This is a genomic window from Streptomyces sp. NPDC050546 (genome assembly GCF_044457425.1).
In the GTDB taxonomy this organism is placed as follows: Bacteria; Actinomycetota; Actinomycetes; order Streptomycetales; family Streptomycetaceae; genus Streptomyces.
This window is the reverse complement of record NZ_JBITGX010000002.1, coordinates 112137-225743: the sequence shown is the minus strand read 5'-3', so window position 1 is coordinate 225743 and position 113607 is coordinate 112137. Positions and strand designations below refer to the sequence as shown.

Sequence of the window (113607 nt, the reverse complement as noted above, 5' to 3'; positions counted from 1 at the left end):
GCTCGGCACGACCGTCGAGTTCTACGACTTCCTCGTCTACGGCACGGTCGCCGCGCTCGTCTTCGGCGACCTGTTCTTCCCCCAGGCCGACCCGGCCGTCGGCACCATCGCGGCGTTCGGGACCTTCGCCGCGGGCTATCTCGCCCGCCCGCTCGGCGGCATCGTCTTCGGCCACTTCGGCGACCGGATCGGACGGAAGTCGATGATGCTGCTGACCATGGTCCTGATGGGCCTGGGCAGCTTCCTCATCGGCCTGCTGCCCACCTACGACGCGATCGGCGTCTGGGCCCCGGTCCTGCTCGTCGCGCTGCGCGTGGTGCAGGGCATCGCGATCGGCGGTGAGTGGGGCGGCGCGATGCTGATGGTCGTCGAGCACGCCGAGCGGACGCAGGGCTCCCGGCGCGGTCTGTGGTCCAGCTTCACCCAGCTCGGCGCCCCGCTCGGCTCCGTGCTGTCGGCCGGTGTGGTCACCCTCGTCGCCGGACTGCCCGACGACGACTTCCGCTCCTGGGGCTGGCGGGTGCCGTTCCTGCTGAGCATCGTGCTGCTGGCCGTCGGTCTTTTCGTGCGCCTCAAGGTCGCCGAGAGCCCGCTGTTCGCGCAGGCCAGGCGGGAGCCGGTGGACAAGCCGCCGATCGTGGAGGTGCTGCGCCGCCCGAAGCCGGTGCTGCTCGCCGCCTGCGTCGGCATCGGCGCCTTCACCACCCAGTCGCTGCTGACGAGTTTCATGATCTCCTACGCCGTCGACGAGGGGTACACCCGGCCGCAGGTGCTGACCGCGGTGACCGTCGCCTCCTGTGTGGCCCTCGCCGTCCTGCCCGCCGCGTCCGCGCTGTCGGACCGGGTCGGCCGCCGGCCCGTGGTGCTGGCCGGTGCCATCGCCTCGGCCGCGCTCGCCTTCCCCGTGCTGGCCCTGGTCGACTCCGGTTCGCCCGGCCTGCTCATCCTCGCGCTCGCCCTCGGTCACGGGGTCGCCCAGTCCACGATGTACGGGCCGCTCGGGGCGCTGCTCACCGAGATGTTCGGCACCCGCGTCCGCTACACCGGCGCCTCCCTCGGCTACCAGGCGGCCACCCTGGTCGGCGCCGGTTTCTCCCCGCTGATCGCCGGCAGCCTCCTCGCCTCGTACGGGGGTGGCAGCACGCCCGTCTCGCTGCTGCTGTGCGTCGGCGCCGCGATCACCGCCGTGACCGTGTGGCGGCTGCGCGAGACACACACCGACGCCCTGGACTCCCCCGCCGCCACCCCCACTCTGGAAGGAACCCCGCGTTGAGGATCCGCCTCGCCCTACTGACCACCTGCCTGTCCCTGGCGACCGCCCTGCCCGCGCAGGCCGCCGACGCCGGCGACAGCCACCTGGAGGGCAAGCTCCCCTCGGGCGCCGCGTACGTGATGGACGTACCAGCGTCCTGGAACGGCACGGTGCTGCTGTACAGCCACGGCTACAGCCCGGCCGGGGCCCCCAACCCGGCCCAGAACACGCCGGGTTCCGCCGCCCGGGACAAGCTGCTGGCCGAGGGCTACGCGCTGATCGGATCCTCGTACGCGACGAACGGCTGGGCCATCACCGAGGCGGTGCCCGACCAGCTCGCCACGCTGGACGTGTTCACCGAGAAGTTCGGCCCGGCCCGGCGGACGCTCGCCTGGGGCACCTCGTACGGCGGCTTCGTCACCACCATGCTCGCCGAGCGGCACGCCGACCGCTTCGACGGTTCCCTGTCGATGTGCGGGCTGGTGCAGGGCGGCGTCGCCAACTGGAACAGCACCCTGGACCCGGTGTTCGCGCTGCGCACGCTGCTCGCCCCGGGCTCCGGTATCCGGCTGGCGGGATTCGCGGACCAGGCGGAGGCGGTCGCCGCCGCGAAGTCGCTGACCACGAAGGTCGACGCGGCCCAGCAGACCCCGCGGGGCCGGGCGCGCATCGCCCTCGCAGCGGCTCTGCACAACATCCCCGGCTACAACGACGCCTCGCAGCAGAAGCCGGGCCCCGCCGACTGGGGGACCCAGCAGTCCAACCAGTTCACCGCCGTCCGGGGGCTTCTCCAGATGCCCGCCTTCAGCTGGCGGCAGGAGGCCGAGAGCCGGGCGGGCGGCAACCCGTCCTGGAACACCGGTGTCGACTACACCGCCATGCTCGCCCGGTCCCCGCTGTACAAAGAGGTGACCGAGCTCTACAAGGAGGCGGGACTGTCCCTGCGCACCGACCTCTCGGCCCTCGGCCGGGCCCCTCGGATCTCCGCCGACCCCTCGGCCGTGGGGTGGATGCGGAACACCAGCGTGCTCTCCGGCCGGCTCACCGACCCCCAGCTGAACATCCACACGACGGGTGACGCGCTGATCCCGGTGCAGGCCGAGAGCGCCTATCGGCGTGCGGCCACGGCGGGCGGCTCCGCGGGACTGCTGCGCCAGGCGTACGTCGACGGCCCCGGCCACTGCACCTTCACCACCGGCGAGACGCTGGCCGCCCTGGACACCCTGGAAGACCGCCTGGACACGGGCCGCTGGGACGTGTCGCCCGGCACGCTCAACTCCCGTGCGCAGCAGGAGGACCCGACGACGGCGGCCCGCTACGTTCCCTACCGCCCGACCGCCTATCCCCGCCCCCACGACCTCGCCCACCCGGGAGACATCCGGCCATGACCGGCCCCACCGCGCCCGACCGGCTGCTGTCCGTGCTCGCGGCCTTCGACCACGAGCACCCGGCGCTGTCCCTGACGGACATCAGCCGGCGGGCCGGGCTGACCCTGACCACCGCCCACCGGCTGGTGGGCGCGCTCACCGAGTGGGGCGCCCTGGAGCGGGACGACTCCGGCGTCTACCACGTCGGGCTCCGGCTGTGGGAGCTCGCCGCGCTGGCGCCGCGCGGCCTCGCCCTGCGGCAGATCGCGCTGCCGTATCTGGAGGACCTGTACGAGGCCACGCACGAGAACGTGCAACTGGCCGTGCGGGACGGGTCCGACGTCGTCTACATCGAGTGGCTCTCGGGCCGGTCGGCGGTCGGCGTGCACATACGCGTCGGAGCCCGCTGGCCGCTGCACGCCACCGGCGTCGGGCTCGCCCTGCTGGCCCACGGCACCCCGGAGCTCCAGAAGGAGTACTGCGCGGGCGAACTCGCGTCCTTCACGCCGTACACGATCACCGAACCGGCGCGGCTGCGGCGGGAACTGGCCGAAGTGCGCCGCACCGGCGTCGCGGTGAGCGACCGCCAGATCACCGAGGACGCCCTGTCGGTGGCCGCGCCGATACGGGCGGCGGACGGCACGGTCACCGCTGCCGTCTCCATCGTGGTACCGCAGGCCGACGCCCAGGTGCCCGTGCTGGCCCCCGCGGTGCGCGTGGCGGCGCGGGGGATCTCACGGGCCCTGGGGTGGCAGCCGGAGCGGGCCCGGGGCGGCTGGCGCCGCGATGACGAAGAAAGCACTCGTGCGGGTGAATTTCCGTCCGGTCACCGGCGAACGACCGCATAGTGAGGTGACCGGGAGGAGCGGAATCGGGACGCGACCAGTGCCCCGCCCTCCCGACGGGGGGTCACCATGGAGCCGCTCTTCCGCCTTGCCCTGCTGCGACCCGCGATCGCACCGGAACCCGACGACACCGGCATCGAACTGGCGCAGCCGACGGACTTCCAGCGAGCGCTGACCGCCGCGGCCGGCGCGGCGGACCCACGGACCGAACTGCGGCGCGTGGTGGGCGAGTACGTCGCCGGACCACTGTTTGTCGGAAAGCCCGAGCAGGCCCCGCTTGCCAAGGAGACGGCCAGGTTCGTGGCCGCCCTGGACCGGCTGCCCGCTCTGGCGGGGGCCGCGGCCGAGGCCCGTCCGGGAGCCGCCGCGCATCCCCCGCCGTCGCTGCGGGACACGGTGATCGCCGCCGTCCGGGACGCGTTCGGCGCGGCCCCGGCCGATGTCGTGCAGGGCGCGCCGTACAAGGACGCGGTGGCCCGGCTCCGGGACAGCGTGCTGGCCGTCAAGTACCTGCCAGCCGAGCACGCGAGGCCCCTGGAGGAGCTGATCCGCCGGCTGCGCCACCTGGAGATCGTCGCTCGCCTCGTGACGCACACCGCCTTCCCCGCCACCCCGCGGGAACTGCGGCGGGCCCGCAGGCGCCCCTTGCGGCTGCCGGGGGCCACAGGTCTCGAACCCGTGCTGTCCACCGTGGAGGCCGAGCGCCGGCAGCGGGAGAAGGAGGCCGAGGCGGCCGGAGAGCGACGGCAGCGCGCCGAGCGACTGCTCACCGTCTTCCGCCAGTTGCGCACCGCCATCGGCGAACTCACCGGGCTCGGCGGCGAACACTTCAGCATCTCGACGCAGAACCGGTCGGATCAGGTGCTGCCACCGCCCGAGTACACCCCGCCCGCCGAACTGGCCCGCCAGGTCACCTTCCACACGCTCCTCTCGGAGGCCAACCTGCGGGCCCTGGCCGGAGGCACCGGCACCGGCGGAGGCACGGGCGGAGGCACCGGCAGCGGCACAGGCGGAGGCACCCGCAGCGGCACCGGCGGTGGCGGCACCGCGGAAGCGGCGGCCGAGGAGCCCGCTCCGAACCCCCCGGAGCCCACCGCGGTGGCCGGAGCCGCCCAGCTCGCCGGGCAGGTCTTCGGCGCCAGGCCCGACCTCCTCGCCGGCACCCCCGGGTTCGTCCCGGCTCAGCTGAAGGACCTCGGTTTCCGGCTCGAGCCGCCGGCGGTGCAGCAGCTGTCGGAGGCCACCCGGGCCCTGCTGACGGCACGCGGCATCGACGTCACGGCCCAGCCGCTGGACCGCGTCGTCGCCCTCCTCCAGAGCGAGGCCGACCGGACGGCGGCAGAGCTGGAGAAACTGTTCGGCAGGCCGGCCAGGCGCAGCGTGCGGCGACTCGGGGACACGCTGGTCATGACCTCCACACCGGTGCCGTCCGTCTGGAACGCGATCAGCATCGGGGACCTGGACCCGATCGAGCAGATCCCCCTGGAGGCCGACCCCATCCCGGCCACGCGGGGCAGTGTGAAGCCGTCCGGCGTCGCCGACCTGCTCGTGGTCCGCCAGCAGCTGATCGGCTACGAGGGCGCCGACGTCGCCCACATCGAGAACGTCCTCAAGGGCGAGACCAAGCTGCGCGAGCACACCCGGCGCGAGGAGACCGAGCAGACCACCGTGACCGAGACGGAGACGATCACCTCCGAGGAACGCGAGCTGGAGTCGACGGACCGGTTCGAGATGACCAGGGAGGCCAGTGCCGTCATCAAGGAGGACGCGGCGCTGAAGGCAGGCCTGACCGTCACCGGCAAGTACGGCCCCACGGTGGAGTTCTCGGCCTCCGCCGAGGGGTCCGTCTCCCGGTCGAAGGAGGAGGCGACCAAGTCGGCGTCCACCTTCTCCCAGGACGTCACCCAGCGCAGCGCCTCCAAGATCTCCGAGCGGGTGCTCCAGCGCACCACCCTGCGGATCACCACCGAAGTCACCGAGAAGAACACCCACACGCTCGACAACAGCCCCGGCATCGACCACATCTCCGGGGTCTACCAGTGGGTCAACAAGGTCTACCGGGCGCAGATGTACAACTACGGGCTGCGCACCATGTTCGACTTCATGATCCCGGAGCCCGCGGCGTTCCTCATCCACACCCTGCAGTCGGCCCACGCCGGAGCCGTCCAGGTGGACAAGCCGCCGGCGTTCACGCTCCAGGCCAACAAGATCGACGAGACCAACTACCACTACTGGGTGCAGGTGTACCAGGCCACGGACGTCACCCCGCCGCCCGAGATGTACCTGACCAAGTCCTTCGACTTCAAGGCGGGCGGCGGGGACAGCAGGACCAACTACAACCACTCCGGCCAGGTCACCCTCGACGAGGGCTACCAGGCGTTCCAGGCGTCCGTGGCCCGCCTGTGCAACATCTGGGAGGGCGACCACTCCCTCGACGTCGCCGTGGGCCGCCGGACCCATCGGTTCGGCCCGGACGGCAACTGGGTGTGGATCACCATGCTGGACGAGGAGCAGAGTTCGATCCCGGTGGCCGTCGACAGCTTCCGCCTGTCCCAGGTGGCCGTCGCGATCGAGATCAAGTGCCGGCGCACCGAGCGCGCGATGGAGAAGTGGCGGGCGGAGACCCACGCCAAGCTGACCACCGCCTACCGTGCCCGGCTCGCGGAGTACGAGGAGAAGGTCGCCGCTCTGTCGTTCCAGGCGGGCGTCGCCATCGAGGGCCGCAACCCGCTGGCCAACCAGGAGCTGATCGCCCACGAACTGCGCAAGAGCTGCGTCAGCATCCTGACCAAGCAGCACTTCGACCTCTTCGACGCGATGAAGGGCGAGCGCGGCAAGGTCCCGCAGTTCGACATCGACGAGGCCGCGGCCGAGGGCGCCTATGTCCGCTTCTTCGAGCAGGCCTTCGAGTGGGAGCACCTGACGTGGGTCGCGTACCCGTACTTCTGGGGCCGCAAGAGCGAATGGGACGAGCGTCTCGCCTACGACGACCCCGACCCGCTGTTCAACCAGTTCCTCAAGGCCGGGTACTGCCGGGTCACGGTCCCCGCGCGCCTGGGCTTCGAGGGCGCCATCGACCACTTCATGCAGTTCGGCGAACTGTGGGACGGCGGCCCGCTCCCCACCGTCTCCAGTCCCCTCTACCTGCCGATCGCCGACGAGATCGCCGAGCGCCTCGACCGGCCCGGCGACGAGATCCCCCAGGGCGACCCGTGGACGGTGCGCATCCCCACCAACCTGGTACGGCTGCGCGCGGACGACCAGTTGCCCCGCTGGGTGCAGAACGCCCAGGGCGAGTGGGTCGAGGACTGAGCCGATGAAGCGCTTCGTCCTGGTGGCGGGCTATGGGAAGCCGCCCCATGATCTGCCGTTCCGGGCCTATTGCGAGAACCGGGTCCGACAGCATGTGGCGGCCAACAAGGCCATGGAGGAACTGGTCTTCCAGATCTTCGACGTGGGGAGCGGGGAGGTCGTCGTCCGGACGTTCACCTATCCGGCGGGCCAGCGGACGGAGTCGGTCACGACGGCCCGCCCCTTCCACCGCGTCACCCGCGCCCACTACGACGGCAACGCCTTCAAGGACGGGGTGCGTGGCGTGATGTCGATCCTGAACATCTACGCGGCGGTGCGGACCATCGGTGTGACCGCGCCCGGCACCCTGATGGAGCTCAGCTTCTTCTCCCACGGCTACGACGGCCCGGTCCTGGTCGACAGCTTCGACTACCGGCGGACCACCGACATGCTCCGTGATCCCGGCGACATGGATCCGCGCCCGAAGGACTTCCACACCGCGAACATGCCGCCCGCGGATCTCGCCGCCTTCCAGGCCGCCTACCACCCCGACGGCATCAACTGGAGCTGGGGATGCAACTTCCAGGAGCCCTACCACCGCATCCTGACCAAGCTGGAACTCCATCCCGACTACCGGTCCTTGGGCCTTCCCGACAGCAAGGTCCTGGTCTTGCGGAACCTCGGCTCCGGTGACGCTTCCCTGCTCGGGGACCACCTGGGCAGGACCTTCCCGGACCACCGGAAGGCGGAGGTGACCTTCGGCGAGATGAAGTGGTTCTTCCGCAGGCACATCCTGGCCGGCTACTGCCACACCCTCGCGGTGAACTCCGGGCGGAAGACCTTCGGCGGACTCCTCGGCACCTACGCCGAGCGCGACACCACCGGCCCTCGCCCGCTGATGCACGTCAACAGGGGCTTCGGCAGGCATCTGGCCTTCTACAGGAACTACTTCGGCTTCACCCTCGACCCCGAGCGCCGGTGGTACGGCCTCTACGATCCGGCCTTCACCTGATTCCCCGCGGCCGGTGACGGGTGTCGTCACCGGCCCCCCGTTCAAGCTGTGCACTCATCGAACGGCCCGTACTTTTCCCGGCTTTACCTCTTGACGACCTGGGTGACGTGGAGCACATTGGCGGCACTTTGAGAGCGCTCTCACCCCTCCACTCGAGAGGCATCCCCCCATGAGCGACACCTCCCGCACCTCGCACAGACGCCGTCCCTTGCGGCGGGCGTTCGTCGCCGTCGTCAGCACGCTCGGCCTCGCGGCGGCGGCCACCACCGCCTCCGCCCCGGCCGCGAACGCCTCCGCCCCGCCGCCCCCGTCGGGCTGGACGCAGATGTTCGTGGACGACTTCAACGGCGCCGCGGGCAGCGGCGTCAACACCTCCAACTGGCAGTACGCGACGGGCAAGGGCTATCCGGGCGGCCCGGCCAACTGGGGCACCGGCGAGATCGAGACGATGACGAGCAGCACCGACAACGTCGCGCTCGACGGCAACGGCAACCTGCGCATCACCCCCCGCCGGGACGCCGCCGGGAACTGGACCTCCGGCCGCGTCGAGACCAACCGCACCGACTTCCAGCCCCCGGCCGGCGGCACACTCCGCGTCGAGTCGCGCATCCAGGTGCCGAACGTCACCGGGGCCGCGGCGAAGGGCTACTGGCCGGCCTTCTGGATGCTGGGCGCCCCCTACCGCGGCAACTACTGGAACTGGCCGGCCGTCGGCGAGCTGGACATCATGGAGAACACGCAGGGCATGAACACGGTGTTCGCGACCATGCACTGCGGCACCTCGCCGGGCGGCCCCTGCAACGAGACCAGCGGTATCGGCAGTTCGACCACCTGCCAGGGCACCAGCTGTCAGGCGGGCTTCCACACCTACCGGATGGAGTGGGACCGCTCGACCAGCGTCGAGGAGATCCGCTTCTACCTCGACGGCACCAACTTCCACACCGTGCGCGCCAACCAGGTCGACGCGACGACCTGGCGGAACGCCACCGACCACGGTTTCTTCGTCATCCTGAACGTCGCGATGGGCGGCGGCTTCCCGGACGCGTTCGGCGGCGGCCCGGACGCGGGGACGCAGCCGGGCCACGCGATGGTCGTCGACTACGTCCAGGTGCTGTCGTCGGGCGGGGGCACCACTCCCCCGCCGACCGGCAACCGCGACGCCTACTCCGCCATCCAGGCCGAGTCCTACGACGGCCAGTCCGGAGTGAGCACCGAGACGACGACCGACTCCGGCGGCGGCCAGAACGTCGGTTCGCTGGCCAACGGCGACTGGCTGCACTTCAAGGGCGTGAACTTCGGCTCGACTGCCGCCCGGCAGTTCAGCGCCCGGGTCGCGAGCGGTGCGGCGGGCGGCGTCAGCGGGCTGGTCGAGGTGCGTCTTGACAGCCGTGGCAACGCACCCGTCGGAAGTTTCTCGGTGGGCGGCACCGGAGGCTGGCAGTCCTGGCGGACGATTCCGGCGAACATCAGCTCCGTGACGGGCACGCACGATGTGTATCTGACCTTCACCAGCGGTCAGCCACAGGACTTCGTGAACGTCAACTGGTTCACCTTCGGGCGCTGACGAATCTCGGCAGGGGGCTCCACGCGCGCGTGGGGCCCCTCTTCGCTGCCCTCAGCGCAGGTCAGCCCGGAACACCGCGGGGGTCTGGTCCGTGTGCTGGTGGAAGAACTTGGAGAAGTTCGCCGCGTCGGGGAAGCCGACCGCCGCGCCGACCCGGCCGATCGGCAGATCGGTGTGGGCGAGGAGCCGTTTGGCCTCGAGGACCACGCGCTTGTCGATGAAGGCCTTGGGGGTGTCGCCGGTGGCTGCGCGGACCGCGCGGACCAGGGTGCGGCGGGAGTAGCCGAGGGCGTCGGCATAGGCGCTGACACTGTGGTTGGTGGCGAAGTCCCGCTCCACGGCGTCCCGGAAGAGGGTGAAGGTGGAGTCCGACCGCCGGCGCACCGACTCCGCCGAACTCGCCGCGAGATGGGCGAGCCGCAGCAGAAACGCCGTCAGCGAGTGACGCAGCACGGCGGTGTGCAGGCTGAGCGGCAGCGTGGCCGTGTCCTCGTACTCGCGCCGCAGGTGTTCGAGCGCGGCGCGCAGCCCGGCGAGCTCGGCCGGGCCGGGACGCAGCAGCGGCGGCAGGTCGTAGCGGTACAGGCCGGTGGCCTCCACGGTCGCGCGGGGCAGGAAGCCCGGCTGCATGGTGAGCACCGTTCCGCGGTACTCGCTCGTCCGCGAGAAGCGGTGGACCTGCCCCGGGCGGATCCACAGCAGATCCCCGGCCCCGGCCTCGTGCTCGGTGAAGTCGACCATGTGCCGGACCGGGCCCTCGGCGAACAGCATCACGACATGGAAGTCGATGCGGTGCACGCGCTCCAGCGGCGCGTCGGCGTGCCAGGTGCGGCCGGTGCCCATCGGGCCGACCTGCATGCCGACACCGCCGACGCTCAGCTCGACCGGAAAGGGGAAGGTTCTGATCCCGTCGCCGCCTCGGATGGTGCTGTCCGCCATGTCCGTCATATCTGCCATGTCCGCCTCGTGCCGCCCCGTTCGCGCCCCGCGTCGCCTCCGGGTGTCCCACTTTCACCACACCCTGGCACAGGGCGACCTTCCGTCGAAAAAGTCAGACTTTTAATTTTGAACACGTCAGACCAGCCCCTTCGCTCCGATCGAGGACTTCTTGAAGATGAGCACGCAGACAGCGGACAGCGCGGACAGCTTCGAATGGACCGAACTCGACCGGCGTGCCGTCGACACCGCCCGTGTTCTTGCGGCGGACGCCGTCCAGCGGGTCGGCAACGGCCATCCCGGCACCGCGATGAGCCTGGCGCCGGCGGCCTACACGATCTTTCAGAAGGTGATGCGGCACGACCCCGCCGACCCGGAGTGGGCCGGTCGTGACCGCTTCGTCCTGTCGCCCGGCCACACCTCGCTGACCCTGTACACGCAGCTGTACCTCGCGGGCTACGAGCTGGAGCTGGACGACCTGAAGGCGTTCCGCACGCACGGTTCGAAGACGCCCGGGCATCCCGAGTACGGGCACACCGCGGGCGTGGAGACCACCACCGGCCCGCTGGGCCAGGGCGTCGCGAACGCCGTCGGCATGGCGATGGCCGCCCGCTACGAGCGCGGCCTGTTCGACCCGGAGGCCCCGGAGGGCACCTCCCCCTTCGACCACACCATCTGGGCCATCGTGTCCGACGGCGACCTCCAGGAGGGTGTCTCCGCCGAGGCCTCCTCGCTGGCCGGCCACCAGAAGCTCGGCAACCTGGTCTTCCTCTACGACGACAACCACATCTCCATCGAGGGCGACACCGCGACCGCCTTCTCGGAAGACGTGCTGGGGCGGTACGAGGCGTACGGCTGGGATGTGCGGCGGATCGAGCCGCAGGAGGACGGCGACGTCGACGTACGGGCGCTGTACGCGGCCCTGAGGGCGGCTCAGGCCGAGACCGGGCGCCCCTCGATCATCGCGATGCGCACGATCATCGCCTGGCCCGCCCCCAACGCCCGGAACACCGAGGCCTCGCACGGCTCGGCGCTCGGAGAGGACGAGGTGGCCGCCACCAAGCGCCTCCTCGGCTTCGACCCGGAGCGGTCCTTCGAGGTCACCGACGAGGTCCTGGCCCACACCCGCGGGGCCCTGGACCGGGGCGCCGAGGCGCGCACCGCCTGGGACAAGCGGATCGCCGCCTGGCGCGGCGACAACCCGGAGCGCGCCGTCGTCTTCGACCGCGTCAGCAAGGGCGAGCTGCCCGAGGGCTGGGAGGACGCCCTGCCGGTGTTCGAGCCGGGGAAGGCGGTCGCCACCCGGGCCGCGTCCGGCAAGGTCCTCCAGGCGCTCGGCGCGGTCGTCCCCGAGCTGTGGGGCGGCTCGGCCGACCTGGCCGGTTCGAACAACACCACGATCGACAAGACCTCGTCCTTCCTGCCGAAGGGCAACCCGCTGCCGGAGGCCGACCCGTACGGCCGGACGATCCACTTCGGCATCCGTGAGTTCTCCATGGCCGCGGAGATGAACGGCATCGCCCTGCACGGCAACACCCGGATCTACGGCGGCACCTTCCTGGTGTTCTCCGACTACATGCGCAACGCGGTGCGGATGTCGGCCCTGATGCAGCTGCCGGTGACGTACGTGTGGACGCACGACTCGGTAGGCCTGGGCGAGGACGGCCCGACCCACCAGCCGGTCGAGCACCTGGCCGCGCTGCGGGCCATCCCGGGCCTGAACGTCGTACGCCCGGCCGACGCCAACGAGACCGCGACCGTCTGGGCCGAGATCCTCCGGCGGCACACCACCGACCCGGCCCCGCACGGCCTCGCGCTCACCCGCCAGGGCGTGCCCACGTACGAGCCGAACCCGGACGCGGCACGCGGCGGCTATGTCCTGGCGGAATCCTCGACCGAGGTGCCGGACGTGGTGATCGTCGCCACGGGCTCCGAGGTGCAGCTCGCCGTCGCCGCCCGCGAGGCCCTGGAGGCCGAGGGGGTCGGCACCCGGGTGGTGTCGATGCCGTCGGTGGAGTGGTTCGAGGAGCAGCCGCGCGAGTACCGCGAGCGGGTGCTGCCGCCGTCCGTGAAGGCCCGGGTCGCGGTCGAGGCCGGTATCGGCCTGACCTGGCACCGGTTCGTGGGGGACGCGGGACGCATCGTCTCCCTGGAGCACTTCGGCGCCTCCGCCGACGCCAGGACCCTGTTCGCCGAGTTCGGCTTCACCTCCGAGAACGTCGCCGCCGCGGCCCGCGAGTCCCTCGCCGCCGCCCGTGGCTGATCCGACCGCCCGAAAGAAGATGATCACTGTGACCGAAGCGACCGCGAGCGCGGGAGCACTCAAGCGCCTGTCCGACGAGGGCGTGTCGATCTGGCTCGACGACCTGTCGCGCCGGCGGATCGAGTCCGGCAACCTGGCCGGGCTCGTCGCCACCAGGAACGTCGTCGGTGTCACCACCAACCCCTCCATCTTCCAGGCCGCCATCGGCTCCGGGGAGGGCTACGAGGCGCAGCTCGCCGACCTGGCGGTGCGGGGCGTCACCGTCGACGAGGCCGTCCGGATGATGACCACCGCCGACGTCCGCGCCGCCGCCGACGTCCTGCGGCCGGTGTACGACGCCACCGGCGGCCGGGACGGCCGGGTCTCCATCGAGGTCGACCCGCGTCTGGCCCACGACACGGCGGCGACGGTCGCCGAGGCCCGGCAGCTGGCCTGGCTGGTGGACCGCCCCAACGTGATGATCAAGATCCCGGCGACGAAGGCCGGCCTGCCGGCGATCACCGAGGTGATCGGCGCGGGCATCAGCGTGAACGTGACGCTGATCTTCTCGCTGGAGCGCTACCGCGAGGTCATGGACGCCTATGTCGCCGGTCTGGAGAAGGCCCAGGCGGCCGGTCTCGATCTGTCGGCCATCCACTCGGTCGCGTCCTTCTTCGTCTCCCGCGTCGACTCCGAGATCGACAAGCGGCTGACGCTGCTGGGCACGGACGAGGCCCTCGCTCTGAAGGGCCGGGCGGCCCTGGCCAACGCGCGGCTCGCCTACGAGGCGTACGAGCAGGTCTTCGCCGGGGCGCGCTGGCAGGCGCTGGGCGGGGCCCGCGCGAACCGGCAGCGCCCCCTTTGGGCCTCCACCGGTGTGAAGGACCCCGCATACAAGGACACCCTGTACGTGGACGAACTGGTCACCCCCGGCACGGTCAACACCATGCCGGAGGCCACGCTGAACGCCGTCGCCGACCACGGCGACGTCCAGGGCGACACGGTCACCGGCGGTTACGCCCAGGCCCGCGCCGACCTGGCGGCCGTCGAGCGGCTCGGCATCGGGTACGACGAGGTGGTGCGGCAACTGGAGAACGAGGGCGTGGCCAAGTTCGAGGTGGCCTGGCAGGACCTGCTGGACGCGGTCACCAAGTCCTTGAACAGCAAGGGAGTTGACGCGGAATGAGCGAGGGCATCCCCCGGACGGATATCCCCCGGACGGCCATCCCCCAGACGGCCGAACAGGAGACCAAGGGGACCAAGGAGGAGAAGGAGGCCGTGGCGGCCCAGGAGGCGGCCGGGGTCGAGCAGACCGGGGTGGACGGCACGACTGAGCCCGCCGTCCCGCCCAGGGACTACACCGAGGCCGACTACGCCAACCCTCTGCGTGACGCGCGCGACCGCCGGCTGCCCAGGATCGCGGGCCCGTCCGGACTCGTCATCTTCGGGGTGACCGGCGACCTGTCCCGCAAGAAGCTGATGCCGGCCGTGTACGACCTGGCCAACCGCGGTCTGCTGCCGCCGGGCTTCTCGCTGGTGGGCTTCGCCCGCCGGGACTGGGAGGACCAGGACTTCGCGCAGGTGGTGCACGACGCGGTCCGTGAGCACGCCCGTACCCCGTTCCGCGAGGAGGTCTGGCAGCAGCTCTCCGAGGGCATGCGGTTCATCCCCGGTGACTTCGACGACGACACGGCGTTCAAGCAGCTGCGGTCCGCCGTCGAGGAGCTGGACGCCTCCCGGGGCACCAGCGGCAACTACGCCTTCTACCTCTCGGTGCCGCCGAAGTTCTTCCCGAAGGTCGCCCAGCAGCTCAAGAAGCACGGGCTGGCGAACGCGCCCGAGGGCTCCTGGCGCCGCGCGGTCATCGAGAAGCCGTTCGGGCACGACCTGAAGTCGGCCGAAGAGCTGAACACGATCGTGCACGACGTGTTCGACCCGGAGCAGGTCTTCCGGATCGACCACTACCTCGGCAAGGAGACCGTCCAGAACATCCTGGCGCTGCGCTTCGCCAACCAGATGTTCGAACCGATCTGGAACCGGTCGTACGTCGACCATGTGCAGATCACCATGGCCGAGGACATCGGCATCGGCGGCCGCGCGGGGTACTACGACGGCATCGGGGCGGCCCGTGACGTCATCCAGAACCATCTGCTCCAGCTGATGGCGCTCACCGCGATGGAGGAGCCTGCCGCCTTCGACGCGGCGTCACTGCTCACCGAGAAGCTGAAGGTGCTCCGCGCCGTGCAGCTGCCGGAGGACCTGGGGCTGAACACCGTGCGCGGGCAGTACGCGGCGGCCTGGCAGGGCGGCGCGAAGGTCGGCGGCTATCTGGACGAGGACGGCATCGACGCCTCGTCGAAGACCGACACCTACGCCGCGATCAGGCTCCAGGTGGACAACCGCCGCTGGGCGGGCGTCCCCTTCTATCTGCGCACCGGCAAGCGGCTCGGCCGCCGGGTGACGGAGATCGCGGTCGTCTTCCAGCGGGCCCCGCACTCCCCCTTCGACTCCACCGCGACCGAGGAGCTGGGCGCCAACGCGATCGTCATCCGCGTCCAGCCGGACGAGGGCATGACGGTCCGGTTCGGCTCCAAGGTGCCGGGTACGTCGATGGAGATCCGGGACGTGACGATGGACTTCGCCTACGGCGAGTCGTTCACCGAATCGAGCCCGGAGGCGTACGAACGGCTGATCCTTGACGTCCTCCTGGGCGACGCCAACCTGTTCCCCCGTCACCAGGAAGTGGAAGAGTCCTGGAAGATCCTCGACCCGATCGAGCGGTACTGGGCCACGCACGGCAGGCCCGCGCAGTACACGTCGGGCAGCTGGGGACCCGCGGAAGCCGACGAGATGCTCGCACGAGACGGACGGAGCTGGCGCAGGCCATGAAGATCGACCTGACCGACACCACGGCAAGCAAGATCAACAAGGCGCTGGTGCAGGGGCGCCGGGCCATCGGCACCCCCGCCGTGGGCATGGTCCTGACGATGGTGATCGTCACGGACGAGGAGAACGCCTACGACGCGATCAAGGCGGCCGAGGAGGCCTCGCACGAGCACCCCTCGCGCACCCTGGTCGTCATCAAGCGGCACGCCCGCACCCCGCGCGACCGCCAGTCCTCCCGGCTGGACGCCGAGGTCCGGGTGGGCGCCGACGCGGGCACCGGCGAGACGGTGATCCTGCGGACCTACGGCGAGGTCTCCGACCACGCCGACTCGGTGGTGCTGCCGCTGCTGCTGCCGGACGCGCCGGTGGTGGTGTGGTGGCCGGTGAACGCCCCTGACGTGCCCTCCAAGGACCCGCTCGGGGCACTGGCCCAGCGGCGGATCACCGACCTGTACGCGGTCGAGAACCCCTTGGAGACGCTCCGGACCCGGGTCCGCTCCTACGCCCCCGGCGACACCGACCTCGCCTGGACCCGGCTGACGCCCTGGCGTTCGATGCTCGCGGCGGCGCTGGACCAGGCCCGGGCGCGGATCACCTCGGCGGCAGTGGAGGCCGAGGCCGAGAACCCGGCCGCCGAGCTGCTGGCCCGCTGGCTGGAGGCACGGCTGCACGTCTCGGTCGACCGGGTGGTCACCGCCGGGCCGGTCGTCACGGCCGTACGGCTGGGCACGGAGAACGGCGAGATCGTCATCGACCGTCCCGAGGGCCCGCTGGCCACGCTGACCCTGCCGGGCCAGCCCTCTCGCACCCTGGCGCTGAAGGTCCGTGCCACCTCCGAACTCATCGCCGAGGAGCTCAGGCGCCTCGACGCCGACGAGATGTACGCCATCGCCCTGAACGGCGAGGCCGACGAGGAGACTCCCGCTCATGTCTGACTCCCCCTCCGGCTCCCCCGAGCTCACCCGGCGGCCCCAGTGGACCGCCCTGGAGGACCACCGCAAGGACGCCCTGCCGCAGCCGGACCTGCGTGAGCTGTTCGCGGCCGACCCGGGGCGGGCCGAGCGCTATGTCGTACGCGTGGGCGATCTGCGCATCGACTACTCCAAGAACCTGGTCACCGACGAGACGCTGGCCCTGCTCCAGGAGCTGGCCGCCGCCACCGACGTCTTCGGGCTGCGGGACGCCATGTTCCGCGGCGAGCGGATCAACGTCACCGAGGACCGGGCCGTGCTGCACACCGCGCTGCGGGCGCCGCGGGACGCGGTGGTCGAGGTCGACGGCGAGAACGTGGTGCCGGGTGTGCACGCCGTGCTGGACAAGATGGCCGGCTTCGCCGACCGCGTCCGCTCCGGGGAGTGGACCGGCCACACCGGCAAGCGGATCCGCAACGTCGTCAACATCGGTATCGGCGGCTCGGACCTGGGCCCGGCGATGGCGTACGAGGTGCTGCGCGCCTACACGGACCGCTCGCTGACGTTCCGGTTCGTGTCGAACGTGGACGGCGCCGACCTGCACGAGGCCGTGCGCGACCTGGACCCGGCGGAGACGCTGTTCATCGTCGCGTCCAAGACGTTCACCACGATCGAGACCATCACCAACGCGACCTCGGCGCGCTCCTGGCTGCTGCAAGGCCTGGGGGGCGATGAGAAGGCGGTGGCCAGGCACTTCGTGGCCCTGTCGACGAACGCGGAGAAGGTCGCCGGATTCGGTATCGACGTCGACAACATGTTCGAGTTCTGGGACTGGGTCGGCGGCCGCTACTCGTACGACTCCGCGATCGGCCTCTCCCTGATGATCGCCATCGGGCCGGACCGCTTCCGGGAGATGCTCGACGGCTTCCGCATCGTCGACGAGCACTTCCGCAACGCGCCCGCCGAGGCCAACGCCCCGCTGCTGCTGGGCCTGCTGGGCATCTGGTACGGCAACTTCCATGACGCCCAGTCGCATGCGGTGCTGCCCTACAGCCACTACCTGTCGAAGTTCACCGCCTATCTCCAGCAGCTCGACATGGAGTCCAACGGCAAGTCGGTGGACCGCGAGGGCCGTCCCGTCCAGTGGCAGACGGGCCCGGTGGTGTGGGGCACGCCCGGCACCAACGGGCAGCACGCCTACTACCAGCTCATCCACCAGGGCACCAAGCTGATCCCGGCGGACTTCATCGGCTTCGCCCGGCCCGTCGCCGAGCTGAGCGAGGAGCTCAGGGCGCAGCACGACCTGCTGATGGCGAACTTCTTCGCGCAGACGCAGGCGCTCGCCTTCGGCAAGACGCCGCAGGAGGTGCGGGCCGAGGGGGTGCCCGAGGAGCTGGTGGCGCACAAGACGTTCCGGGGCAACCACCCGACCACGACGATCCTGGCCACCGAGCTGACCCCGTCGGTCCTGGGCCAGCTGGTCGCCCTCTACGAGCACAAGGTGTTCGTGCAGGGCGCGGTGTGGAACATCGACTCCTTCGACCAGTGGGGCGTCGAGCTCGGCAAGGTCCTCGCCAAGCGCGTCGAGCCCGCCCTGACCGAGGGCGCGGATGTCCCCGGTCTCGACCCGTCCACGGCCGCGCTGGTGGCCGCCTACCGCAATCTTCGGGAAGTGAACTGACATGCAGATCGGTCTTGTGGGTCTCGGCAAGATGGGCGGCAACATGCGCGACCGCCTGCGCAACGCCGGCCACACCGTCGTCGGCTACGACACCAACCCCGAGAAGTCCGACGTGGCCAGCCTGGCCGACCTCGTCAACGCGCTGGAGGCACCGCGCACGGTCTGGGTCATGGTCCCGGCCGGCGGCCCCACCCAGCACGTCGTCGACCAGCTCGGGGGCCTCCTCAAGCCCTACGACACGGTCGTCGACGGCGGCAACTCCCGCTGGACGGACGACGAGAAGCACGCCGAGGAGCTGAGCAAGCACGGCATCGGCTTCGTCGACGCGGGCGTCTCGGGCGGCGTCTGGGGCCTGAAGAACGGCTACGCCCTGATGGTCGGCGGCGACAAGGAGTACGTCGACCGGCTCCAGCCGATCTTCGACGCACTCAAGCCGGAGGGCCCGTACGGCTTCGTCCACGCGGGCAAGGTGGGCGCCGGGCACTTCGCGAAGATGGTCCACAACGGCATCGAGTACGCGATGATGCAGGCCTACGCCGAGGGCTGGGAGCTGCTGGAGGCCGTGGACTCGGTGGACAACGTCCGCGAGGTGTTCCGCTCCTGGCAGGACGGCACGGTCATCCGCTCCTGGCTGCTGGACCTCGCGGTCAACGCGCTCGACGAGGACGAGCACCTGGAGAACCTCCGGGGATTCGCCCAGGACTCCGGCGAGGGACGCTGGACCGTGGAGGCCGCGATCGACAACTCCGTGCCGCTGCCCGCGATCACCGCCTCCCTCTTCTCCCGGTTCGCCTCCCGTCAGGACGACTCGCCGCAGATGAAGATGATCGCGGCGCTGCGCAACCAGTTCGGCGGCCACGCCGTCGAGTCCGCGAAGAAGGCGTAGCACCGTGGGCGATCTGCTGATGGTCCGTCACGGCGAGACGGAGTGGAGCCGGAGCGGACAGCACACCAGCTTCACCGACCTGCCCCTCACCCCGCGCGGTGAGGAACAGGCCAAATCGCTGGTTCCGCTGCTGGCGGACCGCCCCTTCGCGCTGGTCCTCACGAGCCCTCTCACCCGCGCGGTGCGCACCGCCGAACTCGCGGGCCTGACGGGGGCCGTGCGGGACGCGGACCTGCACGAGTGGTACTACGGCGCTTACGAGGGCGTCACGAGCGACGAGATACACCGCACCCGCCCGGACTGGGACCTGTGGACCGACGGGGGCCCGCCCGGTGCCGACGGCAAGCCGGGCGAGTCCCCCGAGGAGGTCGGCGAGCGCGCCGACCGGGTGCTGTCCCGGGTGGCCGGGGCGCTGCCCGAGGGCGATGTGATGCTGGTGGCACACGGCCACTTCCTCCGCGCCCTGACGGCACGCCGCCTTGGCCTGTCGGCGGCGGAGGGACGGCTGTTCCGGCTGGAGACCGGCACGGTCAGCCGGCTGTCGACCGAGCACGGCCGGCCCGTGATCGCGGAGTGGAACGCGCGGGCGTAACGGACGTCGGCCGGGGGCGAGTTGAGGGTGGGTTGACAGCCTCCGGCCGGCGCGTCAGAGTCCCCGCTGATGGAGATCGACAACATGACATCCGCCGAGGCGCGGGTGTGGCGTGCCTTCTCGCGCGGGCGGGACGTGAACTTCCGGGAGTCGGCGGACGAGGATCCGGAGCGGGGAGCGGAGTGGGGCCCCGAACGGACCGTACGCGCGGCCGTGTTGCGGGCCCTGCTGCTGAGCGCGCCCCAGGAGGACGGGGAGACCGCCGCCCTCAGACTGGGTGGTGCGCGGATCACCGGGATGCTCGACCTCAAGTACAGCGAAATCGATCACGCCGTGCGCCTGAGTCACTGCTACTTCGAGAAGACACCCGTGCTGTACGCGGCGCGGGTGCGCCAGCTGAACCTGCGCGACTCCGTCCTGCCCGGCCTGGACGCCGCCACGCTGCGGGTGGACGGCGTCCTGCGCATGTCGGACTCCCTCTTCGACGGGCCCGTGCGGCTCGGCGGCGCGCAGATCGCCGGGGCGCTGTTCCTGGACCGGGCCGACATCGACGAACGGTCCACCGGTCAGCCCGCACTCCAGCTCAACCATGTGACCATCGGGGACGGCCTGTCGGCTCCGGGTCTGCGGACGCGGGGCGGGGTACGGCTGACGGGCGCGTCGGTCGCCGGATCCGTGGACCTGAGCGAGGCCCGGCTGCGGGGCGGCACGGGTGAGGTCGTCCTCGACGCTGAGCTGGCCGCGGTGGAGGGCGACGTCCTGCTGCGCGGTGTGGAGACATTCGGCTGGATCGGCCTGCGCGGCGCCCGGATCGGGGGCCGCCTCGACCTGTCGCACGCGCGCCTGTCGAACCCCGGTGACGCCGCGCTGCGGGCCAGCAGCTGCACCATCGGGGAGGTCTGGCTGCGCAAGAGCCCGCCCATGGACGGCACGCTCAACCTGCGCCGCGCCCAGCTGGACGTCCTGTGGCTGGAGCCGGACGTGGTCCCGGAGGAGGTCCTGCTCGACAGCCTCGTCTATACGTCCCTCACACCGCACGCGCCCGCCGAGCGCCGTCTGGCGATGCTGGAGCGGGACGGCGAGGGCTATGTCCCGCACGCCTACGAGCAGTTGACCGCCGCCTACCGCCGGATCGGCGACGACCACGCCGCCCGCCAGGTCCAGCTCGCCAAGCAGCGCCGCCACCGCGGCACCCTCTCCTGGTACGGCCGGCTGTGGGGCTATGTCCAGGACGCCACCGTCGGCTACGGCTTCCGCCCGCTGCGGGCCGCGGGCTGGCTGGTGTCGCTGCTCGTGATCGGCTCCGTGGCCTACGCGCTGCACCACCCCCAGCCGCTGAAGTCTGACGAGGCCCCGCAGTTCAACCCGGTGTTCTACACGCTCGACCTGCTCCTGCCCGTGATCTCCTTCGGGCAGGAGGGGGCGTTCGCACCGGCCGACGGCTACCAGTGGCTGTCCTACGCCCTGGTCCTCACCGGCTGGATCCTCGCCACGACGGTCGTCACGGGCATCACCCGGACCGTCAGCCGCCAGTGAGGGCCCGCACCGTGTGCTGGGCCGCCAGCCGTACCGGGGCGTTGGCGGCGCCGTAGCCGCGGTAGCCGTCGTCGCGCTGGACCAGTTCGAAGAAGACGCGGCCGATGGTCCGGGTGTAGCAGTGACGGAAGGCGCCGTGGGCGTCGCGGTCGTAGAGGATGCCCAGGTCGCGGTACGTCTCCAGCTCCCCGTCGGTGAACTCGAAGCGGGCGGCGAGGTCGTCGTAGTAGTTCGCGGGGACGGGCAGCAGCCGGCCGCCGGCCTCGCGGAAGCGGCGGGCCGCGGCGACCACGTCGTCGGCGGCGAGGGCGATGTGCTGGGCGTGCACGGTGTCGTCCGTGGGCGCGGCGCCGACGGTCAGGGCGATCCGGACGCTGCCGTCGGGGTTGGTGACGGCGCGGCTGCGCAGCAGACCGTAGGGGTCGGCGACGTCCACGCTCTCCTGGGCGCGCAGGCCGAGCACCCCGCGGTGGAAGAGGGCCGCCTCGTCGAAGTGGTGCCAGGGCTGGGTGAGGGCGACGTGGTCGATCCCGCGGATGCCCGTGGGGGCGGGGGCCGGGCCGGTGTCCTCGAAGTCGGCACGCCAGTCGGGCAGGCCCGGACAGCCCGTGGCGCAGAAGAAGAGCTCCGTGCCGTCGGGGGCGGCGACCGCGTCGAGCGGGGCGTCCTCGGGTGCGCGGCGACGGGGCAGGACGGGGGCCAGCAGTGCCTCGGCGCGCCGGGCCGCCGCAGCCGGGTCGGGGGACTCCAGCCCGATCGCGGCGAGCTGGGTGCCGTCACGGCGGACGGCAGGGCCGGTGTTGACGAGGATCCGGGCCTCGCCCTGCTCCCACAGGGCGACGGGCTTGCCGCGGTGCCGGGCGGTCCGGGTGAAGCCGAGGGCACCGAGCAGGGCGGTGAGGGGCTCGGCGTCGGGCGTGACCAGCTCGGCGAAGGCTACGCCGGTGGGGACGACGGGCTCGGGCAGGTGCGCCCGGCCGAGCGTCTCCTGGAGGACCAGCAGGGAACGCCGGGCGTCCACGGCGGTCGGGCCGGCGTCGGCCTGCCGGAACACGTCGTTGAAGACCTCCAGGGAGAGCGGGCCGTCGTAGCCGGTGCGCAGGACGTGCCGCACGAGGCCCGCCACGTCGAAGCCGCCCTGGCCGGGGAAGCAGCGGTAGTGGCGGCTCCACTGGAGGACGTCCATGGCGAGCAGCGGGGCGTCGGCGAGCTGGAGGAAGAAGATCTTCTCGCCGGGGATGTCCGCTATGCCTTCGAGGTCCTTGGGTTCCGAGCCCCGCGAGAGGATGTGGAAGCTGTCCAGGCAGGTGCCGAGCGCCGGGTGCCCGGCCGCCTCGACGATGCGCCAGGCGTGGTCGTACGTACTGACGTGCCGCCCCCAGGCGAGCGCCTCGTAGGCCACCCTGACGCCGGACTCCCGCGCGAGGTCGGCGAGCCGGCTCAGCTGCTCGGCGGCGAGGGCGTCGTCGTCCACCGCCTGCGGGGAGACGCTGGAGCAGACGAGGACGGTGTCGGCGCCGAGCCTGCGCATCAGCTCGAACTTGTGGCGGGCCCGCCGCAGGTTCCGGGCGAACTCGGCCTCGGGCACGGCCTCGATGTCCCGCATCGGCTGGAAGAGGTCGATGGTGAGCCCGAGGTCGGCGCAGCGGGCGCGGATGTCCTCGGGGGTGAGGGGGCTGGCCAGCAGATCGTTCTCGAAGATCTCCACCCCGTCGAAGCCGGCCCGGGCGGCGGCGTCGAGCTTCCCGGTGAGGGATCCGCTGAGGGAGACGGTGGCGATGGACGTACGCATGGATACTTGCTCCTTCGACATGCCGCTGTACAGCGCCCCGTAAGGGGCGCGGGGAACTGCGCGAGCGACCGAGGACGACCCGCAGCCGTCAAGCGGCCTCGCCCACCGAGCTCTCGACGTCACCGGCCAACTCCTCGATGTCCGCGAGCATCCGGGCACTGTCCGGCTCGCACCCGGTGAACAGCCGAAAGGCGTCCGCGGCCTGGAACACGGCCATACCGCCGCCGTCGAGGGTGGCGCAGCCGACCGCGCGGGCGGTGCGCAGCAGTTCGGTCTCCAGCGGGCGGTAGACCACCTCGGCGACCCACAGCCCGGGGTGGAGCAGGCCGGCGGGCAGGGGCAGGCCGGGGTGGGCCGCCATACCGGTGGGCGTGGCGTGGACGATGCCGTCGGCGTGCGCGAGCAGCTCGGCCTGCCGTTCCGGGGGCGCGGCGGCGGCGCGGCCCTGGCCGAAGGCGCGGTTCAGGGAGTCGGCGAGGGCCGCGGCCCTTTCGGGCAGTGCGTCGACGACGGTGACCCGCTCGGCGCCGAGGGTGAGCGTGGCGTGCGCGACGGCCGCGCCCGCGCCTCCGGCGCCCAGCTGCACGACCCGCTCCAGCGGTGCGTCGGGCAGTCCGCGCGCGAAGGACGCGGCGAAGCCGGTGACGTCCGTGTTGTGGCCGACGGCCCGGCCGTCCTCGAAGACGACGGTGTTGACCGCGCCCAGCGCCTCGGCCTGCGGGGCGAGCGCGTCCAGGTGCTCGATGACGAGCTGCTTGCAGGGGTGCGTGATGTTGAGCCCGTCGAAGCCCAGGTCGCGAGCGGCCCGCACCAGATCGCCCACCGCCTCGGGCGGCACCCCGAGCGGGTCGATGTCGATGAGCCGGTACAGCAGGCGCAGGCCCTGGCGGTCGGCCTCCCGCTCGTGCAACGCCGGACTGAGCGAGGGGCCGATGCCGGAACCGATCAGTCCGACGAGATACGAGTCCTTGGGCACACGGGCCTCCCGAGCAGCTTCACTAATGTACGAACTAGTACGTTAGCTATATCAGCCGAGGACGGGCTCGGGAAGACCCCGTGGGCGAGCGCACCCCTGCTTCTACAATCACCGGCACCGGCCCCTCCGCCCGAAGGAACCTGATGACCAGCGTCGAAGAACCGGCACGTCCTGGCGAGCGCATCCGTGACGCCGCCCGCACCCAGGCCGAGATCCTCGACGTCGCCACACAGGAGTTCGCGCGGGCCGGCTACGACGGGGCCCGGGTCGACGAGATCGCCGCCCGCACCCGCACCACGAAGCGGATGATCTACTACTACTTCGGCGGCAAGGAACAGCTGTTCACCTCCGTGCTGGAGCGGGCGTACGGCGTGATCCGGGAGGCCGAGCAGCAGCTCGACGTCGAGCACCTGGACCCGGTGGCGGCGATCCGGCGCCTGGCCGAGGTGACCTTCGACCACCACGAGCAGCACCCGGACTTCATCCGCCTGGTCAGCATCGAGAACATCCACGGGGCGCAGCACATCGCCGCCTCCGAGAAGCTCGGCAAGATCGGCTCCCCCGCCCTGGACGTGATCCGCCGGATCCTGGCGTCGGGCCAGGAGTCGGGCCTGTTCACGGCCGACGTCGACGCCGTCGACCTGCACGCGATGATCTCCTCCTACTGCTTCTTCCGGGTCTCCAACCGGCACACCTTCGGCGCGCTGTTCGGCCGCGACCTGCTGGATCCGGCACAGCGCGCGCACTACCGCACCATGCTGGGCGACATGGTGATCGCGTATCTGACCGCGGAGCGCACGGCGGACTGAAGTCCCGCACGCGACCCCTTGACACCGGCGGCACACGGGCGCAGCATCACTGGCCATCCCCTACTAACTACCCAGTGGGTTAATTAGCCGCGATCCGGCACCTCCCCCTCTGCTCGCCGTTCGTCTCACTCCGCCTAGGGTGGAGCCCGCTAAGGAGCCGCACGTGTCCGTCCCCGCCACGCCCCGAGGGGCCGCCGCCCCGCCCGGTCAGCCCAGGAAAGCCGCGACCGCCGCCTGGATCGGCAGCGCACTGGAGTACTACGACTTCTTCATCTACGGCAGCGCCGCCGCGCTGATCTTCCCCGCCGTGTTCTTCGACGAGTCGGATCCGGCGACCGCGACCCTGCTGTCGCTGGCCACGTTCGGCGTCGCGTACGCCGCCCGCCCGGTCGGCGCGCTGGTCCTCGGCCACTTCGGGGACAAGCTCGGCCGCAAGAAGATCATGGTCTTCACGCTGATGCTGATGGGCCTGTCGACGTTCCTGATCGGCTGTCTGCCCACCCGGGACCAGGTCGGCACGCTCGCCCCGGTCCTGCTGGTGCTGTGCCGGGTGCTCCAGGGCATCTCGGCGGCGGGCGAACAGGCCAGCGCCAACTCCATGACACTGGAACACGCGCCGCCGGGCCGGCGCGGCTTCTTCACCAGCTTCACCCTCAGCGGCACCCAGGGCGGCCAGCTGCTGGCCACGCTGGTCTTCATCCCGGTCGCCGCGCTGCCGGAGGAGCAGTTGCTGTCGTGGGGCTGGCGGGTGCCGTTCTGGCTGAGCCTCGGGGTCGCCGTCGTCGGCTGGGTCATCCGGCGCAAGCTGGACGAGACCCCGGCCTTCGCGCAGCAGACCGCCGAGGAGGGCGTCGTCAAGCTGCCGCTGGTGGTGCTGATGCGCGAGCACTGGGCGGATGTGCTGCGGGTGATCGGGGGCGCGCTCATCGCCTCGGTCAGCACGATCTTCACGGTGTGGGCGCTGGCGTACGCCACCAGCGACGCGGTCGGCATGTCGCGTACCGCCATGCTGTGGATGGGTGCCCTGGCCAATGTCGTCGCGCTCGCCGCGATCCCGCTGTGGGCCACGCTGTCCGACCGGATCGGCCGCCGCCCGGTGTTCCTGATCGGGGCGGCCGGCAGCGCCGTGACGATGTTCCTGTACCTGTGGGCCGTCTCCACGGGCTCCTACCCGCTGACGTTCCTGACGGGCGTCTTCTGCTTCGGCGTGGTCTACAGCGCGGCGAACGGTGTGTGGCCCGCCTTCTACGGCGAGATGTTCACGACCCGGGTCCGGCTGTCCGGCGTGGCCATCGGCACGCAGATCGGCTTCGCCGCGGCCGGGTTCGCGGTGACGTTCGCCGCGCAGATCGCCGGGCCGGACGGCGACGACTGGTCGGCGGTGGCGCTGTTCACGGCGGCGTTGTGCGTGCCGCCGGTGATCGCGGCGCTGTCCGCGCGTGAGACGAACCGGGTTCCGACGGAGTTGCTCGGTGAGCGTGCGGCTCGGGGAACCGGTCAGCCGGAGAAGGTGGCGGTCTGACCCTTTGGGGTCGGGTGCGGGTGCGTGGGGGGCTGGTCGCGCAGTTCCCCGCGCCCCTTGGAGGGCCGGGCTTCAGCTGTTGGACCAGCCCCGGCGGCACAGCACGAGACGGTAGCCGTCGGGGTCCTCGATGGTGACGCCCCACTCGTTCCAGTAGGGGTTGGGGGATTCCACCCGCTTGCCGCCGTACTGCTCCAGGCGGGCGATCAGATCGTCCGGTACCGGGCCGTCGGCGTAGATCACCAGCAGGTCCTCCTCGGTGGGGCGGGGCTCGACCGGACGGTCGGCCTCGTGCACGAGCTCCAAGTGCCAGTCGGCGTCGGGCCAGCCGAGCATCAGCAGGTCGTGCTCCCCCGGTTCGCCCCCGCCCTCGGCGCGCCACACCACATCGAGCCCGAGCCCCTCGCGCCAGAACCGCTCGGCCGCCGCGAGGTCCCGGGAGGGCCGGGCGATACGGATGTGGCTGCGACCGTGCACGGGCATGGTGACCTCTTCTCATGGCGTCCCGGTCCGCGGCGGCCGCGCACCCGTCTCGCAGCCTAGGAACCCGGCCGCCCCATGACATCGGCCATCGGTCCTGCAACCAGAGGCTTAGGCCTTGGTGTGCACGATCTGGATCAGGTTGCCGCAGGTGTCGTCCAGCACCGCGGTGGTGAGCGGGCCCATCTCCGTCGGCTCCTGCGTGAACCGCACGCCGAGCCCGCGCAGCCGCTCGAACTCCGCGTGCACGTCGTCCACGGCGAACGAGGCGGCCGGGATGCCGTCCTCGACCAGGGCCGTCTTGTACGGCTGCACGGCCGGGTGGCCCGAGGGTTCGAGGAGCAGCTCGGTCCCTTCGAGGTCCTCCGGCGACACCACGGTCAGCCACCGGTCCGTCCCGACCGGGACGTCGTGCTTCTTCACGAAGCCCAGTACGTCGGTGTAGAAGCTCCGGGCTTTCTCCTGGTCGTCGACGAAGACGCTGGTGATGTGGATCCTCATGAGCTGCTCTCCGGAGTGTCGGACCTGATCTCGGACAGGCTGCGGCCGTCGGGTTCGACGGTACCGGTGAGCTCTGACATTCACCTGTTCCTGCGCGGTCCTGGCGGGGTATGCCGGATCTCACCTCGACGAGCGCGACGGAGGAAGAGCGATGGCACAGCTGCGGCAAGAGGTCGATCCGGCTGAGGCGGGGCTGGATCCGAAGGCGCTGGACGACATGGACCGGCACTTCACCCGACTGGTCGACGAGGGGCGGCTGCCGGGCTTCCTCGTGTCGCTCGCCCGGGGCGGGCGGGTCGCACACCTCACGGCGTACGGCCTGCGGGACATCGCAGCCGGGCTGCCGGTCGAACCGGACACGCTGTGGCGGTTCTACTCCATGACGAAGCCGGTCACCGCGGTCGCCGCCCTGCTGCTGGTGGAGGAAGGCAGGCTGTCGCTGGACGACCCGGTCGCCGGCCATCTGCCTGCCTTCGCCGAGCCGCGGGTGTATGTCAGCGGCTCCGGGGCCGACGTACGGACCCGCCCCGCCGACGGCCCCATACTCGTCCGGCATCTGATGACCCACACCTCGGGTCTGACCTTCGGCTTCTACCACACCCACCCCGTCGACGCCCTGTACCGCGCGGCCGGCCTGGAGTCCTCGGTGCCGCCGGGCGCCGACCTGGCCGAGACCATCGAGGTGTACGCGAGTCTGCCGCTGCAGTTCGAGCCGGGCACCGAGTGGAACTACTCGGTGGCCAGCAATGTCCTGGGCCGGATCATCGAGGTCGTGACGGGTCAGCCGCTCGACGTGTTCTGCGCCGAGCGGGTCTTCGGCCCCCTCGGCATGACGGACGCGGGTTTCCACGTCACGGACGAGCAGGCACCCCGGCTGTCGGAGATGTACGGGGAGAAGGAGGGAGGCGGCATCGAGCCGATCCCGGGACTGCCGCTGCGCGGCCGGCCGCGGTTCCTGTCGGGCAGCGGCGGCATGGTGGCCTCCGCCCACGACTACCACCGCTTCATGGAGCTGCTGCGCCGCCGCGGCGAACTGGACGGCGTCCGGCTCCTCGCGCCCGGGACCGTGGACCTGATGACCCGCAACCACCTGCCCGACGGCGTCGACCTGCGCTCCTTCGGCAGCAGCCCCGCCCACGACGTACCGGGGAACGACGGGCTCGGCTTCGGCCTCAACTGCTCCGTGGTGATCGATCCGTCCCGCACACCAGTGCCGTCCGGCCCCGGCGCCTACGGCTGGAGCGGGGTGGCGACGACGACGTTCTGGGTGGACCCGGGCCGCGACCTGACGGTGCAGTTCATGACACAGGTGCGGCCCCGGTCCTCGCACACGGTGTTCCGGGACCTGAAGAGGATGGTCCACGAGGCCCTGTCGGACTGAGCCCGCTACCGGTCGACGCGCAGCGTGAACTCGACTCCCTCCTGCGCGAGTTCGCGCAGCCACTGTTCGGACCGGGCCGCCGTCTCCGCCGCGCGGTTCAGCCCCGGCGGCAGGGAGCCGTCCAGGACGTGGCGGACACCCAGGGCGAGGGTGCGCGAGACACAACGGGCCATCGCGCTCTCCCCCGCGTCGCCCACCAGGTCGAGGAGGTAGCCGCCGGCCCAGGAACGCCCCGTCTCGGCCCGTACCTCCAGCGATACGGCGAGGACGACCCGGTCACGATCCTCGTCCGTCGTGGGATAGGCGGCGGCCAGCTCCTGGGCCAGGGCGGCGATCCGGGTGTCGTCGCCCCTCTTCAGCTCCTCGAAGACACCGTCCCAGGCCCGCAGCCAGCCCTCCAGACGCAGGGTGCCGCGTACGAACGTCCGCGGCGTCCAGGCGTCCGGCAGCCCGTACTGCGTGACGAACGGGACGCTGTCGCGGTTGGGATAGACCTCGAACGCCTCCCCCTCGACGACATGCCGCCGGGTCGCCTCCCACGGACGGCCGGCGACGGTCTCGGCACCGTCCTCGATGTAACGGGCGGGTGAGCGCAGGGCGTTGAGGACACCCGCGGGTGCCCAGCTGAAGCGGTACGTGAAGTCGTTCGGGACTGCGGGGACACCGCCGCAGTACGAGGTGAGGGTGTACGAGGCGGGCGTTCCGTCGCCGACGGCGTCCCGGGCGCGGGCGACGAGGGCGTGCGCGAAGAGATGGTCGATGCCCGGGTCGAGCCCGGCCTCCGTGAGGACGACGACCCCGGACTTCTCGGCAGCGGGCACCTGGTCCAGCACGGCCTGGGACACATAGCTGGAGCAGGCGAAGTGCGCTCCCCGCCGTACGCACTCGGCGAGCAGCGGCGCGTGCTCCGGCGCGGGAAGCATGGACACGACGACGTCGCCGGGGGCGAGTTCGGCGGCGAGCGCGGCCGGCGTGTACGCGCGGGGCTCGGCGCGTCCGGCCAGGCCCAGCCGGCCGAGGGCGTCGGCCGCGCGGCTCTCGGTGCGGTGCCAGAGCCGTACGCGCTCGGCGGTGTCGCACAGCGCGGCCAGTCCGCTGCCGGTGGAGAGGCCGGCGCCGATCCAGTGGACGGTGCCGCTCGCGGGTACCGGGTCAGTGCTCATCGAACTCCCCCTTGTCGAGTCCGTGTTCACGGCGGGCCTGACGGAATCGGTCCGCGCAGCGCCCCCAGGGCCCGCCGACGCCGAAGTCGAGCAACTGCGGGTACAGGGCTGCCGAGAAGTCGGCGCTGGACTCCAGCGGCAGCAGGGAGGGCAGGTTGTCGATGGCGATCAGGTCGAGCGGGGGTGCGTCGCGCAGCCGGCGGACGGGCTCGTCCCAGTCGGTGGTGTCGTCGTACACCGGGAGGACGTTGAGCGGGGAGCCGACGTCGCAGGTCACGTCACACAGGGTGCGCAGCCGGCGGTCCGGGGTGTCGAGGTCCAGCTCTCGGAGGAAGGGCTTGACGGGGGTGGTGGCGAGGACCGCGTTCACCATCACGTCGTGCTCCAGCAGGGCGCGGCGGTCCAGGTCGCGGGTCTCGGCGAGATCCCAGCAGGTCGGGTCGGCCCCGGCGGCGGCGAACGCCACGCGGGCACCGCGGCCGCTGCGCCCCAGGGCGCCGATGACCAGGCCGGTGAACTCGGCGTCGTCGGCGGCGGGCTTGAGGCTCTCGTCCAGCTCCGCCTTGGTGGTGGGCGTCAGCGGTGCCCGCAGCCGGCCCCGGTGCTGGAGCACCGCCAGGGCGGCGCCCAGGTAGCCGGCCCAGAAACCGAAGGCGGCGAGGCGCCGCCCGGTGTCGTCCACCAGGTACTCCAGGTCGAACAGCGTCCCGCCCCCGGCCGTGAACCGGCCCAGCAGGTCGGCCGCTCCCGGCTGACCCTTGTAGGCGTGGCCGAAGAAGATGTGCCGGTGCGTCAGTTCCGCCGGGTCTCCGGGCAGTTCCTTCAGGCCGAGCACGACGGCGTCGCGCGGCGCCGTCACCCAGGAGCCCGCGGGCGCGACACGGCAGCCGGCCGCCTCGTACTCCTCGATCGGGAAGACCCGCTGGGGGGACTCCTCGACGGTCAGTTCCACTCCGTTCCCGACGAGCCGCCGGGCGTCGTCGGGCACGATCGGTGTGCGTCGCTCGGTCGTTCGGGCCTCGTGGCGCAGCCACAGATGGAGCTCGGTCATACCAGGTGGGCCTCCGGCGTGAGGCGTCGGCCGCTGAGGGCCGACGCTCAAGGGGCTGACGTCCACGAAGCGTACGCGGCCCGCTCTCGGGTCGCGCACGAATGCGCCCAGGTCACGCCGAGGAGAACCGGAGCCCGCCCGTGCGGGCACCCGGTGCCTCAGGAGGAGCTGACCACCGCGTCCAGGTGGGGCAGATGGTGGTCGAGACGCTCCCGCTTCGTCCGCAGATAGGTGATGTTGTTCTCGCACGGCGGGATCAGCAGCGGCACCTGCTCGGCGACCTGGATGCCGTGGCTCACCAGGGCGTCGCGCTTGCGCGGGTTGTTGGACATCAGGCGCACGGACTTCACGCCCAGGTCCTCCAGGATCCTGGCGGCCACCCCGTAGTCGCGGGCGTCGACCGGCAGGCCCAGGGCGAGGTTGGCCTCGACGGTGTCCAGGCCCTCCGCCTGCAGGGCCATCGCGCGCAGCTTGGCGAGCAGGCCGATGCCACGGCCTTCATGCCCTCTGAGGTAGACCACGACGCCCGCGCCCTCGGTGACGACCGCGCGCAGGGCGGCGTCGAGCTGGTCGCCGCACTCGCAGTGCTGGGAGCCGAAGGCGTCGCCCGTCAGGCACTCCGAGTGCAGCCGGATGAGGACGTCGTCCGTGCCGATCTCGCCATAGACCAGCGCGACCTGTTCGTCGCCGCGGTCGTGGTCCATGTAGCCGATCGCCTGGAATTTCCCGTACACAGTGGGCAAGGGGGCATTCACGACGCGTTCCACGCCGGTCCGCTGCGGTGACTTCTTGCCGAGTACGCCAATTTTTTCTGTCATGATTCTCGAGTTCCTAAGCAGAGACGAAAGGCCGTGACGTTATGAGTGATCTGGTGCCGGCGGACACCACGGAAGACGTACGGACGCGGGGCGCCGGTGTCTCACGGCAGGTCGCGGTGCTTCCCGTGGGGAGCTTCGAGCAGCACGGTGCGTTTCTTCCGCTGGCGACCGACACGCTCGTCGCGTGTGCCGTCGCGCGGGAGATAGCCGGCGCGTACCCGGTGCACCTCCTTCCTCCGGTGACGATCTCGTGCTCGCACGAGCACGCGGCCTGGCCGGGGACCGTCAGCATCTCCTCGGTGACCCTTCATGCGGTGGTACGGGACATTGCGGCTTCGCTCCGCCGCTCCGGCGTCGAGGCCCTGGTGGTGGTCAACGGGCACGGCGGAAACTACGTACTGGGCAACGTGGTTCAGGAATCCTCCGCCCGCGGTGAGCGGATGGCGCTCTTCCCGGCCCCGGAGGACTGGGAGGAGGCGCGGCAGCGGGCGGGTGTGGTCACCTCGCTGCTCACCGACATGCACGCGGGGGAAATAGAGACCTCCATCCTTCTGCACGCTCATCCCGAAATGCTCCGACCCGGTTATGAGACCTCCGATTTCGTCGCTGACGACCGGCGTCATCTGCTTACCCTCGGCATGTCCGGCTATACCGATTCCGGTGTCATCGGCCGTGCTTCGCTGGGTTCGGCGGAAAAGGGGAAGGAACTCCTGGCGAGCCTGGCGGATTCCTTCGGGGCGTATTTCTCGATGTTGACCTCCGCGGACGACGGGGCCGCCTCCACGAGCGACGTAGCTGACGGGTAGTCGTTCCCGGTCCGGGACCGGGCACGCAGGCCCGTGTACCAGCGGGCGACGAGCACGATCAGGCCGGGCAGGCTCGCCACGAGGCTGAGCACCCCGTAGACGACCGCGACGGCGAGTCCCCGGCCGGCGCCAAGTCCGGCGGCGCCGAACGCCCAGGCGGTGACGCCCTCCCTGGGCCCCCAGCCGCCGACGTTCAGCGGCAGTCCCATCGCCAGCAGCGCGAGGACCGCGAGCGGCAGCAGGACGGCCACGGAGGCGGCGACCCCGGCGACGCGGGCGGCGAGTACGAACATGGCCACGTAACCTGCCAGAACGACCACGGAGGAGACAATGACTCCGGGCCCGTTGTGGCGGGACAGCAGCCCTTCGCGCGCCTCGGCGAGGACCCCGCGCAGCTTCCGGCCGCGGCGTGAGGGCGCCGCCCGGTTCATGCGCAGGGCGAGGACCACGGCGAGGGCGCCCACCGCGGCCAGGGCCGCGAGCGGCGCGATGTGCCGGGCCTCGGACAGCACCGGGGACGGCATGGTCAGCAGCACCACGGCCCCGACGGCGAACAGGGCGATCTGCCCGGCGGCGCGTTCGAGGACGACCGCCTTCACGCCCCGGCCCAGGTCGCCCTCGCTCTGCCCGTGCCGGACCGCCCGGTGCACATCGCCGAGGACGCCGCCGGGCAGCGCCGCGTTGAGGAACAGCGCGCGGTAGTAGTCGGCGACGGCCGGTCCGAAGGGCAGCCGGATCCGGAGCCCCCGGGCCACGAGCGCCCACCGCCAGGCGCTGAACACCGTGGTGACGAGCCCGATCCCGAGCGCCAGCACCAGCGACGTCCCGTCGATCCGGCTCAGCCCGTCCAGGAAGACACCGGTACCGAGGCGCCACAACAGCACACCGAGGATGGCGACTCCGGCGAGGGTGCCGAGACGCGTACGGACCTTGCGGGAGCCGATCCGGGCCAGGGCGGCCCGGACCGGGCCGGGCGACGGGGAACCGGCGGGGCGGGAAGCCTCCGGTGCCGGTGCACCGGGTTCCCCGAGCGGACTGCCGCTGTCGCCGCTCCGGGGCAGCCGGTCGCTCTCGACGGACGTCGGCCGCGGACGCGTCCCCGTCGCCTGGGGGCTCATGACGCTCCGCCCACCGGACGGCACAGGGCCAGGAGGTCGGTGTGGTGGACGGTGACGCGCAACTGCCCGGCGGCGCAGGCGGCCAGGCGTTCGGCCAGATAGGCGTCGGCGCGGTCGCGCAGGTCGGGGCGTTGCTCGACGGCGGCACCGACCCAGCCGCGCAGCCACTGTTCGGTGAGCGCGGCCTGCTCGGGGCCGAGCCGCCAGGGGCTCGGGTGCAGCCGTACGGTCGCGCCGTGCTCGGAGAACGCCTCGGCCGCCGCGGTGACCGCGTCCGGGCCGAGCAGGCCGTCACGGCGCTGGTGTTCGTTGAACGCCTGGGCGATCTCCGTGTCCAGCGGGTGGGCCGGGGTCAGTTCGACCCGCCCGGCGACGGACAGTGTCAGCAGGGCGGGGCAGCCGGCTCCGGCGCAGGCGGCGGCGAGGGCGTCGATCTCGTCGCGGGTGAGGACGTCCAGCAGCGCGGACGCCGTCACCAGGGACGCGCCCTTCAGTGCGTCCGGTGTGAGCCGGGCGACGTCACCGCGCCGTGTCTCGACCGAGACCCTGCTGCCGTCGGCGGCGGAGCGCGGGGAGGCGACGGCGGCGAAGTGCAGCAGATAGGGGTCGCGGTCGTGCAGGACCCAGTGCTGGGCGCCGTCCAGGCGGGGGGCGAGCCAGCGGCCCATCGACCCGGTGCCGCAGCCCAGGTCGTGGATGGCGACGCCCGACTTCCCCGGCAGGTTGGCGAGCCGGATACGCAGCGGGTCGAGCAGGTCGTGCGCCCGCGCGTCGGCGTCGGCCGGCTCCCGCAGTTCCAGCCACTCGGGCGCGTAGCGGGGCGGATCGCCGGGGTCGGCCTCGCGCAGCTTCACGGTGGGCCGGGAGCCGGGGGTGCCGCTGGGGCCCGCGCCCGGGATGACGGCGCCGTCGGCGCCCGCCACGATGGCGTCACCCGCCCACGCGATCACCGCGTCACCCGGCTTCGGGGCCTTGGCGTCCGCCACCATGGCGGCCTCCTTCGACTCGGCGGCCTCTCTGGGCCCGGGCTGCGTCGGAATCGCCCCGCTCTGCTGGGTCGTCGCCGGGTTCGTCATGCGGCCCTCCGGGGTTCGGTCGGAAGCCGGCGCAGTACCGCCGCCAGGCTCTGTGCGGTGGTCGCCCAGCCGTCGAGGGAGGCGCGGCGACTGCGGGCGGCGGCCTTGAGGCGACGCCGTACGTCCGCCTCGCCGAACCAGCCGCGCAGTTCGGCGGCGATGGCGGCGGGGTTCTCCGGCGGGACGAGGATGCCGGGCACGCCGCCGTCGGGGGCGCGGCCGACCGCCTCGGGGAGTCCGCCCACGTCCGTGGCCATGACCGGGATGCCCCGGGCCAGTGCCTCGGTGACGGCCATGCCGTAGGTCTCGGCGTAGGAGGTGAGGACCATCAGGTCGGCGGTGGCGTAACTGGCGTCCAGTGCGGCGCCGGACTTCGGGCCCGCCAGCTCCAGCCGGTCCTGAAGGCCGTGCTCGGCGATGAGGGACCGCAGATGGGCGACGTACTCGGGCTCCTGGGTGAGGCTGCCGACGAAGACGCAGCTCCACCGCAGGTCGGTCACCGTGGCCAGCGCCTCCACCAGCCGGTGCTGGCCCTTGCGCGGGGTCACGGCGGCGACGCACAGCAGACGCGAGACACCGTCGGTGCCGGGCGCGAGGGGTGCGATGTCGGCACCGGGGGCCGCGACGTGGACGCGCTCCGGGGGAAGGCCGTGGTGGGAGACCAGGCGGCGGACCGCCCAGTCGCTGGTGGCGATGACCGCCGGCACGGCCCGCAGCACCGACCGCTCCTTGGCGTCCAGTTCGGCGGCCACGACCGGGTCGAGGCCGGTCTCGTCGCCGAGCGGGAGATGGACGAGGACGACCATCCGCAGCCGTTCCGCCTCCGGCACGACGATCTCCGGGACCCCGCAGGCCACCAGGCCGTCGAGCAGGACGACGGCACCGTCCGGCAGTCCGCTCAGGGCGCGGGCCAGTTCCGTCCGGGCCTCGGCCCCCGGCCGGGGCCAGTCACCGGCGACGGCGTGCTTGGTCACCTGCCAGCCGAAGCCGGGCAGGTCCAGGCAGACGCGCCGGTCGTAGGCGTTGCCGCCGCTGGGGGCCGCCGGGTCGTCGATGCCGCCCGGGAGCACGAAGTGCACGGTGCGCAGGGACATGGGGATGATCTCGGCGTTCTTCAGGGCGGCGTGCTGCACCGGAACGTAGTTCAGGCGTGCCGGGCCGGTCTGCCCGGGCCGCTCGATGGTCGTGTCGGTCACAGCGCACGCTCGTAACTCGCCCAGGCGATGTGCGACTCGTGCAGGGTGACGGACAGGCCCGCGATGCCCTTGGCGCCCTCGCCCAGCGCCCCCTTGTGGATGCGCTCGGCGAGCCGGTCGGCGATGACCTTGGCGAGGAACTCCGTAGAGGTGTTGACCCCGGCGAAGTCGGGTTCGTTGTCGAGGTTGCGGTAGTTCAGCTCGCTGACAACGGCTCCGAGTTCCTGGGTGGCCAGCCCGATGTCGACGACGATGTTGTCCTCGTCCAGCTGTTCGCGCCGGAATGTGGCGTCCACGAGGAACGTGGCCCCGTGCAGGCGCTGCGCCGGTCCGAAGACGTCGCCACGGAAGCTGTGGGCGATCATGATGTGATCGCGGACGGTGATGCTGAACAACGGACGACCCTCCAGGTGCGGCGCGTCTGCTCCCCCGCTGTCGGCTGCCGGGGATGCCGGGTAATACGGCTCCTTGCCTTCCCCTGTTCAGCCTCCGCTACGTCTTTTCTCAGGTCAGGCGCTCTTGTCTTACCGATGTCGTACCGGATGGAACGAATCGTCAGCCGATGCGTCAATCGCTCTCGTCATAGCGGACGCGGTGGCACAGGGCGGGGATCTCTCCGGAGGCGAGCCTCGGCAGTACGTCCGGCAGCTCCTCGAAGGCGGATTCGCCGGTGACGAGGGCGTCGAGCGCCGGGTCGGCGAGCAGGTCGAGGGCGACGGCGAGCCGGTCGGCGTAGCTGCGGTCGGGGCGGGCCGGGGAGACGGTGCCGACCTGGCTGGAGCGGATGACGAGCCGCCGGGAGTGGAAGGCCTCGCCGAGCGGCAGGCTGATCCGCCGGTCGCCGTACCAGCTCAGTTCGAGCACGGTCCCCTCGGCGGTGAGGAGTTCCAGGGACCTGGCGAGTCCCTGCTCGGTGGCGCTGGCGTGGACGACCAGGTCGCACTCGCCCAGGGCGTCCGCGGGGGTGGCGAAGCCGACGCCCAGGGCCTTGGCGATGTCGGCACGGGACGGGTCGGCGTCGACCAGCTGGACCCGGACGCCGGGGAAACGGGCGAGCAGGGCCGCCACCGAGCAGCCGACCATGCCGCCGCCGACGACGGCGATCCGGTCGCCGACCAGGGGCGCGGCGTCCCACAGGGCGTTGACGGCGGTCTCCACGGTCCCGGCGAGCACGGCCCGTTCGGCCGGCACGGTGTCCGGTACGGGTGTGACGGCCCGGGCCGGGACGACGTACCGGCTCTGGTGCGGATAGAGGCAGAACACCGTACGGCCGACGAGCTCTCCGGGCCCTTCCTCCACCACGCCGACGTTGAGGTAGCCGTACTTCACGGGGCCCGGGAAGTCCCCCTCCTGGAACGGTGCCCGCATGGCGGTGTGCTGGCTGACGGGCACGCCGCCGCGGAAGACGAGCGTCTCCGTGCCGCGGCTCACTCCGGAGTACAGGGCGCGGACCAGCACCTCGCCCTCGCCGGCCTCCGGCAGGGTGACGTCCCGGATCTCGCCTCGTCCAGGCGAGTCGATCCAGAACGCCCGTGCGGTGTGCTTCATCGAAGTCCTCCTGAACGATCGGGAAGCTGCTTGCGTACCGAGGGGTGCACAGGCCGCGCACAAGGTAGCGGCGTTGATCGACTCTGTCACACGGCCGGAGGGTGTTCGGTGGCCCTGAACAACACTTACGACGCGAGGCTCGTACAGCAGGAGACCGCCCTGGGGGCGGGAGTGCAGATCCTGCTGCTCGCCCTGATCGGTACGGCGATCGGGATGGGCCCGGCGGGCTGGCTGACCGGCCTCGCGTTCGCCCTCGCCACCTGGGCGGTGCTCTCCCGGGCCCTGCACCGCTCCCGGCTGCGCTCCTTCGGCGCGGCCAACCGGGTCACTCTCGGCCGCGCCACCCTCGTCGGCGGGGTCACCGCCCTGGTCGCGGACTCCTTCCAGAGTTCGCCGCCCGTGTCGCTGTTCGTCGGCCTGACGGCCATCGCCCTGATCCTCGACGGCGTCGACGGCAAGGTGGCCCGCCGCACCGGCACCTCCACGGCGCTGGGCGCGCGCTTCGACATGGAGGTCGACGCGTTCCTGATCCTGGTGCTGAGCGTGTACGTGTCGATGGAGCTGGGCCCGTGGGTGCTGCTCATCGGCGGTATGCGGTACGTCTTCGTCGCCGCCGCGCGGGTCTGGCCCTGGCTGACCGCCGCCCTCCCGCCGAGCACCGCCCGCAAGACGGTGGCTGCGCTTCAGGGCGTGCTCCTGCTGGTGGCGGGCGCCGATCTGCTGCCGTACGCGGGCAACTTCGGGGTCGCCGCCCTGGCCCTGGGCCTGCTGGTGTGGTCGTTCGGGCGAGACGTGCTGTGGCTGTACCGGACCTCGCGGGTCGAGGAGACCGCCGCGCGGCGGCAGGTGCGGGAACTCGTCGCGAGCTGACGCCGTCGGCCGGTCAGGCCTCGAAGCGCCCTCGCGCCGTCTCGATGTGACCGAGGTACTGGTGGGTCCAGCCGCAGAGCAGGTCGACCGTGGCCCGCAGGGCCCGGCCCGGCTCGGTGAGCGTGTACTCGACCTTCGGCGGCACGGTGGGGTGCACCTTCCGGTCGACCAGGCCGTTGCGCTCCAGCATCCGCAGGTTCTGGGTGAGCATCTTGTGGCTGACGCCCTCGACCTCGTCCCGCAACTCGCTGAAGCGCAGGGTGCGTTCGCCGAGGGCCTCGATGATCAGCAAGGCCCACTTGTTGGCGACGTCCGAGAAGATCTCGCGCGCCAGCGAGTCCGCCCGCCGCAGATCCGCGTCCTCGGGCAGACCGCTCAACTCCTGCTTGGTCACCATCTGGTTCCCCAGTCACCGAAAAGTGCGTTCTTCCAGGTCGGCGGTCACTCTCCTACAGTTCCCGAGTAACCGCAAGAGAGCACGTGAGCGCGTGCTCGGCGGAAGGAACGGAAGGACAGGAACTGTGACGACTCCCGATGTCTACGACCACGCCATCCCGGCCGAGACCCACTTCGGCTACGCGCAGGCGATCAGGTCCGGCGACCTGATCCACGTCTCCGGGCAGCTCGCGTTCGACGAGGCGGGCGGCTTCCGCCCCGAGGACGACGTGGCCACCCAGCTCCGGCTGACCCACGTCAACATCGACAAGGTCCTGGCCCACTACGGCGTCACGCGCAACCAGGTCGTCTCCCAGACGCTGTACGCGGTGGACCTGGTGCGCCACGCCGACGTGGTGGCGAAGGCCAACCGGGCGTACTTCGGCGCCCACCGCCCGGTCGCCACGGCCCTCGGCGTCACCGAGCTGACCTTCCCCGGGCAGTTGGTCGAGATCAGCTGTGTGATCGACACCAAGCTGCCCGCGTGACGGAGCCTCAGCGACGCGTCCCGGTGCCCACCAGGGTCCGCTCGTAGGGGTCGAGGACGACGCCCCGGACCTTGGTGGAGACCCCGGCGATGATCTGCTGGTGGGCCAGCGGCACGACGGCGTCCGTACCGAGGATCGCGGCCTCGGCGGCCATGGCCGCGTCCTGCCGCTCGCCGGTGCCGTCGGTCCCGTCGGCCTTGGTGACGGCCCGGTCGACGTTCTTGTCGCAGAGCAGGGCCAGGTTGTAGCTGCCGTCGCAGGTGTAGTCGCTGCCGAGGACGCCGACGGGGTCGCCGGTGTCGAGGAGGCTGTTGCGGGCGCCGATGAAGGCGTCGAACTTCCCGGCGAGGGCGTCGCTCTCCAGCCGTGAGTACTCGCGCACCTCCAGCTTCACCTTGAAGCCGGCCTTCTCGAGCTGCTGTTGCACGACCTGGGCGACCTCGGGCAGCTCGGGCCGGTTGTCATAGGTGGCGAGGGTGATCCGCTCACCGTCGGGCTCGGCGGCCTCCGCACGTCCGGCCGGCTTCACCCGCTTGCTCTCGGCCCAGGTGACGGCGGGACCGTAGATGCCCGCGCCCGGGTCGGCGTACCCCTCGAAGACTCCCTTGACGATGGTGGAGGAGTCGATCGCCGTGCGGGCGGCGGCGCGCAGCTTCGGGTCCTTGAAGGGACCTGTCCTGGTGTTGAGCTGCAGGCTGGTGGTGCGGGTGGTGCCGGCTTCCTTCAGGGTCGCCTTGTCGAGCGTGGCGGCCTGGGCGACCGGGATGGCCTCGGCTATGTCGATGTCGCCGGTGCGGACCGCGTTGGCGCGTGCGGTGCCGTCCTTGACGAAGCGCGCGTCGATCCCGGAGGCCTGGGCGCGGCCGCCCCAGTAGTCGTCGAAGCGGTCGAGGGTGGCGGAGCCGCCGCCGTTGACCTTGGTGATCTCGAAGGGCCCGGTGGCGGTTCCGACCGGGTCGGGGTTGCCCTTCTCGCCGTAGGCCTTCGGGGAGAGGATCGCGAGGCTCGGGCTGGACAGGCGCATGGGCAGGACGGGGTCGGCCGCGGCCGTGGTGACGCGTACGCCGCGGTCGCCGTCGGCCTTCGCGTCGAGCGTGACACCGGCGAGAGCGGCGGGCGCGGGCTTCGCCTTCGTGGCGCGGGTGAGCGCCGCGGCCACGGCGGACGGGGTGACCTCCGCGCCGTCCTGGAAGGTGGCCTCGCGCAGCGTGAACCGCCAGGTGCGGTCGTTCTCCCGGCGCCAGGACTCGGCGAGGGCGGGGGCCGCGGCGCCGTTGGCGTCCAGGGCGGTCAGCCCTTCGGTGACGCCGAGACGGCTGAGGAGCGTGGCGTCGGCTCCGTACGGCGAGAAGTTCTCGGCGGGCGGGAAGGCGAGGGCGACACGCAGCCGGGAGCCCGACTGCCCGCCGTTCGACGACGACTCCCCTCCCGGGGAGGCGAAGCAGCCGGCCAGGCTCGGGACGAGGGCGAAGGCGGCGAGGAACCGGAGGGGACTGTTGATGCTCTGAACACGCACTTGCACAGCATATGCATCACGTGATCCCGAACGGCCCAAGGGATTTGACAGTGGTGACGATCACTCCCTAAATCTAGCCACATGACATCCATTTTCAAAAAGGTGGGGCGGCCGTGAGGATCGCGTTCGTCGGCAAGGGCGGCAGCGGCAAGACCACGCTGTCGGCACTCTTCTCCCGCCATCTGGCGCGCTCCGGCGCCCCGGTCCTCGCCATCGACGGCGACATCAACCAGCACCTGGCCGAGGCGCTCGGCGGGCAGGAGGAGTCCGCCCCTCCCCTGGGCGCCCACCTGTCCTCGATCAAGGACTGTCTGCGCGGCACGAACCCCCGCATCACCTCCGCCGAGGCGATGATCAAAACGACCCCGCCCGGACGCGGCTCCCGCCTCCTGCGCCCGCTCGGCGACGACGAACTGCACGCCCGGCACGTCGGCCGCGCCGGCGGCGTACCCCTGATGGTCACGGGCGAGTTCGAGGAGTCCGACCTGGGCGTGGCCTGCTACCACTCCAAGCTCGGCGCGGTCGAGCTGTACCTCGGCCACCTGATCGACGGCCCCGGCGAATACGTCGTGGTCGACATGACGGCGGGCGCGGACGCCTTCGCCTCCGGCCTGTTCACCCGCTTCGACATCACCTTCCTGGTGGCGGAACCCACCCGCAAGGGCGTCTCGGTCTACCGCCAGTACCGCGACCACGCCCGCGAGTTCGGCATCCGTGTCGCCGTGGTCGGCAACAAGGTGACGTGCGAGGAGGACCTTCTCTTCTTGAAGGAGGAGGTAGGGGACGACCTCCTGACGCACCTGGTGCACTCGCCGTGGGTCCGCGCGGCGGAACAGGGCCGCGCGGGGTCGGGCCCGGACCCCCTGGCGTCTCTGGAGCCCCACAACATCCACGCCCTCTCCCTCCTCCGTGAGGCAGTCGACTCCCACCCCCGCGACTGGGACCGGCTGCACCGGCACGCCGTGGAGTTCCACCTGCGCAACGTCCGGGCCTGGGCGGACGCGCGCACGGGAGAGGACCTGGCGGCGCAGGTGGATCCGGACTTCGCCCCCGGGCCGGCCGCCCTGCGCTGACTCGTCCCGCCGGCTACTCGATCCCCGTGGCATCGAGTAGCCGGACCACGTCCTTGCGCCCGTACCCGAGCAGTCGGGCGCGGTCGGCGGCCATCAGCACCAAGTGCGCGACGATCTCCGCCGCGTATCCGTTCTTGTTGTCCGCGTCGAACCATTCCTGGGGCTTCTCCACACCCAGGCTGTTCATCACCAGCCCGTACTCGCGGCGGACCTCCGCGACGGTAGCGGCGACCGCGTCCATGAGCGTCTTCCCCGGCCGCTCGCATTCCAGGGCGAAGCACCCCCAGTCGACCGGCACGCACCCCTCCGGCGGACGCGCCCGCAGCCCCGCATACCTTTCGTCGCCGAACCCGGAGGCCCGGAACTCGTCGTGCACCAAGGAGAACCGATGGAACCCGGGCGGGACCGGAGGCGGAGGGGGCGTGTACTCCCACCCGGCGTCCTCGTACAGCTGCCGCTTCACCTCTTCTTCTTCGGCATGCGTCACGGTGAAGCCGTTCGCCTCGTTGCGCCCGGTCGTCGTGCCGTCGGGGTTGCGGCGGAAGGTCAGTCCCATGGTGTGCTCCCGTTACCGTGCTGAGAATGGACAACAAGTCCCGTCACCAGCTCGAACGGCCCGCGGACCGGGCAGGTGCCCTCTCCCCGAAGCACCATCCGATCGCGTGAAGATAGGGTGTTGCGGGAACTGCTCGGCTCAGCCGGATGAACGGTTGTTACGCTCTCTCGATGAGGATTCCGGATCCCGAAGAGATCCGTGCGCTGCACGAAAGGCACGCGCCCACCCCCGAGGCGTTCGTACTCGTCCACACGCACTGCGAGATCGTCTGGGCCATCGCCGAGCAGCTCCTGGCGGCGCCCCACCTCGCCCACCTCGACGCCGAGCTGGTCCGCGCCGGCTGCCTCCTCCACGACATCGGCGTCTACCGCCTCTACGGGGACGACGGACGGCTGGACCACGCGAACTACATCCGGCACGGACTGCTCGGCCACGAGATCCTCGAAGCGGAGGGCTTCCCCGAGATCCTCCGCCGCTTCTGCTCCCACCACACCGGAGTGGGACTCACGCGGCACGACATCGAGAGCCAGGGGCTCCCCCTCCCTCCGGCCGACTACCTGGCGGTGACCGAGGAGGAGAGTCTGGTGATGTACGCAGACAAGTTCCACACCAAGTCCCGGCCGTCGGTGTTCCTCTCCCCCGACGAATACGCCGCCCACGTCCGCCGCTTCGGCGCGGACAAGGTGACCGCTTTCCAGGCCCTGCGCGCGGAGTTCGGCGACCCGGACCTCACCGGGCCGGTACCGGGCGCCGGAGCGGGGGGAAGCGCCACGACGGCGGCCGTTCAGGCGTAGGGCGCCCCGCGCCGGTGTCCTTCATCGCGGCTCGGTGAGGGCACCGAACACACAGCGAAGACCACGTCCCGTAAGGTCCGCTGATCTACTGTGACGGCATGACGACGAAGCCTCTTCCCAGTCTCACTCCGACCGGCACCTGCTGGTGCGGCTGTGCCAAGAAGGTCGGAACGGGGTCGTACTTCGCTCCCGGTCACGACAAGGTGGCGGAGGCAGCACTGCTCGCGGTCGAGTACGGCTCTTCCGTCGCCCAGTTGCTGCACGGGCACGGATACGGGCCCGGACACTCGGTGAGCGCGCGTGCCGTGTCCGAGGGTGTGTGGCAGAAGTGCCACGCATGCGACTACGTCGGCGCACCGGCGAGCATCGCCAACCACACGAAGAAGGCGCACACCATCGCCGAGCAGGCGCAGGCGGCGGAGCGTTGACCGAACCAGCCACCAGCCAGCGCGCCGACCTCGAGAAGGCCGTACGGACGTACGGCGGCCACTGGGACACCGAACGCGGCCTGCGCGCGCTGCGCGACGCGGGGCACGACCCACAGGACAAGCACACCCGCCAGATCCTCCGGGACCTCGCCCGGGAGGGCCTGCTGACGAAGGTGGAGGATTGGCCTGTCCGCTATGTCGCGGTGCGGGCGGACTGAGGACGCCGTGCGCCGCGCTCGGTCCGGGCGCGGCGCACCAGGTCGTGCCGTCGGTGGTGACGCGCTGCCACCGACGGCTGTCAAGAGCCGCACCGCTTCTCATGCGTTGCCTGCGGCAGCTCCGGTCGAACCGACGTCAGTGCCGACGCCCCGCTGCCCCGGCCATGTTGGGCCTGCGTGGGTTGAGAACCCACACCCCCTGGGACTGAGTGGCGCCCAATACCCTGCCGACATCCCGAAGCCAGCCCCGCGAGCGTGAGCGAGGCGACCCACACGCTCTTCGAGGACGACCTCGACACTTACCTCAGGGACGCCTGGCCCGCCTGGAACGCCCGCCGTCAGGAACCGATCGTGCAGGGTGAGGGTTACGTGGACGGCAAACGCGGGCCGAGGTACGCCGAGGCCGCACGCACTGCTGTCGGTGAACCGAAGCTGCTGCACGCGCTGTTGGAGAATGCCAGGGCCCTGGCAGGGGAGCCGATGCCTCTCACCCAGCTCGTACACACGAGTTCATGCCGTTCTTGACGGACGCCAACCGTAGGCTGTGCCGAAGAAAGAGGGGGAGACGATGACTGACGACCGCAGGGGAACCATTCCGGTGTGGACGCTGGCGACCGGTGATGTCCGGGTGCCCGCACTGGCCGGAGACGGGCCGATGACGGCTGAACGCCTGGCTGAACTGCGGGGTGTGCTGGCCGCCCTGGCCGAGGATCCGATCGCCACGCTCGAGGTGCACCCGCTGCCCGACCAGCTCGACCGCGGCCGAGGAATCCCGCTCGACGCCGCGAGTCCCCTGGCGCAGCACCTGTCGCAGCTCATCACGCAATCGGCGCGAAGTTCCTCTGCATCGACCACGGCGACGGCGGCCGGCGAAGGTCTGTATCGCATGGTGATTCCGGCCAAGGTCGCCGCCCAGTTCGGTCAGGGCATCATTCGTCCGATGGCGGCGAAGGGGGCGGCCGGTGCCATCCGCGGCCCGCTGGTGAACTCGGCGGGGAAGATCGCCGGCGCCGCGAAGTTCGTGCCGGCCGGGCAAGCGGCAGCGGCGGGCGCGGCCGGTGGAGCCGGTGCGACAGCCGGTGTGGCGATCGGCGGCAGTGCGATGCTCACCGTGGCCGCGCCGCTCGTCCTCATGGCCGTAGCGGTGGGGGTGAGCGCGCATGCCGACAGCAGGCGTCAGCAGGCCATCGAGCACATCACAGAACTGCTGGAGCAGCTGCGCGAGCAGAAGCTCGTGGAGGAGCACAGCGAACTCGACGGCTGCCGCGACGCCATCGACAAGGCCACCGCCATCCTGCTCGACCAGGGCAGGCCCGGAGTCTCGCTGGGTCTGGACTCGGCAGTGCATGCCATCAACTCGGCACTGGGCGCCGCCGACCGCCGCCTCACCCAATGGCAGAACGCACTCGACAAGCTCCCCGAGGGCAAGGCCGTCGATCTGGGCACGCTGACCAAGTCGTTCCCCGGCATCGACGACCAGAGCGGCATCTTCCGCGCCCACCTCGAACTCGCCACGCTGGCCATCGCGTTGAAGCGGCGGGTCGTCGTCCTGCAAGCCGTCGAGCATGCCCAGACCGACCCCGGCAACCTGTTCGGGAACTTCACCCGGGCGCTCAAGCGCGACCAGCAGCGCCTCGACGAACTGGAGTCGAGCATCGCCAGTGTCCTGGTCCGCCTGTCGACGCTGGAACTGGCCCGCCCGAACGGTTTGCGTCCCGTCTTCACGACCGCGGAAGTCGATCGCCTGATGCGGGCGGCACACCGGATTCGCCAACTGGGCGACGGCGTCATGGTCGACAGCCGCGCGACAGACGTGGCGATCGAGATCGCCCGCGACGAGGACGGCTCGGTGGTCGTCTTCCCCGCCCTGCCCGCGTCGGCGTAGGCACGCTCGCACCCTCCGGTCTGGGAGCCAGAGGGTGACGCCCCGGTCCGTAGGAATCCGCTGTGATTGTGTCGCCCGGGTAGTGCGTGGCAGGTGGTCGGCTCACAGGGTGCCGACCACCTGCGGGCCCTCCGGCGTGTGCGTCACACCGGCAGCGCGTGCAGCTTGAGCCGTGCCGGACGAGGACGCGCTCGCCGCCGGTGGCATGTCGCTGGGCCGCAGAGAGCAGCACCAGTGCGTCATCAACCACACGGCGTCGCCGACGTCCACCATGCCGTCGCCGGTCGTGTCCTGCCCGTAGGAACGGGCCGGCCCCTTCCCGTCGCGCGAAGGGAAGGGGCCGGCCACGTTCCTAGCGCACCACGGTCGCCGCGGGCGCAGGGGCGTAACCCGTAGGCCGGGCCGTGAAGGTGCCTCGGCCCTGGGTGCGGCTGCGCAACCGGGTCGCGTAGCCGAACAGTTCGGCCAGCGGCACGGTGGCGGTGACGACCGCCGCGCTCGCCCGGGTGACCGAGCCGCTCACCCGGCCGCGCCGGGCGGCCAGGTCGCCGAGCACACCGCCCACCGCGTCCTCGGGCACGGTGACCGTGACCTCGACGACCGGCTCCAGCAGGACCATCGCGCAGGCGCGCAGGGCCTCGCGGAGGCCGAGCCGGCCGGCCGTGCGGAACGCGGTGTCCGAGGAGTCCTTCACATGGGTCGCCCCGTCGGTGAGCGTGACGCGCAGCCCGGTCACCGGGTGACCACCGAGCGGCCCTTCGGCGAGGGCGTCACGGCAGCCGGCCTCGACCGCCCGGACGTACTCCTGCGGCACGCGCCCGCCGACGACGGCCGAGCGGAACGCGAAGCCACCGTCGTACGGCTCCACATCGAGGACGACATGGGCGAACTGCCCGGCCCCGCCGTCCTGTTTGACATGCCGGAACACCAGTCCGGACACGCCCCGTCCGACCGTCTCGCGATGACTGACCCTGGGGCGGCCGATGTTGACGTCCACTCCCAGCTCGCGCCGGAGCTTCTCCACCGCCACCTCCAGGTGCAGTTCACCCATGCCCGACAGCACCGTCTGGCCGGTCTCCGGGTCGGTCCGCGCGACCAGCGAGGGATCCTCCTCGGTCAGCCGTGCGAGCCCCGACGCCAGCCGGTCGGTGTCGCCGGTCCTGCGGGTCTCGACCGCGACCGAGACCACCGGCTCGGGCACACCCGGAGGTTCCAGGACGAGCGGCGCGTCCGGCGCGCACAGGGTCGAGCCGGCGCGGGCGGACTTCAGCCCGACGACGGCGACGATGTCGCCGGCGACCGCCCGGTCCAGCGGTGCGTGCCGGTCGGCCTGGACGCGCAGGATCCGGCCGATCCGCTCGGTGCGCCGCGCGCTCGCGTCCCACAGGGTGTCTCCCTTCTCGATCGTTCCCGAGTAGATCCGCAGGTACGTCAGCCGTCCTGTCGAAGTGGCGTGCACCTTGAAGGCGAGGGCGGCCGGCGGTGCCGCCGGGTCGGCGGACCGCTCCTGTTCCCCGCCGTCGTCGGTGCCACGGACCGGTGGCACGTCCAGCGGCGACGGCAGATAGGCCACGACCGCGTCGAGCAGCGGTTCGACGCCGCGGTTGCGGTACGCCGAGCCGCACAGCACGACCACGCCGTCGCCGTCCCGGGTCAGGTCCCGCAGCGCCGAGGAGAGAGTCCGCTCGCCGAGCGTGCCCGTGGCGCAGAACTCCTCCAGTGCGCCCGGATGGAGTTCCGCCACGGCTTCCTCCAGCGCCCGGCGGCGTGCCAGGACTTCGTCCCGGAGGCCGTCCGGCACCGGTGCCTCCTCGCAGGTGTCACCGTCGCTCCACAGCAGCGCGCGCAGACGTACGAGGTCGACGACGCCGGTGAAGGTGTCCTCCGCGCCGACCGGCACCTGCACGACCAGCGGGGCCGGGTGCAGCCGCTCCCGGATCGACGCCACGGCCGCGTCGAGGTCGGCACCGGCGCGGTCCATCTTGTTGACGAACGCGATCCTCGGTACGCCGTGCCGGTCGGCCTGCCGCCACACCGACTCGCTCTGCGGCTCCACCCCGGCCACCGCGTCGAACACGGCCACCGCGCCGTCGAGCACCCGCAGCGCACGCTCCACCTCGTCGGCGAAGTCGACGTGCCCCGGGGTGTCGATCAGGTTGATCCGGTGACCGTCCCAGGCGCAGCTCACGGCCGCGGCGAAGATGGTGATGCCCCGGTCGCGCTCCTGCGGGTCGAAGTCCGTGACGGTCGTGCCGTCGTGGACCTCGCCGCGCTTGTGCGTGGTTCCGGTGGCGAACAGGATCCGTTCGGTGACGGTGGTCTTGCCGGCGTCGACGTGGGCGAGGATGCCGAGGTTGCGGACGACGGCGAGTGGGTTGTGGTTGATGCGCACGGCCCATGGCCTTTCGAGGCGATCAGGAAGGGGGCAGCGCGATTTCCGGGCGAGGCAGGTGTGATGGCAGACGTGCGTTCCGGCTCGCTGGCGTCATGTCAGCGAGCCGGAGCAGGCGCTTCTCAGAAGTTCGTCCCGGTCATCCGGCACCCGCCGCGCAGCGGGCACCGGAGCGACGAGGACACGAGGATCACCTCGTAGCGCGGCAGGGAGACGACGGCAGCGGTGTGGTCACGCATGGCGGTCTCCCTTCGTTCGTCACGACGGTGCGCGCCGCTCATGTCGTGGGCGGCGCCTGGTACTCCGTGAGTGTAGGGAGGGCGGGTGGAATCGGGCCAGGGATTATTCCGGCGGGGTCGGGGTGTCGTGGGTGCGGTACATCGCCTGGACGTCCAGCTCCAGTTGGACCGTCGGCCCGACCACGGCGATGCCCCGGGCCAGCATGGAACGCCAGTTGAGCGTGTAGTCCTCGCGGTGCAGCTCCGCGGTCGCCAGGGCCGCGCAGCGCAGTTCCTGCCCGTAGCCGCCGTTCACCGTGCCGAGGTACGTCGTGTCGAGCGAGACGGAACGGCTCACGCCGTGCATCGTGAGGGAGCCCATCAGCGTCCACTTGCTGCCGCCGCGGTAGGCGAAGCGGGTGCTCGTGAAGTCGATGTACGGGAAGCGTTCGACGTGGAGGAAGTCGGCGGACCGCAGATGGTTGTCGCGGGTGGTGTTGCCGGTGGTGATGCTGGAGGCGTCGATGCGGACGGACACCCGGGAGTCGGCCATGTCATGGGCGATCTGGATTCCGCCGTCGAAGCGTTCGAAGCGGCCGTGGACATGGGCCATGCCGACGTGCTTGGCGATGAACCGGATCGCGGTGTGCGGCGGGTCGAAGAGCCAGGTCCCGGGCGCCGGCAGCTGGAGGGCCTCGGCCGGACGCAGCCAGACCCGCTCGGTGGGCGTCGCCGTGCCCATCGCCACCTCGATGGTCTCGCGGTGCGGCTGGAGACCCTCCGCCGCGATCATCAGGCTGTACCGGCCGGGCGGGAGCGCCGCGAGGAAGTAGCCGTACGGGTCCGTGGTCCCGCGGGCGGCCACCCGGTGGGTGTCCAGGGCGGTGACGGTGACGTCCGCGGCCGCCAGGGGCGAGCCCATCGGGTCCACGACCTCACGGGTCACGGCACCCGCGCCGGACGGAAGGGGGAGGGCGAGGCCCGCCGCTGCGGCAGAGGTGCTCTTGAGCCACCGGCGCCGGAGCAGTGCGAGGGCCATGTGGTTCACCTTTCTTCGGGTGGCACGGCCGTACGAGCGGTGGTTCAGCGCACGCCGACGGCCGCACCCCTGTTGCGGTCACACCCCCTTGTCGATCTTGCTGGACCGGGCTGGTTCACGGGTGTCTCAATACGAGACAGTCAAGGGTGTTTACGGCCTGAATGCGTCCGCGTGTTCTGCGGCCCACCGGGCGAAGGTGCGGGCCGGGCGGCCGGTGACCTTCTCGACGGTGCCGGAGACCGTACGGCCCACCTCCGGTGTGTTCCCGTACGCCTCCAGGAGGAAGCCGATCACGTCCTCGGGGAGGAACGCCGCCCGCCACTGGGCGACGGCCTGCTCCTCGGTCAGCTCGACGAGGGCGATCTCCCGGCCGGCCGCGGCGGCGACGGCCTTCACCTTGTCGCCGACGGTGAGCACTTCGGGGCCGGTGATCACGTACTCCTGGCCCGCGTGGCCCTCCTCCGTGAGCGCGACCGCGGCGACGGCGCCGATGTCCCCCTCGTGGACCATGGCACTCAGCCGTGCGACGAACGGCTCCCGCACCTCGCCCGCGGCCTGGATCCCGTCCGCCCACTCCAGGGCGTTGGCCATGAACTCGACGGGCATGAGCACGGTCCAGCTCACTGCGTCGTCGCCGCGCACCGCGTCCTCCAGCGGGGTGGGCCCGCCGCCGTGCAGCACGGTGATCCGGCGGACACCGGCCGAGCGGGCCAGTTCCAGGATCCGGGGGCCGGTCTCCAACGGGGTGAAGGCGGCTCCGCCGAAGGTGATCAGGTGGAGTCCGGTGGTCCCCGCCAGGGCGGGGGCCAGGCTGCCGGGGTCGGTCAGGTCGCCCTCGACGACCTCGACACCGGCCGGGAAGGCGGCTTTTCCGGCGTCACGGGTGAGGGCGCGGACCGCGTGGCCCCGGGCGAGCAGTTCGGCGATCACCTGGCGGCCGACGGTTCCGGTGGCACCGGTGACAAGGATCTTCTGCGTCTGCGTCATGCCTCGACCGTAGGAATCCTTGCGGTCACCTTCTGTCCGCGAAGTCCCGCTGCTGGGGCGGACTTGGCCTCAGCCGGCCGTCATGGCGCGGCGGACGCTCTCGTGGAGCAGGGCGCGACGCTGCTCGTGCAGTTCGGGGGGCTCCTGTGCGGTCGCCGCGTAGACATTGCTGACCGGTGACCAGGCCATGGACATCGCGATCACCATGGCCATCACGTCGAACGGGTCTCCCTGGCGTACCAGTCCGGCGGCTTGGGCCTCGGCGATGGCGCGCAGCTTGTGGTCCTCGAGGCGGTCGGGGTCGTCGACCAGGTGGCCGGCCGGGCGCCGCTCAAGGCGGGCCCAGGTGGCCAGCCGGATGAGGTCGGGGCGGCGGAGGTACTCGTCGTAGAGGCGTACGGCCCAGTCCGCGAGGTCGGCGGCGTCGATCGGGACGACGTTCACGATCCGCTCCAGGGAGCCGAGGAAGATGGCGTCGAAGAGCCCTTCCTTGCTGCCGAAGTAGGCGTAGAGCTGCGCCTTGTTGGTGCGCGCGGCGGCCACGATCCGTTCGACGCGCGCTCCGGCGATCCCGTGCTCGGCGAACTCCTGGGTCGCCACGTCGAGGATGCGCTGGTACGTGGCGGCTCCGCGCGCGGTCAGGGGCTGATCGGCCATGCCCTCACGCTACCAAACAGAACAGTTGGTTTGCCTCCTGGGTCAGATGGCCCTACTTTGAAATAGACCAACCAGTCTGTCTATGGGGAGGCGTCATGAGGAACACCGTCGGCTGGCAAGTGGAAGGTCCCTCGCCGACCCTGCGACGGGCGCCTCTGGAACGGCGTGACCTGCGCCCCGACGACCTCGCCGTCCGGGTGGACTACTGCGGTGTCTGCCACACCGATCTGCACGCCGTCAGTGCTCGCGAAGGGGGCCGACGCCTGGTGCCTGGGCACGAGTTCACGGGCGTGGTGACCGAGACCGGCCCCGCCGTCACCCGCTTCACCGCCGGCGACCCCGTCGCGGTCGGCAACATCGTCGATTCGTGCGGCGAATGCGCCATGTGCCGGGCCGGCCAGGAGAACTTCTGTCACTCCTTCCCGACCCTGACCTACGACGGCACCGACCGCCAGGACGGATCGGTCACCCTGGGGGGCTACTCCCGCGAGTACGTCGTCCGCGACCGCTTCGCCCACCCGCTTCCCGCCGGTCTGGATCCGGCCGCCGCCGCTCCCCTGCTCTGCGCCGGGATCACGGTCTGGGAGCCGCTGCGCGCCCTCGGGGCAGGGCAGGGAACCCGCGTCGCCGTGGCGGGACTCGGCGGCCTGGGCCACCTCGCCGTCAAGATGGCGGTGGCGCTCGGCGCCGACACCACGGTCATCAGTCGTTCACCGGACAAGGCCGGCGACGCCCGTCGTCTCGGCGCCCGCGGTCTCCTCGTCTCCACGGATCCCGAGCAGATGGCCGGCGCCCGCGGCCGGTTCGACGTCGTCATCGACACCATCTCCTCCCCGCACGATCTCGGCCCCTACCTGCGCCTGGTCGCCATGGACGGCACGCTCAGCCATCTCGGGCACCTGGGACCCGTCACCGTGGAGACCCTCGACCTGCTCATCGGGCGCAAGAAGCTCAGCTCCGCGGGCAGCGGCGGCACGCCCGCGACCGCCGCCATGCTGCACTTCTGCGCCGAGCACGGCATCACCGCCGACATCGAACTGCTCCCCTCGGCACAAGTGAACGAGGCCCTCGACCGCCTACGGCGAGGCGACGTCCGCTACCGCTTCGTACTCGACATGTCCGACCTGGACTGAGAGGCCTCCTCACGTGCGCTCAGATCCCCGTGCAGACGCGCGAACACAGCGCACACCAGCGGCATGGCCAGCGGGGGCAGCAGGAGCAGCGCCACGGCTGTGGGCAGGATCAGCACCAGCACGCCGGTGATCCACACATTCGGCGGCCGGCGCCAGGCGGGAGTACAGCAGCGGGCCGAGGCACCCCACGGCGATGGCAGCACCCAGCCCACCAGTCCGTGTGCGGGAACGCGGTTCCGCCCAGCGGCGTGGGCCCGACACCCGGCACCTCGCTGCTCTCGGCAAGGGCCCACAGCACCAAGGCCGCCAGCTCTACGGCGCCCACAGCCAGCCCGGTCAGCGCGTTGACAGCGAGGGCGGCGAGAAAGCGCCGGCGGACGCCCCACCACAACTCGCGGACGGTCAGCGGCCCGTCCTGGTGGGGTTCTGGGAACCTTCCCAACTGGCCTAGGCGGGCCGGTATCGGTCCCGGACCTCGGGGCGTTGCCGGAAGCCGGCCGCCTTGTAGGTGGCGACGGCGCCGACGTTGGAGCTCGGGGTGCAGACGAGCGCGCTCGAAGAGCCCAGTTCCTGGAGTGCGGCCGCCGCGGCGACGGTGATCGCCTTGCCGTAGCCCTGACCGCGATGTTCCCGGTGCACGCCCATCGGTTCGAGCAGCCCGGGCCTGCCCGGACCGGCCGACCACACCGTCACCGCCGCCACCGCGTTGCCCCCGTCGTCGTAGGCGACCAGACACCGGGCGTCGGCGTACGGCACTCCGGCCGCCATCGCGTGCCAGTGCTCGTCCGTGAACGTCGACGCGTCGAACGACGCCCGCTGCACGGCGGTCCGCACCCCCGCCCGCTCCGGCCCGGCCACCTCGATCCGCACGCCCGGGTCCTCCACCGGCTCCGTGAGGTCGCGACGCAGCGGGGTCCACGGCTCGTCGATCTGCCAGCCCTCGTCGCTCAGCAGGTCCTGGAGCATCGCACCCGTCGGTGCCTCGATGTTCGCCTTCCCCTCGGGCAGCACGCCGCGTTCCGGCTCCGTCACGTCCGCGACCAGCTGCCGTGCCAGCTCCTCGTCCCGACGGGCGGCGGGCGCGATCGTCAGCCGTAGCAGGCCGGGCCCGTCCAGCAGACCGACGGCGAGGATCCGTCCGTCCCGGCTCCAGGTCCGGACCGCCGCGGCGGTCGCTTCCGCACCCGACCGCCAGAACCAGCCCAGGTCACCCGGATGCAGTTGCGTCGGCGCTCCCTCGTACTGCCACTCCCGCAGCACGCCCACGGCCTCGCTCAGCCCGTTGACTTCGGGCTCGCCCAAGACAATCGCCATGTCCCGATCACACACCACAGGACCGGCAGCCCGCACCCGGTTTCCCATCGGCTCTAGGCGGGCTCCGGCGGCCCTCCCTCGTACGCCGCCCGCAGCACCGCCAGGGCCCCGTCCGCCGTCACCGGGCGCGGGTTGGCGTACGGCTCGCCCGCGACCCGGGCCGCCGCCGGTGCCACGTCCGCTTCCGTGAGGCCGAGTTCGGCGAGGGACCGCGGTGCGCCGAGGCGTCCGGCCAGCTCCCACAGGGCGCGCGGCACGTCGTCGGCGCCGAGGGCCCGCCGCAGTACGGCCAACGCCTGCGGGGCGGCGGGGGCGTTGTAGGCCAGGGCGTACGGCAGCACCACGGTGTGCGTCTCGGCGTGCGGCAGCCCGAAGGTGCCGCCCAGCACGTGGCACATCTTGTGGTGCAGCCCCATCGTCGTCGCGCCGAGGCACGCGCCGCACAGCCACGCCGCGTACAGCGCCCGGCTGCGCGCGTCCAGGTCCCGCGGGTCGGCGGCCAGGTGCGGCAGCGCCCCGGCCATCGCCCGTACGCCCTCCTCGGCCATGACCGAGACCAACGGCGAGGCGTCCGGGGCGTACAGCGCCTCGACGGCGTGCGCCAGCGCGTTGACGCCGCTGGTGACGGTCAGCGGCAGGGGCAGGGAGAGGGTGAGCCGGGGGTCGTAGACGACGCTGCGGGGCTGGACGACCGGGTCGCGGCCGGTGCGCTTGGCGCCGTGCTCGGTCAGGCCCCAGACCGGCGTCATCTCGGACCCCGAGTAGGTCGACGGCACGGCGATCAGCGGCAGCCCGGTGCGCAGGGCGATGGCCTTGCCGAGCCCGATCGCGGAACCGCCGCCGACCGCGACGCACCCGTCCGCCCCGGCCGCGCGCGCCACCTCGACGGCCCGGTCGGCGTCCTCGGCGGGCACGTGCATCCGGGCCTCGGCGTGCAGTCCCGCACAGGTGTCGCCGAGCGCGTCCGCGACCGCGCGGGCGACCGTTTCGCCCCGGCTGCCGCAGACCACCAGCAGTCGCCGCAGGCCCAGACGGGCGGCCTCGTCCGGGGTCGCGGTGACGGCAGCGCCGGGCCGGAAGACGACCCGTACGGGCCGGGTCTCGTACGAGAACTCGCTGCGGAACGTCATTCGGCACGCTCCAGGACGAGGTCGAAGCGGGCGAGCCGGAACGGGTTCGGAACACCGAACCTTGTCGCCAGGGAGGGGTCGTCGGTCTCCGTGAAGTCCTTGACCAGGCTCTGCTTCACGGCGAACACCGCGTCGGACTCCAGGTACTCGCCGCCCGCCACGAAGATGTGGGTGGTGACGGGCGTGTGCCCCTCGGCCGTGGCGATGAAGTGGATGTGCGCGGGACGGTAGGGGTGCCGTCCGGTCGCGCGCAGCACACCGCCGACCGGACCGTCGGTGGGGATGGGGTACGCGGCCGGAACGCAGGTGCGGAACCAGAAGCGGCCCTCGGCGTCGGCGGTGAACAGCCCGCGTCCGTTGCCGGCGGGCTGGACGCCGGGCTGCTGGACGTCGTAGAAGCCCTTGTCGTCGGCCTGCCAGACGTCGACGACGGCGCCGGGCAGCGGTGTGCCGTCCCGTGCCAGCACCCGGCCGCTGACCACGCACGGCTCGCCGCCGCCCACCAGGTCGATGTCGTCGCCGAGTGCACGGACCGGCGACTCGGTCATGTGGAAGGGGCCCAGCACGGTCGGCTCGGTGGCCCCGGGCGCACGGTCGCCGTTGACGGTCTCCACGAGCATGGACAGGCCGAGCACGTCCGACAGCAGGATGAACTCCTGCCGGGTGTCGGTACAGGCCTGCCCGGTCGCCGTCAGAAAGGCGATCGCCCGGTCCCACTCCTCCTGGGTGAGCCGGGTCTCCCGCGCGAAGTCGTGCAGATGGCGGACGAGTCCGGTGAGCAGCTCGCGCAGCCGCGGGTCTGCGGTCGCGCGGAGGCTGACGAGGGCCTGCTCGGTGACGTCGGCCCCGGTCGCGTCGGTGGTCATCCCGGCTCCTCGTCGTCGGCGTCGGCTTCTTGCCCGATGGCGTCCGCTGCTTCCCGGATCGCGTCCGCTGCTTCCGTGATCGCGTCCGCTGCTTCCATGATGGCGCGCTCAGGCGTGACCGAGGATCCGCCGCAGCGCGTCCGCGAGCAGTTCTCCGGCGTCCGGAGCAACGGACGCGTGCCGGAACGCGACGAAGCCGTCGGGGCGTACGAGGAGGGCGCCGGTGTCCGTGATCTCGCGCAGCCGCGCCCAGTCGCCGTACGGGTCCTCGTACTGCTGCCCGGGGCCGATCACCACGGTGGCGATCTCGATGTCCTGGGCCCCGGCCGCGCGCACCCAGTCCTCTCCCCCGATGCCGGTCAGCAGCGTGAAGCGGCCCCGGCCGACGGTGTCGAGGGTGGAGAGCGTGCGGGTGCCGGAGGTGATCCAGGCGTGCGGGAGCCGGGCACCGGGGCGGGAGGACGGCTGGTGGTGCAGCTCGGGGTCGCGGGCGAAGCCGGGGTCGGACGTGCCGTCCGGGACGATCGCGGCGGAGCTCTCGGCGGGATAGCGCTGGTTGAGGTCGACGCCGTGCGCGTTGAACTCGTACACCTTGAAGGCGATCGCCTCGCGCAGCTCGGCCCGCTGCTTCTCGGCCGCCTCGGTGGCGTCCTTGCGGGCGGCGATGTTGGCCCAGAGCTGCTCGGGGGTCTGCGGGGTGAGCCCGTCGAGGGCCTCGAAGACCGGGGCGGTCTCGCGGATGGACTGGTTGGCTCGGGTGACGATCTGCCGCCCGACCGGGGCGCGCTCGGCGGTGTAGGAGTCCAGCAGGGCGGGCCCGGCGGTGCCGTCGAGGACGAGCTTGAGCTTCCAGGCCAGGTTGTAGGCGTCCTGGATGGAGGTGTTGGAGCCGAGGCCGTTGGACGGCGGGTGGCGGTGCACCGCGTCGCCGGCGCAGAAGACGCGGCCGCTCGCGTACCTCTCCGCGTACATCTCGTTGACCGTCCAGGCGGAGGACGACTTGATGGTCACGGGGATGTCTTCGTCGCCGACGAGCCCCCGGACGACGGATTCCGCGTACTCGGTGGTCAGATCCGGGGCGCCCGCGGTGACGTCGTAGCCCCACACGATCAGCCACTCGTTCCATGGCCGGACGCAGCGCACCAGACCCGCGCCGATGCCGCCGACCGTCGCTCCGGGCGCGAGGACCCAGTACAGGGTGGACGGACGGTGCGCGGTGTACTTCGTCAGGTCCGCCTCGAAGACGATGTTGACGCTGCCGGCCACGCCCATCTGGCCGCCCATCGGCAGCCCGGCGTCCGCGGCGACCTTCGACCGTCCGCCGTCGGCGCCGATCAGGTACTTGGCGCGGATCTCGTAGGTGTCCCCGCGCAGCCGGTCGCGGACGGTGGCCGTGACGCCGTCCGCGTCCTGGGTGTGGGAGAGGTACTCGTTCTTGAAGCGGAGCTGGGTGCCACGGGCGACGGCCGCGTTCACGAGGACCGGCTCCATGAGGTGCTGCGGCATGTCGCACATGCGGGTGGGGCTGGCGAGTTCGTGTTCCGCCTGGACGAGCGGGTCGTTGCCCCAGGAGCGCACCCGGCCCAGTTCCTCGCCGGCCAGGCTGGTGCAGAAGGTGGTGTTGCCCATCAGGTGCTGCGGGGTCGCCTGCGCGACGACCTCCTGCTCCACGCCGAGATCGCGCAGCACCTCCATGGTGCGCTGGTTGGTGATGTGCGCGCGGGGCGTGTCGGCGAGACTCGCGTAGCGGGTCACCACGAGGTTGGGCACGCCGTAGGTGCTCAGGGCGAGCGCGGCCGAGGCACCGGCCGGGCCGCTGCCCACGATCAGGACGTCGGTCTCGACGACGGTGGACACGGGGCGCTCCTGCGGGGGGAATCGGACTTCGGCCATTCATGATCATGGAGGGGATCGACGGGAGGCGGGTGTCTCATTACGAGACAGCGTGTGCGCCGGTGCGAGAATCGTCCGCGCCGGTTACGAGACACCGTCCGCGCCGGTTGCGAGACACCGTCCGCGCCGGACGTTCCGGACACGGCAGTTGTTGTCCGTTCAACGGAACCCGATACGGTGGACATGTCGTGACCACCACAGAGCACACTCCCGCCGCCACCGCCCTCTCCTCGCTGTACGACGCGCGTGAACGCTTCCTGACGGGGCGCCCGTTGCCCGACGGCGTACCGGAGGAGATCGCCGCGGCGTGGCGACGGGCGCGGTTCTTCGGGGTGCCGCACGACTTGAGGGAACCGGCGGCCCGTCCCGTACGACCGGTGGATTCGGCCCTGCTCGACGCCGCCCGCCCGGTGCTCGAACGGATCGTCCCCGCCCTGGGCGCCGGCAGGTCGCTCCTCGCCCTCACCGACGAGCGGCTGCGCGTGCTCTGGACGGCGGGGAGCGTGCCCGGGCTCGAGACGTGCCCCGTCCTGTCCGAGCAGGAGGTCGGCGACAACAGCGCGGCCCTCGCCCTGCGGACCCGGCGCCGGGCCGAGATGCACGGGCCGGAGCACTTCCTCGACCGGTGGCAGGACGTGTCCGCGGTGTCCGTTCCGGTGCTCGACCCGGAGGGTGCCCAGGTGCTCGGCACGGTGACCGTGGCGGCAGGGCTGGCCACCGCGCGTTCGCCCCATCCGCAGGCGGCACTCGCCGAGGCCGCCGCGGCCGCGGTCGAGACGGAACTGCGCGCGCGGGCGGGCCGGGCCGAGCGGGTGCTGCTGGACGCGTATCTGCGGGCGGCGGCCGACACGGTGTGCGGGGCGGACCCGGCCGTGGTCGCCCTGGACGGCCGCAATCGGCTGGTCAGCGACGCAGCGCAGCGACTGCTGACACCCGGGGTGCTCGAGGCACTGGAGCGTACGGCGGTGAGCGCGCGGCGTGGGGACGCCACCGCGGAAGCGGCGGCCGTGGCCGAGAGCGCCGGGTGCACCGCCCGGATCACGCCCGTGCGTCTGGACGACGGTACGGTCCTCGGGGTCGTCGCCGTCCTGGAACGGCTCGGCGATTCCCCGCCGTCGACGCCGGCCCCGCCCCGCTCTCCCGTCACCCTCACCGGTTCCTCGGTCCCCTGGCGGCACGCGGTCACATGTGCCGTCGAACTGGCGCGCTCCCCGGAGCCGCTGCTGCTGACCGGTGAGCGCGGAACCGGCAAGTCCGCGCTGGCCCGGGAGTTGCTCGGCCAGGGCGCCGTCCGGGTCGCCGACGCGGCGCGGGACTCCGGGCTCGCCGGGGCCCTGACCGCGTGGCCGGCCGACCGGCCGCTCCTGCTGCGGCACGCCGAGCGCCTCGAACAGCCGGGCGTCGCCGCGCTCAACTCCCTGCTCGACACGCGCCCTGACGCCCGCGTCCTGGTGACCTACACGCCCGGCGCGCCGGTCGGCCCCTGCCTGCAGCGTCTGCTGGACAAACTGTCCGCCCGCTCGGTGACCCTGCCCCCACTGCGGGAACGCGCCGAGGACATCCGGGAACTGCTGCCGGTCCTCGCGCCTCGCCCGGTGCCCGGACAGCCCCCGCTGACCTGGACCCTGGACGCCCTGCGCGCGCTCGAGCTGCACCCGTGGCCGGGGAACGTCACCGAGCTGGCGCATGTCGTCCGGGCCCTGGCGGAGCAGCGGCGGATGTCCGGCCCGGTCCGCCGGGCCGAACTCCCGGACCCGGTGCGCGAAGGCCCGGCCGCGCGGCCCCTCAGCCCGATGGAGCACGCCGAGCGCGCCGCGATCCTGGAGGCACTGCGCCGCCACGGCGGCAACAAGGCCCGCGCGGCGGCCGCGCTGGGCATCGGCCGGGCGACGCTCTACCGGAAGCTGCGGGGGTACCGGGACTGAGCGACCGGGGCATCCGGGAAGGGTGGACCACGCACAACAGCTCGGGCGGGTCGAGGAGAACCTCGACCCGCCCGAGCCGGTCTGTGTCCGAGGGGGGACTTGAACCCCCACGCCCGATAAAGGGCACTAGCACCTCAAGCTAGCGCGTCTGCCATTCCGCCACCCGGACCAGGTGTCCGTCGCCTTGCCAGGGGTGTTCCCCGCGGCGACATGGACAACAATACCAAGGTTTCGGAGTGCCTTTCACCTGCGTTTCCGTCCGCCTGGCGGGGGTCCGGGACCTCGCGGCCCGATACCCCTAGGGTCGGCACCATGAGTGACTGGATGGTTGCGCAGAGCCCCGCACCGGGTCGTCGCCCGCGTGCGCTGTCGCCGCTCAGGGAGCACCTGCGGGACACGTTCTGGTTCGCTCCCACCCTGGCCATGGTGAGCGTCTTCGTGGTCTGGGCGGGGGCGCAGGTGCTCGACACGGTCATCGTCGACGCGCTCCAGGAGGACGGCGACTACGAGACGCTGGACGAGCTGCTGCGGTTCGCGGAGGACGCGAAGGCCGTAGTGACCGCGGTCGGCTCGGCGATGATGACCTTCATCGGTGTGGTCTTCAGCATCTCGCTGGTGGCCGTGCAGATGGCGAGCGGGCAGTTCACCCCGCGTGTGGTGCGGCTCTTCGTGCGGAGCCGGATCACCAAGGCGACCTTCGCGGTGTTCCTGGCGACCTTCGTGCTGACCCTGCTGGTGCTGACCTCCTTCGACACCGCCGACGACCCCCGGGCCGTGACGTCGGTGCCGCTGGTGCAGTCGGTCCTCACGCTCTGCATGGTCGCGCTGAGCCTGTTCCTCTTCGTGCTGTACGTGAACACCACCCTGCGGCTGATGCGGATCAGCCATGTCATCGCGCGGATCGCCACGGAGTCCTTCCGGGTGGCCGCCTCGATGCCCGTGCCGAGGGGCGGGGACGACGGGCACGAAGCCGCCCTCCTCGGCTCCGCGACCGCGTGGGTTCCGCACGAGGGCCGGGCGGGTGTGCTGCGGGACGTGCACATCGCGCGGCTGGTGCGGGTGGCGCGCAAGCACGGGGTCGTGCTGCGGCTGATCCCCCGGATCGGGGACTTCGTGGTGCCCGGTACGCCCGTGCTGGCCGTCCACGGGGGGCCGGCCCCGCCGCGCGGGGCGCTGCGCTACACGGCCTCGGTCGGGGTGGAGCGGACCTACCACCAGGATCTCGGCTTCGGCTTGCGCCAGTTGTCCGACATCGCGCTGCGCGCCCTGTCGCCCGCGATCAACGATCCGACGACCGCCGTCCAGGCGCTTGACCGCATCATCCAGTTCCTGGCCTCGCTGAGCCGGCGCCCGCTGGACGCCGCCCTGCACCGGGACCGGGCCGGTGCGGTGCGGCTGGTGCAGCCCGTGCCGGGGTGGACCGAGCTGGTGGATCTGGGGTTCACCGAGGTACGGGCGTGCGCCATCGGAAGTCCGCAGGTCTCCCGGCGCATGCTGGCCGGACTGGACGACCTGCTCCTGCTCGTGCCGGCGGAACGGCGGGAGCCGCTGCTGCGCCACCGCGAACTGCTGCGCCAGGCGGTCGACCAGGCCGAACAGTTCCCGTCGGACCGCGCGTTCGCCCTGCGCCCGGACCGACAGGGCATCGGCTGAAGGCACCGCCTGACGGCGTCGGCCGAGCGGTCGATCGGCCGTGGGCAACGGCTTAGAGCAACGGCTCAGAGCAACGGCCGTGCGCCACGGCGGCGATGTCCGACGCCGGCGCCCACGGGGGTGAGACCGCGGGCGAACCGGCGTCGGGCACAGCCGCTCTCCTTCTCACGGCAGGAGCTGGTACTCCGGGAAGTTGCCCGGCAGCCGCTCCCCCGCCGGTCCCCGTGTCACCGCGCGCACCAGCAGCTCGCCGCCGACGAACGCGCCGCGCCAGGACGCGCCGAGCCCGCCGAAGAGCTCCTCGCGGTCGCCCCGGGAGCGAGGCCTGCCGTGGCCGACCTTGAAGGCGCGGATGTGCGGGGCGAGTCGCTCATAGGTGGCCCGGTCGTCGGTGGACAGCGTGGCCACGAGCGCGCCGTTCGAGGCGTTCATCGCGGCGAGCAGCTCCGCCTCCGTGTCGACCAGGACGATGGTGTCGACCGGGCCGAACGGCTCCGCGTGGTGCAGCGGAGAGGACGAGGGCGGGTTGAGGAGTGTGACCGGCTGGACGTAGGCCGAGGTGTCCTGGCCGGGCAGGAAGCGGGCGTCGGCCGGGCTGCCTCGGTGCAGTGGCACGGCGCCGCGCTCGATCGCCTCGGCGACCTGGTCCTGGAGCTCCTTCGCCTTGGCGGCATTGATCACCGGCCCGAAGTCCAGCTCGGCGTACGGGTCGTCGGGCTTCTCGACGGCGAGCGGGTGGCCGACCCTGACGTCGCGGACCGCCGGGAGGTACGCCGCCAGGAACGCGTCGAACAGGTGCCGCTGGACGACGAAGCGCGGGTACGCCGTGCAGCGCTGCTTGCCGTAGTCGAAGAGCTTGGGGATCAGCGCTGTCAGCGCGTCCCAGTCCGAGTAGTTCCAGATGCCCCAGGTGTTGAGTCCTTCCTGTTCGAGTACGTGTCGTTTGCCGAGGTCGGCGACGGCCGTGGCCACCGCGGCGCCGGTGTCGCGGCCGCCGACGAAGGAGACACAGCCGATCTCGGGCGCCCGCACCAGCGCCTGGGACAGCTCGCCTCCGCTGCCGCTGACGAGGGTCACGGGGATCCCCTCGCGCGCGGCGAGGGCACTGGCCAGGGTCAGGCAGGCGACACCGCCGTCGGTCGGGGTCTTGGCGATGACCGCGTTGCCTGCCAGTGCCTGTACCAGTAATGCGTGAACGAGCACGCTCATCGGGTAGTTCCAGCTGGCGATGTTGGACACGGGGCCGTCCAGCGGGGCCCGTCCGGCGACCATGGGTTCGATGCCGTCGACGTACCAGCGGGCCCCGTCGATGGCCCGGTCGACGTCCGCCTGGGCGAGCTTCCAGGGCTTGCCGATCTCCCAGACGAGCAGGAGGGCGAGCAGCCGGCGGTGTTCGGCGAGGGCGTCGAGCGTGGCGGCGACGCGGGCCCTGCGCTCCGGCAGGGGGATGTGCCGCCAGGCGCGGTGCTGGTCGAGGGCCGCGCGCACGGCCTGGCGGGCGGTGGCGCCGTCCAGGCGCGGCGGGCCGGCGACGGGGCTGCCGTCGACCGGGCTGACGGCGGGCAGGACCCTGCCGTCCGCCTGCCAGGCGGTGTTCCAGAGGTTGAGGACCCGGTCGTCGCGGAAGGCCTCGGGCGCGACGGCGAGGCAGCGCCGCCACGCGTCGGGCCAGGACGTGCCGGGTTTGAGGGTGAGGGTGGGTGCCATGGGGTTGCTCCGCTCTCGGTGCACAGTCGGGGGCGGGGGTCAGCCTGAGGTGGACGGCTGACGGCCTTCGAGGCGCGCCTGAACGAGTTTCGCGGTCTCGGTCGGTGTGCCTCCCACGCTCACCCCGGCCGCCTCCAGCGCCTCCTTCTTCGACCGCGCGGTACCGGACGAGCCGGACACGATCGCGCCCGCGTGGCCCATGGTCTTGCCCTCGGGCGCGGTGAACCCGGCGATGTAGCCGACGACCGGCTTGGTGACGTGCTCGCGGATGTACGCCGCCGCGCGCTCCTCCGCGTCGCCGCCGATCTCGCCGATGAGGACGATCAGTTCGGTGTCGGGGTCGTCCTGGAAGGCGGCGAGGCAGTCGATGTGGGTGGTGCCGACGACCGGGTCGCCACCGATGCCGACACAGGTCGAGAAGCCGATGTCGCGCAGCTCGTACATGAGCTGGTACGTCAGCGTGCCCGACTTGGAGACCAGGCCGATCCGGCCCGGCTTGCTGATGTCGGCCGGGATGATGCCCGCGTTGGACTGGCCGGGGGTGATGAGCCCCGGGCAGTTGGGCCCGACGACGCGGGTGCCCTTCTCCCTGGCGTACGCGGTGAAGGCGACGGAGTCGTGGACGGGGATGCCTTCGGTGATGACGACCGCGAGGCCGATGCCCGCGTCGGCCGCTTCGACGACGGCCGCCCTGGCGAAGGCCGGCGGTACGAAGACGACGGTGACATCCGCCCCGGTGGCGCGCATGCCGTCGGCGACCGAGCCGAAGACCGGCACGGCACTGGGGGCACCTCCCAGGCCCTTAAGGCACTGGGGGACGTCGAAGTCGACCGTGCGGCCCGCCTTGCGCGGGTTGACGCCGCCGACGACGTTCGTGCCGGCCGCGAGCATGCGCCGGGTGTGCTTCATGCCCTCGCCGCCGGTCATGCCCTGGACGAGGACCTTGCTCTCCTTGGTGAGGTAGATGGCCATGGCGTTCCCTCTCCTCAGGCCGCGGTGGCGAGTTCGGCGGCGCGGCGGGCGGCGCCGTCCATGGTGGTGACCTGCTGCACCAGCGGATGCGCGTGCTCGCCGAGGACGGCCCGGCCCCTGGCCGCGTTGTTGCCGTCGAGGCGCACGACGAGCGGCTTGGTCAGCCGGACGGCGTCCAGGGCCCGGACGATGCCGTCGGCGACGGCGTCGCAGGCGGTGATCCCGCCGAAGACATTGACGAAGACTGACTTCACGGCCGGGTCGGAGAGGATGAGCGACAGTCCGTCCGCCATGACCTGGGCGCTCGCTCCGCCGCCGATGTCGAGGAAGTTGGCGGGGCGGGCGCCGCACCCGGCCACCACGTCGAGCGTCGACATGACGAGCCCGGCGCCGTTGCCGATGACGCCGACCTCGCCGTCCAGCTTGACGTAGTTGAGGCCCTTCGCGGCGGCCTCCGCTTCCAGCGGATCGTCGTGGGCCGCGCCCTCCGCACCCCAGCGGGCCTGCCGGAAACGGGCGTTGTCGTCGAGGGTGACCTTGCCGTCGAGGGCCATGATCCGGCCCTCTGCCGTGCGGACGAGCGGGTTCACCTCGACGAGAAGGGCGTCCTCCCGGACCATGACGTCCCACAGCCGTACGAGGACGTCGGCACACTGGGGTGGCAGCCCGGCGGCCTCGGCGATCGCGCCCGCCTTCGCCGAGGTCACGCCCTCGGCGGGGTCGACGGGGATGCGCGCCACGGCCTCGGGGCGGGTGGTGGCGACCTCCTCTATGTCCATGCCGCCCTCCGCCGAGGCGATGGCGAGGAAGCGGCCCGCAGCGCGGTCGAGGACGTAGGAGGCGTAGAACTCCTGCTCGATGGCCACGGGTTGGGCGAGCATGACCGTGCCGACCGTGTGGCCCTTGATGTCCATACCGAGGATCTGGCGTGCGGTCAGCTCCGCGGCCGCCGGGTCGGCGGCGAGCTTCACACCGCCTGCCTTGCCGCGCCCACCGGTCTTCACCTGGGCCTTGACGACGACTCGGCCGCCGAGCCTGCGCGCGATCCCACGGGCTTGCTCGGGCGAGGCGGTGACCTCGGCCCTCGGGACCAAGATGCCGTGTTCTTCGAGGAGTTCCCTTGCCTGGTGTTCGTACAGGTCCATTTCCGGCTCCTGACTGAAAGTGCCGCACGCCCCCTGGACACCACCCACCGGATGCGGGATAACAAGCTTCATACAGTATTCGTCGACTGTATGCAATGTACCGCGAGCCGTTCCAACCCCCTACGAAGGGACAGGACTTCGCCATGCCCGACGACACCCAGGACTTGATTTCCGGTGGTCATCTCGTAGCCAAGGCGCTGAAGGCCGAGGGGGTCGACCGCATCTACACGCTGTGCGGCGGCCACATCATCGACATCTACGACGGCTGCGTCGACGAGGGCATCGAGGTCGTCGACGTACGCCACGAACAGGTCGCCGCCCATGCCGCCGACGGTTACGCGCGCATCACCGGCAAGCCCGGCTGCGCTGTGGTCACCGCGGGCCCGGGGACGACCGACGCCGTCACCGGTGTCGCCAACGCCTTCCGTGCCGAGTCCCCCATGCTGCTGATCGGCGGTCAGGGGGCCCTCACCCAGCACAAGATGGGGTCCCTCCAGGACCTGCCGCACGTCGACATGATGAACCCCATCACCAAGTTCGCGGCGACCGTGCCGGACACGGCGCGCGCCGCGGACATGGTGTCCATGGCCTTCCGTGAGTGCTTCCACGGCGCGCCCGGGCCTTCCTTCCTGGAGATCCCGCGCGACGTGCTGGACGCCAAGGTGCCAGCGGCCAAGGCGCGCGTGCCGCAGTCCGGCGCGTACCGTGCCTCGACCCGCTCGGCCGGTGACCCCGAGGCGATCGAGAAGCTCGCCGACCTGCTGGTGCACGCCGAGAAGCCGGCCGTCCTGCTCGGCAGCCAGGTGTGGACGACCCGGGGCACCGAGTCGGCCGTCGAGCTGGTGCGCACCCTGAACGTCCCGGCGTACATGAACGGCGCCGGCCGCGGCACCCTCCCGCCGGGCGACCCGCACCACTTCCAGCTGTCCCGCCGGTACGCCTTCTCCAACGCCGACGTCATCGTCATCGTCGGTACGCCCTTCGACTTCCGCATGGGCTACGGCAAGCGGCTGTCGCCGGAGGCGACCGTCGTGCAGATCGACCTCGACTACCGCACGGTCGGCAAGAACCGCGACATCGACCTCGGCATCGTGGGCGACGCCGGGCTGGTGCTGAAGGCGGTCACCGAGGCGGCATCCGGACGCGTCAACGGCGGTGCGTCCAGGCGCAAGGAGTGGCTGGACGAACTGCGGGCGGCCGAGCAGACCGCTCTGGAGAAGCGGCTGCCGAGCCTGAGGTCCGACGCCTCGCCCATCCACCCGTACCGCCTGGTCAGCGAGATCAACGACTTCCTCACCGAGGACTCGATCTACATCGGCGACGGCGGCGACATCGTCACCTTCTCCGGGCAGGTCGTGCAGCCCAAGTCACCCGGGCACTGGATGGACCCGGGCCCCCTGGGCACGCTCGGCGTCGGCGTCCCCTTCGTGCTCGCGGCCAAGCAGGCGCGGCCCGACAAGGAGGTCGTCGCGCTCTTCGGCGACGGCGCGTTCTCCCTGACCGGCTGGGACTTCGAGACCCTCGTCCGCTACGACCTCCCCTTCGTCGGCATCGTCGGCAACAACTCCTCCATGAACCAGATCCGCTACGGCCAGGCCGCCAAGTACGGCAAGGACCGCGAGCGGGTCGGCAACACCCTCGGCGACGTCCACTACGACAAGTTCGCCCAGATGCTGGGCGGTCACGGCGAGGAGGTCCGCGACCCCGCCGACATCGGCCCCGCCCTCAGGCGCGCCCGCGAGTCCGGCAAGCCGTCGCTGATCAACGTCTGGGTCGACCCCGACGCGTACGCCCCCGGAACCATGAACCAGACCATGTACAAGTGAGGTGCCCCGATGACTGCTCCGTCCACCAAGGCCCTCGAAGGCATCCGCGTCCTGGACATGACCCATGTCCAGTCCGGGCCCTCCGCGACCCAGCTGCTCGCCTGGCTCGGCGCGGACGTCGTCAAGCTGGAGGCGCCGACCGGTGACATCACGCGCAAGCAGCTGCGTGATCTGCCGGACGTCGACTCCCTGTACTTCACGATGCTCAACTGCAACAAGCGGAGCATCACCCTCAACACCAAGACCGAGCGCGGCAAGGAGATCCTCACCGAGCTGATCCGGCGCTCCGACGTCATGGTCGAGAACTTCGGACCGGGCGCGGTCGACCGGATGGGCTTCACCTGGGACCGCATCCAGGAGATCAATCCACGGATCGTCTATGCCTCCATCAAGGGGTTCGGCGAGGGCCCGTACACCAACTTCAAGGCGTACGAGGTCGTCGCGCAGGCCATGGGCGGGTCGATGTCGACCACCGGATTCGAAGATGGGCCGCCGCTGGCGACGGGGGCCCAGATCGGGGACTCGGGGACGGGAGTGCACGCCGTGGCGGGCATCCTCGCCGCGCTCTACCAACGGGAGCGCACCGGTCGCGGGCAGCGGGTCAACGTGGCCATGCAGCACGCCGTACTCAACCTGTGCCGGGTGAAGCTGCGGGATCAGCAGCGTCTGGCACACGGGCCGCTCGCTGAATATCCCAACGAGGACTTCGGCGACGAGGTTCCCAGGTCCGGGAACGCGTCCGGCGGCGGCCAGCCGGGCTGGGCGGTCAAGTGCGCGCCAGGCGGCCCGAACGACTACGTGTACGTCATCGTGCAGCCCGTCGGCTGGCAGCCGATCAGCGAGCTCATCGGCCGGCCCGAACTGGCCGGCGACCCCGAGTGGGCGACTCCCGAGGCGCGGCTGCCCAAGCTCAACAAGATGTTCCAGCTCATCGAGGAGTGGTCCTCGACGCTGCCCAAGTGGGAGGTGCTGGAGCGGCTCAACGCGCACAACATCCCGTGCGGGCCGATCCTGTCCACCCGGGAGATCATCGAGGACCGGTCGCTGGTCGCCAACGAGATGGTCGTCACCGTCCCGCACCCGCAGCGGGGCGAGTTCGTGACCGTCGGCAGCCCCCTCAAGCTGTCCGACTCTCCCGTCGAGGTGACCGGTTCACCGCTGCTCGGCGAGCACAACGAAGAGGTCTACGTCGGCGAACTCGGCCTCGGCGACGAGGAAGTGCGCCTGCTCAAGTCGAACGGAGTGATCTGACGTGATGGCAGAAGACCGCCTCCTGCGGGTGCGCGGCCTCCTCGACTCCGTGCGGGCCGAGGGGCGGACCGCGCTGACGGCGCCCGAGGGCAAGGTGATCGCCGACGCGTACGGGATCGCCGTGCCGGGCGAGGAGCTGGCGACCGACGTCGAGGAGGCAGTGGCGTTCGCGGCGCGCTTCGGCGGGCCCGTCGTGATGAAGATCGTCTCGCCGGACATCCTGCACAAGACCGACGCCGGCGGGGTCCTCGTCGGCGTCGAGGGCTCCGCCGACGTACGGGCCGCGTTCCACACCATCGTCGACAACGCGCGCGCCTACGACGCCGATGCCCGTATCGACGGGGTGCAGGTGCAGGAGCTGCTGCCGAAGGGGCAGGAGGTCATCGTCGGCGCGGTCACGGACCCGACATTCGGCAAGGTGGTCGCGTTCGGGCTCGGCGGGGTGCTCGTCGAGGTCCTGAAGGACGTCACCTTCCGGCTCGCCCCGGTGGACGCCGACGAGGCGCTGTCGATGCTGGACTCGATCCGCTCGGCGGAGATCCTGCGCGGGGTGCGCGGCCAGGCGGGTGTGGACAGGTGGGCCGTGGCCGAGCAGATCCGACGGTTGTCCGAACTCGTCGCGGACTTCCCGGAGATCGCCGAGGTGGACCTCAATCCGGTGATCGCGACGGCGGAGGGGGCCGTCGCGGCCGACATCCGGGTGATCCTCGCCGAGTCGACGCCCACGCCGCGGCGACGGTACTCCCGGGACGAGATCCTCACGTCCATGCGCCGGCTGATGCAGCCGAGCTCGGTCGCCGTGATCGGTGCCTCCAACGAGCAGGGCAAGATCGGCAACTCGGTGATGCGCAACCTCGTCGACGGGGGCTTCGCCGGGGACATCCATCCGGTGAATCCCAAGGCCGATGACATCCTGGGCCGCAAGGCGTACAAGAGTGTCACGGACGTTCCCGGTGAGGTGGATGTGGCGGTCTTCGCGATCCCCGCCAAGTTCGTGGCCTCGGCCCTGGAGGAGGTGGGACGCAAGAAGATCCCGAACGCCGTGCTGATCCCCTCCGGCTTCGCGGAGACCGGCGAGCACGAACTCCAGGCGGAGATCGTGGAGATCGCCGAGCGGCACGGCGTACGGCTGCTGGGTCCGAACATCTACGGCTACTACTCCACCTGGCAGGACCTCTGCGCCACGTTCTGCACGCCGTACGACGTCAAGGGCGGGGTCGCGCTGACCTCGCAGTCGGGCGGCATCGGGATGGCGATCCTGGGCTTCGCGCGCACCACCAAGACGGGTGTGTCGGCGATCGTGGGGCTCGGCAACAAGTCGGACCTGGACGAGGACGACCTGCTGACCTGGTTCGGTGAGGACCCCAACACCCAGTGCATCGCGATGCATCTGGAGGATCTCAAGGACGGGCGCGCCTTCGTGGAGGCCGCGCGGGCGACCGTGCCGAAGAAGCCGGTGGTCGTGCTGAAGGCGGGGCGTACGGCGGCGGGCGCGAAGGCGGCCGGTTCGCACACCGGTGCCCTGGCGGGCGACGACGCCGTGTACGACGACATCCTGCGGCAGGCCGGCGTCATCCGGGCCCCCGGGCTGAACGAGATGCTGGAGTACGCGCGCGCGTTGCCGGTGCTTCCCGCCCCCCAGGGCGACAACGTCGTGATCATCACGGGGGCCGGGGGCAGCGGCGTGCTGCTCTCGGACGCGGTGACGGACAACGGCCTGTCGCTGATGGAGATCCCGCCCGATCTGGACGAGGCGTTCCGGAAGTTCATCCCGCCTTTCGGGGCCGCCGGCAACCCGGTGGACATCACCGGGGGCGAGCCGCCGTCGACGTACGAGGCGACGATCCGGCTGGGGATGGAGGACCCGCGCATCCACGCGCTCGTCCTCGGCTACTGGCACACCATCGTCACCCCTCCGATGGTCTTCGCGGAGCTCACCGCGCGCGTGGTGGCCGAGTTCCGGGCGCGGGGAGTCGAGAAGCCCGTCGTGGCGTCGCTCGCGGGCGATGTGGAGGTCGAGGAGGCCTGCCAGTACCTCTTCGAGCGCGGGGTCGTGGCGTACCCGTACACGACGGAGAAGCCGGTGGCCGTGCTCGGCGCCAAGTACCGCTGGGCGCGGGAGGCGGGGGTGCTGGGGGGCGGTACATGAGGTGAGGGAGCGGGGGGGGGGGGGGGGGGGGGGGGGGGGGGGGGGTTGGTTGGGGGGGGGGGGGGGGGGCGGGCCGGGGGGGGGGGGGGCCCGGCCCCGGGACCCGTACGCGCACGAAAGGCATGGGACAGGGGGCGCTGGCCAGATCTTTCGACGCAAGGGGTGCGACACGACATGACAACGACCGATCTGCCCACCACGGTTCCCTACCGAGAGGTCACCGACGCGAACGGTCGCGTCTACCGGCTCGGTGAGACCGACATCGACATCATGGGGCGCAAGCGCAAGTGGATGGTGATCCTGCCCTGGATCGGCATGATGGGCATCTCCTCCGCCGAGTACGCGTTCGCGTCGGCCGAGGACACCCTGCACACGGCGCACAGCTGGAACAGCATGCACATCTTCTGGATGATGACCGTCTGGGTCTTCTTCCAGGCCGCGGTGGCCTTCCCCGCGGGCAAACTGCGTGAGAGCGGGAAACTGCCGGCCCGCTGGGCGATGATGCTCGGCGCGACGGGCACCTTGCTGGGCTATCTGTCCCTGGCTTTCGCGCCGCACGTCGTCTTCGCCTACATCGGCTTCAGCATGTTCAGCGGCATGGGCGCGGGCATGGTGTACGCCACCTGCGTCAACATGGTCGGCAAGTGGTACCCGGAGCGGAAGGGCGGCAAGACGGGCTTCGTCAACGGCGGTTTCGCCTACGGGTCGGTGCCCTTCGTCTTCCTCTTCAACGGCTACATGGACCTGACCAACTTCCGCTGGGTGCTGGTCTCGGTGGGTGTGTTCCTGGCCGGAATGGTCGCGTTCTCCGGCTACTTCTTCAAGGACCCGCCGAAGAACTGGTGGCCCTCCACGATCGACCCGCTGAACCCGCCGGACGACCCGCGCGCGGCCCGCTCCATGCGGATGAACCCGCCGGCGGTGCGCCAGTACTCCCCCAAGGAGGCCTGGAAGACCGGCCGGGTGGCCCTGATGTGGTTCTGCCTGGCGTGTACGTCCGGTGTGAACATCTTCGGTATCGCCTTCCAGGTGGAGATCGGCGAGGAGGCCGGATTCGCGGGCGGGATCGTCGCCACCGCCATGTCCTTGAAGGCCATCGTCAACGGCACCGGCCGAGGTGTCATCGGCTGGCTCTCCGACCTGTACGGCCGCAAACGGTGCCTGCTCGTCGTGTGCGTGATCCTGGGCCTGTCCCAGTACGGCATCCTCTGGTCGGCGAACGCCGAGAACCTTCCGCTCTTCCTGGTCTTCTCCTCGATCTCCGGCTTCGGCGGCGGCGCCATCTTCCCGATGTTCGCCGCGCTCACCGCCGACTACTTCGGTGAGAACAACAACGCGTCCAACTACGGCATGGTCTACAGCGCCAAGCTCGTCTCCGGTCTGGGCGCCGGTATGGGTGCCGTGGTCGTCGGCGCCTGGGGTCACTCCGGTGCGTTCATCCTGGCCGGCTCGATCTCGCTCTTCGCCGGCTGCGTGGCACTGTTCCTCACCCCGCCGGGACGCGACAAGGAAACGCGCCGCATCGCCCCCAACCCGCAACCGCTCGGCGAGGACACGGCCTGACCGTCCACGCCCGTGGGCGACGTCCCACGTGTGAGGAGGCCCCTCCCCGGTGCGGGAGGGGCCTCCTCATGCCGGTACTGCCCTCAGCACTTCTCCCTCAGGGAGTGCAGGTGCGCGCTGGAGCGGCGCGCGAAGGCGAAGGACTCGGCCGGGTTGTCGTGCTCGGCCTGCCAGTGGTGGGCCATGCGGCGGCCGCGCAGCCGGGTGACGGCGGAGATGAACCGCTGGTAGTCGATGTCGCCGTCGCCCACGTCGGTCATGTTGTACCCGTACGGGTTCGACGGGTCGCTCTCCCCGTCCTTCACGTGGAACAGCGGGTAGCGGTCGGGCCGCTTGAGGACGTAGTCCAGCGGTTCGAACGGCGCGGGCCTGCCGTCGGGCCGCTTGGAGAAGCGGAACTGGCCGACGTACGCCCAGTAGATGTCCATCTCGAGGTAGACGAGGTCCGGGTCGGTCTCCTTGAGCAAGATGTCGTAGAGGCGGACCTTGGGGTTGTCCGTGGCGAAGGAGAACTCCTCGGAGTGGTTGTGCTGGTAGAACTTCATGCCCCGGGCCTTCGCCGCCGCGCCGTAGGTGTTGAACTCCTCGGCGGCGCGCTTCCAGGCGTCGACGGTGGAGCCGTAGCGGAACGGGCCCGAGGCCGTGCCGATGTGCTTGAGGCCGAGGGCCTGGGCGTCGTCGAGGACCTTGGTGAGGTTCTGGGCGAAGGTGTAGGCGCCCGGGTCGTTGGAGTAGTAGCCGACGTGGCTGCCGATGGGGTTCAGGCCGTGGCTGCGAGCCAGCCGCTTGAGCTGGGCGAGCGTGACGGGGCCCGCGGAGCCCTGGGTGTAGCCGGCGAACTCGACCTCGTCGTAGCCGTACCTCTCCAGTTCGGCGAAGACGGGGCCGAAGCCGAGAGTGGAGACCTTGTCGCGGAGGCTGTAGAGCTGGATGCCGAGGCGGCCGGGCGGCAGCACGGGCCGGCCTCGGCCCTTGGCGCCGGACGCGGTGCCGGTGGCGGCCGCCGCGTTGCCGGTGGCGCCGGTCGCGTTGCCGGTGGCGGCGGTCGCGGGGGCCGTGGCGCCGAGCAGGGCGGCGGCGGTGGCACCGGCGGCGACGCCGAGCATGCCGCGTCTGCTGAGGCGGTGGGTGAGCTCGGGATCGGGCTGGGAGAAGCGGCTCATGCGTGGAACTCCTCGTGATCGCGTGGCGTTGTCAGTGGTGAGTGCTTCACTTGTGACCAGTCGGGACTGAGGGCTCTGTCCTCAGCCGAGACCGGCGAGTTCGAGCAGCAGTGACTTCACATCGGTGGCCGCGACGCGGTCGCCGACAGCACGGGGGGTGGAGCAGATGAGGAGCGGACCGTCGTCGTCGCTCGCCGGAAGGCGGCCGTGGCTGCCGCGAATAGGTGAGGGGTCCAGGGGCACGACCGCCATGCGGTAGCGCATGCCGAGTTTCTTGCGCGCCAGTGCGGTGGCCGCCTTGACCTTGACGTAGGGGTCGAGGGGATCCATGAAGAGTTCGACCGGGTCGTAGCCGGGTTTGCGGTGGATCTCGACCAGTCGCGCGAAGTCGGGCGCGTGGGCGTCGTCGAGCCAGTAGTAGTACGTGAACCAGGCGTCGGGTTCCGCCACGGCGACGAGTTCGCCCGCGCGCGGATGGTCGAGGTGTTGGGTCTTCTTGCCCTCGTCGTCGAGGAGTTCGGCGATGCCGGGGAGTCCCTCGAGGGCGGCCCGGGCGGCGTCGAGGTCCTCGGGGCGGCGCACATAGACGTGGGCGATCTGGTGGTCGGCGACCGCGAAGGCACGTGACGCCATCGGGTCGAGGTACTCCATGCCGTCCTGCGTGTGCACTTCCAGCAGTCCGGCGCGGCGCAGGGCACGGTTGATGTCGACGGGCCGGCTCACGCGGGTGATGCCGTACTCGGACAGCGCGACGACCGTGCGGACCTCGGCGCGGGCGTCGTCCAGGAGCGGGGCCAGGGCGGCGTCCAGGTCGGCGGCCGCCTTCAGGGAGCGCGGGTCGTCGGGGCCGAAGCGCTGCAGGTCGTAGTCGAGATGAGGGAGGTAGCAGAGCGTCAGATCGGGGTGCCGGGTGCGGTTGATGTGGCGGGTCGCGTCGATGATCCACCGGCTGGAGACGAGGTCGGCTCCGGGGCCCCAGAAGTGGAAGAGGGGGAACGTGCCGAATTTCTCGGTGAGTTCGTCGTGCAGCGCGGCCGGCCGGGTGTAGCAGTCGGGTTCCTTGCGGCCGTCGGCGTAGTAGACCGGACGGGGGGTGACGGTGAAGTCGGTGTCGGCGCCCATGGCGTACCACCAGCAGATGTTCGCGACGGTGTAGCCGGGGTGGGCGCGGCGGGCGGCGTCCCAGAGCTTGTCGCCGGCCACGAGCCCGTTGTGCTGGCGCCACAGGAGGACGTCGCCGAGTTCGCGGAAGTACCAGCCGTTGCCGACGATGCCGTGCTCCGAGGGCATCGTGCCCGTGAGGAACGTGGACTGGGCGGCGCAGGTGACGGCGGGCAGGACGGTGCCCAGCGAGGCGCGGGAGCCGGACTGTCCGAGCGCCTTGAGACGGGGCATGTGGTCGAGGAGCCGGGGGGTGAGGCCGACGACGTCGAGGACGAGGAGGGGTGTGGGGCGGCCTGGAGTGGCAGGGGCCGGGTGCTCATGCGTGCTCACGGCAGCTCCTTCAGGCCGAGGTCCGTCAGCAGGTCGCGGGCGAGGGTGAGTTCGGCGGCGATGCCCTCGGCGAGCTGGGCGCGGCCCCGGGGACGCAGCTCGAGTGGGAGGGCCTGCCACGTGTAGGTCTCCACCTCCAGATGGCGGGTGAGCGGGGCCGGGCCGCCGACGAGCCGGGTCAGTGCGGTCTTCAGGACAGGGAGTGTGGAGGTGAGGGGCGCGGCGGGCGGCGCGTGCAGGGGGACGTGGAAGTGGGCGCGCCAGGGTGCGCCGTCCGGCAGGGCGTGGCCCGCGAGGGCCTCGTCGAGGTCGTCGGTGGCGCGCAGCCCGGCCGCGGTGGCCGTACGGGTCTGGTGCAGGAAGCGGGGTTCGGCGAACGCGGCGAGGGCCTCGCGGACCTCGGGCAGATGGGGGTGTTCGGCGTGCAGGGCGGCCGAGAGCTGGGATTTGACGACGGGGACACGGGCCTCGGTGAGGGCGTCCAGGGCGGTGTCCGGATCTTCGAAGGAGGTGGCGAGATGGCAGGTGTCGACGCAGATGCCGATGCGGTCGTGGCCGATCGCGGTGAGCGGGGCGAGGGCGTCGCGGGTGGTCTCGACGACGCAGCCGGGTTCCGGTTCCAGGCCGACGCGGATGGAGCGGCCGGTCAGTTCCTCGATGGCGTCGAGACGTTCGGCGAGGGTGCGCAGGGCGGTACGGGCGGTCTCCGCGCGCTCGTCGTCGTACGCGGTGCGCCAGGCGAGGGGCAGGGTCGAGATGGTTCCCTCGGTCACGTCGTCGGGGAGGAGCCCCGCGAGGACCCGGGCCAGGGCGCTGGTGTGGTCGAGTCGCTCCCGGTCGGCCCAGTCCGGCTTGTAGACGCGGTACTTGACCTCCTCGGCGCCGAAGCCCTCGTAGGGGAAGCCGTTGAGGGTGACGACTTCGAGGCCGCGCCGGTCGAGCTCGGTGCGCAGACCGCGCAGCGCGGACGGGTCGGTGACGAGGGCGTGGGCGGCGTCCCTGGCGAGCCACAGCCCGATCCCGAGGCGGTCGCGGCCCAGTCGGCGGCGGACGGGCTCGCAGTGGTCGCGGAGCTGGGCGAGGACCCCGTCGAGGGTTTCGGCGGGGTGGACGTTGGTGCAGTAGGCGAGGTGGACGGTGGACCCGTCGGGGTGGCGGAAGCGCATGGTTCACGCCTCCGCGACGGGGACGCGAGCCGGCTCGTCGCCGTCTCCCAGGCCGGGATCCGGCTCCTGCGGATCCTTCGGTGCGCCCCGGAGGACGGAGTTGCCCTCGTGCGTGGCCTCGGTGCCGGTGACGTCGAGGTTCAGACGGCCGCTGAGCCCGTAGAAGGCGACGGGGTTGCGCCACAGCACCCGGTCGACGTCGTCCTCGTCGAAGCCCTCGGCCAGCATCAGGTCGCCGACCTTGCGGGTCTTGAGGGGGTCGCTCTTACCCCAGTCGGCGGCGGAGTTCACCAGGACCTGCTCGGTGCCGTAGGCGCGCAGGATCGCGACCATCCGTTCCTCGTCCATCTTGGTGTCCGGATAGACGGAGAAGCCCAGCCAGCAGCCGCTGTCCTTGGCCTCCTTGACGGTGGTCTCGTTGAGGTGGTCGACCAGGACGCGCTCCGGGGGCAGGGCGGACTCCCGGACGGCGTCGAGGGTGCGGCGCAGACCGGCGAGCTTGTCGCGGTGCGGGGTGTGCACCAGCGCGGGCAGGTCGTGGTCGGCGGCCAGCTGGAGCTGCCTGCTGAGGGCGGTGTCCTCGGCGGGGGTCATGGAGTCATAGCCGATCTCGCCGACGGCCACGACGTTGTCCTTGACGAGATACCGGGGCAGTTCGTCGAGGACGGGCACGCAGCGGGGGTCGTTCGCCTCCTTGGGGTTGAGGGCGATCGTGCAGTGGTGGGCGATGCCGTACTGGGCGGCGCGGAAGGGTTCCCAGCCGAGCAGGGCGTCGAAGTAGTCGCGGAAGGAGGCGGGCGAGGTGCGGGGCTGGCCGAGCCAGAAGGAGGGCTCGACAAGGGCGCGGACGCCGGCGGCGTACATGGCCTCGTAGTCGTCGGTGGTCCGGGAGGTCATGTGGATGTGGGGGTCGAAGATGCGCATCAGGACTCCTTGCCGTGGGGGTGGTCCGTGCCGTCCGTCCGGTGGGCCGGGGTCTCGGACTCGGTCAGGTCCAGGACGCGGTACAGGTCCTCGGGGACGGTGCGGCCGGCGGCGGTGCGCTCGGCGGCGTAGTCGCCCAGCATGCGGGCGAGTTCGCCGTCGCCGTGGGCGCGCCGGGGCAGGTCGGCCACGTGCTCGACGGGGACGCCGGTGAACAGGCACTTCAGCACGGCGTGGCGCCAGTCGTGGGCGGCCAGGTGCCGGGCGGCGTACGGGCCGACGGCGGCGGTGAGGAGCCGGGTGTCGTTGGTGCGCAGGGCGTCCTCGACGAGAGGGAGGGCGCCGGGGCCGGACACGAGATGGGGCAGGGCGTGCAGCACGGCGCGGCGTTCGTCGGCGGTGCCCTGGAAGTACACCCGGGTCAGGGCGTCGGTGCCGGCGCGGGCCGCGTGGAGGATGAGCACCCGGGCGGAGTCGGCGTGCGCGGCCCCGCAGCGCCGGCCGGCCTCGGCGAGACGCAGCTCCCACGGGGAGATCGGCCCGTGGATGCCGGGGTGGGCGGCGGCCTCGTCGAGGGCGTGCTCGAGCCAGGACCGGGCGTCGGGGGCGAGGCGGGCCGTGAGGCGGGCTCGGAGGTCGGCGGTCGAGGGGGTGGTAGCGGTGCCGGGACCGGGTCGGCCGGTGGGGGTGGTGCTCCCGGTTCTCGCCGCCGGTGTGGCGCGGGGCTGGGTCATGGGGTGCTGCTCCCTTCAGGGGTGACGGAGGGAGCGCCGTGGGGTGGCGCGGTGTGCTGGAGGGCCGGAGCTGGGGACGGCGCGACGGTGGCAGCGGCCTGCTCGGCGTGGCGGAGGAACGGGAGGGAGTGTGCGGCGAAGTGCGGGCCGGCGTGGGAGTGGCGGGGCAGCTCGACCACGGTCAGGCCCTGGTATCCGGTGGCGGCGAGGGCCGCCAGGACCGGCGGGAAGTCGATCTCCCCGTCTCCGAAGGGGAGATGCTCGTGGACGCCGCGCCGCATGTCCTCGATCTGGACGTGGCGCAGCCAGGGGGCGGCGGCGCGCACGCAGTCGGCGGGAGAAAGGGGTTCGAGGCACTGACAGTGGCCGAGGTCCAGGGTGAGGCCGAGCGGCTCGGGATCGCCGAGCGTGCGGCGGAGGTGGTGGAAGTCGGCCAGGGTGGCGAGGAGATGGCCCGGTTCGGGTTCGACGGCGAGCGGGATACCGGCGGAGGCGGCGGCGTCCAGGACGGGAGTGAGGGTCTCGGCGAGACGCTTCCACGCGGTGTCCGTGTCGGTGCCGTCCGGGAGGACTCCGCTGAAGCAGTGGACCGCGTGGGCGCCGAGGTCGGCCGCGACCCGCACGGCACGGACGAGGAGGTCGGCCCGGCGCGCCCGGTCACCGGGGTCCGGGTCCAGCAGGGAAGGGCCGTGCTTGCGGCGCGGGTCGAGCACATAGCGAGCGCCTGTCTCCACCGTGACGCCCAGTCCGAGCGCCTCCAGCCGCCGCGCGACCCGTCGGGTGCGGGTGGCGAGGTCGGGGGCGAGCGGGTCGAGGTGCATGTGGTCGAGGGTCAGACCGACGCCGTCGTAGCCGAGATCGGCGAGGAGGGAGAGCGCGTCGTCGAGCCGGAGGTCGGCGAGACCGTTGGTGCCGTACCCGAAGCGGAGGGGCTGGAGGGGCTGGAGAAGGGAGTTGTCCGGAGTCACGTCACACTCACCTTCTTCGCGAACCTCGCCCCCAGCGGGGCCAGGGCCGCGATGAGGAGGGCCGTGGCCGTGCCCTTGGAGCGGGCGGTCAGGGTGGCCTGAAGGGGGATCGTGGCGCGGACGCCGGCGCCGACGGCTCGTTGGGTGAGCGGAGGTGAGGGGTTGAGCGCGGCGTGGAAGTAGGGGCGGGCGGTGGCCGCGACGTAGGCGGCCGCGAGAGCAGTGGTGAGGTGTGCCGCGGGTTTCCGGCCGGGCACAGGCCCTCGATGCCGAGTCGCTCGTGGCCCGAGGTGGCCGAGGGCGGTTGGCCCTCGGTGCTCTGCGGGGCGGTGCGTCACCACACGGGTCAGCAGGGCGGTCGTCGCGAGCGCCGCCAGCGGGGCCAGAGGCGAACCGCCCTGGGCTTCCTGGCGGGAGACCGTCGTGACGGCCAGTGTGTGGGTGCCGAGGAGGGCCGCTGAGGGGAGTGCCGGACGGGTGCGGCCGGTCGTCGCGGCGGCTCCCAGGAGCAGGTCGAGTCCGCGTGCGGCGGCCATGGCCACGGTGCCCGCGGGTGTGTGTTTCAGGCCGAGGTCGTATGCCCAGACGGTCGCCGCGAGGGGAGCGGCGACGGTCAGGGCGGGGCGGCCGGCGCCGGCGGCCAGGGCCAGTCCGGCGCCGGTGAGGGCACAGGCCGCCGTGAGTGCGGCGGCCGGGTGGACGCGGCCGGAGGGCAGTGGGCGGTGCGGGCGTTCGACGGCGTCGACGTCGCGGTCCGCCCAGTCGTTGAGGGCCATGCCGGCCTCGTAGAGGCAGAGGGAGGAGCCGATGGCGAGCAGGGTGCGGGCGTTGGGTACCGCGCCGGTCGCGGCGGCTCCGGCCAGGGCGTCACCCGGGACGCTGAACAGGGCGGGCAGACGGAGGAGTTCGGCCCAGGCTCGTCCGCGCCGCGACCGGCCGGCGCATGTGCAGGAGGCCGTGTCGCCGGCGCCGCCTCGAGGAGCGGCCGTGGACGCGCCCTCAGCGCAGCCGCAGGAGCTTTCGCGCAGCGTCACAGCGCCTCCCCCGTCTCGTCGGGCTGTGCCGCCGGCCCCACGCCCCGGCCCTCTTCACCGGCCTGCCCCAGGCTCCGCCCGAACCGGAGCAGTTCCCCGTACTGCTCGGCGAGACCGGACGGTCCGTCCCCGACGGGGTCCTTGAAGTAGAAGCCGAGGGCGTCGAGCGGACCGGACAGCCCTGCCTCGTGGGCGCGGGCCGTGAGCCGGGCCAGATCCAGCACCAGGGGTGCCGCGAGTGCCGAGTCGCAGCCCTGCCAGATGGTCTGGAGGATCATGCGGGTGCCGAGGAAGCCGTCGAAGGCGATGTGGTCCCAGGCGGTCTTCCAGTCGCCGAGGGCCGGGACGTCGTCGATGTGCACCTCGCCCTCGGGGACGGTGCCGAGGGTGTCGGCGAGGACGCGTTCCTTGCCCGCGTTCTTCGCCGCGGCGGCGGCCGGGTCGGCGAGGGCGGCGCCGTCGCCGCCGCCCAGCAGGTTCGTTCCGGACCAGGCCCGGACCGTCAACGCCCGCTGCGCGAACATCGGGCCCAGCACGGCCCGCAGGAGGGTCTGTCCGGTCTTGCCGTCCCGGCCGGCGTACGGGAGGCCGCTTCGCTCGGACTCGCGGGCGGCGGCGGGGTGGTGCAGGCCTTCGGAGGGGGTGAAGTTGACGTAGGGGCAGCCTGCGCGCAGGGCCGCGAGCGCGTACAGGGTGCTGGCGGGCAGCGGGTCGACGGGCCCCGCGGACGCGGGTTCCGTCGAAGCGACGTTCACCACGACCGCCCGCTCCAGTTCGTGGCGGTGCACGAAGTCGCGTATGTCGTCGGCGAAGGCCGCGATCAGTTCGGCCTCGCTCCTGGTGTCTCCCGGGGCCGGGCCACCGGGCCTGATCTCCCGGTCGGCGGCGGCGAGTTCGGCGGCCACGGCGGTGGCGACACCGGGCGGCAGGACACCGCCGGCGGTCAGGGCCTCGGCGCGTTTGGGCAGCGGGCAGTCGAGGGTGTCGTGGCCGCCGAAGACGAGGTCGGAGAGCGCGGGCAGGCCGCTGTCGGTGAAGGCCGGGGCCTCGGTCACCATGCCGGTGGGCGGGTGCAGACCCGCGGTGACGGCGGCGCACCCCGTGACGACGGTGGTGGCGACGGAGCCTCGGGCTCCGATCAGCCACACCCCCACACGCGGTCGGGAGAGGAACGCGGACATGGGCAGCCTCCTGATCGTGCGCGAACCCGGGGGGGGGAGGGAGACGGCGGGCGGGGGTCCGGCGTCCCCCGCCCGCCGCCGTTCAGTCGCCCTTGACGGGCAGTTCCTTCAACTGGATGTTGCGGAAGGAGATCTGGTCGTCGGCGCCATGGTTCTGGAGGCCGATGTAGCCGTCGGTCAGGCTCCGCTGGGGGTCCTTGTTGGTGAAGTCGTTGATCTTGACTCCGTTGAGGAACACCTGGAGGCGTTCGCCCTGGACCTTGATCTCGTAGGAGTTCCACTGGCCGGGCGGCCGCAGGACCTGGTCACGGGCCTTGATGTTCGCCGACTTGAACGAGTAGACGGAGCCCGTGGTGCGGTCGGCCGCGTCCGTGGCGTCGATCTGGATCTCGTAGCCCTTGTTCACCGCGGACCAGGGGTCGTCGGAGGCCGGGAAGCCCACGAAGATCCCGGAGTTGTCGTCGCCCCGCATCTTCCAGTCGAGCTTGAGCGAGTAGGACTTCAGCTCCTTGGCCTGGTACCAGAGCAGGCCCATGCCGCCCTCGGACTCCATCGCGCCGTCCTTGACGGCGAACTTGCCGGGGCCGGCCTGCTTCCAGCCTTCCAGGGTCTGGCCGTTGAAGATCTTGCGGTAGTCCTTGGCGGGCTTGCAGTCCGCCTTCACCTGGCCGGTGGCGTACTGGAGGCCGCCGAGGAGATGGGCCCGGAAGCCCTCTTCGGCGTAGGACTCCTTGGTGTGGCCGCCGCCGGTGTAGAAGGAGCGGCCGCCGCCGTAGCTCTGGCACCAGGCGATCGGGTGGTCGCCCTTCATGTTCCCGCCCTGGTAGGTGGTCTCGTCCAGGGTGGCGAGGACCTTGGCCTGCTCACGCGGGTTGGTGCGGTAGTTGTACCACTCGTCGGTGCGCTCCCAGGCGTCGTCCAGGTGCCCGGTGGACGGGTGGTCGTGGTCCTCGACGCGGACCGTGGCCTTCTGGATGGCCGGGTGCGAGTCGAAGTAGGCACCGACGAGTCCGCCGTAGAACTCCCAGTCGTACTCGGTGTCGGCGGCGGCGTGGATGCCCATGTAGCCACCGCCACCCGCGACGTAGTTCTCGAACGCCTTCTGCTGCTCGGCGTTCAACACGTCACCGGTGGTGGACAGGAAGGCCACCGCGTCGTACTTGGCGAGGTTGGTGGTGGTGAACTGCTTGGCCTCCTCGGTCGCGTCCACCGTGATGCCGGCGGGGCCGCCGAGTTCCTTCAGCGCGGCAATGCCGGCCGGGATGGAGTCGTGGCGGAAGCCGGCGGTCTTGGAGAAGACCAGGACCTTCTTGCCTCCCTTGAACGGCTCCTTGGAGAACTCGAAGTCGTCCACGTCGTACAGCGCGCCCTCGCCGCCCTTGAAGACCAGGTAGATCTCCGTGGTCTTCTTGGGCAGCGACCGCAGCGGCACGTCGACGTTCTGGAAGGTCTCCCAGCCGCCGGTCGGCGGGATGTAGGCCGAGCCGTGCAGCTTGCCGTCGGGCGAGCCGGTGCGCAGTTCGATGAAGCCGCCCGCGCCGCCGGAGGAGGCCCGCACGGTCATCTTCTTCTGCCCGTCGAACCGGTAGGGGCTGAAGGAGATCCAGTCGCCGTCGTCGATGTTGCCGACGGTCTTGCCGCCGTTGGCGCCGGTCTTGTCGATCACCGTCACGCCCGACTGGGTGGTGAAGTGCTCGCCCTGCCGGTGCAGCGGCTGGAGCACGGCGCGGGCGGTGCCGGTGAGCGTCTCCTGGCCGTTCGCCCCACCGTCGGTGTAACTGGCGCCGACGACGCCGTAGATGTTGGCGTTGGGGTCGTGGCCGCCGTCACCGGGGGGCGGCTTCAGGGTGCCCTCGCAGCCCATCTCGCTGGTCAGCTCGTGGGCGTGGGAATCGTGGCCGAGGCTGTAGGCGACCTTGACCTTGGAGCAGTCGACGGTCTCCTCGGGGTCGGTGACGGTCACCTTGAACGGGACGGGCTTGCCGAACTCGGCCAGGGCACCGTTGCCCGGGATGTCGATCTTCACCTTGGGCTCGGTGTTGCCGACCACGATCCGGGTGCTGGCGGTGCCGGTGTGGCCCTCGGCGTCCTTGGCGGTGAAGGTCGCGGTGTAGGTGCCGACCTTCTTGTACTTGTGGGTGGGATTGAGGCCCTCGCCCTTGGTGCCGTCGCCGAAGTCCCAGCTGTAGGTGAGGTCCGGGGAGTCGGCGTCCTTGGCCGAGCCGGTGAACTTGACCTTCAAGCCGGCCGCTCCGGACGTCTTGTCGGCGCTGACCTCGGCGATCGGCGAGAAGCCGTCCTCGGCGTTCTCGATGCGGTACAGCGCGGAGTGCTCGTCGCCCTGGAACCAGGAGACGCCGTAGTCGAGGACGTAGAGCGCGCCGTCGGGGCCGAACTCCATGTCCATGATCTGGGTGCCGGTCCACGGGAAGTCGTTGATCTTCGCGACGGCGCCGTCGGCGTTCTGCTCGATCCGCTTGATCCAGCGGCGGCCGAACTCGCCCGCGAAGAAGTCGCCGTCGTAGGCCTCGGGGAACTTCACCTTGGAGTCGAGCCCGGGGTCGTAGCGGTAGACCGGGCCGGCCATCGGGGACTCGGAGCCGCTGCCGAACTCGGGCACCGAACCGCCGTCGTACGGGATCCAGGCAGCCTGCGCGGGCGGCAGGTCGGTGAGGCCCGTGTTGTACGGCGAGGTGTTCTTCAGGGCGGCGCAGTCGAACTTCTCGCCGGACTCCTTGGTGGCGAAGTCGTAGTCGACGTACGCGTCGTTGTTGCCTGTGCAGAACGGCCAGCCGAAGTTGGCGGCCTTGGTGACCTTGGCGAACTCGACCTGTCCTCCCGGGCCCCGCTTGGGGTCGGCTGCGCCCGCGTCGGGGCCGTAGTCGCCGACGTAGACGATGCCGGTCTTGTCGTCGACGCTCATCCGGAACGGGTTGCGGAAGCCCATCGCGTAGATCTCGGGACGGGTCTTCTCAGTGCCCGGGGCGAAGAGGTTGCCCGCCGGGACGGTGTACGAGCCGTCCTCGGCGACCTTGATCCGCAGGATCTTGCCGCGCAGGTCGTTGGTGTTGCCGGAGCTGCGGCGGGCGTCGAAGGCGGGGTTGCGGCCCTCGCGGTCGTCGATCGGCGTGTAGCCGTCGGAGGCGAAGGGGTTGGTGTCGTCGCCGGTCGACAGGTAGAGGTTGCCGTCCGCGTCGAAGTCGATGTCCCCGCCGACGTGGCAGCAGAGGCCGCGGGAGGCCGCGACGTCGATGACCTTCTTCTCGCTGGCCTTGTTCAGCGTGCCGTTGGCGTTCAGGGTGAAGCGGGAGAGGCGGTTGACGCCGTCGAACTTCTTGAACTCCTCGGCGGTGCCGGTCTCCGGGGCGTCGCCCGCGGGGGTGTCGAGCGGCGGGGCGTAGTAGAGGTAGATCGCCCGGTTGTTCTTGAAGTCCGGGTCGATGCCGACGCCCTGGAGGCCCTCCTCGTCGTGGCTGTAGACGTCGAGCTTGCCGGCGATCTTGGTGACGCCGCCCTGGTCGGTGAGGCGCAGCGTGCCGTCGCGCGAGGTGTGCAGCACGCTGCGGTCCGGGAGCACGGCGAGCGACATCGGCTCGCCCGTCTCGGGTTCGCCCTTGGCGAGCGGCACCTGCTGGAACTGGCCCTCGGCGGCCGCCGGATCGTCGTGCTCCGGGTGGCCGGGGTGGGCGCCGGCGACGGTGGCCGGGGCGCCCACGGCCAGGAGCAGGCCGGTGAACAGGGCGACGGCGGTGCGCAGCCTGGGCCGGCTGGCGGTGCGGGTGCCTCTGAGTCTGGTTCTGTGCACGAAGTCCCTCCGGGAACGGGGGTGGGCCGTACGGGATGGGTGCGTAGACGTGCGGTGCGGGCGCCGGGGTGCGCCGTCACCCCGGAGATTCGTTGTCCTGGTTCAGCTGTTGAACGCCGCGTCGAAGGACGCGCTCGGTGGGTCGAAGTCGAAGGCCTTCAGGCGGGTCAGCGCCTCGGGCGCCCCCTGGAGCCGGTCCATGCCGGCGTCCTCCCACTCGACCGAGACCGGGCCCTGGTAGTCGATGGAGCGCAGCATCCGGAAGACGTCCTCCCAGGGGACGTCGCCGTGCCCGGCGGAGACGAAGTCCCAGCCGCGCCGCGGGTCGCCCCAGGGCAGGTGGGAGCCGAGCCGTCCGTTGCGTCCGTCGAGGCGCTTGCGGGCCTCCTTGCAGTCGACGTGGTAGATCCGGTCGCGGAAGTCCCAGAGGAAGCCGACCGGGTCGAGGTCCTGCCACACGAAGTGCGAGGGGTCGAAGTTGAGGCCGAAGGCGGGGCGCCGGCCGACCGCCTCCAAGGCGCGGACGGTCGTCCAGTAGTCGTAGGCGATCTCGCTGGGGTGCACCTCGTGCGCGAACCGCACGCCCTCGGCGTCGAAGACGTCCAGGATCGGGTTCCAGCGGTCGGCGAAGTCCTGGTAGCCGCGTTCGATCATGGCGTCGGGGGCGGGCGGGAACATGGCGACCAGGTGCCAGATGGCGGAGCCGGTGAAGCCGATGACGGTGTCGACGCCGAAGGCGGCCGCGGCGCGCGCGGTGTCCTTCATGCGTTCCGCCGCCCGCTGCCGAACCCCTTCCGGGTCTCCGTCGCCCCACACTGCGTCCGGCACGATGGCCTGGTGGCGTTCGTCGATGATGGCGTCACAGACGGCCTGGCCGACGAGGTGGTTGGAGATGGCCCAGCACTTGAGGCCGTACTTGTCGAGCAGCGCCCGGCGGCCGTCGAGATAACCGGGGTCGGAGAGCGCCTTGTCGACTTCGAAGTGGTCGCCCCAGCAGGCGAGTTCGAGTCCGTCGTAGCCGAAGTCGCGGGCGAGCCGGCAGACCTCTTCCAGGGGCAGGTCCGCCCACTGGCCGGTGAACAGCGTGAACGTACGCGGCATTCCGCGTCAGCCTCCTCAGACCGCGATCGGCGTGTAGACGGAGTTCTTCTCCGCGCTCTCCTCGACCGCCGCGAGCACGCGCTGCACCTGCAGCCCGTCGGCGAAGGAGGGTTCGGGGCGGCGGCCCTCGGCGACGGCGTGGACCAGGTCGCGGGCCTGGTGGACGAAGGTGTGCTCGTAGCCGAGGCCGTGGCCCGGCGGCCACCAGGCGTCCAGGTAGGGGTGGTCGGGTTCGGTGACGAGGATGCGGCGGAAGCCGGCCTCCGCGCCCGGCTCGGTGCCGTCGTGGAACGACAGCTCGTTGAGCCGCTCCAGGTCGAAGGCGAGCGAGCCGCGCTCCCCGTTGAGTTCGATGCGCAGGGCGTTCTTGCGGCCGGTGGCGTAGCGGGTGGCCTCGAAGGAGGCCAGGGCGCCGGAGGGGAAGCGGGCCGTGAAGAGGGCGGCGTCGTCCACGGTGACCTGGCCGGTGCCCGCGGAGGAGACGGTGGCCAGCCCGCTGGAGGCACCGGTGGGCAGCGGTCGCTCCCGTACGAAGGTCTCGGTCAGGGCGGAGACGCCCGCCAGCCGCTCCCCCGTCAGGTACTGCGCGAGGTCGATGATGTGCGCGCCCAGGTCGCCGAGCGAGCCCGAGCCGGCCTGCTCCCTGCGCAGCCGCCAGGTCAGCGGGAAGTGCGGGTCGACGAGCCAGTCCTGGAGGTACGTCACACGCACGTGCCGCAGCCTGCCCAGGCGGCCCTCGGCGACCATCCGGCGGGCCAGGGCGGTGGCCGGCACCCGGCGGTAGTTGAAGCCGACCATCGCCACCTGGCCGCGTGCGTGCGCCTCTTCGGCCGCGCGTTCCATCGAGGCGGCTTCCTCGACGGTGTTGGCGAGGGGCTTCTCGCACAGGACGTGCTTGCCCGCGGCCAGGGCGGCCAGCGCGATCTCGGCGTGGCTGTCGCCGGGGGTGCAGATGTCGACGAGGTCGATGTCGTCCCGTTCGACGAGGGCACGCCAGTCGGTCTCGACGGACGCCCATCCGTGCCGGTCGGCCGCTGCCCGGGCGGCGGCGGCGTCCCGGCCGCAGATCGCGGCCTGCACCGGGTTCAGCGGCAGGTCGAAGACGCGGCCCGCGGTGCGCCAGCCCTGCGAGTGGGCGGCGCCCATGAAGGCGTAGCCCACCATCCCCACGCGCAGGGGTGGCTTGCCTGCCTCCTCGGTCCCTTCTGACTGCTGCTGCGGCTGTCCCATGTGGGGAGTCCTCCTCGTCCTGGTCGGGGTCGCGCACGTGGGGGGTGCGGGGGCGGAACCGGTCACTGGAAGCCGGTGGGCATGTACTGGTCGACGTTGGTCTTGTCGACGACGGCCGAGTAGAGCGTGATCGACGCGGGGATCTCGAACTCGGCCATGCCGCCGATGCCCTTGCCCTGGCCGAGGGCCCGGGCGAGGTCGATCGCGGAGGCGGCCATGGTGGGCGGGTAGAGCACCGTCGCCTTGAGCACGCCGTCGTCCTGCTTGATGGCCTGGAACGCGGAGAGCGCACCGGCCCCGCCGACCATCAGGAAGCCGTCGCGCCCGGCCTGCTCGATGGCCCGCAGCGCGCCCACGCCCTGGTCGTCGTCGTGGTTCCACAGCGCGTCGAACTTCGACTGGGCCTGGAGCAGCTGGGCCATCTTGGCCTGGCCGGACTCGACGGTGAAGTCGGCGGCCTGGCGGGCGACCTTCTTGATGTTGGGGTAGTTCTTCAGGGCGTCGTCGAAGCCCTTGGTGCGCTGCTTGGTCAGCTCCAGGTTGTCCAGGCCGGCCAGTTCGATGACGCGGGCGCCCGACTTCCCCTTGAGCTTCTCGCCGATGTAGTGCCCGGCGTTGAGGCCCATGCCGTAGTTGTCGCCGCCGATCCAGCAGCGGTAGGCCTGCGGGGTGTTGAAGATCCGGTCGAGGTTGACGACCGGGATGCCCGCGCGCATCGCCTTCAGACCGACCTGGGTGAGGGCCTTGCCGTCGGCGGGCAGCACCACCAGGACGTCGACCTTCTTGTTGATGAGGGTCTCGATCTGGCCGATCTGCTGGGCGGTGTCGTTGGATCCCTCGGTGATCTCCAGCTTGACGTCCGAGTACTTCTCGGCGCGTTCCTTGGCGTTGTCGTTGATGGCGTTGAGCCAGCCGTGGTCGGCCTGCGGTCCGGCGAAGCCGATGGTGACCTTCTTGCCCGGCTTGTCGTCGGCGGCGGGCTGGTCGTTCCCGGCCGGCTCGTCCTTGGAGTCGGAGGGCTCGTTGCTCGTGCAGCCCGTGAGGAGGGCACCGGCGGAGACGGCGGCGGCCCCGAAGAGCAGTCCTCTGCGGCTCGTGATCTCGGTCATGGCGGTGAACCCTTTCCTCAGGTCGTGCCAAGCGGGAGCGGTACGGCTTTCAGGTCGTGCTCGCGGTACGGCGCTGGACCAGCACGGCGGCGACGATGATCGCGCCCTTGGCGATCTGCTGGACGTCGCTCTGCAGGTTGTTCAGGGCGAAGATGTTGGTGATCGTGGTGAAGATCAGGACGCCCAGCACGGAGCCGGTGATGGTGCCGCGGCCGCCGGTGAGCAGGGTGCCGCCGATGATCGCGGCGGCGATGGCGTCGAGTTCGTAGAGGTTGCCGTTGGTGTTCTGGCCGGAGCCGGACAGGACGATCAGCAGGAAGGCGGCGATGCCGCAGCACAGTCCGGACAGCAGATAGAGGTAGAGCCGCTGGCGGCGTACGTCGATGCCGGCGAGCCGGGCCGCCTCCGGGTTGCCGCCGACGGCGACCGTGCGGCGGCCGAAGGTGGTGCGGTTGAGCACCAGCCAGCCGATGACCGTCACGAGGGCGAACACCAGGACCAGGGGCGGGATGCCGAGGATGTAGGCGTCACGCTCGCCCAGGTCGAGGACGGAGGGCACGGTGACGATCTGGGTCTTGCCGTCGGTGATCTGCAGGGCTAGGCCGCGGGCGGAGGCCAGCATGGCGAGGGTGGCGATGAACGGCACCATCGCGCCGTAGGCGATGAGCACCCCGTTGACCAGGCCGCAGCCGACTCCGACGATCATCGCCGTGAAGAGGATGCCGGCGAAGCCGTACTCCTGGGTGGCGACGGTGGTGGCCCACACCGAGGCGAGGGCGACGATCGCGCCGACCGAGAGGTCGATGCCGCCGGAGACGATGACGAAGGTCATGCCGACGGTGACGACGCCGATCACGGAGGCCTGGGTGAGGACGAGTTGCAGATTGCGGGTGTCGAGGAACTCGTCGGGCTTGGTGATGCCGCCGATGAGGATCAGCGCGGCGAGCACGCCGAGCAGGGAGAGGGTGCGGACGTCGGCGCGGAACAGCAGGCCGCGCCAGGCCGGGGGCTGAGCCTCGGGCACCTTGTCGGTGCTGTCCCGCGGTGGGGAGACGGGCTGCGTCATGACGCCGGGCTTCCTTCCATGACCAGGTCGAGTACGCGGTGTTCGTCGAGTTCGCGCGCGGGTGCCGTGTGGACGACACGGCCCTCGCGCAGCACCAGGACGCGGTCGGCGAGGCCGAGCACCTCGGGCACCTCGCTGGAGACCAGCAGCACGGCGAGGCCTTCGTCGGCCAGCCGTCGGACGACGGCGTACAGCTCGGCGCGCGCGCCGACGTCGACGCCGCGGGTGGGTTCGTCGAGCAGCAGCACCTTGCAGCCGCGCAGCAGCCAGCGGGCCAGGACGGCCTTCTGCTGGTTGCCGCCGGACAGGGTGCGCACGGGCACGGACGGGTTGTCCGGCCTGAGTGACAGCTCGCGTGTCGCGGCCCGGGCGGCACCGAGTTCGGCGCCCCGGTCGATCCAGCCGCCGCGCGAGAAGCGGGACATGGAGGAGACCGACACATTGCGGGTGACGGACTCCAGCATCAGCAGGGCCTGGGCCTTGCGTTCCTCGGGGGCCAGGCCCAGTCCGGCGCGGACGGCGGCCCGTACGCTGCCCGGCTTCAAGGGCCGTCCGTCGACCAGTACCTGACCGGACGTCGGTTTCCGGGCCCCGTAGACGGTCTCCAGGATCTCGGAGCGGCCCGAGCCGACGAGTCCGGCGAGGCCGACGATCTCGCCCGGCCGCACCTCCAGGTCGAAGGGCTCGAACTCCCCTTGGCGGGCCAGCCCTTGAATCCGGAGAACCGATTCTCCGGTCGGCGGGGAGACGGGCCGGTCGGGGAAGACGTACTCGACGTTGCGGCCCGTCATCAGCGCGACGACCTCGCGGGTCGGTGTCGACTTCGCCGGGAGCCCGTTCGCGACGGCCCGCCCGTCCTTGAGCACGGTGACCCGGTCGCCGATGCGCCGGATCTCCTCCAGACGGTGCGAGATGTAGACGACGGCGACTCCGGCGGCGGTGAGATCGCCGACGATACGGAAGAGGTTGTCGACCTCGTCAGGGTCGAGGGCGGCGGAGGGCTCGTCCATCACGATGAGCCGCACGTCGTGGGAGAGCGCCCGGGCCATGGACACGATCTGCTGCTGCGCGGCCGACAACTCCCCGACCAGACGGGCCGGATCGACCTCGGGGTGCCCGAGTCTCTTGAGGAGCCGGGCGGTCGACTCGCGCGCCGTCTTCCCGCGTACGACGAATCCGGCGGTGGTCGGCTCGTGGCCGAGATGGACGTTCTCGGCGACCGACAGATGCTCCACCAGGTCGAGTTCCTGGTAGATGGTGGCGATGCCGAGGCGCATGGCGGCGATCGGCGAGCGGAGCGTGACCTCCTCGCCGCGCCAGCGGATGGTGCCGGTGTCGGGTTGGTGGGCACCGGCCAGGACCTTGATGAGGGTCGACTTGCCCGCGCCGTTCTGGCCGAGCAGACAGTGCACCTCACCGGCCTGGACGTCGAGGTCGACGCCGTCGAGCGCCCGGACTCCGGGGAACGACTTGGTGATGCCGGACATGCTGAGCAGCGGTGGTTCTGGTGCCATGCGAATTCCCCTTGGCGGGCGTGCGGGCCGGTTTCAGGGCAGGGCGGAGCGGGGCACTGTGCAGGGCTCGGTACGGAAGCGTGGTGCGACGTGCTGACGAGCTGACGTGCGCTTACGCGGGTGAGAACAGGTGATCGCTGATGAGCCGGGCCGCGCCGATGACACCGGCGGCGGGTCCCAACTCGCCCAGGACGATGGGCAGATTGCCGGTCGCCAGCGGCAGCGACTGGCGGTAGACCTGGGTGCGGATCGCGGCGAGCAGCGTGTGGCCGAGGCCGGTCACCCCGCCGCCGATCACCACGAGACCCGGGTTGAAGAAGCTGACCAGGCCGGCGATGACCTGGCCGGTGTGATTGCCGCCCTCGCGGATCAGGTCGAGTGCGGTGGCGTCGCCCGCGGCGGCCGCGGCGGCGACATCGACGGCCGTGAGACCGCCGTTCGCCTCAAGACGCGACGCCAGTTCGGCCGAAAGCCCCTGCTGGGCGGCCTCCGTGGCGTCGCGGGCGAGGGCCGCCCCGCTGAAGTGGGCCTCCAGGCAGCCCCGGTTGCCACAGGCGCAGGGCCTGCCGTCGGACACGGCCTGGATGTGCCCGATGTCGCCGGCGCTGCCCGTCGTACCGCGGTAGACCTCACCGCCGACGACGATGCCGCAGCCGATGCCGGTGCCGATCTTGACACAGAGGAAGTCGGCGACGGTGCGGGCGACGCCCGCGTGCTGCTCCCCCATCGCCATGAGGTTCACGTCGTTGTCGACCATGACCGGGCAGCCGAGTTCCTGGCTGAGCGCCTCCCGTACGGGGAAGCCGTCCCAGCCGGGCATGATCGGCGGTGCCACCGGGATGCCCTCGGGGAAACGGACCGGGCCCGGGACACCGATGCCGGCGCCGTCGAACCCCTCCGCGAGCCCGGAGGCCTTCAGTTTCGCGGCCATGGCCAGGACCTGCTCGAAGACCGCGACGGGGCCTTCGCGTACGTCCATGGGCTGGTTGATGTGGCCGAGGGTCTCCAGTTCGGCGTTGGTGACGGCGACGTCGACCGAGGTCGCGCCGATGTCGACGCCGAGGAAGCGCAGACCGGGGTTGAGCCGGATGTTGTGGGAGCGACGGCCACCGCGCGAGGCGGCGAGTCCGTCGGCCACGACCAGCCCCGTCTCCAGCAGCCGGTCCACCTCCACGGCGAGCTTGGACCGCGAGAGATCGACCTGGTCGCCCAGCTGGGCACGGGAGTTGGGGCCGCCGTCGCGCAACAGCGTGAGCAGTCGGGCCTGGTGGGCGTTTCCGGGTCGTGCGGTCATGCGTCTCACGAGCCCCTCCCCGCCTCGATCGGCCTGTGCGCGCCGGATTTCCGCCACATCAGTGGCTTGCTTTCGGAGGGAACGTAGCAGCGGCTGCCGGAGGTGGGAAGAAGTCGCGCAGGAATTGCCCTCTACTTTTTCCACTCACAGGACAAAGACGCGAGGGGCGAGTCTTACCCGGCGGGTAATCGACCGTGAGAGCGGCCCAGGTCAGGCTGGCACCAGCACGCGTCATCGACGTCCGGAGGTCCTCATGAGCGACACCCCTGCCCCCGAAGCTCTGCTGAAGGCGGTGCCCTTCGCCGAGAAGCTGGGCATCGCCCTCGCGGAGGCCGCCCCCGCCCGGGTCAGCGCCGTGCTTGCCTGGACCCCGGAGTTGTGCACGGTGGGCGGCGCTCTGCACGGCGGAGCCTTGATGGCGCTCGCCGACACGGCCGGCGCGGTCTGCGCGTTCCTCAATCTGCCGCCGGGAGCGGGCACCTCGACGGTCGAGTCGAAGACGAACTTCTTCCGCGCCGTGCGGTCGGGCGTCGTCCGCGCCGAGGCGCGGCCCGTACACGTGGGGCGCTCGTTCATCGCCGTACGGACGGACCTGCACGACGAGGACGGCACCCTGGTGGGTCAGACGACACAGACCCAGGCGGTGCTGACCGCCGGCTGAGGCAGCTCTACGAACGCGCTCGCGCGTGGTACGACCGCCTTGTGTGCTCGGTGTGTTCGCGCATCAGCTGGGTGGCCCGCTGTTCGTCCCGGTCGGAGATGGCTGCGATCAGTTCGCGGTGTTCGATCCAGGACTGGTGGCCGCGCTGCCGGGCCACGGGCGTGTAGTACCAGCGCACCCGCCGGTCGACCTGGGCGGCGAGTTCGGCGAGGACGGCGTTGCCCGCGAGCTCCATGATCTTGGCGTGGAAGCGGGCGTTCATGGCGACGGCGCCGTCCACGTCGTCGGCCTCGACGGCCTTCTCGCCCTCCGCGCAGAGGGATTCGAGGGCGGTGAGGCCGGCGCTGTTCGCGTTGGCCGCCGCGAGTCGGGCCGCCTCGGCCTCCAGGAGCGTACGGACCGTGAGGAGCTGGTCGGCCTCCTCCTCCGTCGGCTCGTGCACGAACGCGCCCTGGGCGGGCCGCAGATCGACCCACCCCTCGGTGTTGAGCCGCTGCAGCGCCTCGCGCACCGGCTGCCGGGACACCCCCAGATGCCCGGCGAGTTCGCTCTCGACGAGGTGCTGGCCGGGCTGGAGCGCGCGGGTGGTGATGAGTTCGAGGAGCGCCTCGTAGACGCGGTCACGCAGCGGACCCGGGCGTTCCAGCTTGGGTACCGCCCCCTGGGGCAGGCCTGTCGAAAGCATCGCGGTCCCCCTCCTCGGCAGGGCCGTGCACAGCGCGGCGGCTACCGGTGTCGCCGCAGAGTCAGTATCGATTGTCTTTCGTCTACAGTCTACGGCGCACAAAGACCAGGGATTCGGGCAGTTGACCGCGTCACACCGGAGCGGCACCACGGCGGCCCGGAGCGGGACTCAGGGGCAGCGCACGACCTGTCCCGCGTACGACAGGTTCCCGCCGAAGCCGAACAGCAGGACCGGGTCGCCGGTGGCGACCGCGCCCTGTTCGACGAGCTTGGAGAAGGCGAGCGGGATGCTCGCGGCGGAGGTGTTGCCGGACTCGGTGACATCGCGCGCGACGACCGCGTTCACGGCACCGATCTTCTCGGCGAGGGGTTCGATGATGCGCAGGTTCGCCTGGTGCAGGACGACCCCGGCGAGATCGGCCGGCTCAAGACCGGCCCGCTCGCACGCCCGGCGCGCGATGGGCGGCAGCTGCGTGGTGGCCCAGCGGTAGACGCTCTGCCCTTCCTGGGCGAAACGCGGCGGAGTGCCCTCGATCCGCACCGCGTGTCCCATCTCGGGCACCGAGCCCCACAGCACCGGCCCGATGCCGGACTCCTCGGCGGCCTCGACGACCGCGGCCCCGGCCCCGTCGCCGACGAGCACGCAGGTGGTGCGGTCGCTCCAGTCGGTCACCTCGGACATCTTGTCGGCCCCGATGACCAGCGCACGGCTCGCGCCCCCCGCGCGGACGGCGTGGTCGGCGGTGGCCAGGGCATGGGTGAATCCGGCGCACACGACGTTGAGGTCCATGGTGGCCGGGTGCGGCATCCCGAGGCGGGCCGCGACCCGGGCCGCCATGTTGGGAGAGCGGTCGACGGCGGTCGAGGTGGCCACCAGCACCAGGTCGATGTCGGCGGGGGCGAGGCCGGCCGCCGCGAGGGCCTTTGCGGCGGCGTGGGCGGCCAGCTCGTCGACCGGCTCGTCGGGCCCGGCGATGTGGCGGGTGCGGATGCCCACCCGGCTCCTGATCCACTCGTCACTGGTGTCCACCAAGCCCGCCAGGTCCTCGTTGGTGAGCACCTTGGCGGGCTGGTAGTGGCCGACGGCGGCGATGCGCGAGCCGTTCATCTGGGTGGGTCCCCCTCGTTGCCTTGGGTAGCGGGACCCACCAGTCTGATCAGTGACTCACGGGTACGACGGCAGCCAAGGCAACAGGAAACCGGCGCCAGGCTTGTCAGCTTCGGTCAGGACCTCGGACACCCGGACACCTGTCGAAAGCCCGGCCAGGCCGTCATCCGGTGAACAGCTGTGTCGCCTTCCGGACGAGCTCGTACAGCCCGTAGGCGAGCGGTACGCCCACCCACACCCAGGCGAAGGCGATCAGCCACCGCCGGTCAGGGCTGGGCGGACTCTGACTGCTGCTGGACACGATCGGCCTCCTTCGGCTGCGGGACGTGATGGCGGGGGTCGACGGGCCGGACGAGCTCGTTGGCGACGAAGCCGACGACGAGCAGGCCGATCATGATGACGAAGGACAGTCCGTACAGGGACGCGCCGTGCCGGCCCGCCTCCTCCTGCCGGTCGGCGATCCAGTTCACGATGAGCGGCCCGAGCACACCGGCCAGGGACCAGGCGGTGAGCAGCCGCCCATGGATGGCACCGACCTGGTACGTGCCGAACAGGTCCTTCAGATACGCCGGGATCGTCGCGAAGCCGCCGCCGTAGAAGGAGAGGATGACCAGCGCGCACAGGATGAACAGCGGCTTGGAGGTGTCGCCGAACAGGGCGATGAGCGCGTACATCAGCGCGCCGACGCCCAGGTAGACGCGGTAGATGTTCTTGCGGCCGATCAGGTCGGACGTCGACGACCAGCCGATGCGGCCCGCCATGTTCGCCGCCGACAGCAGCGCCACGAAGCCGGCGGCGGCCGTCACGGACACCGGTGTGGAGGTGTCCGCGAAGAAGTCCGTGATCATCGGGGCGGCCTTCTCCAGGATGCCGATGCCCGCGGTGACGTTCATGCAGAGCACGAGCCACAGGAACCAGAACTGGGGGGTGCGGATGGCCTGTTTCGCGGAAACCTGCGGGCCGGTGGGGGTTTGTCGCGCAGTTCCCGGCGCCTCTGGGGCATGACGCGGAACCCGGACCAGGAGCACACCCAGCAGCATGAAGACGGCGTACGACAGCCCGTGCACCAGGAAGGCCAGCGCGATGCCGGAGCTGTCGCTGCCGAACGACTCCAGCATCTGGGCGCTCCACGGCGAGGCGATCAGCGCGCCGCCGCCGAAGCCCATGATGGCGATGCCGGTGGCCATGCCCGGCCGGTCCGGGAACCACTTGATCAGTGTGGAGACGGGCGAGATGTAGCCGATGCCGAGGCCGATGCCGCCGACGAAGCCGTAGCCGAACACGATCAGCCAGTACTGCTCCAGGGACGCGCCCAGCGCGGAGAGCAGGAAGCCGGAGGAGAAGCAGACCAGGGCGACGGTCATCGCCCAGCGGGGGCCGTTGCGTTCCACGAGTGTGCCGCCGAACGCGGCGGACAGGCCCAGCATGACGATGCCGAGCTGGAAGGGCAGCGCGCTCTGTGTGCCGCTGAGGCCGAGCGCGGACTCGAGGGGCGGTTTGAACACGCTCCAGGCGTAGGCCTGGCCGATGGAGAGATGTACGGAGAGAGCGGCGGGCGGAACGAGCCAGCGGCTCCAGCCCGGGGGCGCGACTGGGGGACTCATGAGTCCTGGACGGTAGGCAGTCGCACGGGAGTTGGAAAGGCGGCGCGTCGACCGTATGCGGTGAGCGGTATTCAGCATGCGCCGAACGGTCGCCGCGCGAACCCTTGCCGCCCCAACCTCCATACTGTAGACAATATTTCGTCGACACAAGCCGCACGACCCGTTCCTGAGCGGTCGTACGGCGGTCACACCTCCGCGGTATCCCTCAAACCGAACGGAGTGTTCCCGTGAAAGTCGCAGTTCTCGGCGCCGGTGCCATCGGCGCCTACGTCGGCGCCGCGCTCCACCGCGCGGGTGCCGAGGTGCATCTCATCGCCCGTGGACCGCATCTGGCGGCCATGAGGCAGCACGGAGTCCGGGTGCGCAGCCCGCGGGGCGATTTCACCGCGCATCCCCACGCGACCGACGACCCGGCCGAAGTGGGCCCGGTCGACTACGTCTTCCTGGGCCTGAAGGCCAACGCGTACGCGGCGTGCGGGCCGCTGATCGCACCGTTGCTGCACGGGACGACGGCGGTCGTCGCGGCCCAGAACGGCATCCCCTGGTGGTACTTCCACCGGCACGGCGGCCCGTACGACGGCCACCGCGTCGAGAGCGTGGACCCGGACGGCGCGGTCAGTGCGGTGCTCGCGCCCGAACGGGCCGTCGGGTGTGTCGTCTACGCGGCGACCGAGCTCGAAGGACCGGGCGTGGTACGGCACTTGGAGGGCACGCGGTTCTCGATCGGCGAGCCCGACCGCAGCCTCTCGGCACGCTGTCTCGGCTTCAGCGAGGCGATGCGGGCGGGCGGGCTGAAGTGCCCGGTGGAGCCCGATCTGCGGGACGACATCTGGGTCAAGCTGCTCGGCAACATCTCCTTCAACCCGATCAGCGCGCTGGCCCGCGCCACCATGCGGCAGATGTGCCTGCACGGCGGCACCCGCCGGGTCATCGAGATCATGATGACCGAGACGCTCACGGTCGCCCGGGCCCTCGGCTGCGAGGTCGGCGTCTCCATCGAGCGCCGGCTCGCGGGCGCCGAGCGGGTCGGCGACCACCGCACCTCCACGCTCCAGGACCTGGAGCGCGGCAAGCCGCTGGAACTCGACGTATTGCTCGCGGCGGTCGTCGAGCTGGCGGAGATCACCGGCGTGGAAGTGCCCACCCTGCGCACCGTGCACGCCATCTCGGACCTGCTCGCGCTGAGGAGCGCCGCATGAGGAAACGCCAACCGAAGACCTACACCCGGCTGACCCACCCGCTCGTACGTGATTCCCGCGACGAGCCGTTCCGGCAGGCGAGCTGGGAGGAGGCCCTGGACCGCGCCGCCCGGGGGCTGGACGCCGCGCGCGGCGCGTTCGGGATGTTCTCCTGCGCCCGCGCCACCAACGAGATGAACTACGTGGCGCAGAAGTTCGCCCGGGTCGTCATGGGCACCAACAACGTCGACTCCTGCAACCGCACCTGTCACGCCCCGAGCGTGGCCGGCCTGTCGGCGGCGTTCGGCTCCGGCGGCGGGACGTCGTCGTACGAGGAGATCGAGCACACGGACCTGGTCGTGATGTGGGGCTCCAACGCCCGCTTCGCGCACCCGATCTTCTTCCAGCACGTGCTGAAGGGGATCAGGAACGGGGCCCGGATGTACGCGGTCGATCCGCGCCGGACCTCGACCGCCGAGTGGGCGGAGAGCTGGCTCGGCCTCAACGTCGGCACCGACATCCCGATGGCGCACGCGATCGGCCGCGAGATCATCCACGCGGGCCTGGTCAACGAGGCGTTCGTCGAGCGGGCGACCACCGGCTTCGAGGAGTACCGGGTGCTGGTCGAGCCGTGGACGCTGTCGCTCGCCGAGAAGGTGACGGGCGTGCCGGCCGCGGCGATCCGCGAGCTGGCGCACGCCTACGCCCGTGCCGAGCGCGCCCAGCTGTGCTGGACCCTCGGCATCACCGAGCACCACAACGGCACCGACAACGTCCGCGCCCTGATCAACCTGTCCCTGCTCACCGGCCATGTCGGCCGCTACGGCTCGGGCCTGCAACCCCTGCGCGGGCAGAACAACGTGCAGGGCGGCGGCGACATGGGCGCGATCCCCAACCGGCTGCCGGGCTTCCAGGACATCCTCGACCCGGACACCCGGCTGAAGTTCGAGTCGGCCTGGGACACCGTCATCCAGCCGCACTACGGCCTGAACCTCACGGAGATGTTCGAGGCGATGGAGGAGGGCGGTCTCAAGGCCGTCTACTGCATCGGCGAGAACCCGGCCCAGTCGGAGGCCGACAGCGAGCAGGCCGTACGGCGGCTCAGGGCCCTGGACTTCCTCGTCGTCCAGGACATCTTCCTCACGAAGACGGCCGAACTCGCGGACGTCGTCCTGCCGGCCACCGCCGGCTGGGCGGAGACCGAGGGCACGACCACCAACAGCGAGCGGCGGGTGCAGCGGGTCCGCAGGGCCGTCACCCCGCCCGGCGAGGCCCGCGAGGACATCGACATCCTCTGCGACCTCGCGGCCCGGCTCGGCCACGACTGGAAGTACGCCGACGCCGAGACCGTGTGGAACGAGCTGAGGTCCGTCTCGCCCGACCACTACGGCATGACGTACGAACGTCTGGAGGAGCACCAGGGCATCCAGTGGCCCTGCCCCAGCACGGACGGGCTCGAACCGAGCTATCTGCACGGCCGGTTGTGGGAAGCGGACCCCTCCGAACGCGGCCCGCTCGCACCCTTCGGGATCGTGCAGCACGACCCGCCCGTGGACCTGACCGACGAGCGGTTCCCGATCCGGCTGACCACCGGGCGGCGGCTCGACTCCTACAACACCGGTGTGCAGAGCGGCGGTTACGCCTCGCCGCTGCGGCGCGGCGAGTTCATCGAGCTGTGCCCGGAGGACGCCGAGCGCTACGGGGTCGTGGTCGGTGAGCAGGTCCAGGTCACCTCACGGCGCGGGTCGGTGACCGCGCCTGTGTGGGTGGACACCGCGCTGCGCCCCGGGCTCGCCTTCATGACCATGCACTTCCCCGACGAGGTGGACACCAACGCGCTGACGATCGAGGCGAACTGCCCGATCGCGGGGACGGCGGAGTTCAAGGCGTCGGCGATCCGGATCGAGAAGCTGCCCATCGCGACCATCGTGGGGTGACGCACTGTGGACCTGCACTTCGGTGACAGCAAACCGACGGACGAGGAACGGGCGGCCGTCGACGCCCTGCTCGGCCCGCCCGAGTCCTCCTGGGAGGGCGCCGACCGCTCCGATGCCGACTTGAGGTGGGCCCGGGGCGGGCGCGAGGCCCGCGACCGCCGCGACCTGCTGTTGCCGGGGCTGCACGCCCTCAACGACCGGATCGGCTGGATCAGCGACGGCGCCCTCGACTACCTGTGCCGGCGGCTGACGGTACCGCCGGCGGAGGCGTACGGGGTCGCCACCTTCTACGCCATGTTCTCGGTCAAGCCCCGTCCGGCGACCGTGCTCCATGTGTGCACGGACCTGGCGTGCGCGGCGGCCGGGGCGCCGGAGCTGTGCGCCGGGATCGAGGAGCGGCTGGGCCTCGGCAGCGGTGTCACGGTGGAGCGCAGCCCCTGTCTGGGTCTGTGCGAACGGGCCCCGGCCGCGCTCGCGATCAGGGCCGGGGATCCGGTGCGTACGGCGGTGTCGGCGCCGGCGACCGTCGAGCGGGCGGTCCTCGCCGCGAGTGCGCCCGACTCGGCGCCGGAGGAGCCGCCCGCCGCCCTGGCGGTGCCCCAGGCCGGGCAGGACGGCCTGATGCTGCTCCACCGCGTCGGCGTGGTCGACCCCGCCTCGCTCGACGACTACCGCGCCCACGGCGGCTACACCGCCCTGCGCCGGGCCTTCGAGCTGGGCCCGGCCGGGGTGATCCGCGAGGTCACCGACTCGGGCCTGGTCGGGCGCGGCGGGGCCGCCTTCCCCACCGGCCGCAAGTGGCAGGCCACCGCGTCCCAGCCCGATCGTCCGCACTACCTCGTCTGCAACGCCGACGAGTCCGAGCCGGGCACCTTCAAGGACCGGGTGCTCATGGAGGGCGACCCGTACGCGCTGGTCGAGGCGATGACGATCGCCGCGTACGCGACCGGCGCCCACCGGGGCTTCGTGTACCTGCGCGGCGAGTACCCGCGCGCCCTGCACCGGCTGGAGCACGCGATCGCGCAGGCACGCGCGCGTGGACTGCTCGGTGACGACATCCTCGGCCAGGGCTACGCCTTCGACCTCGAGATCCGGCGCGGCGCGGGCGCCTACATCTGCGGCGAGGAGACGGCCCTGTTCAACTCCATCGAGGGCTACCGGGGCGAGCCTCGCTCGAAGCCGCCGTTCCCCGTGGAGAAGGGCCTGTTCGGCAAGCCGACGGTCGAGAACAACGTGGAGACGCTGGTCAACGTCCTGCCGGTCCTCACAATGGGCGCCCCGGCCTACGCGGCGATCGGCACGGACCGGTCCACCGGCCCGAAGCTGTACTGCGTCTCGGGGAGTGTGGAGCGGCCCGGTGTCTACGAGCTGCCGTTCGGCGCGACGCTGGGCGATCTGCTCACGCTCGCCGGGGTGCGGGAGGGGCTGCGGGCGGTGCTGCTCGGCGGGGCGGCGGGCGGTTTCGTCCGGGCCGACGAGCTGGACATCCCGCTCACCTTCGAGGGGACGCGGGAGGCGGGCACGACGCTCGGCTCGGGGGTCGTGATGGCCTTCGACGACTCCGTGCCCCTGCCCCGGCTGCTGCTGCGCATCGCCGAGTTCTTCCGGGACGAGTCCTGCGGGCAGTGCGTGCCGTGCCGGGTCGGGACCGTGCGGCAGGAGGAGGCGCTGCACCGGATCGTGGAGCGCACCGGCGCCGACGCCGCCGGGGACATCGCCCTGCTCAGGGAGGTCGGCCGCGCGATGCGGGACGCCTCGATCTGCGGTCTCGGGCAGACCGCGTGGAACGCCGTGGAATCCGCCATCGACCGTCTGGGGGCGTACGAATGACCGTCACACCGCTGGGGATCCCGCGCCGTCTGCTGGAGTTCACGCTCGACGGGGAGCCGGTGCGGGCGCCCGAGGGCTCGACGATCCTCGACGCCTGCCGGGCCGCCGGGAAGGACGTCCCGACCCTGTGCGAGGGCGACACGCTCCGGCCCAAGAACGCCTGCCGCGTCTGCGTCGTCGAGGTCGAGGGGGCCAGGACCCTCGTCCCGGCCTGCTCCCGCAAGGCCGAGCCCGGCATGGAGGTGCGCACCGACACGGAACGCGCCCGGCACAGCCGGAAGATCGTCCTGGAGCTGCTCGCGTCCTCCGTGGACCTGTCGACGACCCCGAAGGCCGCCGAGTGGCTCAAGGAGTACGAGGCGAAGCCCGACCGTTTCGGCCCGGACGCGGCCCGCCTCAACGAGGAACCGAAGGTCGACAACGACCTGTATGTGCGCGACTACGACAAGTGCATCCTCTGCTACAAGTGTGTGGACGCCTGCGGCGACCAGTGGCAGAACACCTTCGCGATCTCGGTCGCCGGGCGCGGTTTCGACGCCCGGATCGCCGTGGAACACGACGCTCCGCTGACCGACTCGGCGTGCGTGTACTGCGGCAACTGCATCGAGGTGTGCCCCACGGGCGCGCTGTCCTTCAAGTCCGAGTTCGACATGCGCGCGGCGGGTACGTGGGAGGAGTCGCGCCAGACGGAGACGACCACCGTGTGCGCGTACTGCGGAGTGGGCTGCAACCTGACGCTCCATGTGCAGGACAATGAGATCGTGAAGGTCACCTCGCCGCACGACAACCCGGTGACCCACGGCAATCTCTGCATCAAGGGCCGCTTCGGCTACCAGCACGTACAGAACCGGGGCTGATCAGGACATGGGACGTGTCACGGAACGACGCAAGGTGCTCCGCATCCGGGACGGGGTGGTCTCCAGCCGCCCGGACACGCTCGTCGCGGAGGAACCCCTGGAGATCCGGCTCAACGGCAAGTCCCTGGCGATCACCATGCGCACCCCGGGCGACGACTTCGCCCTGGCGGCGGGCTTCCTGGTGAGCGAGGGGGTGCTGGGCGGGCAGGACGACCTCCAGAACATCGTCTACTGCGCGGGGGCGACCGTCGACGGCTCGAACACATACAACATCGTCGACGTGAAGACGGCGCCGGACGTGGTGATCCCCGACATCACGCTGGAGCGGAACGTCTACACCACCTCCTCCTGCGGGCTGTGCGGCAAGGCGTCGCTGGACGCGGTGCGCACGACGGCCCGCTGGCCCATCGAGGACACTCCCCCGGTCCGGGTGAGCCCCGAGCTGCTCGCGGAGCTGCCCGACCGGCTGCGCGCCGCCCAGCGGGTCTTCGACCGCACCGGGGGCCTGCACGCGGCGGCGCTGTTCTCCGAGGAGGGCGAGCTGCTGGACGTCCGGGAGGACGTGGGCCGGCACAACGCGGTCGACAAGCTGGTCGGCCGTGCCCTGCAGAACGGGGAGCTGCCGCTGTCGCGGGCGATCCTGCTCGTGTCGGGCCGGGCCTCCTTCGAGCTGGCGCAGAAGGCGGTGATGGCCGGCCTGCCGATGCTGGCCGCGGTGTCGGCGCCGTCCTCGCTGGCGGTGGATCTGGCCGCCGAGACCGGCCTGACACTGGTGGGCTTCCTGCGGGGCGGTTCCATGAACGTGTACGCGGGTGAGGACCGGATCGCTCTGCGGGCGGCGGCCGCCCAGGGCTGAACAGGTTCCTCCGCGACACGGCGGCGGGGCCCCGACCGGCGGGGAGCGCCCCCTGCGCCGCAGGGGCCCCGTCTCGGCCTGCCCGAGGGCGGAGCACCCTCAGTCGGCTGTGCCGGATATCCGGATCAGCATCGCCGTGAACTGCTCGCGTTCGGCCGCCGACAGCGGGGCGAGCAGCTCGTCGTTGGCGGCCCGGGCCGCCTTCTCGCAGCGCTTGAGCAGCCGGGCTCCCCGTGGGGTGAGGGACACCGCGTTCTTGCGGCGGTCCCTCGGGTCCGGCTCGCGCAGCACCAGGTCCGCCGACTGGAGGTCGTCGAGGATGCCGACCAGGTCCTTGGGGTCGAGCCGGATCCCGCGGCCGAGGTCGGCCTGGGCGACGGGGCCGAGGTCACGGACGGCGGAGAGCACCACGTGGTGCCACATCCTCATGTCCTGCTCGGCCAGCGCCTCGGCCACCAGGGTCCGGCCGCGGGCGGCGGCGCGGCCGAGCAGCCAGCTGGGCAGGGAGCGGATCGCGGGCAGAAGGGCTTCCGACATGGCCGCAGCCTAGCCAAGAAATCGTTGGTCCTTCCTATGATCGTCCTATACCGTTGGGCTTCCCAACGACTTCGTTGGGAGTACCAACGACCACGGAGGTGCGATGCGTCGCGTCCGCTACGAATCCCGAGGCGGCCCCCTGTCCGTGGAGGAGGCTCCGGTCCCCGAGCCCGGCCCCGGAGAACTGCTCGTGCGCGCGGAGGCGATCGGCGTCACGCTCCCGGTCGTACGCAAGGTCACCGAGGCGGCCGAGCCGGGCCCGCTCGGCGGCGAGATCGCCGGGGAGGTCACGGCCGTCGGCGAGGGCGTCACGCGCTTCGGCACCGGCGACCGGGTGACGGGGCTCTGCTTCGGCCACGGCTACGCCGACTTCGCCCTCCTGCACGAGGCCATGGCCTCCCCGGTACCGGCCGGTGCCCGCGCCGTCGACGCGGTCGCCCTGGTCCGCAGCGGCCTGGTCGCCCTCGGCGCCCTGGCGGCGGCCCGGCCCGAGCCCGGCGAGGCGGCCCTGGTCACGGCGGCGGCGAGCGGCGTCGGCCATCTGGCCGTTCAGCTGGCCAGGACGCGGGGCGCGGGGCGGGTCGTGGGGGCCGTTTCCGACCCGGAGAAGGCCGGGTTCGTCCGCGGCCTGGGCGCCGACCACGTCGTCGCATACGGCGACGACAGCTGGGGCACGCCCGTCGACTACGCCCTGGACGCGGTCGGCGGCGAGCTGCTCACCCGGGCCCTCGCCGCACTCGCCCCGGAGGGACGGCTGGTGGCGTACAGCTCGGGCGGCGGCACCGTCCAGGCGTACGACCTGCTGGTGGGCGCCAAGTCCGTGATCGGGTTCCAGATGGCCCGTATCGCCCGCGGGAGACCGGAGTTGTACGAGCACTGGCGCGAAGAGCTGTGGCGGCTGTTCGCGGCGGGAGAGGTCAAGCCCGTCGTCCACGGGGAGTTCGCCTTGGCGGACGCGGCGAAGGCCCACGGAGAGATCGAGGCGCGGGCCAACCGCGGAAAGGTCGTCCTGATCCCCTGACGCACGCTTCTTGTGGGGGGTCTGTGAGTCCAAGTACCGTCTGTGGCCCCACACATGGGACGTGGGATGTCCGGTTGTCCGCACCTCTGCCGCCCGGATGTCCGTTCCCATGCCTCGGTGGTCCAGCCGACAGACGCATGAAGGGCAGGTCGCACCATGCCGTCAAGTCTTCGCGCACGTCTGAGATCCACCCTGACAGCCGTTCTCGCCGCCGCCGCGCTGCTCGCGCCGGCCCTCCCCGCCCAGGCCCGGCCGGCCACGGCCTTACCGGAGTTCGAACAACAGGTCCTCTTCAAGGCCTCCCAGGACCCCGGCTACGCCTGCTTCCGTATCCCGGCGATCGTGCGGACCACGTCCGGAACGCTGCTCGCCTTCGCCGAGGGCCGCGTCCTCAACTGCGGTGACGCGGCCGACATCGACATCGTCCTCAAGCGCTCCACCGACGGCGGCCGCACCTGGGGACCGCTCCAGGTCGTCACCGAGGGCGCCGGCGACACACACGGCAACCCGGCGCCCCTCGTGGACCGCAGGACCGGCCGGATCCTGCTGGCCGAGACGTACAACACCGGCCGGACCGACGCCGGCAACTGCACCGTCCCCTGCGACCGCAGCCCCCATCTGCAGTACAGCGACGACGACGGCCGGACATGGTCGAAGCCGCGCGACCTGAGCGACCAGATCCTGCCCGCGCACTGGAACTCCTGGTACGCCACCGGCCCCGTGCACGGCATCCAGCTCACCCGCGGCAAGCACGCCGGGCGGCTCGTGTTCGGCGTCAACACCGAGACGTGGGACGGCAGTCGGGTCACCGCGAACCACGCCGCGCTCATCGTCAGCGACGACGGCGGCGACCACTGGCGGGTCGGCGCCACGGACTCCTGGCCCATAGCCCTCGACGGCGCGTTCCGGCAGAAGCCGTCCGAGGTGACGCTCACCGAACGCACCGACGGCGCCCTCCTCGTCAGCGGCCGGGAACAGGACGGCACCGATCTGGGCCACCGTGCCCAGACCCTCAGCCGGGACGGCGGCGACAGCTTCGCCACGCCCTTCCGCGACCTCCCGGACCTCTACACCCCGCAGGTCCAGGGCGCGACCGTACGCCTGGGCGACCGGCTCCTGCTGTCCGCTCCGGCCGACCCCGACCGCCGCCGCACGATGATGGTCCGCTCCTCCTACGACGGCGGACGCACCTGGGACAGCGTGGACCGGGGCACGGTCGTCACCACCGACTGGTCCGGCTACTCCGACATGGCGGCCGTCGACGGCACGACGGTCGGCCTGCTGTACGAGGGCGGCGCGGTCGACGCCCGCGACGAGATCCGCTTCGCCCGCTTCACCGAGGACTGGCTGAAGCCGCGCCGGGGTCCCGACCCGACCACCCGTGACGCCGCGTCGGTGGCGACGCCCGCGGCCGTGCTCGGCGGTGCCGCCCGGACCACGGGCGTGCGCGGCGGTGCGCTGTCCTTCGACGGAACGGACGACGCCGTGCGGCTGCCGTACAGGTCCCGGCTCCCGCTCGGCGAAGGGGACTTCACCGCCTCGCTGTTCTTCCGCTACACGGCCACGACCGGCGAACAGCCCTTCCTGTGGATGGGCGGCATCGGCAGCACACAGCCGCAGATCTGGCTGCGCGGCGAGCCGGCGAGCAACCGGGTCCGGGGGCTCATCACCACCCGGTCGGGCGCGAGCACCGTCAGGTCGGCCTCGGTGTGGACCGACGGCGCCCACAACGACGGACGCTGGCACCATCTGGCCCTGCGCAGGGGCGACGGAAAGCTGACGCTCTTCCTCGACGGTGCGCCGCTCACCACCACGGACGTGCCGGGCTCGGTCAGCCGTAACTCCCCGTTCGGCGTGCACGTAGGCCAGCGGATGGACAGCAGGGCGTTCCTCAGCGGGGCGATCGACGACGTCCACGTCTGGAACCGGGCACTGTCCGACGAGGAGCTGGCGTCCGGCGCCGCGAAGGCGGCCGCCAGGGGCACCGTCCTGTGGCTGCCCATGGACCAGGTGAGCGGCAGCAACTAACGTCACGGAGCGTGCCCGACGACTCAAGAGCAGCACGAGCACGACAGCGCACCGGAACCGGGATCGGCCTGCTGCTGGCCCTGGTTCTCGGTGCCGCCCTGATCGTCGCCCTGCCGGAGGACGAGAGCCGGGACGACGGCGCCTGCCGGGCACGGACGGTGGACTCGTGGCGAGCGGACGACGGCCTCACCGCCGAGTTCGCCCGCTACGGCGACGACGCGAGCCGCACCGACGACTGGACCGGCGGCGACGGCACCCACTCGCTGCGGCTGCCCGACGGCCGGGTGCTTTGGCTGTTCTCCGACACCTTCCTTGGCCGGGTGTACGGCCCGCCCAACCCGGCCGGCGAGTCCCACGCCTGGCGGGAGACGGCCGAGCCGCTGGTGCGCAACTCGGCCGTGCTGATGCGCGACGGCAGGCTCGAAACCACCCTGCCCGCCCCGCTGTTCGCCGACCCGGCGCCGAACCAGTGGCGCTGGCCGGTCGGCGCCCGCGTCGAACCCCGCTCCCCGGGCTCCTCCGAGCAGGTGGTCCGGGTGCTGCTGTGGGTGCGCACGGCGGGGCAGGCTCCGTGGATCTACGGCGTGCCCACCGCGACCGAGGTCGCCACCCTGTCGCTGCCCGCTCTGCGCCTGGAGTCGATCGTCAAGGTGCTGGACCAGCAGCTGGTTCCCGACCCGTCCCGGCGGGTGCTGTTCGGCACGACGCTGGTCGAGGAGGACGGCTGGACGTACGTCTTCGGCGGCGACGACGGCCAGGCAGCCTCCCGCCCGGCCTCGCACGCCTACGTGGCACGCGTACGGGAGGGCGGGCTCGGGGATCCGGCGGCCTGGCGGTACTGGAACGGCTCGGCGTGGGCGGCCACCGCCCGCCCCCGGCCGGTGCTCGGGGACGGGCAGCGCAAGGGCGTCGGCAGCGCGTTCTCGGTCGTCCGGGACGGCGGCACGTATGTGCTGTTCACCATGGCCACGGGTACGAAGGGCCTGACGACCGTCGCCTCGTACTGGGCGTGCTCCCCGGCCGGGCCATGGCACGGGCCGGCGAAGGAGTTCAGTCCGTCGCTGCCGCAGGGCCAGGTGGCCGCCTACAACCCGCAGGTCCATCCGGTGCTGAGCGGCGACGGACGGCTCGTGCTGAGCTACGACGTCAACTGGCTGGAGACGACCGGCGCGGCGGCCCAGCTCAGCCGGAACGTGTCCCTGTACCGACCGCGGTTCGTGTCTCTGCGGCTGGCTCCGGCGGAGTGACCTGCGCGCGGGGGTCGTGCGAGCGGCGTTTGGCGATCACCGCGCACACCATCAGCTGCATCTGGTGGAAGAGCATCAGCGGCAGCACCGCCAGCGAGGCGTGCGCGCCGAACAGGACGCTCGCCATGGGCAGACCGGCGGCCAGGGACTTCTTCGAACCGGCGAACTGGAGGGTGATCCGGTCCTCCCGGCGGAAGCCCAGCGCCTTGCCGCCGTACCAGGTCAGCAGCAGCATCACGGCGAGGATCACGGCCTCCACGGCGAGCAGCCCACCCAGCCTGGCGGGGCTGACCTGGTGCCAGATGCCCTGCACCATGCCCTGGCTGAACGCGGTGTAGACGACGAGCAGGATCGAGCCGCGGTCCACCAGGCCGAGGACCTTCTTGTGGCGGGTGACGAAGCCGCCGATCCAGCGGCGCAGCAACTGCCCGGCGAGGAACGGCACCAGCAGCTGCAGCACGATCCTCAGCAGAGAGTCGGCGGAGAACCCGCCGCCGCTGCCGCCGAGCAGCGAGGCCGCGAGCAGCGGGGTGGCGATGATGCCGATGAGGGAGGAGAAGGAGCCCGCGCAGATCGCTGCGGGCACGTTGCCGCGGGCCATCGAGGTGAAGGCGATCGACGACTGGACGGTCGACGGGACGAGCGTGAGGAAGAGCAGGCCCTGGTAGAGCGGGTCGGTGAGGATCACCGGCACCAGCCCGCGGGCCGCGAGGCCGAGCAGCGGGAAGACGACGAAGGTGGCGGCCAGGACCGTGATGTGCAGCCGCCAGTGCCGCAGGCCGTCCAGCGCCTCACGGGTGGAGAGCCGGGCTCCGTAGAGGAAGAACAGGAGGGCGATCGCCGCCGTGGAGGCCCCGGACGCCACATCGGCGACCGACCCGCGGGCCGGGAACAGTGCGGCGACTCCCACCGTCGCCAGCAGGAGAAGGATGAACGGGTCGATCGGCATCCGGCGCGGCCGGCGCAGGCGTTTCACGGTGCTCCACTTGCTCGGTACTTGTTGCCCGGTACTTGTTGATCGGTACTTGTTGCGCGGTGCGTACGGGCGGTGCGGGGCCGGGGTGGCCCCCTCCCATCCTGCTCCCCGGCCCGGCGATCGGGAATCCCGTATACCGCTCTGACTGTCATCGCGTTCAGCGATAACCTGAGAACCATGTACGACCCCTCCCAGCTGCGCACCTTCCTGTCGGTGGCGCAGACACTGAGCTTCACTCAGGCCGCGCGGCGGCTCGGGCTGCGGCAGTCGACGGTCAGCCAGCACGTGCGGCGGCTGGAGGACGCCACCGGGCGGACGCTGTTCACGCGGGACACGCACTCGGTGGAGCTGACGGAGGACGGCGAGGCCATGCTCGGCTTCGCGCGCCGGATCCTGGAGGTGCACGAGCAGGCGACGGCCTTCTTCACGGGCACCCGGCTGCGCGGCCGACTGCGCTTCGGCGCCTCGGAGGACTTCGTGCTGACCCGGCTGCCCGAGATCCTCGAGGGCTTCCGGCACGACCACCCGGAGGTCGACCTGGAGCTCACGGTCGAGCTGTCGGGCACGCTGCACGAGCAGCTGGCCGCCGGGAAGCTGGACCTCGTCCTGGCCAAGCGGCGCCCCGAGGACCCGCGCGGTGAGCTGGTCCGGCACGACAGGCTGGTGTGGATCGGCGCGGAACGCCTCCGGCTCGACCCGGACCGCCCGGTGCCGCTGATCGTCTACCCGCCGCCGGGCATCACCCGCGCACTCGCCCTGGAGGCGCTGGAGCGGCAGGGCCGCGAGTGGCGTGTGGTGTGCACGAGCGGCAGTCTCAACGGCCTCGTCGCCGCGGCCCGGGCCGGCCTCGGCGTGATGGCCCACTCCCGCGGCCTCATCCCGCCGGGTCTGGTCCGGGTCCCGGACCGGGCGGGCCTGCCGGAACTGGGGCAGGTCGATTTCGTGGTGGTCCACGGCCGGCGCCGCCCCTCCGCACCGGGCGCCGCGGACGCCCTGGCGGCGGCGCTCCTGGCGGGCGGTGACCGGTTGCGCCGCAGCTCACGCAAGGACCTGTGACAACCGGAGTGACGGAATCCGCCGCCGCCGCGCTGACAGAAGAGACCCTTCTCAGAGGGCCCCGCACTGCGCCTGAAGTCGTACAGATTCGGTGGAGATTACGGCACCGAAACTTACTCAACCGTCAGTAATCTGTCCGACCCTTCCCCATGTGAGCGCTTTTTCCCTCGCTGACCAGCGCCGATGAGAGCGCTGCTCACCTTCGACCCCCCTCCCGCACCCTGGCCCCGTGGGGTAGCTTTCACGGCGCTGTGCGGAGCGTCACTCAACAGAAGCGCTGAGGAGCGGGGAGCGGGGTTTGCGCGAGTTCACCAACCCTCCGTTGGCGTTGGCACCTCCGGTGGGCGGTCTGGCCGACGTGGTCTTCGAGCATGCCCAGGAAGACCCGCTGTACATCGCCCTGGGCCGTAAGGACGACGCGGGGTACTGGCGGGATGTCACCGCCGCCGAGTTCCGTGACGAGGTGCTCGCTCTGGCCAAGGGCCTGCTGGCGAGCGGTATCCGGTTCGGCGACCGGGTCGCGATCATGTCCCGTACGCGCTACGAGTGGACGCTCTTCGACTACGCGCTGTGGACGATCGGCGCCCAGGTCGTGCCGGTCTACCCGACGTCCTCGGCCGAGCAGTGCTTCTGGATGCTGTACGACGCCGAGGTGACGGCCGCGATCGTGGAGCACGAGGACCACGCGATGACGATCGCCACCGTCATCGACCGGCTGCCGCAGCTGCGCCGCCTGTGGCAGCTGGACTCCGGCGCCGTGCAGGAGCTGTACGACGCCGGCGCGCACCTCGACGACGAGGTGGTGCACCGCCACCGGCAGGCCGTCACACCCGACTCGGTCGCCACGATCATCTACACCTCGGGCACGACGGGACGCCCCAAGGGCTGTGTCATCACGCACGGCAACTTCGCCTACGAGGCGGACACCGTCATCGAGCGCTGGGAGCCGGTGTTCCACTCCAAGCGGGGCGACGAGGCCGCCACCCTGCTGTTCCTGCCGCTCGCACACGTCTTCGGGCGAATGGTCCAGGTCGCGGCGATTCGCGGTGGGGTGAAATTCGGCCATCAGCCCCAGCTGAACGCGGCGGCCCTGCTGCCGGATCTGGCCGCGTTCAAGCCGACGTTCTTCCTGGCGGTGCCGTACATCTTCGAGAAGGTGTTCAACGCGTCCCGCCGCAAGGCCGAGAAGGAGGGCCGCTCCGGCCCGTTCGAGAAGGCCGTGGACATCGCGATCAAGTACGCGGACGCCGTCGAGGCCAAGGCCTGGGGCATCGGGCCCGGCCCCTCGGCGGGGCTGCGCATGCAGCACCAGCTCTTCGACAAGCTCGTCTACTCCAAGATCCGTGCCGCGATGGGCGGCCGGATCCGGCACGCCATGTCGGGCGGCTCGGCGATGGACCGGCGGCTCGGCCTGTTCTGGGCCGGGGCGGGCGTGCACATCTACGAGGGCTACGGCCTGACCGAGTCCACGGCCGCCGCGACCGCCAACCCGCCCGGACGCACCCGGTTCGGCACGGTCGGCCAGCCCATCCCGGGCATGACCGTGCACCTCGCGGACGACGGCGAGATCTGGCTGCACGGCCAGAACGTCTTCCAGGGCTACCTCAACAATCCCAAGGCCACGGACCAGACCCTGCACGACGGCTGGCTGGCCACCGGCGACCTCGGCTCGCTCGACGAGGACGGCTACCTCACCATCACCGGCCGCAAGAAGGAGATCCTGGTCACATCGGGTGGCAAGAGTGTTTCGCCCGGTGTGCTGGAGGAACGCGTCCGGGACCATCCGTTGGTCAACCAGTGCATCGTCGTCGGCAACGACCGTCCGTACATCGCCGCCCTCGTGACCCTCGACCAGGAGGCCGTGGAGCACTGGCTGGCGATGCGGGGCAAGCCGCAGCTGTCCGCGGCGGAGCTGGTGCGGGACGCGGACCTGGAGACGGAGGTGCGGCGCGCGGTGGTCGCGGCCAACACCCTTGTCTCGCAGGCCGAGTCGATCCGCACCTTCCGCATCCTGGCCCAGCCGTTCACCGAGGAGCACGGGCTGCTGACCCCGTCCCTGAAGCTGAAGCGCAAGGCGATCGAGAAGGCGTACGAGAACGAGGTCGAGGCACTCTACCGGGCATGAACTGCCTGTTAACGGATGGTGTGCCGCCCGTCTGAATTCTCCCGTCAGGAATGCATCACGGCTCGTGATCGTTGACGATGGGAGTACATCCGACCACATACCTAAGGATCGAGAGCTCGTGAGCAAGGTCCCCCAGATCACCCTGAACAACGGCATCGAGATGCCCCAGCTGGGGTTCGGCGTCTGGCAGGTGCCGGACGACGAGGCCGAGTCGGCCGTCGCGACCGCGCTGGAGGCCGGGTACCGCAGCATCGACACCGCGGCGATCTACGGCAACGAGGAGGGCACCGGCAAGGCCATCGCCGCCGCCGGTCTCCCCCGCGAGGAGCTCTTCGTCACCACCAAGCTCTGGAACGCCGACCAGGGGTACGACTCCACGCTGCGCGCCTTCGACACGTCGCTGGAGAAGCTCGGCCTGGACTTCGTCGACCTGTACCTGATCCACTGGCCGCTGCCGGCCCGGGACACCTACGTCGACACGTACAAGGCGTTCGAGAAGCTGCACGCCGACGGCCGGATCCGGGCCATCGGCGTCTCCAACTTCCTGCCCGAGCACCTCGAGCGGCTGATCGGCGAGACATCGGTCGTCCCGGCGGTCAACCAGATCGAGCTGCACCCGCATCTGCAGCAGACCGCCTCCCGTGAGTACCACGCGGAGCAGGGCATCGCCACGGAGGCCTGGTCGCCGCTCGGCCAGGGCAAGGGCCTGCTGGAGGTTCCGGCGGTCGTGGCCATCGCCCGGAAGCACGACCGCACGCCGGCCCAGGTCGTGCTCCGCTGGCACCTCCAGCTGGGCAACGTGGTGATCCCGAAGTCCGTGACGCCCTCGCGGATCAAGGAGAACATCGAGGTCTTCGACTTCGAGCTGGACACCGAGGACCTGGCGGCGATCAGCGCCCTCAACGAGGACCGTCGCATCGGCCCGGACCCGGCGACGTTCGACGGCGCCTGAGCCCTCCCCCGGCCCTACGACTGCCCGCAGCCCGTCACCCGGCTGCGGGCAGTCGTGCTTTCTCGGAGACGGTGGGTGGGGTCCTGCTCAGACCGCCCGGACCGCCGTGTGCACCGTGTGCGCCTCCAGCACGAACACATCCGCCCGCCGGTACAGGCTCGCCTCGTCGTCCGGATCGAGAAGGCGGTCGAGGGTGGCGAGATCGTCCGCGTCGAAGCCCTCCGGAATGCGCTCCCGCAGATGAGACAGGGACCCGACGACATACTCACGGGCCCGGTCCGAGACGGGCGCGGGCAGGTCCAGCAGGAAGGTGTGGGTCCTGGCGGGCTTCAGCCCCGCCGACGCCAGCAGGGCGGGCCAGTCCTCCGTCTCGGCGACGTAGCCCGGCAGCTCCGTCCGCATCCGTGTGAACCACTCCGCCTCCAGCGCGTCGAGCCGCGCCTGAAGCCCGGGCCGGCCGATACCGATGTCGCGCGGCAGATACCGCGGGGGCAGGCCGCCCTCCATGAGGGCCAGCGTGCCGCCGGGCGCCAGCCGGGCCGCGAACGCGGCGAGCGCGGCCCGCTGGTCGCCGAGGTGGTGGAGGCTGCGGCTCGCCCAGAGCAGGTCGGCCGGGTAGTCCAACTCCTCCAGCACATCCGGGAGTTCACCGGCGATCGTGCTGAAGCGGTCGGCGACGCCCAGCCGCTCGGCCCGTGCCCGGGCCCGTTCCAGCAGCGGCTCGGAGCCGTCCACCGCGACGATCCGCGCGCCCGGGAACGTCTCGGCGAACAGACACGACACGACGCCCGGCCCGCTGCCCACGTCGACGATCAGGCCCGGCTCGGTCACCTCGTGCGCCAGCCAGCCCATGGCCCGCTCGTACAGGGAAGCGAACAGCTCCGCCTGGGACTCCAGCCTCGGGGCCATCGCGGCCCAGTCGAGGTGCGTGTGGTCGTGGCGGTCGGGGCCGTGACGGTCGTGGTCGTGGTCGTCGTGGTCGTGGTCGTGGTCGTGGTCGTGCGCCATGGCGGTCAGCCTCTCCCTCGGATGCCGCCAGACTGCGCCGACGCACCGGGAGAAGGCCACTGCTGTTGCCGCTCCCGCAAAAAAACCGCGGGCACACCGATCCGCCGGGGCCGAAGCCCCGGCGGACCCGTGGGGACGGGGTGTCAGCCGGTCAGGACAGCGGCGGGTAGGCGTTCTGCATCAGCTGCCGGAACTGGGCGGAGAACCAGTGCCCGGACAGCGGCGCGTCCGGCAGGGAACCGGACAGGTTGTTGCCGTTGCGCGGATTGCCCGTGTAGGTCGGGTCGCACATCCGGTCGAAGCCCTTGCCCTCGTCGTTGGCGATCTCCTTGCTCGCCCCGTCGGACTCGCCCGGCGGCTTCATCCACACATAGGCGTCGATCCCCGTGGCCGGACCGGCCTGGGGCCGCTCGCCGAGGCCGGCTCCGGACTGGTTGCACCAGTTGCCGACGTGGATGCGGCGGTCGTAGCGGCCGCCGTTGACGTAGGTGTCGACGGAGGTCTGCGCACCGGGTCCGCTGGGCCGGGCCGAGCCGCCCCAGCCGTTGCGGGAGGTGTCGATCAGCATGCCGATCGAGGACGGGAAGCCCGCCGAGACCAGCTGGTTGCGGAAGCCCTGGGCGAAGGACTGCTCATCGACGTAGCGGTTCCAGTCGACCCACTTCGACTCGCGGACGGACTTGCCGGCCACGTTGTCGTTGATGGTGAAGTTGTTCTCCTTCAGGGCGCTGTAGTTCGCCGTGTTGGTGATGAAGCCGTGGACGTCGTTGACGGTGGCGCCCTCGGCGGACGCCGCCTCCTTGAACAGGGTCGCGGAGGCACCGAAGTTGTCGTCCCA

96 protein-coding genes, 1 tRNA gene and 1 pseudogene (2 of these 98 running past the window's edge) are annotated in these 113607 nt (G+C 71.4%); 45 read left to right on the top strand and 53 right to left on the bottom strand.

The features are described 5' to 3' along the window. The 6 genes from ACIBK5_RS05775 to ACIBK5_RS05750 form a co-directional block, all read left to right on the top strand. Positions 1-1273, top strand: partial view of an MFS transporter gene (locus tag ACIBK5_RS05775; RefSeq protein WP_399016602.1) — the 3' portion only. The gene continues 74 nt to the left of window position 1, outside the view; 1273 of the gene's 1347 nt are visible here — the last part of the coding sequence; its start codon lies off the left edge, out of view; it ends in the stop codon at positions 1271-1273. Further along, a complete protein-coding gene (locus ACIBK5_RS05770; protein WP_399016600.1) occupies positions 1270-2640 on the top strand; it encodes an alpha/beta hydrolase family protein in 1371 nt (456 codons plus the stop codon). Before ACIBK5_RS05775 ends, ACIBK5_RS05770 begins: the two co-directional genes overlap by 4 nt. Further along, positions 2637-3467, top strand: a complete 831-nt coding sequence (locus tag ACIBK5_RS05765) for an IclR family transcriptional regulator (RefSeq protein WP_399016598.1) — start codon at positions 2637-2639, stop codon at positions 3465-3467. The genes ACIBK5_RS05770 and ACIBK5_RS05765 overlap by 4 nt, the downstream gene beginning before the upstream one ends. Positions 3468-3533: 66 nt before the next feature. Further along, the gene (locus ACIBK5_RS05760) at positions 3534-6776 is read left to right on the top strand and encodes a hypothetical protein (protein WP_399016596.1); all 3243 of its coding nucleotides are present in this window, start codon (positions 3534-3536) and stop codon (positions 6774-6776) included. A 4-nt stretch (positions 6777-6780) separates the two neighbouring features. Further along, the gene (locus ACIBK5_RS05755; protein WP_399016595.1) at positions 6781-7767 is read left to right on the top strand and encodes a hypothetical protein; all 987 of its coding nucleotides are present in this window, start codon (positions 6781-6783) and stop codon (positions 7765-7767) included. A gap of 169 nt (positions 7768-7936) precedes the next feature. Further along, entirely contained in the window at positions 7937-9331 is a 1395-nt protein-coding gene (locus tag ACIBK5_RS05750; protein ID WP_399016593.1) for a glycoside hydrolase family 16 protein, read from the top strand. Between the two features lie 51 nt (positions 9332-9382). Here the strand turns inward: ACIBK5_RS05750 and ACIBK5_RS05745 are convergent, their stop codons facing one another. Further along, complete coding sequence (locus tag ACIBK5_RS05745) at positions 9383-10270, bottom strand: helix-turn-helix domain-containing protein (RefSeq protein WP_399017278.1); 888 nt, start codon at positions 10268-10270, stop codon at positions 9383-9385. Positions 10271-10445: 175 nt separating this feature from the next. On the opposite strand from ACIBK5_RS05745, the gene tkt reads away from it, so the two are divergent. The 8 genes from tkt (at position 10446) to ACIBK5_RS05705 (ending at position 21001) form a co-directional block, all read left to right on the top strand. Next, positions 10446-12530 (top strand): transketolase, encoded by a 2085-nt coding sequence (gene tkt / locus ACIBK5_RS05740; RefSeq protein ID WP_399016591.1) that lies wholly within the window; start codon positions 10446-10448, stop codon positions 12528-12530. Positions 12531-12549: 19 nt separating this feature from the next. Continuing rightward, positions 12550-13695 (top strand): transaldolase, encoded by a 1146-nt coding sequence (gene tal, locus ACIBK5_RS05735; protein ID WP_399016589.1) that lies wholly within the window; start codon positions 12550-12552, stop codon positions 13693-13695. After that, positions 13692-15398 carry a glucose-6-phosphate dehydrogenase gene (gene zwf, locus ACIBK5_RS05730; protein ID WP_399016587.1) on the top strand — a complete coding sequence of 569 codons (1707 nt, stop codon included), beginning with the start codon at positions 13692-13694 and terminating at the stop codon, positions 15396-15398. The genes tal and zwf overlap by 4 nt, the downstream gene beginning before the upstream one ends. Then, positions 15395-16330 carry a glucose-6-phosphate dehydrogenase assembly protein OpcA gene (gene opcA, locus ACIBK5_RS05725; protein WP_399016585.1) on the top strand — a complete coding sequence of 312 codons (936 nt, stop codon included), beginning with the start codon at positions 15395-15397 and terminating at the stop codon, positions 16328-16330. The genes zwf and opcA overlap by 4 nt, the downstream gene beginning before the upstream one ends. Continuing rightward, entirely contained in the window at positions 16323-17987 is a 1665-nt protein-coding gene (gene pgi / locus ACIBK5_RS05720; RefSeq protein WP_399016583.1) for a glucose-6-phosphate isomerase, read from the top strand. Before opcA ends, pgi begins: the two co-directional genes overlap by 8 nt. A 1-nt stretch (position 17988) precedes the next feature. After that, positions 17989-18873, top strand: a complete 885-nt coding sequence (gene gnd / locus ACIBK5_RS05715; protein WP_399016581.1) for a phosphogluconate dehydrogenase (NAD(+)-dependent, decarboxylating) — start codon at positions 17989-17991, stop codon at positions 18871-18873. Between the two features lie 4 nt (positions 18874-18877). Further along, positions 18878-19465 (top strand): histidine phosphatase family protein, encoded by a 588-nt coding sequence (locus ACIBK5_RS05710; protein ID WP_399016579.1) that lies wholly within the window; start codon positions 18878-18880, stop codon positions 19463-19465. A gap of 69 nt (positions 19466-19534) precedes the next feature. Further along, on the top strand, positions 19535-21001 hold the full coding sequence (locus tag ACIBK5_RS05705; RefSeq protein ID WP_399016577.1) for a membrane-associated oxidoreductase: 1467 nt from the start codon (positions 19535-19537) through the stop codon (positions 20999-21001). Here the strand turns inward: ACIBK5_RS05705 and ACIBK5_RS05700 are convergent. Both ACIBK5_RS05700 and ACIBK5_RS05695 read right to left on the bottom strand, forming a co-directional pair. Beyond that, positions 20988-22793 carry a bifunctional sugar phosphate isomerase/epimerase/4-hydroxyphenylpyruvate dioxygenase family protein gene (locus ACIBK5_RS05700; RefSeq protein WP_399016575.1) on the bottom strand — a complete coding sequence of 602 codons (1806 nt, stop codon included), beginning with the start codon at positions 22791-22793 and terminating at the stop codon, positions 20988-20990. The two genes, ACIBK5_RS05705 and ACIBK5_RS05700, sit on opposite strands and share 14 nt — an antisense overlap. Before the next feature lie 88 nt (positions 22794-22881). After that, complete coding sequence (locus tag ACIBK5_RS05695) at positions 22882-23769, bottom strand: shikimate dehydrogenase (protein WP_399016573.1); 888 nt, start codon at positions 23767-23769, stop codon at positions 22882-22884. Between the two features lie 143 nt (positions 23770-23912). Here ACIBK5_RS05695 and ACIBK5_RS05690 point away from each other — a divergent pair, with 143 nt between their 5' ends. Both ACIBK5_RS05690 and ACIBK5_RS05685 read left to right on the top strand, forming a co-directional pair. Then, complete coding sequence (locus tag ACIBK5_RS05690; protein ID WP_399016571.1) at positions 23913-24578, top strand: TetR/AcrR family transcriptional regulator; 666 nt, start codon at positions 23913-23915, stop codon at positions 24576-24578. Positions 24579-24741: 163 nt separating this feature from the next. Further along, positions 24742-26100, top strand: a complete 1359-nt coding sequence (locus ACIBK5_RS05685) for an MFS transporter (RefSeq protein ID WP_399016569.1) — start codon at positions 24742-24744, stop codon at positions 26098-26100. 72 nt (positions 26101-26172) lie between these two features. Here ACIBK5_RS05685 and ACIBK5_RS05680 read toward each other — a convergent pair whose 3' ends face one another. Together ACIBK5_RS05680 and ACIBK5_RS05675 are read right to left on the bottom strand one after the other, a co-directional pair. Beyond that, complete coding sequence (locus ACIBK5_RS05680; protein ID WP_399016568.1) at positions 26173-26583, bottom strand: VOC family protein; 411 nt, start codon at positions 26581-26583, stop codon at positions 26173-26175. 108 nt (positions 26584-26691) lie between these two features. Beyond that, positions 26692-27081 (bottom strand): VOC family protein, encoded by a 390-nt coding sequence (locus ACIBK5_RS05675; protein ID WP_399016566.1) that lies wholly within the window; start codon positions 27079-27081, stop codon positions 26692-26694. Between the two features lie 151 nt (positions 27082-27232). On the opposite strand from ACIBK5_RS05675, the gene ACIBK5_RS05670 reads away from it, so the two are divergent. After that, the gene (locus ACIBK5_RS05670; protein ID WP_399016564.1) at positions 27233-28462 is read left to right on the top strand and encodes a serine hydrolase domain-containing protein; all 1230 of its coding nucleotides are present in this window, start codon (positions 27233-27235) and stop codon (positions 28460-28462) included. A gap of 5 nt (positions 28463-28467) precedes the next feature. On the opposite strand, the gene ACIBK5_RS05665 is transcribed toward ACIBK5_RS05670, so the two are convergent. From ACIBK5_RS05665 to ribA, 3 genes are all read right to left on the bottom strand, one after another. Continuing rightward, positions 28468-29625, bottom strand: coding sequence for a saccharopine dehydrogenase family protein (locus tag ACIBK5_RS05665; RefSeq protein ID WP_399016563.1), 1158 nt, complete (start codon positions 29623-29625; stop codon positions 28468-28470). Next, complete coding sequence (locus ACIBK5_RS05660; protein ID WP_399016561.1) at positions 29615-30676, bottom strand: saccharopine dehydrogenase; 1062 nt, start codon at positions 30674-30676, stop codon at positions 29615-29617. The genes ACIBK5_RS05665 and ACIBK5_RS05660 overlap by 11 nt, the downstream gene beginning before the upstream one ends. A gap of 158 nt (positions 30677-30834) precedes the next feature. After that, positions 30835-31494: a GTP cyclohydrolase II gene (gene ribA / locus ACIBK5_RS05655; RefSeq protein WP_399016560.1), complete on the bottom strand. Its 660-nt coding sequence runs from the start codon at positions 31492-31494 to the stop codon at positions 30835-30837. Positions 31495-31535: 41 nt separating this feature from the next. Between ribA and ACIBK5_RS05650 the strand changes: the two genes are divergently transcribed. Further along, the gene (locus ACIBK5_RS05650; protein WP_399016558.1) at positions 31536-32300 is read left to right on the top strand and encodes a creatininase family protein; all 765 of its coding nucleotides are present in this window, start codon (positions 31536-31538) and stop codon (positions 32298-32300) included. Between the two features lie 122 nt (positions 32301-32422). On the opposite strand, the pseudogene ACIBK5_RS05645 reads toward ACIBK5_RS05650, so the two are convergent. The 5 genes and pseudogenes from ACIBK5_RS05645 to ACIBK5_RS05625 form a co-directional block, all read right to left on the bottom strand. Beyond that, positions 32423-33418, bottom strand: a pseudogene (locus ACIBK5_RS05645) (lysylphosphatidylglycerol synthase transmembrane domain-containing protein); the annotation flags it as partial. After that, a complete protein-coding gene (locus ACIBK5_RS05640; RefSeq protein WP_399016556.1) occupies positions 33415-34494 on the bottom strand; it encodes a methyltransferase domain-containing protein in 1080 nt (359 codons plus the stop codon). The gene ACIBK5_RS05640 and the pseudogene ACIBK5_RS05645, both read right to left, overlap by 4 nt. Then, the gene (locus tag ACIBK5_RS05635) at positions 34491-35690 is read right to left on the bottom strand and encodes a glycosyltransferase family 4 protein (RefSeq protein ID WP_399016554.1); all 1200 of its coding nucleotides are present in this window, start codon (positions 35688-35690) and stop codon (positions 34491-34493) included. Before ACIBK5_RS05635 ends, ACIBK5_RS05640 begins: the two co-directional genes overlap by 4 nt. After that, the gene (locus ACIBK5_RS05630; protein WP_184588322.1) at positions 35687-36085 is read right to left on the bottom strand and encodes a 6-carboxytetrahydropterin synthase; all 399 of its coding nucleotides are present in this window, start codon (positions 36083-36085) and stop codon (positions 35687-35689) included. The genes ACIBK5_RS05635 and ACIBK5_RS05630 overlap by 4 nt, the downstream gene beginning before the upstream one ends. A 172-nt stretch (positions 36086-36257) precedes the next feature. Then, entirely contained in the window at positions 36258-37238 is a 981-nt protein-coding gene (locus ACIBK5_RS05625) for a zinc-binding alcohol dehydrogenase (RefSeq protein WP_399016552.1), read from the bottom strand. A 108-nt stretch (positions 37239-37346) separates the two neighbouring features. On the opposite strand from ACIBK5_RS05625, the gene ACIBK5_RS05620 reads away from it, so the two are divergent. Beyond that, positions 37347-38108 (top strand): CDP-alcohol phosphatidyltransferase family protein, encoded by a 762-nt coding sequence (locus tag ACIBK5_RS05620; RefSeq protein ID WP_399016550.1) that lies wholly within the window; start codon positions 37347-37349, stop codon positions 38106-38108. A gap of 13 nt (positions 38109-38121) precedes the next feature. Here ACIBK5_RS05620 and ACIBK5_RS05615 read toward each other — a convergent pair whose 3' ends face one another. Further along, positions 38122-38505: a winged helix-turn-helix transcriptional regulator gene (locus ACIBK5_RS05615; protein ID WP_382826103.1), complete on the bottom strand. Its 384-nt coding sequence runs from the start codon at positions 38503-38505 to the stop codon at positions 38122-38124. Between the two features lie 124 nt (positions 38506-38629). On the opposite strand from ACIBK5_RS05615, the gene ACIBK5_RS05610 reads away from it, so the two are divergent. Further along, entirely contained in the window at positions 38630-39031 is a 402-nt protein-coding gene (locus ACIBK5_RS05610) for a Rid family hydrolase (protein WP_399016548.1), read from the top strand. Positions 39032-39038: 7 nt separating this feature from the next. On the opposite strand, the gene ACIBK5_RS05605 is transcribed toward ACIBK5_RS05610, so the two are convergent. Continuing rightward, positions 39039-40553 (bottom strand): ABC transporter substrate-binding protein, encoded by a 1515-nt coding sequence (locus tag ACIBK5_RS05605; RefSeq protein ID WP_399016546.1) that lies wholly within the window; start codon positions 40551-40553, stop codon positions 39039-39041. Positions 40554-40660: 107 nt separating this feature from the next. Between ACIBK5_RS05605 and ACIBK5_RS05600 the strand changes: the two genes are divergently transcribed. After that, positions 40661-41620 carry an AAA family ATPase gene (locus tag ACIBK5_RS05600; protein ID WP_399016544.1) on the top strand — a complete coding sequence of 320 codons (960 nt, stop codon included), beginning with the start codon at positions 40661-40663 and terminating at the stop codon, positions 41618-41620. 13 nt (positions 41621-41633) lie between these two features. Here ACIBK5_RS05600 and ACIBK5_RS05595 read toward each other — a convergent pair whose 3' ends face one another. Beyond that, on the bottom strand, positions 41634-42176 hold the full coding sequence (locus ACIBK5_RS05595) for a hypothetical protein (RefSeq protein WP_399016542.1): 543 nt from the start codon (positions 42174-42176) through the stop codon (positions 41634-41636). 170 nt (positions 42177-42346) lie between these two features. Between ACIBK5_RS05595 and ACIBK5_RS05590 the strand changes: the two genes are divergently transcribed. From ACIBK5_RS05590 to ACIBK5_RS05570, 5 genes are all read left to right on the top strand, one after another. Beyond that, on the top strand, positions 42347-42970 hold the full coding sequence (locus ACIBK5_RS05590; RefSeq protein WP_399016540.1) for an HDIG domain-containing metalloprotein: 624 nt from the start codon (positions 42347-42349) through the stop codon (positions 42968-42970). 98 nt (positions 42971-43068) lie between these two features. After that, on the top strand, positions 43069-43398 hold the full coding sequence (locus ACIBK5_RS05585; protein WP_399016538.1) for a hypothetical protein: 330 nt from the start codon (positions 43069-43071) through the stop codon (positions 43396-43398). Next, positions 43395-43616, top strand: coding sequence for a hypothetical protein (locus ACIBK5_RS05580; RefSeq protein WP_399016536.1), 222 nt, complete (start codon positions 43395-43397; stop codon positions 43614-43616). Before ACIBK5_RS05585 ends, ACIBK5_RS05580 begins: the two co-directional genes overlap by 4 nt. Positions 43617-43871: 255 nt before the next feature. Continuing rightward, positions 43872-44141: a hypothetical protein gene (locus tag ACIBK5_RS05575; RefSeq protein ID WP_399016534.1), complete on the top strand. Its 270-nt coding sequence runs from the start codon at positions 43872-43874 to the stop codon at positions 44139-44141. A gap of 43 nt (positions 44142-44184) precedes the next feature. Further along, positions 44185-45501, top strand: a complete 1317-nt coding sequence (locus ACIBK5_RS05570) for a hypothetical protein (RefSeq protein ID WP_399016533.1) — start codon at positions 44185-44187, stop codon at positions 45499-45501. 102 nt (positions 45502-45603) lie between these two features. Here the strand turns inward: ACIBK5_RS05570 and ACIBK5_RS05565 are convergent, their stop codons facing one another. The 5 genes from ACIBK5_RS05565 to ACIBK5_RS05545 form a co-directional block, all read right to left on the bottom strand. Next, a complete protein-coding gene (locus tag ACIBK5_RS05565; protein WP_399016531.1) occupies positions 45604-45849 on the bottom strand; it encodes a hypothetical protein in 246 nt (81 codons plus the stop codon). Between the two features lie 4 nt (positions 45850-45853). Next, positions 45854-47893 carry an elongation factor G gene (fusA, locus tag ACIBK5_RS05560; RefSeq protein ID WP_399016529.1) on the bottom strand — a complete coding sequence of 680 codons (2040 nt, stop codon included), beginning with the start codon at positions 47891-47893 and terminating at the stop codon, positions 45854-45856. Positions 47894-48235: 342 nt separating this feature from the next. Beyond that, positions 48236-49150, bottom strand: a complete 915-nt coding sequence (locus ACIBK5_RS05555) for a YceI family protein (protein ID WP_399016527.1) — start codon at positions 49148-49150, stop codon at positions 48236-48238. A 150-nt stretch (positions 49151-49300) separates the two neighbouring features. After that, a complete protein-coding gene (locus ACIBK5_RS05550) occupies positions 49301-50137 on the bottom strand; it encodes an NAD(P)H-binding protein (protein ID WP_399016525.1) in 837 nt (278 codons plus the stop codon). Positions 50138-50206: 69 nt separating this feature from the next. Further along, entirely contained in the window at positions 50207-50794 is a 588-nt protein-coding gene (locus tag ACIBK5_RS05545) for a TetR family transcriptional regulator (RefSeq protein ID WP_399016524.1), read from the bottom strand. A gap of 95 nt (positions 50795-50889) precedes the next feature. On the opposite strand from ACIBK5_RS05545, the gene ACIBK5_RS05540 reads away from it, so the two are divergent. Further along, on the top strand, positions 50890-51927 hold the full coding sequence (locus ACIBK5_RS05540) for an NAD(P)-dependent alcohol dehydrogenase (protein WP_399016522.1): 1038 nt from the start codon (positions 50890-50892) through the stop codon (positions 51925-51927). Here the strand turns inward: ACIBK5_RS05540 and ACIBK5_RS05535 are convergent. The 5 genes from ACIBK5_RS05535 to ACIBK5_RS05515 all read right to left on the bottom strand — a co-directional run bounded on the left by ACIBK5_RS05535 (position 51891) and on the right by ACIBK5_RS05515 (position 57130). Next, complete coding sequence (locus ACIBK5_RS05535; protein ID WP_399016520.1) at positions 51891-52130, bottom strand: hypothetical protein; 240 nt, start codon at positions 52128-52130, stop codon at positions 51891-51893. The genes ACIBK5_RS05540 and ACIBK5_RS05535 overlap by 37 nt on opposite strands. 244 nt (positions 52131-52374) lie before the next feature. Further along, positions 52375-53241, bottom strand: a complete 867-nt coding sequence (locus tag ACIBK5_RS05530; RefSeq protein ID WP_399016518.1) for a GNAT family N-acetyltransferase — start codon at positions 53239-53241, stop codon at positions 52375-52377. A gap of 53 nt (positions 53242-53294) precedes the next feature. Continuing rightward, positions 53295-54371: a maleylacetate reductase gene (locus tag ACIBK5_RS05525; protein WP_399016516.1), complete on the bottom strand. Its 1077-nt coding sequence runs from the start codon at positions 54369-54371 to the stop codon at positions 53295-53297. Beyond that, complete coding sequence (locus ACIBK5_RS05520; protein WP_399016514.1) at positions 54368-55237, bottom strand: intradiol ring-cleavage dioxygenase; 870 nt, start codon at positions 55235-55237, stop codon at positions 54368-54370. The genes ACIBK5_RS05525 and ACIBK5_RS05520 overlap by 4 nt, the downstream gene beginning before the upstream one ends. A gap of 108 nt (positions 55238-55345) precedes the next feature. Next, the gene (locus ACIBK5_RS05515; RefSeq protein WP_399016512.1) at positions 55346-57130 is read right to left on the bottom strand and encodes an FAD-dependent oxidoreductase; all 1785 of its coding nucleotides are present in this window, start codon (positions 57128-57130) and stop codon (positions 55346-55348) included. A gap of 188 nt (positions 57131-57318) precedes the next feature. Here ACIBK5_RS05515 and ACIBK5_RS05510 point away from each other — a divergent pair, with 188 nt between their 5' ends. Further along, complete coding sequence (locus ACIBK5_RS05510) at positions 57319-59055, top strand: sigma-54-dependent Fis family transcriptional regulator (protein ID WP_399016510.1); 1737 nt, start codon at positions 57319-57321, stop codon at positions 59053-59055. 84 nt (positions 59056-59139) lie between these two features. On the opposite strand, the gene ACIBK5_RS05505 is transcribed toward ACIBK5_RS05510, so the two are convergent. Beyond that, positions 59140-59224: transfer RNA gene (locus tag ACIBK5_RS05505), tRNA-Leu, on the bottom strand. Positions 59225-59367: 143 nt separating this feature from the next. On the opposite strand from ACIBK5_RS05505, the gene ACIBK5_RS05500 reads away from it, so the two are divergent. Beyond that, positions 59368-60708, top strand: coding sequence for a DUF2254 domain-containing protein (locus ACIBK5_RS05500; RefSeq protein WP_399016508.1), 1341 nt, complete (start codon positions 59368-59370; stop codon positions 60706-60708). 165 nt (positions 60709-60873) lie between these two features. Here ACIBK5_RS05500 and ACIBK5_RS05495 read toward each other — a convergent pair whose 3' ends face one another. From ACIBK5_RS05495 to sucC, 3 genes are read right to left on the bottom strand one after another with little or no spacing between them, the layout of a single operon-like run. Further along, positions 60874-62415 (bottom strand): aldehyde dehydrogenase family protein, encoded by a 1542-nt coding sequence (locus ACIBK5_RS05495; RefSeq protein WP_399016506.1) that lies wholly within the window; start codon positions 62413-62415, stop codon positions 60874-60876. Between the two features lie 39 nt (positions 62416-62454). Next, a complete protein-coding gene (sucD, locus tag ACIBK5_RS05490) occupies positions 62455-63387 on the bottom strand; it encodes a succinate--CoA ligase subunit alpha (protein ID WP_399016505.1) in 933 nt (310 codons plus the stop codon). Positions 63388-63401: 14 nt separating this feature from the next. Beyond that, positions 63402-64532, bottom strand: a complete 1131-nt coding sequence (sucC, locus tag ACIBK5_RS05485; protein WP_399016503.1) for an ADP-forming succinate--CoA ligase subunit beta — start codon at positions 64530-64532, stop codon at positions 63402-63404. A gap of 143 nt (positions 64533-64675) precedes the next feature. On the opposite strand from sucC, the gene ACIBK5_RS05480 reads away from it, so the two are divergent. The 4 genes from ACIBK5_RS05480 to ACIBK5_RS05465 all read left to right on the top strand — a co-directional run bounded on the left by ACIBK5_RS05480 (position 64676) and on the right by ACIBK5_RS05465 (position 71321). Then, positions 64676-66358: a thiamine pyrophosphate-binding protein gene (locus tag ACIBK5_RS05480; protein ID WP_399016502.1), complete on the top strand. Its 1683-nt coding sequence runs from the start codon at positions 64676-64678 to the stop codon at positions 66356-66358. Between the two features lie 9 nt (positions 66359-66367). After that, a complete protein-coding gene (frc, locus tag ACIBK5_RS05475) occupies positions 66368-67609 on the top strand; it encodes a formyl-CoA transferase (RefSeq protein WP_399016500.1) in 1242 nt (413 codons plus the stop codon). A gap of 4 nt (positions 67610-67613) precedes the next feature. Beyond that, the gene (locus tag ACIBK5_RS05470) at positions 67614-69758 is read left to right on the top strand and encodes an acetate--CoA ligase family protein (protein WP_399016498.1); all 2145 of its coding nucleotides are present in this window, start codon (positions 67614-67616) and stop codon (positions 69756-69758) included. Positions 69759-69932: 174 nt separating this feature from the next. Further along, on the top strand, positions 69933-71321 hold the full coding sequence (locus ACIBK5_RS05465) for an OFA family MFS transporter (protein ID WP_399016496.1): 1389 nt from the start codon (positions 69933-69935) through the stop codon (positions 71319-71321). 83 nt (positions 71322-71404) lie between these two features. On the opposite strand, the gene ACIBK5_RS05460 is transcribed toward ACIBK5_RS05465, so the two are convergent. The 15 genes from ACIBK5_RS05460 to ACIBK5_RS05390 form a co-directional block, all read right to left on the bottom strand. Further along, a complete protein-coding gene (locus ACIBK5_RS05460) occupies positions 71405-72484 on the bottom strand; it encodes a sugar phosphate isomerase/epimerase family protein (protein ID WP_399016495.1) in 1080 nt (359 codons plus the stop codon). An 81-nt stretch (positions 72485-72565) separates the two neighbouring features. Beyond that, positions 72566-73978, bottom strand: coding sequence for a nucleotide pyrophosphatase/phosphodiesterase family protein (locus ACIBK5_RS05455; RefSeq protein WP_399016493.1), 1413 nt, complete (start codon positions 73976-73978; stop codon positions 72566-72568). After that, positions 73975-75144, bottom strand: a complete 1170-nt coding sequence (gene eboE, locus ACIBK5_RS05450) for a metabolite traffic protein EboE (protein WP_399016491.1) — start codon at positions 75142-75144, stop codon at positions 73975-73977. The genes ACIBK5_RS05455 and eboE overlap by 4 nt, the downstream gene beginning before the upstream one ends. Positions 75145-75147: 3 nt before the next feature. Continuing rightward, positions 75148-76068 carry a TatD family hydrolase gene (locus ACIBK5_RS05445; RefSeq protein WP_399016489.1) on the bottom strand — a complete coding sequence of 307 codons (921 nt, stop codon included), beginning with the start codon at positions 76066-76068 and terminating at the stop codon, positions 75148-75150. Further along, positions 76068-76802, bottom strand: coding sequence for an EboA domain-containing protein (locus tag ACIBK5_RS05440; RefSeq protein ID WP_399016487.1), 735 nt, complete (start codon positions 76800-76802; stop codon positions 76068-76070). The genes ACIBK5_RS05445 and ACIBK5_RS05440 overlap by 1 nt, the downstream gene beginning before the upstream one ends. Continuing rightward, entirely contained in the window at positions 76799-77770 is a 972-nt protein-coding gene (locus ACIBK5_RS05435; RefSeq protein WP_399016485.1) for a sugar phosphate isomerase/epimerase family protein, read from the bottom strand. The genes ACIBK5_RS05440 and ACIBK5_RS05435 overlap by 4 nt, the downstream gene beginning before the upstream one ends. After that, entirely contained in the window at positions 77767-78804 is a 1038-nt protein-coding gene (locus ACIBK5_RS05430) for an SCO3242 family prenyltransferase (protein ID WP_399016483.1), read from the bottom strand. Before ACIBK5_RS05430 ends, ACIBK5_RS05435 begins: the two co-directional genes overlap by 4 nt. Then, entirely contained in the window at positions 78801-79985 is a 1185-nt protein-coding gene (locus ACIBK5_RS05425; RefSeq protein WP_399016481.1) for an inositol-3-phosphate synthase, read from the bottom strand. Before ACIBK5_RS05425 ends, ACIBK5_RS05430 begins: the two co-directional genes overlap by 4 nt. Positions 79986-80067: 82 nt before the next feature. Further along, entirely contained in the window at positions 80068-83790 is a 3723-nt protein-coding gene (locus ACIBK5_RS05420; RefSeq protein WP_399016479.1) for a ThuA domain-containing protein, read from the bottom strand. A gap of 102 nt (positions 83791-83892) precedes the next feature. Continuing rightward, a complete protein-coding gene (locus ACIBK5_RS05415) occupies positions 83893-84891 on the bottom strand; it encodes a sugar phosphate isomerase/epimerase family protein (protein WP_399016477.1) in 999 nt (332 codons plus the stop codon). A gap of 15 nt (positions 84892-84906) precedes the next feature. Further along, on the bottom strand, positions 84907-86121 hold the full coding sequence (locus ACIBK5_RS05410; RefSeq protein WP_399016475.1) for a Gfo/Idh/MocA family protein: 1215 nt from the start codon (positions 86119-86121) through the stop codon (positions 84907-84909). A gap of 62 nt (positions 86122-86183) precedes the next feature. After that, positions 86184-87230, bottom strand: coding sequence for a substrate-binding domain-containing protein (locus ACIBK5_RS05405; RefSeq protein ID WP_399016473.1), 1047 nt, complete (start codon positions 87228-87230; stop codon positions 86184-86186). A gap of 49 nt (positions 87231-87279) precedes the next feature. Beyond that, positions 87280-88296, bottom strand: coding sequence for an ABC transporter permease (locus ACIBK5_RS05400; RefSeq protein WP_391098428.1), 1017 nt, complete (start codon positions 88294-88296; stop codon positions 87280-87282). After that, positions 88293-89810 carry a sugar ABC transporter ATP-binding protein gene (locus ACIBK5_RS05395; protein WP_399016472.1) on the bottom strand — a complete coding sequence of 506 codons (1518 nt, stop codon included), beginning with the start codon at positions 89808-89810 and terminating at the stop codon, positions 88293-88295. Before ACIBK5_RS05395 ends, ACIBK5_RS05400 begins: the two co-directional genes overlap by 4 nt. Before the next feature lie 112 nt (positions 89811-89922). Further along, on the bottom strand, positions 89923-91104 hold the full coding sequence (locus tag ACIBK5_RS05390; protein WP_399016471.1) for an ROK family protein: 1182 nt from the start codon (positions 91102-91104) through the stop codon (positions 89923-89925). A 253-nt stretch (positions 91105-91357) separates the two neighbouring features. Between ACIBK5_RS05390 and ACIBK5_RS05385 the strand changes: the two genes are divergently transcribed. Then, positions 91358-91765 (top strand): PaaI family thioesterase, encoded by a 408-nt coding sequence (locus tag ACIBK5_RS05385; protein WP_399016469.1) that lies wholly within the window; start codon positions 91358-91360, stop codon positions 91763-91765. A gap of 7 nt (positions 91766-91772) precedes the next feature. Here the strand turns inward: ACIBK5_RS05385 and ACIBK5_RS05380 are convergent, their stop codons facing one another. The 4 genes from ACIBK5_RS05380 to ACIBK5_RS05365 form a co-directional block, all read right to left on the bottom strand. Beyond that, complete coding sequence (locus ACIBK5_RS05380; RefSeq protein WP_399016468.1) at positions 91773-92450, bottom strand: GntR family transcriptional regulator; 678 nt, start codon at positions 92448-92450, stop codon at positions 91773-91775. Positions 92451-92618: 168 nt separating this feature from the next. Continuing rightward, positions 92619-93557, bottom strand: coding sequence for a beta-ketoacyl-ACP synthase III (locus tag ACIBK5_RS05375; RefSeq protein WP_399016466.1), 939 nt, complete (start codon positions 93555-93557; stop codon positions 92619-92621). A 163-nt stretch (positions 93558-93720) separates the two neighbouring features. Continuing rightward, entirely contained in the window at positions 93721-93858 is a 138-nt protein-coding gene (locus ACIBK5_RS05370; RefSeq protein ID WP_215117504.1) for a hypothetical protein, read from the bottom strand. Then, a complete protein-coding gene (locus ACIBK5_RS05365; protein ID WP_399016464.1) occupies positions 93824-95161 on the bottom strand; it encodes an OFA family MFS transporter in 1338 nt (445 codons plus the stop codon). Before ACIBK5_RS05365 ends, ACIBK5_RS05370 begins: the two co-directional genes overlap by 35 nt. Positions 95162-95388: 227 nt before the next feature. Here ACIBK5_RS05365 and ACIBK5_RS05360 point away from each other — a divergent pair, with 227 nt between their 5' ends. The 5 genes from ACIBK5_RS05360 to fdhD are packed head-to-tail and all read left to right on the top strand — an operon-like array spanning position 95389 to position 101819. After that, positions 95389-96360 carry a 2-dehydropantoate 2-reductase gene (locus ACIBK5_RS05360; RefSeq protein ID WP_399016462.1) on the top strand — a complete coding sequence of 324 codons (972 nt, stop codon included), beginning with the start codon at positions 95389-95391 and terminating at the stop codon, positions 96358-96360. Continuing rightward, on the top strand, positions 96357-98276 hold the full coding sequence (locus tag ACIBK5_RS05355; RefSeq protein ID WP_399016460.1) for a molybdopterin oxidoreductase family protein: 1920 nt from the start codon (positions 96357-96359) through the stop codon (positions 98274-98276). Before ACIBK5_RS05360 ends, ACIBK5_RS05355 begins: the two co-directional genes overlap by 4 nt. Positions 98277-98282: 6 nt before the next feature. After that, entirely contained in the window at positions 98283-100106 is a 1824-nt protein-coding gene (locus ACIBK5_RS05350; protein ID WP_399016458.1) for an NAD(P)H-dependent oxidoreductase subunit E, read from the top strand. After that, on the top strand, positions 100103-100963 hold the full coding sequence (locus ACIBK5_RS05345; protein WP_399016456.1) for a 2Fe-2S iron-sulfur cluster-binding protein: 861 nt from the start codon (positions 100103-100105) through the stop codon (positions 100961-100963). Before ACIBK5_RS05350 ends, ACIBK5_RS05345 begins: the two co-directional genes overlap by 4 nt. A gap of 7 nt (positions 100964-100970) precedes the next feature. Continuing rightward, the gene (gene fdhD, locus ACIBK5_RS05340; protein WP_399016454.1) at positions 100971-101819 is read left to right on the top strand and encodes a formate dehydrogenase accessory sulfurtransferase FdhD; all 849 of its coding nucleotides are present in this window, start codon (positions 100971-100973) and stop codon (positions 101817-101819) included. Between the two features lie 99 nt (positions 101820-101918). Here the strand turns inward: fdhD and ACIBK5_RS05335 are convergent, their stop codons facing one another. Beyond that, on the bottom strand, positions 101919-102356 hold the full coding sequence (locus ACIBK5_RS05335) for a MarR family winged helix-turn-helix transcriptional regulator (protein WP_399016452.1): 438 nt from the start codon (positions 102354-102356) through the stop codon (positions 101919-101921). Between the two features lie 103 nt (positions 102357-102459). On the opposite strand from ACIBK5_RS05335, the gene ACIBK5_RS05330 reads away from it, so the two are divergent. The 3 genes from ACIBK5_RS05330 to ACIBK5_RS05320 all read left to right on the top strand — a co-directional run bounded on the left by ACIBK5_RS05330 (position 102460) and on the right by ACIBK5_RS05320 (position 106652). Beyond that, a complete protein-coding gene (locus tag ACIBK5_RS05330) occupies positions 102460-103377 on the top strand; it encodes a zinc-binding alcohol dehydrogenase family protein (RefSeq protein ID WP_399016450.1) in 918 nt (305 codons plus the stop codon). A gap of 156 nt (positions 103378-103533) precedes the next feature. After that, the gene (locus ACIBK5_RS05325) at positions 103534-105405 is read left to right on the top strand and encodes an exo-alpha-sialidase (RefSeq protein ID WP_399016448.1); all 1872 of its coding nucleotides are present in this window, start codon (positions 103534-103536) and stop codon (positions 105403-105405) included. Between the two features lie 11 nt (positions 105406-105416). Beyond that, on the top strand, positions 105417-106652 hold the full coding sequence (locus ACIBK5_RS05320) for a DUF4185 domain-containing protein (RefSeq protein ID WP_399016446.1): 1236 nt from the start codon (positions 105417-105419) through the stop codon (positions 106650-106652). Here ACIBK5_RS05320 and ACIBK5_RS05315 read toward each other — a convergent pair. Then, complete coding sequence (locus tag ACIBK5_RS05315) at positions 106588-107601, bottom strand: bile acid:sodium symporter family protein (protein ID WP_399017276.1); 1014 nt, start codon at positions 107599-107601, stop codon at positions 106588-106590. The two genes, ACIBK5_RS05320 and ACIBK5_RS05315, sit on opposite strands and share 65 nt — an antisense overlap. A 204-nt stretch (positions 107602-107805) precedes the next feature. Between ACIBK5_RS05315 and ACIBK5_RS05310 the strand changes: the two genes are divergently transcribed. The 3 genes from ACIBK5_RS05310 to ACIBK5_RS05300 all read left to right on the top strand — a co-directional run bounded on the left by ACIBK5_RS05310 (position 107806) and on the right by ACIBK5_RS05300 (position 111761). After that, complete coding sequence (locus tag ACIBK5_RS05310) at positions 107806-108684, top strand: LysR substrate-binding domain-containing protein (protein WP_399016444.1); 879 nt, start codon at positions 107806-107808, stop codon at positions 108682-108684. 298 nt (positions 108685-108982) lie between these two features. Continuing rightward, positions 108983-110809, top strand: coding sequence for an AMP-dependent synthetase/ligase (locus ACIBK5_RS05305; RefSeq protein ID WP_399016443.1), 1827 nt, complete (start codon positions 108983-108985; stop codon positions 110807-110809). Positions 110810-110969: 160 nt separating this feature from the next. Beyond that, positions 110970-111761: an aldo/keto reductase gene (locus ACIBK5_RS05300; protein WP_399017273.1), complete on the top strand. Its 792-nt coding sequence runs from the start codon at positions 110970-110972 to the stop codon at positions 111759-111761. Positions 111762-111848: 87 nt separating this feature from the next. Here ACIBK5_RS05300 and ACIBK5_RS05295 read toward each other — a convergent pair whose 3' ends face one another. Both ACIBK5_RS05295 and ACIBK5_RS05290 read right to left on the bottom strand, forming a co-directional pair. Further along, on the bottom strand, positions 111849-112769 hold the full coding sequence (locus ACIBK5_RS05295) for a class I SAM-dependent methyltransferase (protein ID WP_399016441.1): 921 nt from the start codon (positions 112767-112769) through the stop codon (positions 111849-111851). 151 nt (positions 112770-112920) lie between these two features. Next, on the bottom strand, positions 112921-113607 hold the end of the coding sequence (locus tag ACIBK5_RS05290; protein ID WP_399016439.1) for a glycoside hydrolase family 6 protein. It continues 1035 nt past the right edge of the window; the window shows 687 of its 1722 coding nt (coding positions 1036-1722); its start codon lies beyond the right edge, outside the window — the gene reads right to left on this strand; it ends in the stop codon at positions 112921-112923.

What these genes read in the sequence shown, in the direction of transcription:
- ACIBK5_RS05765 (WP_399016598.1), top strand. Translation starts at nt 2,637, where the DNA reads ATGACCGGCCCCACCGCGCCCGACCGGCTGCTGTCCGTGCTCGCGGCC.
- ACIBK5_RS05760 (WP_399016596.1), top strand. Translation starts at nt 3,534, where the DNA reads ATGGAGCCGCTCTTCCGCCTTGCCCTGCTGCGACCCGCGATCGCACCG.
- ACIBK5_RS05755 (WP_399016595.1), top strand. Translation starts at nt 6,781, where the DNA reads ATGAAGCGCTTCGTCCTGGTGGCGGGCTATGGGAAGCCGCCCCATGAT.
- ACIBK5_RS05750 (WP_399016593.1), top strand. Translation starts at nt 7,937, where the DNA reads ATGAGCGACACCTCCCGCACCTCGCACAGACGCCGTCCCTTGCGGCGG.
- ACIBK5_RS05745 (WP_399017278.1), bottom strand. Translation starts at nt 10,270, where the DNA reads ATGGCGGACAGCACCATCCGAGGCGGCGACGGGATCAGAACCTTCCCC.
- tkt (WP_399016591.1), top strand. Translation starts at nt 10,446, where the DNA reads ATGAGCACGCAGACAGCGGACAGCGCGGACAGCTTCGAATGGACCGAA.
- tal (WP_399016589.1), top strand. Translation starts at nt 12,550, where the DNA reads ATGATCACTGTGACCGAAGCGACCGCGAGCGCGGGAGCACTCAAGCGC.
- zwf (WP_399016587.1), top strand. Translation starts at nt 13,692, where the DNA reads ATGAGCGAGGGCATCCCCCGGACGGATATCCCCCGGACGGCCATCCCC.
- opcA (WP_399016585.1), top strand. Translation starts at nt 15,395, where the DNA reads ATGAAGATCGACCTGACCGACACCACGGCAAGCAAGATCAACAAGGCG.
- pgi (WP_399016583.1), top strand. Translation starts at nt 16,323, where the DNA reads ATGTCTGACTCCCCCTCCGGCTCCCCCGAGCTCACCCGGCGGCCCCAG.
- gnd (WP_399016581.1), top strand. Translation starts at nt 17,989, where the DNA reads ATGCAGATCGGTCTTGTGGGTCTCGGCAAGATGGGCGGCAACATGCGC.
- ACIBK5_RS05705 (WP_399016577.1), top strand. Translation starts at nt 19,535, where the DNA reads ATGGAGATCGACAACATGACATCCGCCGAGGCGCGGGTGTGGCGTGCC.
- ACIBK5_RS05700 (WP_399016575.1), bottom strand. Translation starts at nt 22,793, where the DNA reads ATGCGTACGTCCATCGCCACCGTCTCCCTCAGCGGATCCCTCACCGGG.
- ACIBK5_RS05690 (WP_399016571.1), top strand. Translation starts at nt 23,913, where the DNA reads ATGACCAGCGTCGAAGAACCGGCACGTCCTGGCGAGCGCATCCGTGAC.
- ACIBK5_RS05680 (WP_399016568.1), bottom strand. Translation starts at nt 26,583, where the DNA reads ATGCCCGTGCACGGTCGCAGCCACATCCGTATCGCCCGGCCCTCCCGG.
- ACIBK5_RS05675 (WP_399016566.1), bottom strand. Translation starts at nt 27,081, where the DNA reads ATGAGGATCCACATCACCAGCGTCTTCGTCGACGACCAGGAGAAAGCC.
- ACIBK5_RS05670 (WP_399016564.1), top strand. Translation starts at nt 27,233, where the DNA reads ATGGCACAGCTGCGGCAAGAGGTCGATCCGGCTGAGGCGGGGCTGGAT.
- ACIBK5_RS05665 (WP_399016563.1), bottom strand. Translation starts at nt 29,625, where the DNA reads ATGAGCACTGACCCGGTACCCGCGAGCGGCACCGTCCACTGGATCGGC.
- ACIBK5_RS05660 (WP_399016561.1), bottom strand. Translation starts at nt 30,676, where the DNA reads ATGACCGAGCTCCATCTGTGGCTGCGCCACGAGGCCCGAACGACCGAG.
- ribA (WP_399016560.1), bottom strand. Translation starts at nt 31,494, where the DNA reads ATGACAGAAAAAATTGGCGTACTCGGCAAGAAGTCACCGCAGCGGACC.
- ACIBK5_RS05650 (WP_399016558.1), top strand. Translation starts at nt 31,536, where the DNA reads ATGAGTGATCTGGTGCCGGCGGACACCACGGAAGACGTACGGACGCGG.
- ACIBK5_RS05640 (WP_399016556.1), bottom strand. Translation starts at nt 34,494, where the DNA reads ATGACGAACCCGGCGACGACCCAGCAGAGCGGGGCGATTCCGACGCAG.
- ACIBK5_RS05625 (WP_399016552.1), bottom strand. Translation starts at nt 37,238, where the DNA reads ATGAAGCACACCGCACGGGCGTTCTGGATCGACTCGCCTGGACGAGGC.
- ACIBK5_RS05615 (WP_382826103.1), bottom strand. Translation starts at nt 38,505, where the DNA reads ATGGTGACCAAGCAGGAGTTGAGCGGTCTGCCCGAGGACGCGGATCTG.
- ACIBK5_RS05595 (WP_399016542.1), bottom strand. Translation starts at nt 42,176, where the DNA reads ATGGGACTGACCTTCCGCCGCAACCCCGACGGCACGACGACCGGGCGC.
- ACIBK5_RS05590 (WP_399016540.1), top strand. Translation starts at nt 42,347, where the DNA reads ATGAGGATTCCGGATCCCGAAGAGATCCGTGCGCTGCACGAAAGGCAC.
- ACIBK5_RS05585 (WP_399016538.1), top strand. Translation starts at nt 43,069, where the DNA reads ATGACGACGAAGCCTCTTCCCAGTCTCACTCCGACCGGCACCTGCTGG.
- ACIBK5_RS05570 (WP_399016533.1), top strand. Translation starts at nt 44,185, where the DNA reads ATGACTGACGACCGCAGGGGAACCATTCCGGTGTGGACGCTGGCGACC.
- ACIBK5_RS05555 (WP_399016527.1), bottom strand. Translation starts at nt 49,150, where the DNA reads ATGGCCCTCGCACTGCTCCGGCGCCGGTGGCTCAAGAGCACCTCTGCC.
- ACIBK5_RS05550 (WP_399016525.1), bottom strand. Translation starts at nt 50,137, where the DNA reads ATGACGCAGACGCAGAAGATCCTTGTCACCGGTGCCACCGGAACCGTC.
- ACIBK5_RS05545 (WP_399016524.1), bottom strand. Translation starts at nt 50,794, where the DNA reads ATGGCCGATCAGCCCCTGACCGCGCGCGGAGCCGCCACGTACCAGCGC.
- ACIBK5_RS05540 (WP_399016522.1), top strand. Translation starts at nt 50,890, where the DNA reads ATGAGGAACACCGTCGGCTGGCAAGTGGAAGGTCCCTCGCCGACCCTG.
- ACIBK5_RS05530 (WP_399016518.1), bottom strand. Translation starts at nt 53,241, where the DNA reads ATGGCGATTGTCTTGGGCGAGCCCGAAGTCAACGGGCTGAGCGAGGCC.
- ACIBK5_RS05525 (WP_399016516.1), bottom strand. Translation starts at nt 54,371, where the DNA reads ATGACGTTCCGCAGCGAGTTCTCGTACGAGACCCGGCCCGTACGGGTC.
- ACIBK5_RS05520 (WP_399016514.1), bottom strand. Translation starts at nt 55,237, where the DNA reads ATGACCACCGACGCGACCGGGGCCGACGTCACCGAGCAGGCCCTCGTC.
- ACIBK5_RS05515 (WP_399016512.1), bottom strand. Translation starts at nt 57,130, where the DNA reads ATGGCCGAAGTCCGATTCCCCCCGCAGGAGCGCCCCGTGTCCACCGTC.
- ACIBK5_RS05500 (WP_399016508.1), top strand. Translation starts at nt 59,368, where the DNA reads ATGAGTGACTGGATGGTTGCGCAGAGCCCCGCACCGGGTCGTCGCCCG.
- ACIBK5_RS05495 (WP_399016506.1), bottom strand. Translation starts at nt 62,415, where the DNA reads ATGGCACCCACCCTCACCCTCAAACCCGGCACGTCCTGGCCCGACGCG.
- sucD (WP_399016505.1), bottom strand. Translation starts at nt 63,387, where the DNA reads ATGGCCATCTACCTCACCAAGGAGAGCAAGGTCCTCGTCCAGGGCATG.
- sucC (WP_399016503.1), bottom strand. Translation starts at nt 64,532, where the DNA reads ATGGACCTGTACGAACACCAGGCAAGGGAACTCCTCGAAGAACACGGC.
- ACIBK5_RS05480 (WP_399016502.1), top strand. Translation starts at nt 64,676, where the DNA reads ATGCCCGACGACACCCAGGACTTGATTTCCGGTGGTCATCTCGTAGCC.
- frc (WP_399016500.1), top strand. Translation starts at nt 66,368, where the DNA reads ATGACTGCTCCGTCCACCAAGGCCCTCGAAGGCATCCGCGTCCTGGAC.
- ACIBK5_RS05470 (WP_399016498.1), top strand. Translation starts at nt 67,614, where the DNA reads ATGGCAGAAGACCGCCTCCTGCGGGTGCGCGGCCTCCTCGACTCCGTG.
- ACIBK5_RS05465 (WP_399016496.1), top strand. Translation starts at nt 69,933, where the DNA reads ATGACAACGACCGATCTGCCCACCACGGTTCCCTACCGAGAGGTCACC.
- ACIBK5_RS05460 (WP_399016495.1), bottom strand. Translation starts at nt 72,484, where the DNA reads ATGAGCCGCTTCTCCCAGCCCGATCCCGAGCTCACCCACCGCCTCAGC.
- eboE (WP_399016491.1), bottom strand. Translation starts at nt 75,144, where the DNA reads ATGCGCTTCCGCCACCCCGACGGGTCCACCGTCCACCTCGCCTACTGC.
- ACIBK5_RS05445 (WP_399016489.1), bottom strand. Translation starts at nt 76,068, where the DNA reads ATGCGCATCTTCGACCCCCACATCCACATGACCTCCCGGACCACCGAC.
- ACIBK5_RS05440 (WP_399016487.1), bottom strand. Translation starts at nt 76,802, where the DNA reads ATGACCCAGCCCCGCGCCACACCGGCGGCGAGAACCGGGAGCACCACC.
- ACIBK5_RS05425 (WP_399016481.1), bottom strand. Translation starts at nt 79,985, where the DNA reads ATGTCCGCGTTCCTCTCCCGACCGCGTGTGGGGGTGTGGCTGATCGGA.
- ACIBK5_RS05415 (WP_399016477.1), bottom strand. Translation starts at nt 84,891, where the DNA reads ATGCCGCGTACGTTCACGCTGTTCACCGGCCAGTGGGCGGACCTGCCC.
- ACIBK5_RS05410 (WP_399016475.1), bottom strand. Translation starts at nt 86,121, where the DNA reads ATGGGACAGCCGCAGCAGCAGTCAGAAGGGACCGAGGAGGCAGGCAAG.
- ACIBK5_RS05405 (WP_399016473.1), bottom strand. Translation starts at nt 87,230, where the DNA reads ATGACCGAGATCACGAGCCGCAGAGGACTGCTCTTCGGGGCCGCCGCC.
- ACIBK5_RS05400 (WP_391098428.1), bottom strand. Translation starts at nt 88,296, where the DNA reads ATGACGCAGCCCGTCTCCCCACCGCGGGACAGCACCGACAAGGTGCCC.
- ACIBK5_RS05395 (WP_399016472.1), bottom strand. Translation starts at nt 89,810, where the DNA reads ATGGCACCAGAACCACCGCTGCTCAGCATGTCCGGCATCACCAAGTCG.
- ACIBK5_RS05390 (WP_399016471.1), bottom strand. Translation starts at nt 91,104, where the DNA reads ATGACCGCACGACCCGGAAACGCCCACCAGGCCCGACTGCTCACGCTG.
- ACIBK5_RS05385 (WP_399016469.1), top strand. Translation starts at nt 91,358, where the DNA reads ATGAGCGACACCCCTGCCCCCGAAGCTCTGCTGAAGGCGGTGCCCTTC.
- ACIBK5_RS05380 (WP_399016468.1), bottom strand. Translation starts at nt 92,450, where the DNA reads ATGCTTTCGACAGGCCTGCCCCAGGGGGCGGTACCCAAGCTGGAACGC.
- ACIBK5_RS05375 (WP_399016466.1), bottom strand. Translation starts at nt 93,557, where the DNA reads ATGAACGGCTCGCGCATCGCCGCCGTCGGCCACTACCAGCCCGCCAAG.
- ACIBK5_RS05365 (WP_399016464.1), bottom strand. Translation starts at nt 95,161, where the DNA reads ATGAGTCCCCCAGTCGCGCCCCCGGGCTGGAGCCGCTGGCTCGTTCCG.
- ACIBK5_RS05355 (WP_399016460.1), top strand. Translation starts at nt 96,357, where the DNA reads ATGAGGAAACGCCAACCGAAGACCTACACCCGGCTGACCCACCCGCTC.
- ACIBK5_RS05345 (WP_399016456.1), top strand. Translation starts at nt 100,103, where the DNA reads ATGACCGTCACACCGCTGGGGATCCCGCGCCGTCTGCTGGAGTTCACG.
- fdhD (WP_399016454.1), top strand. Translation starts at nt 100,971, where the DNA reads ATGGGACGTGTCACGGAACGACGCAAGGTGCTCCGCATCCGGGACGGG.
- ACIBK5_RS05335 (WP_399016452.1), bottom strand. Translation starts at nt 102,356, where the DNA reads ATGTCGGAAGCCCTTCTGCCCGCGATCCGCTCCCTGCCCAGCTGGCTG.
- ACIBK5_RS05330 (WP_399016450.1), top strand. Translation starts at nt 102,460, where the DNA reads ATGCGTCGCGTCCGCTACGAATCCCGAGGCGGCCCCCTGTCCGTGGAG.
- ACIBK5_RS05325 (WP_399016448.1), top strand. Translation starts at nt 103,534, where the DNA reads ATGCCGTCAAGTCTTCGCGCACGTCTGAGATCCACCCTGACAGCCGTT.
- ACIBK5_RS05315 (WP_399017276.1), bottom strand. Translation starts at nt 107,601, where the DNA reads ATGCCGATCGACCCGTTCATCCTTCTCCTGCTGGCGACGGTGGGAGTC.
- ACIBK5_RS05310 (WP_399016444.1), top strand. Translation starts at nt 107,806, where the DNA reads ATGTACGACCCCTCCCAGCTGCGCACCTTCCTGTCGGTGGCGCAGACA.
- ACIBK5_RS05300 (WP_399017273.1), top strand. Translation starts at nt 110,970, where the DNA reads ATGCCCCAGCTGGGGTTCGGCGTCTGGCAGGTGCCGGACGACGAGGCC.
- ACIBK5_RS05295 (WP_399016441.1), bottom strand. Translation starts at nt 112,769, where the DNA reads ATGGCGCACGACCACGACCACGACCACGACCACGACGACCACGACCAC.